This window comes from Polaribacter staleyi, from assembly GCF_038024045.1.
Classification (GTDB): domain Bacteria; phylum Bacteroidota; class Bacteroidia; order Flavobacteriales; family Flavobacteriaceae; genus Polaribacter; species Polaribacter butkevichii.
In genome coordinates this window covers 3,567,501-3,682,843 of sequence record NZ_CP150665.1, presented here as the reverse complement: position 1 = coordinate 3,682,843, position 115,343 = coordinate 3,567,501, and the positions used below count along the sequence as shown (strand labels likewise).

Below are 115,343 nucleotides of genomic sequence, written 5' to 3'. Positions count from 1 at the left end.
ACGAGTGGTGGCATTTTACTTTAAGATTCGAACCGTTTCCTAAAACTTACTTTAATTTTCCTATTGAATAATACCTTTTAACAAAATAGAAACAACTTCACTTAAAAATCGGCATTATATTTGTAATATTATCAGAAAGTATGATACCTATGAAATTAAAAAATAAACTTCTTTTACCAATTTTATTATTAACTGTAATTCAATTATTTGCACAATTAGATAATAATTCTGGTAACAAAGAAAAAGGGAACATTAAAGGACTTGTTTTAAACAATTCTAAAGAGGTTACAAAACCCAATGCTTTAGAATTAAAAGGAAACGATGGCTTTAAAAGTGCTTTTGATAAAGAAAATAAAAAATTAAAAAAACAACAAGCAGATAACGATCTTAATAATAAAGGTATTTTAACAAAAGAAAAACAGCGTGAAGAACGTTTTTTAAAAGCCTTTAAAAAAATAAATGGTCAATATATTTACCCTAAAATCGATCAAGATTTAGGAAGTTTTAGAACAAATTCTAAAAGTGTAAACATAATTTGTAGAGATTTTCAATACCCAGATGGAGATATGGTTACCATCTTAGTTAATGATATTCCTGTTATAATTAACATTACCCTTAAACAAAGTTATCAGAAATTTAATATCCCTTTAGAAGTTGGTCTAAATAAAATTGCATTTAAAGCACTTAACCAAGGCACTTCTGGACCTAATACAGCCGCTTTTAAGGTCTATAATAATGAAGGCGCACTACTCTCTTCTAATGAGTGGAACTTAGCAACAGGCGCTAAGGCTACTATAGTCATAGCAAAAGACAAATAACACCCTTAAAATATTTTGTTTTATTTTAAAGTCATCTTGTTTTTTTATTCTATCTAAAACAGTTATTTTTGTCATTGATTATTCAAAAGAATACTTTGATGGTCTTAAAAAATAAACAATATCACTAAAATGAAAAAAATCACCAAACAAACCTATCTAGATTGGTATCAAAACATGCTTTTTTGGCGTAAGTTCGAAGACAAACTTGCTTCTGTTTACATTCAACAAAAAGTTAGAGGTTTCTTACATTTATATAATGGTCAAGAAGCAATTTTAGCAGGTGCATTGCATGCAATGGATTTATCTAAAGACAAAATGATTACTGCTTATAGAAACCACGTACAGCCTATTGGTATGGGAGAAGATCCTAAGCGTGTAATGGCAGAATTGTATGGAAAAGTTACAGGAACATCTCATGGAATGGGTGGTTCTATGCATATTTTTTCTAAAGAATTTCGTTTTTATGGTGGTCACGGTATTGTTGGAGGTCAAATTCCTTTAGGTGCAGGACTTGCTTTTGGTGATAAATATAACAACACTGGTGGTGTTACCTTAACATGTTTTGGAGATGGTGCTGCAAGACAAGGTTCTTTACACGAAGCATTTAACCTAGCAATGTTATGGAAATTACCTGTAATCTTTATTTGTGAAAACAATGGTTACGCAATGGGAACTTCTGTAGAAAGAACAGCAAACCATACAGATATTTGGAAACTTGGTTTAGGGTATGAAATGCCTTGTGGACCAGTAGATGCTATGAATCCTATAAAGGTTGCTGAAGCTATTGATGAAGCTTTAGATAGAGCAAGACGTGGTGATGGACCAACTTTCTTAGAAATGAAAACATATAGATATAGAGGTCACTCAATGTCTGATGCACAACACTACAGAACTAAGGATGAAGTAGAAGAATACAAAAAAATAGATCCTATTACGCAAGTAAAAGATATTATTTTAGAAAAAGAATATGCTACTGCAGAAGAATTAGCTGCTATAGATAAAGAAGTAAAAGCAAAGGTAAAAGAATGTGAGAAATTCGCAGAAGACTCTCCGTATCCAGAACCTCAGCAAATGTACGATATGGTTTATGAACAAGAAGATTACCCTTTTATAAGTTAAGATATGGCTACAATTATAAATATGCCCAGATTAAGTGACACCATGGAAGAAGGTGTTGTGGCAAAATGGTTAAAAAATGTTGGAGATAAAATTGAAGAAGGTGACATTTTAGCTGAAATTGAAACAGACAAAGCTACAATGGAGTTTGAATCTTTCTACGAAGGAACTCTATTATACATCGGTATTCAAGAAGGAGAAACTTCTCCTGTAGATGTTTTATTAGCCGTTATTGGTGAAGAAGGTGAAGATATTTCTGCTATTATTAACGGAAGTGCAGCACCTGCTAAAGAAGAAGCTGCTACTGAAGAAGTTAAAGAAGAAACAACTGCAAAAGCAGATACAACTGATAGTGTTGCTATTCCTGAAGGAGTTCAGGTAATTACAATGCCTCGTTTAAGTGATACAATGACTGACGGAACTGTGGCTACATGGTTAAAAAAAGTTGGTGATAGTGTTTCTGAAGGAGATATGCTTGCAGAAATTGAAACAGATAAAGCAACTATGGAATTTGAGTGTTTCTATGAAGGAACCATCTTATACATAGGTGTACAAGAAGGAGAAACTGCTCCTGTAGATAGTTTATTAACCATTATTGGTCCTGCCGGAACTGATGTATCTGCATTAGTTGCTAACGGTGGCGCAACTGCATCAGCTCCTGCTGAAAAAGCTGACGCTCCTGCCGCTAAAGCTCCAGAACAAACTACAGCAAAACCAGCTGCTAAACTAGAAGAAGCAAAACCTGTTGCTGTATCAAACAATACTTCTAACGGACGCGTATTTGCATCTCCTTTAGCTAAGAAAATTGCTTCTGATAAAGGAATTAATTTAGCAGATGTTAATGGTTCTGGTGAAAACGGAAGAATCATTAAAAAAGATGTAGAGAACTATACTCCTGCTGCTAAAGTAGCAGCTGCTCCTGCAGTTGCAAATGCACCAGCTACTGGTGTAGAAAACTCAGAAGAAGTTAAGAATTCTCAAATGCGTAAAGCAATTGCAAAATCTTTAGGTAACTCTAAATTTACTGCTCCAGATTTCAGTTTAAATATTGAAGTTGATATGGACAATGCAATGGCTTCTAGAAAAACCATAAATGCAATTCCAGATGTTAAAGTATCATTTAATGATATGGTAGTAAAAGCATGTGCAATGGCTTTGAAAAAACATCCACAAGTAAACACTTCTTGGACAGATACAAATACTATTTACCACAGTCATATACACGTAGGTGTTGCTGTAGCTGTAGATGATGGTTTATTAGTACCCGTTATTAAACACACAGATGAGTTAAGTTTAACTCAAATTGGTGCAGGTGTTAGAGATTTAGCAGGTAAAGCAAGAAACAAAAAACTAGCTCCTACAGAAATGCAAGGAAGTACTTTTACTGTTTCTAATTTAGGTATGTTTGGTATAGAAAACTTTACTTCTATTATCAATCAGCCTAACTCAGCAATTTTATCTGTTGGTGCAATTGTACAAAAACCTGTTGTTAAAGACGGACAAATAGTTGTTGGTAACACAATGAACTTAACTTTAACTTGCGATCATAGAACTGTTGATGGCGCTGTTGGAGCTCAGTTTTTACAAACATTAAAAACATTTATAGAAAATCCAGTTACCATGTTAGCGTAATTGTTTTCTTTATTTTATAATAAAAAACCATTTCAAACTTTGGAATGGTTTTTTTCTGCTAAAAAAAAAGAACAAAAAATCATGAAAAATAAAATTTTATTACTGTTACTACTATCGATAACAGTCTCAACTACAAGCTTTAGCCAAGAAAAAATAAAAGGAAATAAAGTTGTTACAAGAGTTAAAACAGATTTAAATTCATTTAACAAGATATCTGTTAATAATGATTTTAAAGTTGTTTTATATAAATCAGCAAACTCATTCGTAGAAGTGGAAACTGATGAAAATTTACATGATGCTATCGAAATAAGCGTTCTAGATTCTATACTAACCATTTCTACTACAGCTAAATTAAGAGCAAAACGTCTAAATATTACTGTATACTATAACAACCCTCTACAAGAAATCGTATTAAATAATGATGCAGAAATAGAATCGTTAAACGCAATAGAAACTCCTTCTATGTTGCTTCAGATAAATGACTATACAATTGCAAACTTATCTGTAGAATCTAACAAGTTTAATCTTATTAATAATAATAAATCAAGGTTTCAATTACGTTCTAAATCTAAAATAGACATTACTAGTAAAGAGGTTAATTTAGATTTAAGCGAATCTAGTAACACAGAAATAACTATTAAAACAGATAGCTTAAGTACAAGAATGATGAGAAATGCTATTGTAAATATTAAAGGTTCTGCTATTTCTTTAAACGCATTAACTCTTGAAGATTCTACTTTTAAAGGAGAAGAATTGATTGTTACTAATTGCAACACTACCGTTAAAGAAAGTGCCAATTTTACAATTCAAACATCAGAAAAAATAACAATAGACGCATCAGACAAAAGTAAAACAGAAGTATATGGAACCCCTAAAATAATTATAACAAACTTTACGGGATCTTCTGTATTATCTAAAAAGGAATTATAAAGTTGTAAGAAATCAACCTGTAAAAAGCTCGCAAATTGCGAGCTTTTTTTTATATATTTATTCTCTATGAAAACTTTAGAAGAAAAACTAAAAAACCCAGTTTGGTATTCGTTAAAGGACACACATCATCAATTTTTAATACAATATGATGGTGTAGAGTTCTACCAACCAGAAATTTGTTCTTTTGGAGCCTTTGAGGATGCTTCAAAAACAGCAAAAGCATTAACTGCACACTCTAAAATAGCTGAAAGATTCTTTTTAGTTGTAGAAGAAAAAACACCTACAATAGATACAAAGCATGTTATTCTTGATAAAAAAATTAATGGTTGTCAAATGGTTTTAGAAAGACATGTAGAACTAGAAATAACAGAAGATATTGTTTTATTAGGTGAAGAATACATTGATGAAGTTTATGATTTAATTTGGTTGGTAATGCCTGGTTTTTATCAAAGAGGAGGGTTTAAAATGGGTAATTATTATGGTATTTTTAAAAACAATAAACTAGTTGCTCTTACAGGACAAAGAATGCAAACTGATGATTTTATTGAACTTAGTGGCGTTGTTACACATCCTGATTATACAAGAAAAGGGTTTGCCAAACAATTGGTTTCTTATGTAACCAAACAAATTTTAAAAGAGAATAAACTACCAATGTTACATACTAATAAAGGAAACCCTGCAATTCCTCTTTATGAAAAACTAGGGTATAAATTAACAAGAGATATGAATTGGTGGTTATTTCATAGAAAATAACTAACCCTTAATTTTATTACAATGCCAAAAAAGGGAAAAGGAAAAGCAAAAAATTCCGTTAATAAAGCAAAACACACTAAATTGATGAATCAAAAAATCAATAAGGTAAAGCTAGAAAAACAACTTAACAAGGAACGTTTAAAAGCTATTATAAAAAAAGCGAACGAGGAAAAAAAAGATGAACAGTAAATTAAAATACTTTCTAGGCAGTATTGTTTCTATTCCTTTACTACCTCTTTTATATTTTCAAGGAAAAAACATTCGTAAAAAAGTTCCCTCACTTCCTGAAGCCAAAGAACCAAAAGGCTTGGTAAATGGAAATTTTAACAAAACACTACATATACTTTCTATCGGAGAAAGTACCATTGCAGGAGTTGGCGTAGACTATCATAAAAACGGTTTTACAGGAGCTTTAGCAGATACACTTTCTGCAGAATTACAAAAAAATATAAATTGGCGAGTATACGCAAGAAGTGGTTATACGGCAGAAAGAGTTTGTAAAAAAATTATTCCGAAAATTGAAGAAACCAGTACCGACATCATTATTATTGGTATGGGTGGTAACGATGCTTTTACTTTAAATTCTCCTAAAAATTGGCATAAATCCATTGAAGAACTCATTAATTTACTTCAAAATAAATTCCCAGGAACGCCTATTTTCTTTACAAATATGCCTCCAATAAAAGAGTTTCCTGCTTTTACAAGGGCTATAAAATTTGTAATTGGTAATTTGGTAGAAATTTTTGGCAAAAGGTTAGATCTCTTAACTAAAAACAAAAAGAACGTTTTTTACTATAATGAAGTAATTACCTTGGAGCAATGGAGTAAAAAACATGCATTACCTAATAATAATTCTAAAATATATTTTAGTGATGGTGTTCATCCTTCAGAACTGACTTATAAGATTTGGGGAAAAGAAATGGCTCTTTTCATTAAATCAAAATTAAAGAAGTAAGGATCGTTTTTATTAGAAAGAGAAAAAAAAGTATAATTTCCCCAAAATCATTTATAAAATCAATATAAGAAGACTATTGGTCCAACTTTTACCATTTTAAGTCACTTTTTTATCTTTTGTATAAGTTGCAATTGCTTCATCTTTGTACAACAATAAAACAAATGTTTACAACTTGTTATACTGTTGTTTTTATGACTACAAGCAACACTGAAAACAAAAAAGCAATTGAATCTATTTAAAACCATAAACCATGAAAAAAAAATTAATTACATGTATTTGTCTAACCCTATTTAGTGTTGGTGTTGGCTTATCTCAAACCAAAACGATAGAAGACAACAACTTTCAGTTTGGAGAACCAGAACATTTTTTAGACGGCTATTCTTTTAATTTTCAATATCAAAATGGTACTGCCATTCACTTTGATTTTTATAAAGGTAAAGCCAAATATAAATGGGTGGCAGGACCAGCAAAAGGAAATGGAAATAAAGACATTCCATATCGTTCAAAAAAAATTGGCAATGATCTTTATATCGTTAACTGGCACGAAACAGGTAAAAAAGATTATTTAACCGTGGTTTTAGATTTTGAAAAAATGATAGTACACACTTCTATTATCATTGGTTATGTAAACAAACCTGAAAGACCTTTAAAAACCGTGTTTAAAAGTGGAATTATAGATCATTTAAAAAAAACTGAATAAAATGAGTACAGTAGTAAATTGCCCAACTTGCGGAGGCAAATCAAAAATAAAAGAAACAAACGGCGCAACAACTTACGAAGCTTTACAAAATGATGAGCTCATTAAAAAAGTCAGTCAGCTTAAAAATGCTATGCAAAAATTTAAAGAAAAAGCAGAGGCTTTAGAAAAGGAATTAGAGGAAATAAAAAACCACTAAGAACTGTATTATAAATAAAAAAAGATTAAATAAACCTCATCAACATTGAAATGTTAATGAGGTTTATCCAATAAAAAACTTAAGAGCAATAAAAGGTTCATTGCTATCAAAAAAAATCTCAAGCTTTCACTTGAGATTTTTATACATTATAAAGGTAGCTATTTATTTATCAATAGAACCTAGAACACGTTTCATAAAAGCGTTTAATGCTTCTTTTTTAGGTGTTCCTTCTTTTATCATTTTATCTACCTCAACAGCTCCGTACATATTAGAAATTAACTCTCCAATAACGTCTAATTCTTCATCTTTTAAAGATGGAACTTCTGTTAAAGCTTCTAAAGTTTCTATGGTTTCTAGCACATAATCTTGATCGTTTTCTTCGATAAAATTAGTTAAGTGTTTTATTACAGGTAATTTCATAATTAAACAACTTCGTTTACTAGATCCTTTAAAACTTCAAACTTATTTGTTTGTGTTTGATTCACTATTTTTCCATCTACAAAAGTAGCAAATGTTGGCAAATTACTAACGTCTGCTAATTTTCTACTTTCAGGAAATTTTTCTGCATCTGCAATTACAAAAACCATATCTTCATTTTCTGAAGATAATTTTTTAAACTTTGGTTTCATAATTCTACAGTTTCCACACCAAGTTGCTGCATATTGTACAACTACCTTTTTATTATCAGAAACTATTTCTGCTAAATTATCTACACTTAATTCTTGTACCATAATATTAAATATTTAAAATAAAGTAGTCCGCGCATTAATCCCCCGATACACACACGAACTCTTTATTCTTAATTTTTATTAGTGAGAAGCTAAATAAGCTGCAGTTCCTTTTGCATCAGGAGACATTGCGTCTTTACCTTCTTCCCAGTTTGCAGGACAAACTTCTCCGTGAGATTGAACGTGTGCATAAGCATCAATTAAACGTAAAAATTCATTTACATTTCTACCAACTGGCATGTGGTTAATTCCTTCATGAAAAACAGTTCCTTCTTCATCAATTAAATAAGTAGCTCTATAAGTTACGTTATCTCCTTCTACTTGAATTGTTTGTGAAGCTTCATCAAAAGTTTCATTAGTAATATCTAAAATACCTAAGATAGAAGATAAGTTTCTGTTGCTGTCTGCTAAAATTGGGTAAGTAACACCTTCAATTCCACCATTGTCTTTAGAAGTACTTAACCATGCAAAGTGCACCTCTGGAGTATCACAAGAAGCACCAATTACAATTGTATTTCTTTTTTCAAATTCTCCCAAAGCTGCCTGAAAAGCATGTAATTCTGTAGGACAAACAAATGTAAAGTCTTTTGGGTACCAAAATAATAACACTTTCTTTTTGTTATTAATTGCTTCTTCCAATACATTTAATTTAAATGTATCTCCCATTTCATTCATTGCGTCTACATTTAAATCTGGAAATTTTTTCCCTACTGCTGTTGCCATATTTTTATTTTTTTATTATTAATGTTCTATTTTTTTAACACCACAAAGATAAAATTCAATACCTTAAAAAAGAAAAAAAGTCAATGGTAACTTTTTATATTTCCATCAGCTTTATTTATAGTTATTTGATTTAATAATAGTTTTACACTATTTAGAAGCGAAAAGTTTAATGTCTTTTGCAGAAACTTCTTTTTCACCAAGAATAATTAAACGTTCTACAACATTTCTTAATTCACGTATATTACCTGTCCAATCGTACTCTTGTAACAATTTAATTGCTGCAGAAGAAAATCCTTTTTTAGGCATTCCTTGTTCTACCGAGATTTTATCCGTAAAAAAATCGACTAACAAAGGAATATCTTCTCTTCGATCATTTAAAGAAGGAACCTGAATTAAAATAACCGCTAATCTATGATACAAATCTTCTCTAAACCTACCTTCTGCAATTTCTTCTTTTAGATCTTTATTGGTTGCTGCAACAATTCTAACATTTACTTTGATATCTCTATCTGATCCTACACGTTGAATTTTATTTTCTTGCAAAGCTCGTAATACTTTTGCTTGCGCAGACAGACTCATATCTCCTATTTCATCCAAAAAAATAGTTCCTCCATTTGCTGCTTCAAACTTACCTGCTCTATCTTTATTTGCGCCTGTAAAAGAACCTTTTACATGTCCAAATAATTCACTTTCTATTAATTCTGATGGAATTGCAGCACAATTTACTTCAATTAATGGTGCTTTTACTCTATCCGATTTTTCGTGCAACCAATGCGCTACCAATTCTTTTCCTGTTCCATTAGGACCAGTAATTAAAACTCTTGCATCTGTTGGCGCTACTTTTTCAATCATCTCTTTTATGTGAGAAATTGCGTCGCTTTCACCAATCATTTCATAGTTCTTGCTTACTTTTTTCTTTAGCCTTTTGTTCTCTACAATCAACACTTTTGTATCCAAAGCATTTCTTACTGTATTTAAAAGCCTATTTAAATCTGGTGGTTTAGAAATATAATCGAAAGCACCTAAACGCATAGTATTTACTGCTGTATCTAAATCTCCATGACCAGAAATCATAACAATTGGTATTTCTGGTTTTATTTTTTTTGCCTTTTCTAACACCTCAACGCCATCCATTTTTGGCATTTTAATATCACACAAAACCAAATCGTAATCATTATTTTTAATCATTTCAATTCCTAATAATCCGTCTTCTGCCTCTTCTACATGATACGTTTCATTTTCTTCTGATATTATTTTTGTTAAAACTCTTCTAATAGCAGCTTCATCTTCTATTATTAATATTTTTGGCATCTTTTTCTTATTTTATAAGGTGTACATCTCTTTGTGGAAATGGAATTGAAATATTATTTTCTCTAAATTTTTGATCAATTGCAAAACGTAAATCGCTCTTTATGGTTAAGTGTTCGTAACTATTATTGATAACAAAAAGCAATTTAAATTGTAACGCACTGTCTCCAAAATCATCAAACAAAACTCTTGGTTCTTTTGATGTTAAAACTCTTGGATGTGCTTTTGCTACCTCTATTAAAAGTTTTTTAACTAGCGCTACGTCCGAACCATAAGCAACACCAATGGCAACACTTTCTGTTGTTTGACTTCCATTTTGTGTCCAATTAAATAAACTAGTGGTTAAAAATTTATGATTAGGCACAATAAGTACTTTATCATCTATAGTAATAGCCCTTGTTGTTCTTAACCTTATTTCTACCACTTTTCCAACTTTCCCTTCAATTTCTATAATATCATTAACATGTAGAGACTTATCTAAAATGATAAAAATACCAGATACAATGTCTTGAAACAATGTTTGTAACCCTAAACCAATACCTACTAATAATGCAGCAGAACCTGCTAATAACACTCCAACTTTAATCCCAGAAGACTCTAAGGCTATTACTAAAACAACGGTGTAGATTATATATTTTACAAATGAAAAAACAGCTTTAAACTTCCCTTTATCTTCTTCATTTAAACTTTTATTAACAAACTTTCTTATCAAATTTATACATAAACTTGTTAAAACAAAAACAATGGTTACCACCAAAATTGTTTTTACATTAAGATGAATACCGTCTGTTAAATTAAACGAATAATTAAGAAATTCTTTTAGCTTTTCCATAAAAATTAGCCTTTATACTTTAACCACTTATACAAGTCTTTATAGGTTGGTTTTTTACCATACATTAAAATACCTACTCTGTATATTTTTGCTGCTAACCAAACCATAAATACAAAGGTAACCAATAATAATGCCATAGAAATTGCCAACTCATACCAAGAAACACCAAAAGGAACTCTCATTAACATTACAATAGGACTTGTAAACGGAATGTAAGAAAACAATATTGCTATAGATCCATGGGGATCGTTCATAACCGTTGCAAAACCAACATAAATACCTAACATTAAAGGCAACATAATTGGTAACATAAATTGTTGTGTATCTGTTTCATTATCTACCGCTGCACCAACTGCGGCAAATAGTGAACTATATAACATAAACCCACCTAAGAAGTAAAAAATAAATAAGACAAACATTTTTAAAATAGGTAGTCTTAAAACTTCTTGCATAATCATTTGCATTTCTCCTCTTCCGGTTGCTGCTTTTACTGCTTCCATTTGTTCTGCTGGTACTCTTGCAGTTTGCATTTCTACCACATCTACTCCAAAAACAGATGAAGCAACCGTTGTTAATACAAGCAATATAATTCCCCAAATAAAGAACTGTAATAAACCAGCAGAAGCGTTCCCTATAATTTTACCCAACATTAACTGAAAAGGTTTTACAGACGATACAATAATTTCTATAATTCTACTTGTTTTCTCTTCTATAACACTTCGCATTACAGAGTTACCGTAAATAATAACAAACATCATTAATAAGTAACCAGCAACTGCACCAATACCTATTTTTAATCCGTTTATTAATTTGGAAGACTCTTCTCCAGAAAAATTAAACATTTTTATATCTGTATTAATTTTTGATGCTTTAATTTTCTCTAAATCGATACCAAAATCATTTAGCTTTTCGTTTCTAATCTTGGTTTCTATTTTATTTTCTAGAGAACCTATAACAGACATTCCTGGAGAATCTTTAGAATAAAACTCTATAGAATGTGCCAACAACTCTAAACTATCTTGTTTAGGTATAATTAACGCTCCATAATAATTACCTTCTTCTACTTTCTTTTTGGTTTCATCTACTCCTAATGCAGTATAATCTAAATAATGAACAGTTGCTGTGTCTTTAAAATCGTCTTTAGAAAACAATTTAGAATTATCTACATACACAATCTCTTTTACCTTTTCGTCATTCTTTTTCATCAGAAAATAAACTAAGGCCCCCATACCCAACATTAATAACGGACTTAAAAAAGTCATCATTATAAAAGATTTGTTACGAACCTTTGCAATAAACTCTCGCTCTATAATTAGTTTTAACTTGCTCATTTTCTTAACTATTTTTTTGTATTGCCTGAATAAAAATATCGTTTGCACTTGGTATCAACTCTACAAAATGTTGCACTTCTCCTCTACTTGTTAAAAAAGAAAGTAGATCGTTAGATGAATTTGCTGCTGTTAATTTTACATTTAGGGTTAAACTATCATTTAATAATTTAAAGTTTGCTGGCGAAACTTCAAAATTCTCTTTTAACATTGCTTCTACCTCCTTAGGATTTGCTGTATTTAATCCCACTTGAAAAGTGTGCGTTCTAAACTCGCGTTTGATATCATCTAACTTTCCGTCTAAAATTTTATTAGATTTATCAATCAAAGCAATTTCATCGCACATTTCTTCTACCGATTCCATTCTGTGTGTCGAGAAAATAATGGTTGCTCCTTCATCACGAAGTTGTAAAATTTCTTTAGCAATTAATTGCGCATTAATTGGATCGAACCCAGAAAAAGGTTCATCAAAAATTAATAATTTAGGATTGTGCATCACCGTAACAATAAATTGTACTTTTTGCGCCATTCCTTTAGAAAGCTCCTCAATTTTCTTGTTCCACCAAGCAGAAATATCAAATTTATCGAACCAATATTTTAACCGTTTTTTTGCTTCGGATTTACTTAATCCTTTTAATTGTGCCAAATACAATGCTTGTTCTCCTACTTTCATCGATTTATACAAACCACGCTCTTCTGGTAAATACCCAATTTGCGCTGTATGATGCGGAGCCAATTCTTCTCCATCTAAAATGATAGCACCACTATCTGGCATTGTAATTTGGTTGATAATCCGAATTAAAGATGTTTTTCCCGCTCCATTTGGTCCTAATAAACCAAAAACACATCCTTTAGGAATGTGCAAGGAAACATCATTTAATGCTCTAAAATCTCCATAATTTTTTACAACATTATTAACTTCTAATAAATTCTTCATTCAGTATTATTATTTTTTTCAGAAAAGTTCTCGGTACTACAAACTTACATATTTTAATAATATTAGTATTCATAGAGACTAAAACGTTACAATATAAATTAAAAGAATCTCTTTTTACTTTTATCTAAAGGCTTGCCTTAAAAAACCATTTTATAAAAATTAAGAATCTAAAGATTAAATTATTCCTGTAACCCCAATAAATATTGGAAAAAAACGATCATAAAGCACGAATACGTTTTAAAAAAACATCTATATTTTTTGTTAAATTTTACTATGCACGCATAACTTTTTTCAAATTTACTATGCATGCATAATAAATTTTTATATATTTGACAGAATGGATAAACACAAATCAATAGATCATGAGCTTAGAGCAACGTGGCAAGCCGTTGCAAAAGTGTATAATGAACAGGCAGTAAAACACGATAGCACAATGGCAACTGCTTTTGTTTTATTAAATATTGATAAACAAAACGGAACCCCATCTACGGCTTTAGGTCCTTTAATGGGTATGGAGCCAACAAGTCTTTCTAGAATTTTAAAAACGATGGAAGATAAAGGTGCTATTTGTAGAGAAAAGAACCCAGAAGATGGTAGAAGTGTTATTATTAAATTAACAGATTATGGTAGAGAAATGCGTAAAGTCTCCAGAGGTCATGTTATTCAATTTAATAACACGGTAAGAGCCCATGTTTCTGAAGAAGATTTAGCAGGATTTTTTAAGGTAACATCTACAATTAATAAATTAATTGCAGATAAAGAAATTTATGAAAACGTCAACAATAAAGCAGTATAACAAAAATGACTAAAGACTAAATGACATAAGATAATTAGACTGAATACAAAAGTCTTATGTCTTACGTTTTTTTAAATCATACGTCAAATAATTTTAAAACAAATGACTAGAAGAATTAAAAAAGTAGCAATAGTTGGCTCTGGAATTATGGGAAGTGGCATTGCGTGTCATTTTGCAAACATTGGAGTTGAAGTTCTATTATTGGACATTGTTCCAAGAGAATTAAACGACAAAGAAAAAGCCAAAGGATTAACGCTCGAAGACAAAGTTGTACGAAATCGTTTGGTAAATGATGCACTTACAGCCTCACTTAAATCGAAGCCCTCTCCTATTTATAATCAAAAATTTGCAAATAGAATTACCACTGGTAATTTAGATGATGATATTGCAAAGGTTGCTGATGTAGATTGGATTATGGAGGTGGTTGTTGAGCGATTAGATATTAAAAAAATCGTTTTTGAAAAACTAGAGAAATACAGAACTCCCGGAACTATTATTTCTTCGAATACTTCTGGTATTCCTATCAAGTTTATGAATGAAGGAAGAAGTGAAGACTTTCAAAAACATTTTGCAGTAACTCACTTTTTTAATCCTCCTAGATATTTAAAACTTTTTGAAGTTGTTCCTGGTCCAGATTGTAAACAAGAAGTTACAGACTTTTTAATGATGTACGGAGAAAAATTCTTAGGAAAAACTTCTGTTTTAGCGAAGGATACACCTGCATTTATAGGGAATAGAATTGGAATTTTCGGAATTCAATCTTTATTTCATCAAGTAAAAGAATTAGGTTTAACGGTTGAAGAAGTTGATAAATTGACGGGGCCAGTAATTGGTCGTCCAAAATCTGCAACTTTTAGAACTGTTGATGTTGTTGGTTTAGATACTTTAGTACATGTTGCTAATGGTATTTACGAAAACTGCCCTAATGATGAAGCGCATGATTTATTTAAGCTTCCAGCATTCATCAATACAATGATGGAAAATAAATGGTTAGGAAGTAAAACAGGTCAAGGTTTTTATAAAAAGACAGTTGTTGATGGAAAGAAAGAAATCTTAACATTAGACTTAGACACTTTAGAATATCGTGCTGCTAAAAGAGCAAAATTTGCAACTTTAGAACTTACGAAAACGATTGATAAACCTATTGACAGATTTAAAGTATTAGTTGGCGGTAAAGATAAAGCTGGTGAATTCTATAGAAAGAACTTTGCAGCAATGTTTGCGTATGTTCAGAATAGAATTCCAGAAATTTCTGATGAAATCTACAAGATTGATGATGCAATGAAAGCTGGTTTTGGTTGGGAGAATGGTCCTTTCGAAATTTGGGATGCCGTTGGTGTAGAAGCAGGAATAGAATTAATGAAAGCAGATGGAGTAGCACCTGCAACTTGGGTAACAGAAATGTTAGCTGCTGGTTCTACATCTTTTTACTCTGTTAAAGAAGGAGCAACTTATTTTTATGACATTCCTTCTAAATCTCAGACTAAAAAACCGGGTCAAGAATCGTTTATCATTTTAGATAACATTAGAAAATCAAACGAAGTTTTTAAAAATTCTGGTGTTGTAATAGAAGATATTGGAGATGGAATTTTAAATCTAGAATTTCAATCTAAAATGAATACCATTGGTGGTGATGTTTTAGCAGGTATTAATAAAGGGATTGATATTGCACAAAAAGATTTTCAAGGTTTGGTTATTGGTAACCAAGCAGCAAATTTTTCTGTAGGTGCTAATATTGGTATGATTTTTATGATGGCTGTAGAGCAAGAATATGATGAATTAAATTATGCTATTAAATATTTTCAAGATACTATGATGCGTATGCGTTATTCATCTATACCAACTATTTCTGCTCCTCATGGAATGGCTTTAGGTGGTGGTTGTGAAATTTCTTTACACGCAGATAAAGTGGTTGCAGCAGCAGAAACGTATATGGGATTAGTAGAATTTGGAGTTGGTGTAATTCCTGGTGGTGGTGGTTCTAAAGAAATGGCTTTAAGAGCATCAGATTCTTTTCAGAAAGGAGATGTAGAGCTAAACATTTTACAAGAAAACTTTTTAACTATTGGTATGGCAAAAGTATCTACTTCTGCTTACGAAGCTTTCGATTTAGGTTTACTGCAACAAGGAAAAGATGTGGTAGTTGTTAATAAAGACAGACAAATAGCAACTGCAAAAGCACATGCTAAACTAATGGCAGAAAGTGGATATACGCAACCTGTAAAACGTAATGATGTTAGAGTTTTAGGTAAGCAAGCTTTAGGGATGTTTTTAGTAGGTACAGATTCTATGCAAGATTCTAAATACATTTCTGAACATGATATGAAAATTGCCAATAAACTAGCATACGTTATGGCTGGTGGAGATTTATCTGAACCAACATTGGTTACAGAACAGTATTTATTAGATTTAGAACGTGAAGCGTTTTTATCCCTTTGTACAGAACGTAAAACATTAGAAAGAATTCAACACATGTTAAAAACGGGGAAACCTCTTAGGAATTAAGTACTAAGTATACAGTATTAAGATTGAGCAACTTTAACAAAATGATTTCACAGAATAATACTTAATACTAAAATCGAAATACTATTATTATGCACAGATTTGAAGATTTAAAAATATGGCAGAAAGCAATGGATATAACAGAAAAATGTTATATCGCTTCTGAAAATTTTCCTAAAGAAGAAAAATACGGATTAACATCTCAACTTCGAAGAAGTGCAGTTTCTATACCTTCAAATATTTCTGAAGGAGCTGGAAGAAATACAAATGGAGAATTTAAGCAGTTTCTAGGAATTGCAAATGGTTCTTCTTATGAATTATTAACTCAATTATATTTATCAAAAAGATTAAATTTAATTACAGAAGAAAATGTAAGGCCTATTATTAATGAAATACTTGAAGTAACAAGAATGAATTTTTCTCTTCAAAAATCATTAACCAAATCTTAATTCTTTATACTAAAATCTTAATACTAATGACAAAACAAGCATATATAGTAAAAGCATATAGAACCGCAGTTGCAAAAGCTCCAAAAGGTGTTTTTCGCTTTAAACGTGCAGATGAATTAGGTGCAGAAACCATTCAGCACATGATGAAAGAATTACCAAATTTAGACGTAAAACGTATAGATGACGTAATTGTTGGTAACGCAATGCCAGAAGGCGCACAAGGTTTAAACATGGCACGTTTTATTTCTTTAATAGGATTAAATTCTGTGGATGTACCTGGTGTTACTGTAAACAGATTCTGTTCATCGGGACTAGAAACAATTGCAATGGCAGCAGCTAAAATTCAAGCAGGAATGGCAAGTTGTATTATTGCTGGTGGAGCAGAAAGCATGAGCTCTGTACCAATGACTGGATTTAAACCAGAGTTAAATTACGATACCGTAAAATCTGGTCACGCAGATTATTATTGGGGAATGGGAAATACTGCAGAAGCAGTTGCAAATCAGTTTAAGGTTTCTAGAAAAGACCAAGATGAATTTGCCTTTAAATCTCACATGAAAGCTTTAAAAGCACAAGCAGAAAATCGTTTTCAAGATCAAATTGTTCCTATTGAAGTAGAGCAAACTTATCTAGATGAAAACGGAAAGAAAGCAACAAAAAAATATACTGTAACTAAAGATGAAGGTCCTAGAAAAGGAACTAGCATTGAAGCTTTAACAAAACTGAGAGCAGTATTTGCTGCTGGAGGAAGTGTAACAGCAGGTAATTCATCTCAAATGAGTGATGGAGCTGCCTTTGTTATGGTAATGAGCGAAGAAATGGTAAAAGAATTAAATCTAGAACCAATTGCAAGAGTAGTAAATTACGCTGCTGCTGGTGTAGAACCAAGAATTATGGGAATTGGGCCTGTTGCTGCAATACCTAAAGTTTTAAAACAAGCAGGTTTACAACAAAACGATATTGAGTTAATTGAATTGAATGAAGCTTTTGCTTCTCAGTCTTTAGCTGTAATGCGTGAGTTAGATTTAAACCAAGATATTGTAAATGTAAATGGTGGTGCCATTGCATTAGGTCATCCATTAGGTTGTACAGGAGCAAAATTATCTGTGCAATTATTTGATGAAATGCGCAAGCGCGATATGAAAAACAAATACGGAATGGTAACGATGTGTGTAGGTACTGGTCAAGGTGCTGCAGGTGTCTTCGAATTTCTTTCGTAAAAATAAAAATTAAAAAAATTGAAGAAGTAATAGAAGAATTCCAAAGGATAACAATGGAATTTCAGAATTGCCAACAAAAGCAGTCTATTTTTATATTCTTTCTTCTATAACCTAATAAAACAATTAACAAAATGGCAGAATTATTAAGAGGTGGTCAATTTCTTGTAAAAGAAACAAACTGTGAAGATATATTTACTCCAGAAGATTTTTCTGAAGAGCAACAAATGATGAAAGAAGCTGTGATGGAATTTAATGATCGAGAGATCATTCCTCACAAAGCTCGTTTTGAAGCAAAAGATTATGCACTTACAGAAGAGGTAATGCGTAAAGCCGGTGAATTAGGATTTTTAGGAGTAGCAGTTCCTGAAGCTTATGGTGGTTTAGGAATGGGATTTGTTTCTACATTATTAACTTGTGATTATATTTCTAGTGGAACAGGTTCTTTTAGTACGGCATTTGGTGCACATACCGGAATAGGTACAATGCCAATTACGTTATATGGAACCGAAGAACAAAAACAAAAATATGTTCCTAAATTGGCTACTGGAGAATGGTTTGGTGCCTATTGTTTAACGGAACCAGGTGCTGGTTCTGATGCAAATTCAGGAAAAACTACCGCAGAATTATCTGCTGATGGAAAATCATACAAAATTAACGGTCAAAAAATGTGGATTTCAAACGCAGGTTTTTGTAAATTAATGATTGTTTTTGCTCGTATAGAAGGTGATAAAAACATAACTGGTTTTATTGTAGAGTTTGATAAAGAAAATCCAAACGGAATTACCTTAGGTGAAGAAGAACATAAATTAGGAATTAGAGCATCATCAACTAGACAAGTATTTTTTAACGACACCATTGTTCCTGCAGAAAATATGTTAGCGGGTCGTGGCGAAGGTTTTAAAATTGCCATGAACGCCTTAAATGTTGGTCGTATTAAATTAGCGGGTGCATGTTTAGATTCTCAACGTAGAATTATTTCTCATGCCGTAAATTATGCAAACGAACGTAAACAATTTAAAACTCCTATTTCAGATTTTGGAGCAATTAAAGTAAAACTAGCTGAAATGGCTACCAATGCTTATGTTGGTGAATCTGCAACTTATAGATCTGCAAAAGATATCGAAGATAGAATTGCGTTAAGAGTGGCTGCAGGAAATACACATCAAGAAGCAGAATTAAAAGGTGTAGAAGAATATGCTATTGAATGTTCTATCTTAAAAGTAGCAGTTTCTGAAGATGTACAAAACTGTGCTGATGAAGGAATTCAGATTTTTGGTGGAATGGGATTCTCTGAAGAAACTCCTATGGAATCGGCTTGGAGAGATGCAAGAATTGCTCGTATCTATGAAGGTACCAATGAAATTAACAGAATGCTTTCTGTAGGTATGTTAATTAAAAAAGCAATGAAAGGACATGTAGATTTATTAGGCCCTGCAACAGAAGTTGCAAACAGTTTAATGGGTATTCCTTCTTTTGAAACACCAGATTTTTCTGAACTTTTTTCTGAAGAAAAATTAATGATTTCTAAATTAAAGAAAACATTTTTAATGGTTGCAGGTGCAGCACTTCAAAAATATGGTCCAGAAATAGAGAAACATCAACAGTTATTAATTGCTGCCTCAGATATTTTAATTGAAATCTATATGGCAGAATCTGCTATCTTAAGAACAGAAAAAAATGTAAAACGTACTAGTGAAGCAGCACAATCTGTACAGATTGCAATGTCTAAACTATACTTATATCATGCAGTAGATATTATTGAAGAAAAAGGTAAAGAAAGTATTATTTCTTTTGCCGAAGGTGATGAGCAACGTATGATGTTAATGGGCTTAAAACGTTTTACTAAATACCAAAACTATCCAGATATCGTAGATTTACGTAACGAAATAGCAGAAAAAGTAAAAGCAGAAAATAAATACTGCTTCTAAAACCTCTTGATGTCAAATTGAGTTTGTTAAAGTTTTCATATTCTTTTTCAAGCTCAACTGACAATCATATAAATATTAAAAAATTAATCTTTTTTACTTAGATTAAAATTAGTTGTTTGTTATAAAACCATCATTTAATATGATGGTTTTTTTATGCTTAAATTCTTAGTAAAATAATTAAATTAGATTAATTTTGATATCCTTTAGTCTTGCATAAAAAATATTCCATAATGAAAAATAAAATTATTATTTCTCTTTTTACAGTTTTTATCTTTTTAGGATGTAAAACTCAAATTACAACTATAAAACAAAAAAACATACGTAAAACACCTCTTCAAGAGCATGCTATTCAAGCCGTATTATGGCAACAAAATGCATCAGAATATAAAGCACTCACTTATCAAGCATACAATTTAGCACAATTGCAATTAGATAAAATTATTGCTAAAAATAATGCACAAAAACCAATGGCTATTGTTACCGATATAGATGAAACTGTGCTAGATAATAGTCCGTATAGTGGTAAACAAATTGAACTAAACGAAAATTACACCTCTTTACGTTGGGCAGAATGGGTAAAAAAAGAAAATGCAAAAGCCATACCTGGAGCTGTAGCTTTTTTTAATTATGCGCAAAGCAAAAATATTGAAGTTTTTTATATTTCTAATAGGGATGCTAAACAAACAAAAGAAACTATTAAAAATTTAAAATTAAGAGGATTTCCTTTTGCTGATGAGACGCATGTACTTTTAAAAACAAATAGTAGCGAAAAAGGAACCAGAAGAAATATTGTTGAAAAAACACATGAAATCGTATTACTTTTAGGAGACAACTTATCAGACTTTTCTTCAATATTCGAAAACAGTTCTACTATAAAAAGAAATAACAATGCAGATAACTTAAAAGCTTCTTTTGGTACCAAATTTATTGTGTTACCAAACCCAATGTACGGAGACTGGGAAACAAAAGGTATTTTTGAAGGTAAATACAATTGGTCTAATGCCCAAAAAGATTCTATCCGCAGAAAAAAAATCACTTCTTATTAAGTTGATGTTTTTATCAAATATCTAAAAAGTGATTTTACATTATATTGGATATATAGTAATCTTTATCATATAGAAAATAAGAGACACACTATTTATCTACCGAGTATCTATTAAATAAACTTCTTTGAATTACTTTTTTAGCATCGCTTAAAAGTTTTTCAATTTCAGGTATTGTTTTCTTTTGTATTTCTGCAATTTCATCGACTCTTAACTTCTGGTTTGTAAATAAATAAAATGCAATACGCATTGCAGAAGGCATTTTATGTAAAACCAAATCAATATGTTCATTAATTTTATCTTCTCCTATTTTTTTATCCAACTTATCTGCCAACACTTTTTCATTATCTTCTACAAAAACATGGTCTAAACTATAATCGTTATGGTTGTAAGACAAATCATCTAATTCTTCAATCATTAATAAATCTCCTCCTCCATCTGTGCTAAACTTCTCTTGCATTTCATTCCATTCTGGCTTAGAATAATCATCAATGTTTTTAAAAAACAATTCGTTAAATTCTTCTTCAACAATTACATCTTCTAATAGTTCATTCGTTTTTTTAAACAACCACAAATAGAAATCATTTTCATTTTTAACCTCTTCTATATTATCATAAATAGTAATAAAAAGTTGATCTATAATATCATCAGCTTTGTATTTCATTTTAGAAAAATGACCTTTTTTAATTGCTGAAATAAATCTTTGGTTTACATATTTTCGAATTTCTGGTAAAATTTTTAACACCAATTCATTAAAAGAAACCTGATTCTCTTCTTTTTTAAGTTTTACTAAACTAGAAAATGATTTGGTTACAAATAGGCGAAATTCATTTTTGTTTTGGTAATAAGAAATGCTCGTTTTCATAATAAAATGATTTAGATATCTTTAAAGGTGCAAATTAAAAATGAGTTGTAAAATGATAATAATCAGCAAACAGCTGATTTTTAAAAATATTTAGAAATGAATTTTAAGTTTAAAAACAAAAAAGTAGTACCTGAATAAAATGTAGAAAAAAATGAATTTACAATTAATAAAAAATTACTGCATCATAATCAATTTAATATCAGTACTTTTGCACGCAATTTGAAAACACACGAATGAAACGTATTAAAGAATATAAAAAACTTTTTAAAGTAGAAGGCCCTATCGATTTAAAAGATTTAAAAAAGGCTTATAGAGGTTTAGTAAAGGAATGGCATCCAGACAAGTTTACTGATGAGGCTAAAAAAGAAGAAGCAGATGTTATGAGTACTCAAATTATTGATGGGTACCATTTCTTGGTTAGTATAGCACCAGAGACTAAAGAAGCTAATTTAGAGGCTTATAAAAAAACAATAACAGAATTTCAGGTTGCAGATTGGCACCATAAAAGCATGTTATTAGAAGTTACTTTTACAGACGGAAACAAATACGAATACTTTGGTGTTAGTAAAATACTTTTCGGAAAATTTGTAAACGCAAAATCTATGAACAATTTTGGTAAAAGAAATATTTTTAATTCTTTTACTTATAGAAAATCTATGAAAGCTTCTGCTACAGTTTAAGAACTTTCTTTAAATGATAAAAAAAAGAGATTACAAATTAATGTAATCTCTTTTTTTATGCTCTAATTTAAGTAAACTTATTCTAAAGCTCCTAAATAACGTTCTGCGTCTAAAGCAGCCATACAACCTGTACCTGCCGCTGTAACAGCTTGTCTGTATTCTTTATCTTGAATATCGCCTGCTGCAAAAACTCCTGGTAAATTTGTTTTTGTAGATTTTCCTTTGGTAATTAAATACCCTGTTTCATCCATATCTAAAACTCCTTTAAATAAATCTGAATTTGGCTTATGACCAATAGCAATAAAAACACCTGTTACAGCAATATCTGTAGTTTCTTTTGTTTGATTATTGATAGCCCTTACACCTTCTACAACATTAGATCCTAAAACCTCATCTATTTCTGTATTGTAAAGTACTTCAATATTTTTTGTTTTATTTACTCTATGCTGCATCGCTTTAGAAGCTCTCATAAAGTCTTTACGCACTAAAATTGTTACTTTACTACAAATGTTTGATAAATAAGTAGCCTCTTCTGCTGCTGTATCTCCTGCTCCAACAACTACAACATCTTGTCCTTTATAGAAAAACCCATCACAAGTTGCACATGCAGAAACTCCACCACCAATTAAACGTTGTTCACTTTCTAATCCTAAGTACTTTGCGGTTGCTCCTGTACAAATAATAATAGTTTCTGCTTCGATATGTTTAGACTCATCCACAATAACTTTATGAATTCCGCCAACTTTATCACTTAAATCTACACTAGTTACTAACCCAAAACGAACATCTGTACCAAAACGTTCTGCTTGTTTTTGTAAATCTCCCATCATTGCAGTACCATCGGTACCCTCTGGATATCCTGGAAAATTATCAACTTCTGTTGTAGTTGTTAACTGACCTCCCATTTGCATCCCTGTATACATCACAGGCTTCATGTCTGCTCTTGCTGCATAAATTGCTGCTGTATAACCGGCAGGACCAGAACCTATAATTAAACATTTAATTTTTTCTATTGTATCTGACATAATATTCCGTATCGAATTTAGAAGTGTAAAAGTATCATTTTTTGATACTTATAAAAGCGAATGTTTATAAATTTTATTAATAGAAACATAAAAAGATATAATTAATTAATTTTTGCAAAAAAAACATAAAAAAACAATTGCTATTTACAAAAAGAGTGTATCTTTGCAGTCCTTAAATGAATGATCATTTTCGGGGTGTAGCGTAGCCCGGTCATCGCGCCTCGTTTGGGACGAGGAGGTCGCAGGTTCGAATCCTGCCACCCCGACAAAAAGCTGAATATTTTTTAAAATATTCAGCTTTTTTAGTTTACAATAAATTTTTACTCCACAAAAAAAACACTAAAACACTACTTTCTTTTTTAATAAATAAACAGAAATAGGATGGATCAACACAAAAAGTTGTGGAGTAAATTAAAAAGTATGAACTTTGCTTTCTAATAAACCTCTATTTTGGATACTTCAATTGAACTAACAAAACTATTATTACCAGAAATTCTTGTTGACTATTTTAAACTGACTAAACACGAAGTTAAAAATGGAGAACTTCATTTCCATTTCACAGAATTAAATACGATTCCTGAAGAATTTAAAGCTCTTAAATTAAGTTCTAAAGGCTTTTTTCGGATCAAGTCAAAAAGTTGTGGGATTTAAGGATTACGCAAAAATTGTACTAAGTCTGAATAAGAAAAAATCTACATTCCTGACACCTCTAAATTGTGCTCTAAAGGCTTTAATTTTAGCATTGAATGATTCTGCTGATGCATTGGTACTTCGATTATCAAAATAGTTTAAGATGTTTTTATAATGTATTGACATCGTTCTGGCTATAGTGTTGAAGCTTTTAAACTGTGCCTGTCTTACTTTTTCATCCCATTTAGCAAGTCTTATAAGTGCTGATGTTTTATCTGTAGTGTTATTGAATATCCTAGTCAGATTTTGGCATAACTTGTATGCTTTCTCTATATCCGGATATTTTTCAAACAGTATTTCTGCTCTTATAGATTGAATTTGAGTCCATTTACGACTTGATTTATATAATAGATATCTGCTTCTAGCTAATAGTTGTTTGAGTGTATCTCCATTAGGTAATAGTTTTGGGTTGTATTTTAAAGATTTACTTCTGGCGTTTTCAATGGCATCATTCTCAGTATCAATCGCTTCCCATCGATGTTTAATTCTTATTTCTTGCAGTGCATCTAAGGCTAATTTTTGCACATGAAAACGGTCTATTACTAAGGCAGCGTTTGGAAAGGATTTCTTGACTATAAGCCCCATATTTCCCGCCATATCCAAGGTTACTTCCATAACTTTCTTCCTGTGTTTTAAAGGAATTTTATGAAGTATTTTTATGACAACTTCAGCTTTAGTTCCTTTGATCATGGCTACTATTGCGCCTTTCTTTCCTTTAGCTAATTTATTTGTTATTATGGTATATAAATCACCGTTAGAAAAGGCAGTTTCATCAAGTGATAAGTGAGTCCCTAAATTCTTTGCAAACAATAACCAATCTGTTGCGTGCTTCTGTTGATCCCAAGCTTTAAAATCACTTAAATAATCCTTATACTGTCTTTGTAAACTTCTGGGATTTACCCCGTAGAAATTAGCTACAGTACTAGCGCTAGTAGCGTTATTACTGACTGATATCTTTTAAAAAAGCAGCAAATTCACTAGTTATTCTAGTGCCTTTTGCTACTAATTGCCAATTTCTTGTAACTACTTTTTTAGAATTTTCTTCAACCCAACGTCGTCTAATAACATGTAGAAAAACGTTTTTACCACGTATTGGAAAATCTTGCACCGTAGCCTCTGGGAAAAAGCCTTTAGAGCTTAATTTAAGGGGTTTAAATTCTTCTGGAATTGTATTTAATTCTGTAAAATAGAAATGAAGTTCTCCATTTTTAACTTCGTGTTTCGTTAATTTAAAATAGTCAACAAGAATTTCTGGTAATAATAGTTTTGTTAGTTCAATTGAAGTATCCAAAATAGAGGTTTATTAGAAAGCAAAGTTCATGCTTTTTAATTTACTCCACAACTTTTTGACTTGACCCCTAAAACACTACTTTCTTTTTTAATAAATAAACAGAAATAGGATTTAGTAACAACATCTCAAAAATACTTTCTATTTACAAAAACCCCACAACTTTTTGACTTGATCCCGTATTGATCTCAAAAATATTTAAGAGAGCTACATTCTTAAAAACAAAAAATCCTTTACATAAATGTAAAGGATTTTACTTTGGTGGGCAATGAGGGATTCGAACCCCCGACCCTCTCGGTGTAAACGAGATGCTCTGAACCAACTGAGCTAATTGCCCTAAGCGGTTGCAAATATACAACACATTTTAAATTTACCAAAAAAAATAGAACCTTTTTTTAAATAATTTCTGCTACCACAAAAGTACTTCCGCCAACATAGATGATATCTCCCTGATTAGCTTCTAGTAACGCTTTTTTATAAGCAATTTCTACCGAAGAATATTTTTCTCCTATCAAACCAAATTCTTTCGATTTTTCTTGTAAAACAGCCTCACACATACCTCTGGGAATATTTGGCTTGCAAAAATAATACGCTTCTTCTTTTGGAAAAAGTGGTAATACCTCTTCTAACTTCTTATCAGAAACTACTCCTAAAACAAAATGTATTTTTTTAAAGGATTCTTTTTTTAATTGATTAAGCACAATACTTAATCCGTCTTTATTATGTGCCGTATCACAAATTACTTTTGGGCTCTCTTGTAAAATCTGCCATCTACCTTTTAGATTGGTGTTTTTTACAACATTCAGCAACCCTTTTTCAATATTTTCTGTAGATATAGAAAAACCAGTTAACTTCTTAATAGCAGCAACGGCTGTTTTTGTGTTTTTTTGCTGATAATCTCCCAACAAATCCGTCTTATAGCTTTTATTATCATCCGAAGCAAAATAAATAGGCGCATTGCATTCATCCGCTTTAGCGATAAAAACACTTTTTACGGCTTCTTGCTCTTCCCCTATTATAACAGGAATCTTACCCTTAATAATACCTGCCTTTTCAAAAGCTATTTCAGGTAACGTTTCTCCTAAAAACTGTGTATGGTCTAAACCGATGTTTGTAATTACAGAAACTTCTGGGGTAATAATATTTGTAGAATCTAATCTCCCTCCTAAGCCAACTTCAACAATAGCAATATCTACTTTTTCTTCAGCAAAATAATCAAAAGCCAAACCCACTGTCATTTCAAAAAAAGACAGTCTTTGTTTTTCTAAAAAATCTTTATGTTGTTCTATAAAGGATGAAACTTTCTTTTCGGAAATTTCGACTCCATTAATTTTAATTCTTTCTGTAAAGTTTTTTAAATGAGGAGATGTATACAAGCCCACTTTATAACCGGCTTCTTGCAAAATAGAAGCCAACATATGGCTTGTAGATCCTTTACCATTGGTACCACCAACATGCATTGATGTAAACTTTTTTTCTGGAAAATCTAACTCTTTAGAAAGTACTAAAGTGTTGGTTAAGTCTTTTTTGAATGCTGTTTTACCTTCTCTTTGGTACATCGGTAATTGTGCAAACATCCAATCTAATGTTTGTTGATAATTCATACGACAAAAATACGTGATTATTTAGACAAAGAAAACTTATAAATAATAGTTCCTACTTGGTTTGCAGGTGCTTTTTCATCTGGATTCCATTTGGTTCTTAAGGCTGCTTCTTTTGCTGCTTTTAGTAAACAAGAAGCCGTATTTGTACTTCCTTTATAACCTGGTTTTGCAAAAATTACTTTTCCGTTTTTATCTACCTGAATCTGTACAACAACCGTACCTTCTTCTTGACAATCGGGTTGTACTTTTGACGTAATCATTACTTTTCTACCTGCTAAGTTATAATCGCCACCAGAACCACTTCCTGTATTTCCATAATATTTAGAGGAGCTTGGATCTCCATCTACTTTTCCCTTTACTCCGGGTTTGTCATCATCTCCTTCTCCCTGAGGCTTTCCGTCGGAAGCATTCCCGTTTAATAAATTATTTAAAGCGTCTTGGGTTGCTTTTGAAGGTTTAGGCTTTGGTTTCTCTTTAGGAACTTCTTTTTTAACCTCCTTCTTTACTACTTTTTTAACTTCTTTTTTCTTTTCTACAACCTTTTTAACAAGTTCTTTTTTTACCTCTTTTACTTTTTCTACAACAGGTACATCTTTAACTGTTTCTTCTGTTATAAGATCTTCTTTAACAATTTCTTTCGGCGTTTCTTTTACTTCTTCTTCAACAACTTCCTCTTCTACAACCTTTTGTTCTTCTACTTCTTTTGGGGCAGAAATTTTCTTAGTATCCTCCACAGGTTTACCGCTTCCTACCTCTGAAGTTCCAAAATTAATTGCCACTCCATATTCTTCTGGCGGGTCTAAATAATGCATTCCGTAGTTAAAAATCCCGAAGATTAAAAGCAGCAGAATAACCGCTGTAATTACAGCAGATTTACGTTTGTATGTGGTATCTAATATTTGCATTTATATTGTGTGCTAGAAAACTTATTTCCCTTTTACAGCCAAAATCATTTTTAATTTGTTCTTATTAGCAATGTCAATTACTTGCATTACATTTTTATAAGGCACATCTTTATCTCCTCTAATTATAATGGTTTTCTTTTTATCTGCACCAACACTTTTTAATATTTCATTTTCTAAATTAGAGGCACTTACTTTTGTTTTATCTACATAAAACAAAGATTCACTTGTTATAGATACTGCCACAGATTTGTTATTTTCTGTTTTACCACCTGCTTTTGGCAACAAAACATCAATAGCACTTACTGTTACTAAAGTTGATGTAAGCATAAAAAATATCAACAATAAAAAAACAATATCTGTCATTGACGACATATTGAATGTTGGGTCTACTTTATTTCTTCCTCGTAAATTCATACTTTGTATTCAAAATTTAAAATTCAATATTCAAAAAATTAAGGTTCATTGTAAAACTTTAAACCAAAAACTTTAAACCTTGAACTTTTTATACTGGTTCGTTTAATAAATCTAAAAACTCAACAGATTTTGCCTCCATTTGATACACCACCTTATCGGTTCTTACTACTAAATGATTGTAAGTTATGTACGCTATAATACCTACAATTAAACCAGCAACGGTGGTTGTCATTGCGGTATACAAACCATCAGAAAGTAATTTTATATCTATTTGACCACCTGCATTTGCAATTTCATGTATCGCTACAATCATACCTATTACAGTCCCTAAAAAACCAATCATGGGTGCTGCACCTGCAATAGTTGCCAAAACACTTACATTTTTTTCTAGTTGATACACTTCTAATTTTCCTGCTGTTTCAATGGCTTTATTTATATCGTCTAAAGGCTTTCCTATTCTAGAAATTCCTTTACCAATTAACCTTGCTGTTGGTGTATTTTTACTTTTACAAAGTGCATCTGCAGATTCTAATTTTCCGTTAGAAACAAAATCTTTAATTTGATTCATAAAGTTTTCATCTATTTTTGATGCCGCTTTTATTGCAAAAAAACGTTCAAAATAAATATATAAACCAACAGTCAACAATACAAATAGAATTGCTATTATTATTTGGCCTCCTAAGCCACCATCCATAATTAAGTTATAGATAGAAAGTGTTTTTTCTTCTGAAACAGCTTCTTCTAAAATTTCTTTATTCTCTTGAAAAAATGACAACATTTAATTCTCTTTTTAAGTTCTAATTAAGTAACGACTATTCCTTTTTTAAATTGTTTCAATAGAAAAGAATAGATTTTTCTTTATATCAAAAAAAATGCCATTCCGTGTGAAAACAAAATGACATTTCTATATTTATTTCTTATCAATTAAAAAAGTGTTCTTGTAATCATAAAAGTAGCTGAACCTACTAAAAACCCAGTTAACGCTAACCAAGATATTTTTTTAAAGTACCAGAAAAAATCTATTTTTTCCATTCCCATTGCCACAACTCCTGCTGCAGAACCAATAATTAACATAGATCCTCCTGTACCTGCAGAAAATGCAATAAAGTGCCATAATTCATTATCTATTGGCTCAGAAAACATACCTAAACTAGCAGCTACTAAAGGCACATTATCTATCACTGCAGAACCTACACCTAATAACAATACTACTAAATCAGATACACCTGTAACACCTGGCACATGTATTTCTGTTCCCATCATTGGCACTGTATCTTGTAATGTTGATGCAAAATCATATAAAATACCTAAAGATTCTAACGCTGCAACTGCCATTAATATCCCTAAGAAAAATAAAATACTTGGCATTTCTATTTTAGACAAAGAATGATGTACAGGACTGTGGTGCGCACCTGCTTCTGCCTCATTATCATAATCTGTTAAAGAAAATTTAGATCTACTATAAATTTCTGCAAAAGTAGCAACAATTGCTAAAGACAACATCATACCAACATAAGGAGGTAAGTGAGTTATGGTTTTAAAAATTGGCACAAAAACAATAGCACCTAATCCTAAATATAACATTCTTGCACTATGCTGACTTTTTGGCTTATCTACTTCTTCCTCAAAATCTATTTCACCTTTAAAGGCTGGTAAAAAAGAGGCTATAAAAGTTGGTACTGCCATACATAAAAATGATGGTAACAATAAATATTCTACTAATTTTAAGGTAGTTACTTTTTTACCAATCCAAAGCATTGTTGTAGTAACATCTCCAATAGGAGACCAAGCACCACCTGCATTTGCAGCAATAATAATTAAACCTGCAAACCAAATTCTTTCATCTCTATTTTTAACAATTTTCTGTAAAATAGAAATTAATACAATTGTAGCAGTTAAGTTATCTATAATTGCAGATAAAACAAAAGCAAGGATAGAAAAAATCCATAAAATTTTAGACTTCTTTTTTGTCTTTACATAAGTTTTTATTGTAGAAAAACCATCGAAATAATCAATAATTTCTACAATAGTCATAGCTCCTAAAAGGAAAACTAAAATTTCTGCTGTTTTACCTAAGTGATGTAATAAGGTTTCTTCTACCATGTGTAATTTTTCTACATGATCAAAAGAAGCAAATCCATCTACCAAACTATGTTTACTAGAGTCAAACCATTGTGTAAAATTATCTACCCCAAGTGCTACTAATGCCCAACAAAACGCCATCATTATTAGGGCTGGGATTAATTTATCTAATTTTAAATTATGCTCTAAGGTAATGGCTAAATACCCCATTACAAATACAATAATAATTACTGACTCCATTTTAGTTACTTGTTTATTTAATTTATATCAATTCTTTAAGCGCTATTTCAAACGCTGTTTCACTTATTTTTGTTTTTGATGCACTTCTAGCAAAGGTTCTTTGCAATGCTCTTTTTATTGTATTTGATGTGTCTTCAAAAATTGCTTCGTCTGTCATTTCTACTCTTCTTTCCATAAAATAGGCAAAAACTCTTGCCATTCCGCAATTGGAAATAAAATCAGGTATTAGACTCACTTTTTTATCCGTATCTTCCATTATCGACCCAAAGAAAATTTCTTTATCAGCAAAAGGCACATTTGCTCCACAAGAAATTACTTCTAAACCTGTTTCAATCATTTGGTTAATTTGCTCTTGTTTAATTAACCTAGAAGCCGCACAAGGTGCAAAAACTTCACAAGACAAACTCCAAATTCGCTCATTAATTTCTTTAAAAGGAATCATGTTTTCTGCAACCAATGTATTACCATTTTTATGTAAAAACATTTTTTTTATTTCCTCAAAAGAAAAACCATCTTCATTTATAACACCACCTTCTCTATCTATAATCCCTACAACTTTAGCACCCATTTGCGCTAAATAATAAGCTGCTGCAGATCCTACATTTCCAAAACCCTGTACAATTGCTCTTTTACCAACAATGGTTCCTCCATAGATATCATAATAATGACGTGCAGCTTCTGCAACACCAAAACCAGTTATCATATCGGCAACTGTAAATTTAACCGAAATATCAGGAGAATATTTTTTGCTTTCTATGACTTTTATCACGCCATGTCTCAATTGCCCTATTCTGTTAATTTTATCAGCTTCAGTTGGTTTAAAATGACCATTAAACACCCCTTCTTGAGGATGCCAAACACCAACATCTTCTGTCATTGGTATTACTTCATGAATCTCATCTACATTTAAATCACCACCTGTACCGTAATAATTTTTTAATAACGGAGACACTGCTTTATACCAACGCTCTAACACTCCTTTTTTTCGAGGATCATTCGGATTAAAATTTATCCCAGATTTTGCACCTCCTATAGCGGGCCCAGAAACGGTAAATTTAACCTCCATTGTTTTCGCTAAAGACAGAACTTCATTCATATCTAAACCCTCTCTCATTCTTGTACCACCTCCTGCGGCACCTCCTCTTAATGAGTTTATTACTGTCCAACCTTCTGCTTCTGTTTCAGAATCTTTCCAATTAAAAACTATTTCCGGCTGCTTATTCTCGTATATCTTTAATAATTCTTTCATAATAAAATTTTATATAAATTAACTTTTCTTTTTGCTTTTTCAAACAATTTTAATTTGCTATTAAAATCCCCTTCAGGGGAAAAGTTAAAGTTGATTCATTAAATTTTATTTAGATTTTTATTAAGTTCATACCCTACAAACTTACAGTAAAAAAATGATTGTTCAAATATTTTTATTTTCTATTCGGATAAAAAATTTCGCCTGAAGAATGATTTTTACTAGCACCTGTTACAGACTTTAAACAATTTACCTTTCCATCACTTCGTAAAAGCCCTAAAAACGCAAAAATAAGCGCTTCTTTAAAGTCAATTATTTTACTACTTGTTAACGTAATTTTAATATGAGCATAAAAAGTTATTCTTTCTAGTAAAAAGGAATTAAAAACACCTCCACCTGTTATTAACACCGAATTGCTACCTGCAATTACACTACCTATTTGCATGGCAATATGCTCTACAAAAGTTCTTAATATCGATGAAACATTTGTTTCTAATTGATCTATTAATGGAAAAACAATTTCTTGCACCCACTCTAACCCTAAAGATTTTGGTGGTGCTTTTGTATAAAACGAAAGTGCATTTAATTTTTCTAAAAGCTCTTTATTAATTTTTCCTTTTGATGCAATTTTTCCAGATTCATCATAATCTACACCTAATTTATTGGCATAAAAATTTAAAACAATATTTACCGGACAAATATCGTATGCAATTCTCCTACCCTTTTTATGAAAAGATATATTAGAAAAGCCTCCTAAATTTAAACAAAACTCATAATCAGAAAACAACAATTCATCACCAATTGGCACTAAAGGAGCTCCTTGACCACCTAACTGCACATCTTGCGTTCTAAAATCGCAAATAACCTTTAGATTGGTTGCATTTGCAATGGTTTGCCCATCTCCTACCTGAAGCGTAACTCCGTCTTGTGGTTGATGTAAAACCGTATGACCATGAGACGCTATAAAATCGACATTCTCAATATTAAATTTATCAATAAAACCGTTAAGCACCTCTCCCAACAGTTTGCCATATGCAATATCTAAACTTTTTAAAGCATCCGAAGAAAAAGTAATTGCATTCTGCAAAGTAGACTTCCATTTTTCTGAATAAGCAACCGTTTCCGAATGTAAAATATCAAAATCTTGATATCTATTTTTATCAAACTTCACATACACCAAATCAATTCCGTCTAGAGATGTACCAGACATTAAACCTATTACAAAAACACTACCTATATTCATATATGTAAAAATAACAAAACCTTATTGATAATATGTTACGAAATCGATATCTTTGAAACAAGATTTTACGAATATAACAAAAATATATACAGATGGATTTTAGTTTAACAGAAGAACACATCATGATTCGGGATGCCGCAAGAGACTTTGCGCAGACAGAATTATTACCTGGCGTAATAGAAAGAGACAACAAGCAAGAATTTCCACAAGAATTAGTCAAAAAAATGGGAGACCTTGGTTTCTTAGGTATTATGGTAGATCCAAAATACGGAGGAAGCGGTATGGACACCATCTCTTACGTACTAATTATGGAAGAACTCTCTAAAATTGACGCCTCTGCCTCTGTAATTGTTTCCGTAAACAACTCATTAGTTTGTTACGGATTAGAAACTTATGCAAATGAAAATCAAAAGCAAAAATATTTAACAAAATTAGCAACAGGAGAATTTGTTGGTGCTTTTTGCTTAAGCGAACCAGAAGCTGGTTCTGACGCAACCTCACAAGCAACCACCGCAGAAGACAAAGGAGATCATTATATAATTAACGGAACAAAAAACTGGATTACAAGTGGTGGTCGTGCAGATGTTTATTTAGTAATTGCACAAACAGACAGAGAAAAAGGTCATAAAGGTATCAACGCTTTTATAGTAGAAAAGGGAACTGAAGGTTTTCACATTGGTCCAAAAGAAGACAAATTAGGAATCCGCGGCTCAGACACACACACCTTACAATTTAACGATGTAAAAGTACCCAAAGAAAACAGAATTGGTGAAGATGGTTTTGGATTTAAATTTGCGATGAAAACACTTTCTGGCGGAAGAATCGGTATCGCAGCACAAGCCTTAGGTATTGCTGCCGGCGCTTATGAACTAGCCTTAAAATACTCAAAACAACGTAAAGCTTTTGGCACAGAAATTTGCAACCACCAAGCAATTGCTTTTAAATTAGCAGACATGCACACAGAAATTGAAGCTGCAAGAATGCTGGTTAGAAAAGCGGCATGGGACAAAGACCAAGGTAATAATTACGACATGTCTTCTGCAATGGCAAAACTATACGCAAGTAAAGTTGCCATGGAGCACACCGTAGAAGCCGTACAAATTCACGGAGGAAACGGCTTTGTAAAAGACTACCACGTAGAACGCTTAATGCGCGATGCTAAAATCACCCAAATTTACGAAGGAACTTCTGAGATTCAGAAAATTGTAATTTCTAGAGGAATAATCAAAGAATAAACAACACCTATATATAAGGTATAAAAAAATCCATCTTACTATAAGGTGGATTTTTATTTTGGGCGTGTTTTTGAGAAAAACAAAAACCGCTCTATTCACTATATCTTTTTAAATACATTATCGCAAAGTTTCCTCTTTTTTGCAAAATACTCACAATTAAAAAAAACAAACTACACTTATTTGCCAACCTTTTAAAAAGGATGCCGTTGCTATCGCTCACGCAACTACTTGCCATCAACATTTAAATAACCAACTAATTTTACCGCCCTAAAACACAAACAAATATCCGCCACAATACACAAACCCTACTTAAAACTCCAATTCAACATCATACAACTGCAAACCAGAAGAAGGCGCATTGTTTCTCATATACTTTCTATCGTTATCTTCTTTTAAGGAAGCTTCAATAAATTCTAAATCTAAATTTCCTTTTCCTACTTCAAAAAGAGTTGCCATCATCAATCTAATTTGATATCGCAAAAATCCTTTTCCTCTCACCTTAAATATATATGATTTTTCCGGAAAAAAATTAGCCGTTAAAACATCATTTTCTACAATTTCACAACTATCAATCACTCTTTTAAAAATCGTTTGTGCACTAGGTCTTGTGCAATATTTATGAAAATAATGTTCTCCCTCAAAAAGATTTGCTGCTTTTAACATCAAATCAAGATCAAGATTTTCATCAACATTTACAATAAAAGGCGCCGAAAAGGGATGATTCTTCTCGCCAAAAGAAAAATAATAATGATACTCCTTTACCTTAGCACAGTTAATCACATTAAAACTTCGATCTACTTTTTTTATAGAAACACCTCTAAAATCGGGAGAAAAATTAGCATTTAAAGAATCTATAAACCCAACTTCACTAACAAGCTTATCTGTAAACATCTGAATATAATAGGTATTTGCAGAAACCTTAGCGTCCGTTCTACCTACACCAATCGTTTTGTAATTAACATCTTCAAAAACAAAAGACAAGGTTTTATCTACCATATCGTGCAATGTTTTAGCGTTTGTTTGTTTTTGCCACCCAGAAAAACGAAAACCGAGAAATTGTAACTTAATTATATAAGAAAATGAATATTTCATAGGTGCAAATGTACAATAATTGCATTTTTTTTTACAAAAGGTTCATTTTTATGAATATCCTAAAATTTTGACACCCATTTTTACATACCCAACATTTTACACCCTACAAAAACTTCAAAATGAAGTTATCTCAAATTAACCCCCTTTTTTTTGAGGGTCTAAACTCAAAAACAAGTATTTTTAAAAACACACCCCTTGCCAGTTTCAATTTAATATTTACTTTTGACACAGTTCAATTAATAAAAATTCATTTAACACAAAAAGAACAAACATTATGAAAAAAGTAATTTTTACATTATTATTAGCAACAAGCTTAATAGTAACTGGACAAGAAAAAGAAGACGAAGGAACTTTCACATTAAGCGGAACAGTTGACGTATACGGAACTACTAATTTTACAAAAGACCCAGGAACTCCTGGTATATTAATAGCTAACCCAGAAAACGCAAACGCTTTTGGTTTAGGTTTTGCAAATACTGTATTTGCTTATGAAAAAGGAAAAGCAGGAGTTGTTGCTGATATTGCATTTGGACCTAGAGCAGATGATGCAAACATGGCAGGAGCAATTAATCAATTATACGCATACTACAATGTAACTGATAAATTAACACTTACTGCAGGACAATTCAATACCTTTTTAGGATATGAAGTTATCAACCCATCTGCTAACTTTAACTACACGGTATCTTACTTATTTAACGCAGGACCTTTTTCTCATACAGGTATAAAGGCAGATTACGCTGTTTCTGAAGATTTATCTCTTATGTTAGCCGTAACAAACGCACACGGAATTTCTAGTGCAGACGGTAACCTTACAGACGACACTCAATTAGGAGCTCAAATTGGATACAAAGGTCAATACTTAAACTTTATTACTGGTGCATACGCTGCAGGATCTGCAACAGACTGGATCTTTTTAGATTATACAGGTGGTTTTGATTTATCTGACACTTTTTACGTAGGTATCAACGCAGCATACGCAAACTCTAGCAACGATGATGAAGGATACAAAGGAGTAGCACTTTACTTACAAAATGCTTTTTCTGACAAATTCTCTTTAGGATTAAGACCAGAATTTTTTACAACTTCTGCAGGAAGTGCTGATAGTAATGTAACTGCATTTACCTTAACTTCTAACATCAACTTAACAAGTAACTTAAAGTTTATAACTGACTTAAGATTTGATTCTTCTGACGATTATATTATTGAAGCTTTTCCTACAGAAAAAAGCACTTCTACTTTAACAATGGCTGCAGTATACTCTTTCTAAGAAAAGAACACAAAGCACTTTACTAACTAAAATTTATAAATATGAGTTTATTTTTAACATTATTTCAAGATACTCCAGCAACAGAAGTTACAGCAGCTGTTGAACAAATAAACGGAGATATGGGAATGCTTTGGATGCTTATTGCAGGTATCTTAGTATTCTTAATGCAAGCAGGATTTACATTAGTAGAATCTGGTATGACAAGATCTAAAAACGCAGTTAATATTGCAATGAAGAACTTACTAGACATTTGTGTTGGATCTTTAATTTTTTGGTTAGTAGGTTATTCTTTAATGTACGGAGACACCTCTAACGGATGGTTCTTCTGGGGAGGTTTATTTCAAGGAGAAGGAGCTGATTTATTCTTCCAAACAATGTTTGCCGCAACAGCTGCAACAATTGTATCTGGAGCTATCGCAGGAAGAACAAAATACACAACATACATTGTTTTCTCTATTGTAATGACAGCAATAATCTACCCAATTGCAGGTGGATGGCAATGGCAAGGTGAAGGCTGGTTAACTAAACTAGGTTTCATTGACTTTGCAGGATCTTCTATTGTACACTCTGTTGGTGGATGGGCTGCTTTAGTAGCTGCATTTATGGTAGGACCTAGAATTGGAAAATATGTTGACGGTAAAGTTTTACCAATATCTGGTCATAACCAAGTATTAGCAACTTTAGGGGTATTTATCCTTTGGTTTGGTTGGTTTGGTTTTAACGGAGGATCTCAATTAGCTTGGGGTGGAGCAGATTCTATTGCTGCATCAAACGTAGTTTTAGTTACCAATTTAGCAGCAGCAGCTGGTGGACTAGGTGCTTTAATTACTACTTGGATCTGGTACGGAAAACCAAACTTAGGACAAACATTAAACGGAACATTAGCTGGTTTAGTTAGTATTACAGCTGGTTGTGGAAACATGACAACAGAAGGAGCTGTATTAACAGGATTATTAGGTGGTGTTTTAGTAGTATTCTCTATTGAATTCATTGAAAAGAAATTAAAGATTGACGACGCCGTAGGTGCCGCATCTGTACACGGTGTAGCTGGTGCTTTTGGTACGTTAGCTATTGGTCTTTGGGGTGTAGATGGTGATACTGCTATTGGTTTATTTAATGGTGGTGGAGCTTCTCAATTAGGTGTTCAAGCAACAGGAGTTTTAGCATACGCGGTATGGTCTATTGCTTTATCTTTTATTGTTTTTACAATCTTAAAAAAGACAATGGGATTACGTGTTACCAAAGAAATAGAAATCGAAGGTTTAGATGTACATGAACATGGTTCTATTGCTTACCCAGGAGTAAGACAAAGAGAATTTGATGACAAATAAAATATAAAAAAGAAATTAGCAGTTATTCTTTTATAAAATCACATAACTTATTCAATTAAGTTATGTGATTTTAATACGAAAAAAAACAATTAACAAAAAAAAACAATTAATTCTATCATGAAAAAAATTGAAGCAATTATTAGAAAGTCTAAATTTAGAGCAGTAAAAGACGCTTTGCTTGAAGTTGGTGTAAACTTTTTCTCTTACTGGGATGTTACCGGTTTAGGAAACGAAAAAGAAGGCCATGTTTACAGAGGTGTTAGCTACAGTACAAGCGACATACAAAGAAGACATTTAGCCATTGTTGTAAATGATGATTTTGAAGAAATTACCGTTAATACAATTATAAAAGCAGCTTCTACAGGAGACGTAGGTGATGGTAAAATTTTTGTAAGCGATGTAAAAGAAGCATACAGAATAAGAACAGGAGAAAAAGGCGGACAAACTTTAAAATAAACGATTACAAATTTTTATTATGGAATTATTAACAATAAACAATGTATGGATGATGATCTGTACAGCACTAGTTTTCTTTATGCACACAGGTTTTGCATTTTTAGAAATTGGTTTAACAAGACAAAAAAACACACTTAACATATTATTTAAAAATATATTTATTATCACCATTGGATTACTACTATATGCATTAGTTGGTTTTAACTTAATGTACCCTGGTTTTGCTGATGGATCTTCTGGAATTATTGGTTTTTCAGGATTTGGATTATCATCTCCACTTACTGCAGAAGGCGCTTTAGACCTTACCTACAACTCTGGATATACATACTGGACAGACTTCTTATTTCAAGGAATGTTTGCTGCTACCGCTGCAACCATCGTTTCTGGTGCCGTTGCAGAAAGAATGAAAATTCTTCCTTTTATGATTTTTGCTATTGTATACGTAGGCTTTGTGTACCCAATTGCAGGTTCTTGGAAATGGGGTGGTGGATTTTTAGATCAATTATCAACACCTTTTTACGATTTTGCTGGTTCTACTTTAGTACACTCTGTTGGTGGATGGGCTGCTGTAGTAGCTGTTTGCCTTCTAGGATCAAGAATTGGAAAATTTAAAAATGGAGAAATACAAGCTATCCCTGGACACAACATTCCTTTAGCAACTGCCGGAGTTTTAATTCTTTGGTTAGGATGGTTTGGTTTTAACGGAGGTTCTGTTTTATCTGCAGACCCAACATTAACCTCTTTAACTTTAGTTACTACTTGTTTATCTGCTGCTGCAGGAGGTGTTATAGCTGCAATTGTATCTACAATAATGTATAAAAATTTAGATTTAACAATGTTCTTAAATGGTATTTTAGGAGGATTAGTTGGTATTACTGCAGGAGCAGATCAAATGTCTCCTACAGATGCAATTTTAGTTGGCGCTATTGCCGGAGCTTTAATTGTTTTTGCTGTTAGTTTAATCGATAAATTAAAATTAGACGATCCTGTTGGTGCAATTGCTGTTCACTTAGTATGTGGTATCTGGGGAACTCTAGCTGTTGGATTATTTGGTAACCTTGCAGGTGTAGATCAGTTTATTAGCCAACTAATAGGAGTTGCCTGTTATGCGGTATTCTGTTTAGTAACTTCATTTATCATCCTATTTACCTTAAAGAAAACAATGGGTATTAGAGTAAGTGAAAGAGAAGAAATAGAAGGCTTAGATGCACATGAACATGGTATGGAAGCATATCCTGACTTCCGATTAAACGAGCATTAATCACCAAAAAAACATAAAAGAAGAGTCTGTAAATTTAATTATTTACGGACTTTTCCTGTTTTTATGAATTTGATAATAAAAATGCTCCACATTGTCATAAGTAAACTTTTTACTATGTTTTATTGATTTCATCATAAAAATCACATTAAAACAACAATAACATTGAGTCCTTTTCAATAAAATACATAGATTTGTATATATAATTGAACACAATATGGAGAAACAAGGATTATACTTACCAGAGTTTGAACACGAAAATTGCGGTGCTGGTTTTATCTGTAATTTAAATGGAGAAAAGACAAATCAAATTATACACGATGCACTAGAAATTCTAGTTAAACTAGAACATAGAGGAGGTGTTAGTGCTGATGGAAAAACAGGAGATGGAGCCGGAATATTGATAGATATTCCTCACGACTATTTCAAAAGAGTTTGTGACTTTCCTATTCCAGAGCAAAGAGAATATGCGGTTGGTATGGTATTTCTTCCTAAGGTTAGCAATCAATACGATTTTTGTAAAACCACGTTTGAAAACGAAATTAAAGAACAAGGACTCGCCATTTTAGGATGGAGAGAAGTACCTGTAGACTCTTCTCAATTAGGAGAAATTGCTTTAGCTTCCGAACCAAATATTGAACAATTATTTATAGGTAAAACAGAAGAAATAGACGAGGCTACTTTTAAAGCTAAGTTATATGCTGCTCGTAAAATTGCAGAACATGCCATCAGAAAATCTAAAATTTCTGAAAGTAAATATTTCTACATTCCGAGTTTATCATTAACCACTATCATCTATAAAGGTATTATTATGCCAGAAGATATTGGTCCTTATTATAAAGATTTACAAGCAATAGATTTAGTAACACGTTTGGCATTAGTACACCAACGTTTTTCTACCAACACAATGCCAACTTGGGAGTTAGCACAACCATTTAGACACATGTGTCAGAATGGAGAAATTAACACTTTACGTGGTAATGTTAGTAGAATGCGTGTTCGTGAAGAAATCATGAAAAGCGATGTTTTTGGTCCACAAATAGATAAATTATTTCCAATTATATTACCAGGAAAATCAGATTCTGCTTCTATGGATATGGTTGTTGAGTTGTTAACTCACACAGGCCGTTCTTTACCAGAAATTATGATGATGATGATTCCTGAAGCTTGGGAAAAACACAAAACCATGTCTAAAGAGCGTAAAGCTTTTTACGAATACAATGGTTGTATTATGGAACCTTGGGATGGTCCTGCCTCCGTACCTTTTACAGATGGAGACTATATTGGAGCTTTATTAGACAGAAACGGATTAAGACCTTCTAGATATACCGTTACCAAAAGCGGTAGTTTAATTATGTCATCAGAAATTGGTGTTGTAGATGTAGCACCAGAAGACATCAAAGAACATGGTAGATTAGAACCAGGAAAAATGTTCTTGGTAGACATGAACGAAGGAAGAATCATTGAGGATGAAGAAATAAAAAGTAAAATTGTTTCTGAAAGACCTTATCAAGAATGGTTAGATAATACTCGTTTACACTTAAAAGACGTACCTTATAACGGAGAAACTTGCCCTATAGAATCTATTGATGTAAAAACGCGTCAACGTTTATTCAATTACACTTTTGAAGATATTCAGGAAGTAATTACACCAATGGCAATTGTTGGTAAAGAAGCTTTAGGATCTATGGGAATAGATACACCTTTAGCTGTTTTATCAGACAGACCTCAATTAATATCTAACTACTTTAAACAATTATTTGCACAAGTTACAAACCCTCCTTTAGATGGTATTCGTGAAGAAATTGTAACAGATATTAGTTTAAATTTAGGAAAAGATAGAAACATTTTCAGCATTACAGACAGACAATGTAGAAAATTAAGAATTCAGAATCCGGTTATTTCTAATGCAGATTTAGAAAAAATTAGAAACATAGATATAGAAAGCTTTAAAGCAGCAACCATACAAATATTATATCCAAAAGCACAAGGTTTAAATGGTCTTGAAGATGCTTTAGATAATATTGTTATTCAAGTTGAAAAAGCTTTAGAACAAAAGAATAATATTATTATTCTTTCCGATAGAGGTGTAAACCAAGAGCTTGCTCCTATCCCAGCTTTATTAGCTTGTTCTTTTGTAAATCATCAATTAAACCGTTTACGCAAGCGTTCTCATTTCGATATTATTATTGAATCTGCAGAACCACGTGAACCTCATCATTTTGCTACTTTATTTGGTTACGGCGCAAGTGCAGTAAACCCATATATGGTAAATGAAATTATTAGAATGCAAGTTAAAGAAGGCTTCATTACTGGTATGGATGAACAAAAAGCAGTTGATAACTTTAACAAAGCAATTGGAAAAGGAATCTTAAAAGTAATGAACAAAATAGGAATCTCTACTTTACATTCTTACAGAGGTTCTCAAATTTTTGAAATTGTAGGTTTCAACTCTCCTTTTGTAGAAAAATACTTCCCTTATACTGCTTCTAGAATTGAAGGTATTGGTTTGTATGAAATAGAAAAAGAAATAGATCAACGCTACAAACAAGCATATCCAGATAATCAAATTGACAAAAACTTAGGTTTAAATGTTGGTGGAGATTATAGATGGAGAAGAAATAGTGAACGTCACTTATTTAATCCAACAACAGTTGCTAAACTACAGCAAGCTGTAAGATTAAGTGATCAAGGAAGTTATAACGTTTACGCAAAAGCAATTAACGAACAGTCAGAGAATTTAATGACAATTCGTGGTTTGTTTCAGTTCGACAACTTAGACCCAATTCCATTGGAAGAAGTAGAACCTTGGACAGAAATTGTAAAACGTTTTAAAACGGGTGCAATGTCTTACGGATCTATCTCTAGAGAAGCGCACGAAAACTTAGCGATTGCCATGAACAGAATTGGTGGTAAATCTAACTCTGGTGAAGGTGGTGAAGATAGAAAACGTTTTCAAAAAGACATCAATGGAGATAGTAGAAACTCTGCTATTAAACAAGTAGCATCTGGTAGATTTGGGGTAACTTCTCATTATTTAACCAACGCAAGAGAAATTCAAATAAAAATGGCTCAAGGAGCTAAACCTGGTGAAGGTGGTCAATTACCTGGAGCTAAAGTTTTACCTTGGATTGCTGCGGCAAGAAATTCAACTCCTTTTGTAGGATTAATTTCTCCTCCTCCACATCACGATATTTATTCTATTGAAGATTTAGCACAATTAATCTACGATTTAAAAAATGCAAATCGTGAAGCTAGAATTAATGTAAAATTAGTTTCAGAAGTTGGCGTAGGTACAATTGCAGCAGGTGTTGCAAAAGCAAAAGCAGATGTTGTTTTAATATCTGGTTATGACGGTGGTACAGGAGCATCTCCTCTTACCTCTTTAAAACATGCAGGTTTACCTTGGGAACTTGGTTTAGCAGAAGCACAACAAACATTAGTTCTTAATGATTTAAGAAGTAGAATTGTTGTAGAATGTGATGGTCAGTTAAAAACAGGTAGAGATGTTGCTATTGCTGCATTATTAGGTGCTGAGGAATTTGGTTTTGCAACCGCTCCTTTAGTAGCTTCTGGTTGTATTATGATGCGTAAGTGTCACTTAAATACATGTCCGGTTGGTATTGCAACTCAAGATAAAGAGTTACGTAAAAACTTTAAAGGAACACCAGAACACGTTATTAACTTCTTCTACTACATTGCAGAAGAATTAAGAGGAATTATGGCACAACTTGGTTTTAGAACATTAGCTGAAATGGTTGGTCAAACTCATAAAATCAACGCAAATCACGCTATTAAGCATTATAAAGCAAAAGGTTTAGATTTATCTAGTATTTTACACAGACCAACTTCTTATAGAAGTATGACGGTAAGAAATACAGAAAGTCAAGATCATAATTTAGAAAGCGTTTTAGACTTTACTATATTAAAAGACTCACATAGAGCTTTGTATAGAAAAGAAAAAATGAACCTAGCATATCCAATCAAAAACACAAACAGAACTGTTGGAGCCATAGTTAGTAATGAAATCTCTAAAATTTACGGTCATTTAGGTTTACCTGAAGATACCTTAAATATCAACTTTACAGGTTCTGCAGGACAAAGTTTTGGAGCTTTTGGTGCACACGGATTAACGTTTACAATAGAAGGTAATACAAACGATTATTTAGGTAAAGGGTTGTCTGGAGCCAAGTTAATTGTTAAAAAACCAGCAAGAGCAGATTTCTTAGCAGAAAACAATATTATTGTTGGTAATGTTTGTATGTTCGGAGCAGTAGCAGGACAAGCCTACATTAACGGAATTGCAGGAGAACGCTTTGCAGTTCGTAACTCTGGTGCAACTGCTGTTGTAGAAGGAGTTGGAGATCACTGTTGTGAATACATGACCGGTGGTAAAGTAATTGTTTTAGGAAAAACAGGTAGAAACTTTGCAGCAGGTATGAGTGGTGGTATTGCATATGTATACGACCCTGAAAACAAATTTATAAATGGTCTTTGTAATACAGAAACCATAGAGTTTGAAGAAATTAGTAAAGACGATGCAGCAGAATTAAAAGCAACTATAGAAAAACACGTTTTATATACAGATAGTAAAAGAGGTGCTGCTTTGTTAACTGATTGGGATACAAGTTTAAAAAACTTTGTAAAAGTAATGCCTACAGAATACAAGAAAGCATTAATACGTATAGAAACAGAAGAACCAATGTTCGAAGAATTAACAATAGCATAATCTCATGGGAAAAATAACAGGATTTAAAGAATTTGAAAGACAAGATGAAGCCTATACTTCTGTAAAAGATCGTGTAAAAAATTATAAGGAATTTACGGTTCCTCTTTCTGAAGACGAAATAACAAAACAAGGTTCACGTTGTATGGATTGTGGTATTCCTTTTTGCCATAGTGGTTGTCCATTAGGAAATCTAATACCAGATTTCAATCACATGGTACACCAAGGAGAATGGAAAAAAGCTTCATGGATATTACATTCTACAAACAATTTTCCAGAATTTACAGGTCGTTTATGCCCTGCCCCATGTGAACAAGCATGTGTATTAGGTATTATAGAAGATCCAATTTCTATTGAAAACATAGAAAAAAACATTGTAGAACGTGCCTTTAAAGAAGGTTGGATTAAACCTCAACCTCCAAAAAATAGAACAGGAAAAACAATTGCTATTGTTGGTTCTGGACCAGCAGGTTTAGCAACAGCACAACAATTAAACAGAGCTGGTCATACAGTTACTGTTTTTGAAAGAGATGATGAAGTTGGTGGTTTATTACGCTACGGAATCCCTAACTTTAAGTTAGAAAAAGGAATCATAGACAGAAGAATTGCCATCTTAGAAGCAGAAGGAATTACATTTAAAACCAACGTAAACGTAGGTGTTAATTACGATGTAAAAGACCTAAAAGCTTTTGATAGTATTGTTTTATGTGGTGGATCTACAGAAAGACGTAGCTTACCAACTCCAGGTATCGATGCTGATGGAGTTGTACAAGCAATGGATTTTTTAACACAACAAACAAAAGTAGTACTTGGTAAAGAAGTAAAAGAGCAAGTACTTGCTACCGACAAAAACGTAATTGTTATTGGTGGTGGAGATACAGGTTCAGATTGTATTGGTACTTCAAACAGACACGGAGCAAAATCTGTTGTTAACTTTGAAATTATGCCAAAACCTCCAGGACACCGTTCACCTACAACTCCTTGGCCTTTTTGGCCATTACAATTAAAAACCTCTTCTTCTCATAAAGAAGGTGTAGAACGTAATTGGTTAATCAACACAAAGGAATTTGTAAAAGATGAAAACGGAAAATTAATTGCCTTAAAAACAATTAATGTAGAATGGAAAATGGTTCCAGGAGAAAGACCACAATTAATTGAAATTGCAGGTACAGAAAAAACTTGGCCATGTGACTTAGCTTTATTAGCACTAGGTTTTACAGGTCCAGAAAGTACTTTAGCAGACAAATTAGGTCTTAAAACAGACGCTCGCTCTAACTACAAAGCAGAATACGGAAAATATCAAACAAACGTAAAAAACATTTTTACTGCCGGAGATATGCGTCGTGGACAATCTTTAATTGTATGGGCAATATCAGAAGGTAGAGAAGCTGCTAGACAAGTAGATTTATTCTTAATGGGTAAAACAGAATTACCTACCAAAGATGCTTCTGGCGATTTAGTTGCTATGTAAGAATCTAAAAATATATTTTATAAAAAGGCATCAATATTAACTGATGCCTTTTTTGTGTTTATAGAAACTTTTTTTTTAGGGCGTGCCCATTTTTAAAAAACACAGTTTATAAACATTAAAATATCGCTTAAAAATGGTCAGGCTATCCATTACAAGTCCTCGTTCGTACCTCACTGTGGGCTTTTCATTTCTATCCTTCACGCAAAAATACATACCAAATTTGCAGTCCTTTCATTCGAGGCAACTTTTATAACTTATTGTTTAATCATTTTTCCTGAATACCAGTTTCCTGATTTCTCTTTAACTTTAATAATATAAATCCCCGAAGATAAATCACTCACGAAAACCGCTTTTTTTCCATTAGAAATATTTTTTACCGATTTAACTAATCTTCCGTCCGTTTGATATACATCAACCCGATTGACATCTACATTCGACTTAATGGTAATATAATTACCTACAGGACTCGAAAAACTGACTACTTTAGAAACATCATAGGCTATTGCAGACAAATTTGCATCAACTCTTTTATATGTTCTAATCCAATCAATTTTAAAAATATTGTCTGCCTCTATTGATAGTTCATTGACTGTTGGATAAACCCCATTACTCACTTGCCAACCTTGTGCAGCTCCCGAAAAAATTATTGTTTCCGGCGATGACATTCCGTTTTCTCCTAAATTTTTATCAGGATCAATTATATTTGCACCAGAAACAGTTCTTACCAAAACTCCATCAATATAATACTCTAAATGAAAAGGATCTTTCCAATACACACCTACTCTATGAAAACCATCTCTCCAGTATTTTCCATTTGCAACAGGTAAAACATAATAACTACCTGCATCTTTTGGTTGGTAATCATTTCCTGATGGAGTTGAAAAAGTATGATGACTTAAGTGCATTCTTCTAGCAAACCAATCCCTTGAAGTATTATTGCTTTCAGAATAACTAGAACCATAGGCCTCTACAATATCTATTTCTTCTTTACTATTAGCACTTAACATCCAAACAGCATTTGCCATAACAGAATTCATGATCTTTACTTTTGTTTCTATATAAACAGGATAAATAATTTCTGTTCTTGCATGGGCAGCACTAAAATAATTTGTATTACTAGCCGCATCCTTAGATGTTGCTTTTAACTCTAAATTACCTCCTGTTACCTTAGAGTTATTAGGAGTCCAAATAGTGTTTCCAAAACCAGGCCATGGATTTACATAACCATCTGCCCATTTAGAATTAAATGTTGCTCCCTTAATTGAACCAGATGAAGTTTCATAATTAAAACTATCCGAAAGTTCATCTACTAATTCCCATGTTACATTTGTATTTCCTAACTCAGCAGGAACTGCAATACCACTCCAATCTTGAGAAAAAATCATTGTTGTTGTAAACATTAGAAATAATAAAAACAAATGCTTGTTTGCTATAAATTGACTTTTCATTTTTTGGATTTGAATTTTATAATTAAACACTTTTAACGCAAATACAAAACTAACACTTATGTACACTCATATAGTTATTTACAACTTTACAAAAACTTAATACTTAGTAAGTAAAGAAACAATGTTTATAAAACACAGATAATAAATATAGATTATGCAATTAGGTTAAAAGTTAAATATAACTCCATTTTAACAAAGACCAGGTATTAAAAATTAGTGTTTTGAGTGTTTATTTTTTATGCAAACACTACAGCAAGAACAATTTAAACCTGAAGGATTTTAAGTACTTGACATCTTTAAATTATAACAACAAGAGATGGTTATTGTGATGAAACAACTAGAGATATACTAAAAATTGATGACGAAGTATTAAAAGACTAATTCATAAGAAACTTAACTTTCATCTAAAATTGAATAGTTTTTTTATCAATAGAAAAAAACTATCAAGTTTATATCAAATCGAGATAGAGCAACTGAACAATTGTTTATCCTAATTTTATTGATTTTATTAAGAGCAATATTATACCTTGATGGAAAAACTTTTACAATAAGGACTCGAATATAAAGCGATAGTTATTCTAAAGGATAAGCAGACCTACCTCAATTAGGCAATTATATATGAGTTACAACATCTAGCTTAGAATTAGACAATTGTAGTTAAAACAGTTATATACTAGTTGTTTTCAGATATTCACCATATAAAATAAAGTCGTAGAATACGCAAAATTCATAATGCTATTGAAAAACATTTTCAGGTAAAAATAGATGTACAAAAAATTACAGACTTAATTAAGATAACTGCTAAATTTAAAAAACACACTCTTTTTTAAGAATACAAAACTTTAGTATAAAAAGGGAATCTAAAATAGACTCCCTTTTGTTTATTAATTAGTAAATTTTAAGTTTTATGGTCTTAATTTTAATTCAGCAACGGTTATATTATCCATATATAATTTTATCGGAGCAGGATTAGCACCATTAAAACCACGTATCATAAATGAAGAATTTCCATCTGCAAAACCACTAGTTCTAAAAGAAGCATAAACCCACTTATTGGTTTGAAAATCGTTTCCAAATGCAGGATTACTACCTACACTCCAATCTGTATTAGGATTCCAATAAAAACGTAGATCTGGTAGTGCACCTGAAGTATAGTTACCTAAGTCTGTTATATAAACCCATACACCAATTTCGTAAAGAGTCTTTTCTTTGGTTGGAAAAGTGATAAATTCACCTGCTTCATTTCTGTGTCCCATAATCATACCATCATTAGCAGCCATTTCTATGTACATACTTTTTAGACCATCTTTAGCTTGTGCATCAGAAATTTCACTTGTATAATCTGTAAATCCAGCCCAACCTAAATTTTGCCATTCGGCGTCTTTTGAAGCTTCGAAACTATAATCGTAATCACTATCACTTAAAATATTCGTTTTAATAATATCGGTTAAAATTGCATCTGTAAATGTGGTTGCTTTTACAACATCTGCTGTTGTTAAAGTACCAGAAGTATAAGATATTTTAACTTCATCATCGTTGTAAAAAGGCTCGCTTAAAGTAATTAGTAAAATATTACCTTCAACAGCATCTAAAGAGATATCACTAATACTTGGCGTAATAGTTACTCCTGAAGCTGTTTGATAGTTTACCGTAAACTCATTTTTGTTGATCGTTTCTGAATCCATTTCTCTACTAAATTCAAGTCCTACTATATTTGATGCTTTTTCAAAAACTCTATCCAAACTTACTGGTTCTGTAGAAGGAATTACTTTTACAACGTTTTTAATACTAATTGTATCAGCTCCAAAAGGTCTGGCGTTTGAAGCTATAAACTCTATATTATAAGAACCTAATTTACTATATTTTACTTTAACGGGTTCTTTTGGATTAATAATTTGTGTAGGATTTCCTCCTGCCAAATTCCATGTAAATAAAGTTGGCCCACCTTCAGAAGCATAGGTTAACTGAATAGATTTACCAGCAGTTACTTCATTTTCTGCATTCTCTTTCATATTTAATTCTGCTCCAACACTACCATCATCATTTAAATAATTAGCAGTTAAAACTGATTTTATCTCACCAAATACAGTGACTACAATAGTTGTATCTAGTACCTTTCCAATAGGATCTGCACTAGACAAATCATAAGCATCTTCTTTAAACACCTGATTTAAAGAAACATCATATGTACCTGCTACTTTAAAAAAAGCCTTCACATTTTGTTCTTTTGATGTTACATCATTGTCAGACCCAACAATATCAACAGAACCTTCTGGAAATTTCCATAATCTAGATTCAACTCCAGATGAAATATCTCCAAAAGTAATACTATTCCCTATTCTAACTTGATTGTCAAAATTCATTTGAGAGGTTACAATAATTCTACTATTTGCCTCTTTTAGATCTAAATTGTCTTTATTGTCATCACAAGATTGTAATCCAAAAACAATTACTAAAATTGATATAATTAATTTAAATTTTGTTTTCATTTTTTTTTATTTACATTAAAATAATTCATTACAATCCAGTATTTGATTGTACTTCAGCTGCTGGAAGATAAAAATAATCATAAATGCTAGATTTATATCTATCTATACCGTCTAGAGAAAGTAAGTTTACAGCCCCTTCTATATTTAGAGGTGGTTGGTTTATAATAACTTCAAAATTATCTCTTCTCCATTTTAAATCATCACCCATTGTTTTTAAAGTCTTTTCAACAATTCCCCAACGGACTAAATCTCTCCATCTTTGACCTTCAAAACAAAGCTCTAGAGGTCTTTCTACCATTTGAATGTGTGTCATTATATTCTCTTTAGTAGGACTAACCATTGGTTGTACTCCATGAACTTGTTCACTAATATGAAGTTGTGGAAACGTATTTGAATTTGCATCTAAATACTGTCTAATTGTTTTAACACCAGCTCTTTTTCTTACTAAGTCAATATATTTTATTGCTTCGTCAACATTAGAAGTTTCATTTAAAACAGCCTCTGCATACATTAAATAAACATCAGCTAAACGAATGTGTCTAAAATTAATTCCACTACGTCCTAAAGGTATTTCTGATGAACCTTGATACCAATTGGTATATTTTTTAACTAATGCAGTTAATCCTAAACCTCTGTAGGCATGCACCTTTGCATCAGTATTATCTACACCAAAATAAGTACCTTCAAAATCTTTCGGACAAATAGAAGCAGAAAGTCTTCTAGAATGCTTATTAGTTGTATTAATTGGGTTTGTTGGATCAATTTCATCTTTTGTAAATAGTTCATGTAAATACAAATTGGCAACTACTGTATTAAAACCACCATAACTAATAGAGGCATAATTAGAAGCTACAGCATTAGATTCTGCTCCGGAAGCAAATGGAGTATCATCTACATTTGCCCCATTGGCTCCAGGATTTTCTGTAGAACTATAAGCTACTTCTAAGATAGATTCTGAGTTAAACTCGTTTTGATCTGTAAAATTATCTAAAGAATTTGGAGTTAACGAATATATATTAGAATCTATTACCTCTTTAAAATCAATTGCAGCAAGCCCCCATTGTTTAGCATATAAATATACTTTTCCTCTTAATGAAGTTGCAGCTCCAGAAGTAATTCTTCCTAAGTCTTCACTATTACTCCATTTTGCAGGTAAATTTAATCTTGCATAATTTAAATCTGGAATAATTACTTGTTCATTTACTTCTGCAATTGTACTTGTAGCTTTATTTAAATCAGTTACAGAATTTTCTGTACGAATAACAGCTTTACCATAAGTATGTATTAATTCAAAGTAGAAAAAAGCTCGTAAAAATCTAGCTTGTGCTAAAATTTGTTCTTTTTCTAAAGGTTTAAAAATAGAAGCATCCGCTGCTTCAATATTATTAATTACTTGATTGGCTCTAAAAATACCGATATATAATTGGTTCCATTTATTAACTAATTGCTCGCTATTATCGGTATAACTTAATTGTCTAAAGATATTCCATCTTCCAAAAAAAGAAAAGGTATCCGCAATATCTGTTCTAATAATTTCTTGAGATAATCCGCTACCACTAACACCTTGAAATTGTAAAGCTCCATAAACTGTTGTTAGTGCGCTATTAAATTGGGTACTTGTTTTAAAAAAAGTAGCATCTGTAATAGAGTTTGGATTATCAACATCCAAAAAATTATTCTCATTACAACTTGAGAGAGACAAAGTGACGCATGCAATAATTGCAATGAACAATACTTTGTATTTTTTTATAAATTGTATCATTTTTTTTCTTAATTAATTATTAAAATTTAATTTTAGCTCCTAGAACAAATCTTCTAGCTACAGGGTAATTCCCTCTATCAACACCTCTGGTACTGATTCCATTACCCCCAACTTCTGGGTCATAACCAGTGTAGTTTGTAAACGTAAACGGATTGAATCCTGTTACATATAACCTAACACTACTAATTTTAAGTTTATCCATTAATTCTTGAGGTAAAGTGTACCCTAAAGTAATGTTACGAATTCTTAAATAAGTTCCATCTTCTAACCAATAATCAGATCTTGCTCTTATACTTTCTGTAGCCTCACTATTTCTATAACTAGGTACATTAGAATCTGGGTTTTGTGGAGACCATTGTGAAAATTGTTCTAAATGTCTACCTTGAGTATAGGCAAAGAAACGAGAACCATTAAAAATTTCTGCTCCATAAGAAAGATAAGATTGAACCGTTAAATCGAAGTTTTTATAGGATAAATCAAAATTTAAACCTGCTTCAAATTCTGCTTGACCAGAACCGGCATATACTCTGTCATCTTCATCAATACCAGCAGAAGTACCCGGTATATCAGCATATCTCATATCTCCTTTTTTTGCAGATGGATTTATTTTTTGATATTCAAGCAATTCCTCGTCGGTTTTAATTACTCCTTCATTTTTTAACAAAAAGAAAGCACCTGCTTCATGACCTACAGCAAAAAAAGTAGTTTCATCGATACTACTTCCTAAAGAAAATGTTGGTCTACCATTTGGATAACCACGTTCAATACCGTTTAAATTAACAATATTATTAATGTTTTTTGTAAATGTTGATGTAATATTATATTTCAATCCATTTTTAAACTTATTTCTATACCCTAAAGCTAGTTCAATACCTTCATTGGTCATTTCACCTGCATTAATAATTATAGGATTATAAGTAGTTTCTGCACCTGGAGCTGTTGTTCCTCCAGAGGGTGGTGTTTGAAATGGTAATAACATATCTTTTTTATTATTTCTATAAACATCACCCGTAAGCGTTAACTTGTTATTAAACATTGCTAAATCTATACCTAAATTTATAGAAGTACTTGTTTCCCATTTTAAATCTGGGTTAGAATACCTTCTTTGTATTAAACCTGAATTTAAAGTTTCAGTTGATCCAAATAAATAATTTACACCTGTTTCTATTTGTGTTGCTGAAGTAAAAGCTGGTACATCTTGGTTACCTAACTCTGCATAACTTGCTCTAATTTTTAAACTATTTACTGAATTTGCAATCGCAGCATCTTTAAAAAATCCTTCCTCAGAAATATTCCAACCTACAGAAACTGCAGGAAAACTAGCATACCTATTATCTTCACCAAATTTAGAAGAACCGTCTCTACGGATACTTAAAGATAATAAGTAGCGTTCATCAAAACTATATTGTACTCTTCCTAATAAACCAGATAATGTGTACTTGTTTACAAAACTACTTGGAGATGTTGCAGAAAAAGCTTGTCCTACTTCTTGCGTATCATTTGTTGGAAACCCAATACCTCCAAAAGAAAATTGTTTAGAATTAAACTCCTCATAAGAAGATACTACTACAGTATTTAATTTATGCTTACCAAACTCTACATCATAACTTAACATGTTTTCAAGTACTCTTCTATCTGAAGATGTATAATCTTCTGTAAGTTGTGCTTCAAGAGTTGAAGCTGTTGCATTTAGTTCGCCATCTAAACCATAAATAAAATAAGAAGGTCTAAAGAATTTTCTTTTGTAATCATATTTATTATTACTTAAACTAATTTTATACGAAAGTCCTTTTGCAATTTCATATTGTAAATTCACAGCAATGTTAGACGATTTAACTTTTCTGTCATCAACATTTTGCAATTGTTTAGCCAAATACCCAAAGTAAATAGTGTTATCTACAGGAACATTAACTATGTTATCATCACTAATATCTAAATCACCTAATGGAATCTGCCAAGGGTTCTGACCGATACTGTATTCATATAAAGCATAAGGTTCTTGTTGTCTATTTTCTTCCGTTAAACCGACGGTAGCAAATGCTTTAAATTTCCCTTTGTTAAATTGTGCCGTTAATCTAGAACTTAATCTATTAAATCCAGATTTAATTAAAACACCATCCTGGTCATTAAAACTTGTTGTAAAACTTAAACTTAGTTCTTTACTTCCGCCAGTAATACCTAAATCGTAATTTCTAATTAAAGCATTGTTGTTTTGTACATCTTTAACAAAATTTGTATCATTATCTAACAACTCTGGGGTTGTAATAAAATACCCCGGAAGGTTACCAGCGTTTAACACATTATCAACAGAAAAATCTGCAAATAATTGTTGTTGTGTATTCATTAAAGGAGTTCCAGAAGTAATATTCTGAATTCCAGTAAATGTTGATAGGTTTACTGCAAAATTACCAGGCTTACCTCTTTTTGTTGTTATTAAAACAACACCATTTGACGCTCTTACACCATAAATAGATGCTGCTGCACCATCTTTAAGAATGTCTAAACTTTCTACTTGATCAGGAGCTATATTCGGGTTAGATTCATAAGGAACCCCATCTACTACATATAAAGGCTCTAATTTACCTGTTAACGAACCAACACCCCTTATTTGAATATTAGCACCTTCACCTGGTCGTCCACTAGAAGCTTGTACATTTACACCAGCAACAACTCCTTGTAGAGATTCCCCTACATCAGATACTGGAGCTAGCGCAATAACATCCGATTTAATATTAGCAACGGCACCTGTAACCTCCTTTTTTTTCTGTGACCCATATCCCACAATTACAATTTCATCTAAAATGTCCGCCTTAGGCAGTAACTCTACATTTATAATATTGCTACTGCCAGGTTTAATAACGACTTCTTTAGTTTTGTATCCTAAATAACTAAATACTAACACATCTCCAACCTTAGCTTTAATCAGAAATGAACCATCCATTTCGGTGCTTAGCCCAACATTAGACCCTTTAACGATTACACTAGCACCTGGTAATGTATCGCCATCTGCTTTAACCGTCCCCTTTACGGTAACTGTTTGCGCATTTGTAAAACTGAAACTGAGCAAAAGCAATGCCGTAATAAAGATTTGCTTGTAATTGCTATTTCGTAAATTTAACTTCATTTTTTTATCGAATTTTAAATTATCATAGTCAAATATTGTAATTATATTAACAAATATCCAGTTTCCTCACTTGACTTAAACTTTACATACATTTTTTTTTACTTTATTTAATCTTAATTACAAAATAGAAACACCTTTTAAAAACAGCCATAAAAAACTAATTAACAATAATTTAACCTAAAAAATAGGCAATCTTTAATATTCACTTTAAAAAGACCATATTAACTTCTTTCATCTCTAGCGATTTCTTAAAACAAGTCCATCTTACAAGACTATTCTTAATTTCAATTAGATTTTTACATTTAAATTCTAAAAAAAGAATAAAACTAAAATTTAAAATAGTCAAGTTTAAATCAAGTTCTTAAAAATAAGTGGTCCTTTTATTTTCTATAATTTTGAAGAAGAATATTTTTTGACAAATACATCAAACAAATATTCTTATTAAATATCCGAATCTTTTTTATAAAGAAACCTAGAAGACGAACTTCATCCCCTCCTCTTTATTAAATAAAATGAAAATAAATTATCTGCACAACTAATTAAAGGAAATGCAATTAACTCTGAAACCAAAGAATCTTTATCTGGTGTTCAAATTGCTTTGGCAGAAGATCGTATAAAAACAACTACAAATAGTTTGAGCGTTTTTTCTTTAATAGCAAATAACAATTCGTCAAAACATTAACTGCAGAGTTAAGCGAAAACGGAAATTATATATTTGAAAAAAACAATAAAAGAGCAAAATCTAATATTACAATTGATTTAAGTCCTAAAATAAAAATTACGACTCCTTTACGTTAAAAAACCTATATGCCCCTAACAACACAAGTGAGAATTTACCCTATTAACTTCTACTCTACGTATGGGCACAACGGGACAGAACAAGGTGCCGCTGCTGTTTCGTGTTCTCTTGTAAATCCCCTAAGAACTGGTTTCTATTAGGGATTAGCACATTAATATGTTTAGGGCAATGGAATAAAAGAAGGTAAAAACTATTTTAACTATAAAAAATTTGTGCACGGATCTATGAACCTCTACAGTACTTCTGTCACTATATTATCTTCTTTTAACGCATCTATTTAAAAGATAAAAACACTGATATTAAATATCTAAACTTAGTAATCTATCTTTTAAAAACGTTTACACTAAAATAGTAAAAAAATAGCTCTAACTGCAATAACTAAAGACTTCCACTAGAAAAACTAGAACTTAATTAACTAAACTACAGCTATTTGTCAAGTTATTATCTAGTCTTCTTTCAAGTAAAACACACTAAAAATATTTAATTTTCATGTATAAATATTTAAAACCTATAAATTATGAAAAAAATTACTTTATTACTTTTATTATTGAGCAGTACTTTTACTTTCACTCAACAAGTTGTTACAATAGTTTCAATTAATGGTCAAGCTCTTGCTGACTTTAAAGTTACAAATAATGCCACACTTCAAGTTGGAACCAAGTATGATTTTATTATTGATTATTCAGGTCAAGACGTTTCAAGTACAAATAATGTTATCGTTAAAATGTTAAAAGGCTCTTCTTTTGCTGATACTGCTAATGAAACTTCTGTTGCAATTACAACTGCTTCAGGACAGGTTACTGTTTCATTAACACCTACAGAAGCGGTATCTTCTGCTATTTTACAAATAAGAACAACAACATCAAAGAATTTTGGTAATACTGGAGACAACATATTTGATTATAGCTGGAAAGTAGTAGGAGGAACAGCATCAACAAAAGATTTCAAACTTACATCTTCTTTTTACAATGTATCTAAAAGTGCCCTTGTTATAAAAGATAATATTGAAGGTGAATTTTCAATTTATAATATGTTGGGGCAACAAGTTTTAAACGGTACTATTTCTAATGAAATTAAAGTTGAAACTTTAAAATCTGGATTATATATTTTATCAACAGACAAAGGGACTTTAAAGTTTGTTAAATAATATAACATATTATTTTAAAAATAAAGAGACTGTTTAAAAGACCCTCTTTTTTGTATTGATCCAAGCAAAGTTTAAAAAGCACAAAGAAAACCACCTAAAACAAAAAAAGCACCTCATAAATGAAGTGCTTTTTGCGGTCTGGACGGGACTCGAACCCGCGACCCCCTGCGTGACAGGCAGGTATTCTAACCAGCTGAACTACCAGACCGTTGCTTTTAGCGGTTGCAAATATACAACCTATTTTTAGATACACAACAAAAAAATGAGAAAAATTATTTATTTTTTTTTCTACTAATTAAATATGCTGTCAAAACTGCATTATACCCTTTATGAATATCAACAGGTACATAATCAATTTTATACTGTAAACATTTATTTTTCAACTCATTAAAATAAGCACCAATTAATTCCTTGTAATTTTCTCTAACATTTTCGGCATAAACATTAATCTCCTCTCCTGTTTCAACATCTATAAACTTTTTAGGAACATTATCAAAATTGAAGTTGTATTCTGTTTCTCCATCATAGGTATGAAACAAAATAACCTCATGTTTGTTATATTTAAGGTGTTTTAAAGCTTCAAAAAGTGCTTCATTGTCTTTACTAGGCTGAAACATATCTGTAAAGACAAAAATCAAAGAACGTCTGTGCATCTTCTCTGCAATTTCATGTAAATACTTATAGGTTTCTGTAGCTGTTTTAGAATCTGAAACTAACAATTGCTCTAATTGGTGCAATAACATCTTTCTATGGCGCTCACTTCCTTTTTCTGAAGCGTAATACTCATACGTATCAGCATAAATACTTAAACCCACAGCATCTCTTTGTCTTTTTAAAATTTCCATTAAAGACGCAGCGGCTATTGCAGAAAAACCAACTTTATTTAAAGTATCTATGGTTTGCTTTTTTACAATGGGATAATGCATAGATGCAGAATTATCTATAATGATATGGCATCGTAAATTGGTTTCTTCTTCGTACTTTTTGGTATATAACTTTTCTGTCTTTGCAAATAATTTCCAATCTATATGTCGGGTACTTTCTCCTTTATTATATAATTTATGCTCAGAAAACTCCACAGAAAAACCATGAAACGGACTTTTATGAATTCCGGTTACAAAACCCTCTACCACTTGTTTTGCCAACAAATCTAGATTTTTAATTTCAGATGATTTAACTTCGGATAAATTCATACTACTTTTTAATATTTTGAGCTCTCGTTAAATTATCCGTTGTTTGCAATAACTTCATCAATAAAATAGGATTGTAATCTGAATGCTTCTCTAAAAACTGATTTAATAAAGCATTTGCTTCCTTAGAAGAATATAATCCAATTGAGCTAGCCAACCATCCTTTAGGAAAGAAAATATCACCTGTTAGTTGTACTTCTTCTAACTTATCTAAAATAGCTTTTAAATGTTTTATAGCTTCTTTTTGCCTTAATGGATGATGCAAATTAGCCAATGCCGTTTGTACCCAAGATTCTTTTTCTCTATTTTCTTTTAATAAAAGTGATTCCATAAAATGATCTCTCACCTTTTCATCACCAGAAAGGGAAGGCAACAACCATTTAAAACGTTCTAATCTGTCTTTGTTTGATATTCTAGTTTGTTGTTCTTCTAAAACTTCAGAAGATTTAGAGTGCTTAAAAATCGCCAACTTCATAGATAGTGCAGTAAAATCATCCTCATTTAAGGTTAGGTTTTCTATCTTCTTATCTTGGTTCCAAATTTGATATAAACTTTCTTTTCCTTCTTCAGAAACAGCAATAGATTGATACAAACCAAAAAGAGTTCTTTTTATATTTTTAGAAGCATTACTTTCTAATAATTTTAAAACTTCTTTTTCTGTTTTTTGTTGAATTTCATTTTTTTGAGCATCCGTTAAAAATGTCCAGAAAATAGTTTGAATGCTACCAGACAAATAATTGGTAATTAACTCGTTTGTTTCTTCTTTTAATGTAGATAAATAAACCTGATACGTTTCTAGTGGAGTAATCTTACCAATTAACATATTTTCATATAAATTAATAAACTGAGAACCTCTAGAAACTGCATCATTGATATCTTTATAAGCAACTACCTCATCTTTATAAATAGGAAAAACACCATAACCAAATCCGTTTGTATTGTATAAAACCTGCCCTGGTTTAAAATCTTTTACTGCAGTAGAAATATCAAAAGACTCACCCATATTTTTAATATTGATAAACTTCTCATAGCCTCTTTGATCTATCAACTTAATTTTAAAAGATTGTGTCCATACTTTATTAGAACCATCTTCTGCCTTTTGGTGAATGATAAACTTTGTTACGTTTCCTTTTTCATTCAATTCAATTTCTTCATAAAAAACGGGTCTTCCAGATGAATTCACCCAAACATCACTCCAATTTTTAATGTTTCCTATAGATTTTTCATTTAAAATAGAAACCAACTCATTCCAATCTGCATTTGAGTTTGCATAGGTTCTTATATATTCTTGCATTCCTTCTTTAAAAGCATCTTCGCCTAACAAATATTCTAACTGACGCATCATAATGGGTGCTTTGTTATAAATAATTCTTCCATATAAAGAACCTGCATTTTTTAAGTTTCCTAAATACTGACGAATCGCATTTGTTCCTTTTGTTCTGTCTTCTGAATATGCACTTGGATAGTGAGACATCATAAAGTTTAATTGATGATTGACTTCCGGAAAAACAGGATTCATAATTTTATCGGCCATAAAGTTAGCAAACACCTCTTTCATCCAAACATCATTAAACCATTTCATGGTTACCAAATCTCCAAACCACATGTGCGAAGTTTCGTGAGCAATTAACTTTGCTCTTTTTAACTTACTATTCTGCGTTGCGTTTTTATCTAAGAATAATGATGATTGTCTATACTGAATTGCACCTACATGTTCCATTCCTCCATATTGAAAAGGCGGAATTGCAGCAAAGTCCATTTTTTGAAACGGAAACTTAACACCTGTATAGTCCTCTAAAAAATCAATGGCATTTTGATGTATTTTAAATACCTCATCTACACTTTCTACAATCTTTTCTGCGTTTGTTTCTCTGTATAAAAAGCGCATATCAAACGCTCCGGGGTTTTTAGTGGTTGCTATAAATTTACCTGCTACAAAAGAAAATAAATAGCTACTCATTAAATCTGTAGTAGCAAATGTATGCTCTATAAAACCATCTAATTCTAAACTACTTTCTTCAAAACCTCCCGCTAATACTTGCCAATCTTTTGGTGCAGTAATTCTTAAATTATAGTTGGCTTTTATATCTGGTTGATCAAAACAAGGAAACAAGGTACTCGCTCTATCCGGAACCAATAATGTATACAAAAACTCGTCATTTCTATTCAATGATTTTTCTCCTGCATTAAAAAATACTTCTACAGTATTTTCACCTAAGCTCAATCCTTTTTTATCAACGATAAGGTGTTCTTTTTGGTGATTTATTACAGATACCTCTCCGTTAACTTTAATCGATTTTAAATTAGAAACGGCTTCATTAAAATCTAAAACAACATCGTTCTTTAAATCATTAACGGTAAAATTAATTTTTAATCTAGAAGAAATTGGATCCTTTTTTTCATTCGGAATTTTAAAATGCAAATCATAAACAACATCCGTTATTTGTTGCTTTCTATAGGTTGCCAATTCTAAAGAAATTCCTTTTTCTAGTTTAATTCCCTCTTGTTTATCAGTACAAGAAAAAATAAATAAAAAAGCCAATATATATACGTTAAACTTCATTAATAATAATTTTAAGAAACAATACCTAGTTGTCAGTTAAAGTAAATTTTAAAGAAATGATAAATTTTGTATCAAGAATATATTTCTCAATAACCAAACACCTAAAATAAAAAAAGGTTTGACCTTAGCCAAACCTTTATCTTATAAAAAAATGAATACTACTTATTATATAGCCGCATCAATTTTACCTGTATATACATTTTTAGGCGCAACACCAACTTGCTTATCTACAACTTCTCCGTTTTTAAAGATTAAAACAGTTGGTATGTTACGTACTCCGTATTTTGCTGCAAATTCTTGGTTAGCATCAACATCAACTTTACCTACAATAGCTTTTCCTTCGTACTCAGCATGAATTTCATCAACAATTGGCCCTACCATTCTACATGGTCCACACCAAGCTGCCCAAAAATCTACCAATACTGGTTTATCAGATTTTAATACTAATTCGTCAAAGTTTGCGTCTGTTATTTCTAATGCCATTTTTATATTTTTAAATTGTTATTTCTGTTTTGAGTTACAAAAGTAATCATTTTATTTACTTTCTTGTTTTCAAAAAAATTACTTTTTCTTATTTGTCTATAAATAGTACTTATCTTAAAAATAAAAAATTCATTAAAAAAGCGACTAATACATGCCTTTTTTTTTAATGAATTCTTATTTTAATATTTTCTTTTTTAAAAGAAAAACAATTGCTGTTTTTTAAAATAATTCTGACGCAATTGCCTGTATATTATCACTTTTACCCATAGAATAATAATGTAAAACGGGCACTCCTGCTGCTAATAATTCTTTAGATTGTTGTATTGCAAACTCAATACCAACCTGTCTTACCGCTTTATTATCCTTACAACCATCTACAGCGTCTATTAAATCTTGTGGTAAATCTATTTTAAAAACTTGTGGTAAAACTTGTAAATGCCTTTTAACCGCTAAAGGTTTAATACCCGGAATAATAGGAACGTTAATCCCCATTTCTCTTGCTGCTTTTACAAACTCGAAATATTTGTTATTATCAAAAAACATTTGCGTTACCACATAATCTGCACCTGCATCTACTTTTTCTTTTAAACGTCTTAAATCTGATATTAAAGAAGGCGCTTCCATGTGCTTTTCTGGATACCCAGCAACACCAATACAAAAATCAGAATAATGTTCTACAAGCACATCATCATGTAAATATTGCCCTCTATTTAAGTTTGCAATTTGACCTACCAATTCTGTTGCAAAAGCATTTCCTCCTTTTACAGGTTTAAAATACGGCTCATCTTTCATAGAATCGCCACGCAACGCCATTACATTATCCAATCCTAAATAATGACAATCTACCAAAACATACTCTGTTTCTTCTTTTGTAAAACCTCCACATAATAAATGCGGAATAGCATCTACCTGATACTTGTGCATAATAGAAGCACAAATACCCACAGTACCAGGACGCATTCTTGTAATTCTCTTATCTAAAAGTCCGTTTCCTTTATCTAAATACACGTACTCTTCTCTCGACGTGGTTACGTCTATAAAAGGTGGTTTAAATTCCATTAAAGGATCTATATTGTTATATAAATCTTGAATATTTTTTCCTTTTTGTGGCGGAATTACTTCAAAAGAAAATAACGTTTTTCCGTTTGCATTTTTAATGTGATCTGTAACTTTCATTTAAGCTGAATTTATTTCAGTATTTAATAGAAGTAAGCAACAACTAATGCAGAAAACGATAACAATAAAAACTGTAGAAGGAATTTTAATTCTATTCTATATCTTTTCATTTCTTAAATTTTCCGCAAAAATGTACTTTCCTATTGTATTATTTATTGATTTAAATGTAACAAATTGTTAATTTAATGTTTTATTCATTTTTTGGGCGTTACCACAAGGGTCGCGCTTGTAATTTATCTTGAGCGGAGCCGAAAGGCTATATCTTTTTTTAAACAAAAAAAGGATGCCGTTTCAATCGCTAACGCTACCTATTTAGTAGCTTTTTCACATCTTCAAAATCTTCTTTATACTCCCAATATATCCATCTTCCATCTACATAATCCGTTAAGATATATTTTTCGCTTAAAGATTTAATTCGTGATGTTGCTATTAATTTCTTTCCAAATTTCTCTGCAACAACATGCGTCATTATCTCTTTATTATTTTTATCATAACCATGAGAAATAACATAACTGCCTAAATGTAACTCTATAAAACTCATACTTTATCTATTAAAAGAAGAACTAACTTTATTCTTCTGCTAAAATAGGGTGTAACCATTTTCTAGCCTTTTCTTTTGTAATTCCTTTTCTTGTAAAATAATCTGTTACCTGATCATCTGTAATTTTACCCAAACCAAAATACTTAGATTCTTTATTGGCAAAATAATAACCAGAAACAGCAGCCCCAGGCCACATTGCCATACTTTCTGTTAAAGTAACACCAATATTTTCTTCTACTTTTAATAGCTCCCAAATCGTTTCTTTTTCTAAATGATCTGGGCAAGCAGGATATCCTGGTGCAGGTCTAATTCCTTTATAACTTTCTTTTATTAAATCGTCATTTGTTAAACCTTCATCAATATCATATCCCCAATGTTTGGTTCTTACTTGCTTATGTAAATATTCTGCCATGGCTTCTGCAAAACGATCTGCTATGGCTTGTGCCATAATTGCGTTATAATCGTCTTCTTTTGCTCTATAGCTTTCTGCTAATTCTTGTGCACCAAAAATACCCACACAAAAGGCCCCCATATAATCTGTTTTACCAGTTTCTTTTGGGGCAACAAAATCTGCCAAAGCATGATTTGGAATCCCTTCCCTTTTCTTTAATTGTTGACGTAAGGTTCTAAAGATTGCTATTTCCTCTCCTTTTTTCTGAATAGAAATATCATCATCATTTATAGAATTTGCCTCAAACAACCCAAAAATTCCTTTAGGTTTTAACAATTGTTTTGCAATGATTTCTTTAATCATTTCTTGGGCTTCGGTATACATAATGGTAGCCTGCTCTCCAACAACTTTATCTGTTAAAATATCTGGAAATTTACCATGCAAATCCCAACTTCTAAAAAACGGACTCCAATCTATAAATGGTAATAATTCTTTTAAACTTAATTGTTTTAAAACCTGAATACCTAATTCTCTAGGTTTTACAATTTCTGAAGTTTCCCAATCAATTTTATACTTTCTCTTACGTGCTTCTGTTATAGAAATATAAGATTTTTCTTTACCTCGTTTTAAAAACTTAGTTCTAAACTCATCATAATCTTTCTTTAACTTCGCAGTATATAAATGGCTCGATTTCTTATTTAACAAATCTCCCACTACCGTTACTGCTCTAGAAGCATCATTTACATGTACAACCGCATTGCTATATTGTGTATCAATCTTAACTGCCGTGTGTGCTTTAGAGGTTGTTGCACCTCCAATTAACAACGGTAAAACAAAATTTTGACGTTGCATTTCTTTTGCTAAATACACCATTTCATCTAACGAAGGCGTAATTAAACCAGACAAACCAATAGCATCAACACGTTCGCTAATGGCCATTTCTATAATTTTTTCTGGCGGAACCATTACTCCTAAATCTACAATTTCGTAGTTATTACACGCCAAAACAACACTTACAATATTTTTACCAATATCATGCACATCACCTTTTACAGTGGCCATTAATATTTTACCAACCGGCTCTTGCTTGTCTCCTTTTTCTGCTTCTATAAACGGATTTAAATATCCTACTGCTTTTTTCATTACACGAGCAGATTTTACTACTTGTGGCAAAAACATTTTTCCTGCTCCAAATAAATCACCAACCACATTCATACCAATCATTAAATGCCCTTCTATAACATCAATTGGTTTTTCTGCTTCTTGTCTTGCGGTTTCTATATCTTCAATAATAAAAGCATCAATACCTTTTACTAAAGCATGTGTAATTCTATCTTGTAAAGGGTTTTCTCTCCAAGATAAATCAACCGTTTTTTCTACTTTAGATCCTTTTACTGTTTCAGCAAAATCTAACAAACGCTCAGTGGCATCTTCTCTTCTATCAAGAATTACATCTTCTACACGTTCTAATAAATCTTTAGGAATGTTATCATACACTTCTAAAAGTGCAGGGTTTACAATACCTATATTCATACCCGCCTGAATAGCATAATACAAGAAAACAGAATGCATTGCTTCTCGTACTCCATCATTTCCTCTAAAAGAAAAAGACACGTTACTCACACCACCACTTACACTTGCATTGGGTAAATTCTCTCTTACCCAACGTGTTGCTTCTATAAAATCGATGGCATTTCGTCTGTGCTCATCCATCCCTGTTGCAACCGGAAATATATTTAAATCGAAAATGATATCTTCGCTAGGAAAACCTACTTCGTCTACTAAAATATCGTACGATTTTTTAGCAATTTCTATTCTACGTTCATAATTATCTGCCTGTCCTTCTGCATCAAAAGCCATTACAATTACGGCTGCTCCGTAACGTTTTATTTGTTTTGCCTCCCAAACAAATTTTTCTTTTCCTTCTTTAAGTGATATCGAATTTACAACACATTTACCTTGTACAACTTGCAAACCTGCTTCTATGATTTCCCATTTAGAACTATCAATCATAATTGGCACTCTACAAATATCTGGTTCTGCTGCAATTAAGTTTAAAAAACGAACCATTGCCTCTTTCCCATCAATTAAACCGTCATCAAAATTGATATCGATAATTTGCGCACCACCATCTACTTGGTGTCTTGCAATATCCAACGCTTCATCAAATTGTTCATTTTTTATCAATCTTAAAAACTTACGAGAACCGGCTACATTTGTACGTTCTCCTACGTTTATAAAATTGCTACTTTCATTTAGAACTAAAGGTTCTAAACCAGACAATTTCATGTATTTTGTTTGTTTCACTTTCATATATAATGTTCTACTGTTGGAAAAGGTTTATAAAAATGATGTAATAACTCTTTCCATTTTTGATATTCGTTAGATTTTCTAAAACCGTCTTCGTGATCTTCAATTGTTTCCCAGTTTACGAGTAAGATAAATTTATTTTCTTGCTCAACACATTTTTTTAACTGATGAGAAACATATCCTTTCTGAGTACTAATAATCTTTTCCGCTTGCTTAAAAGCCGCTTCAAAGTCTTTAGACAATCCTTCTTTTATATTTAAAATTGCTACTTCTAGTACCACTTTAATTTAAATTACAAACCACCTACTACTCTAGGTTTATATTTTGCTGCAATATTTGCAATCACTCTAATATGTTCTGGTGATGTACCACAACAACCACCAATAATATTAATTAAATCTTTCTTTAAATACTCTTCTATTTGTTCGCCCATTTCTTCAGGAGTTTCATCATATTCTCCAAAAGCATTTGGTAAACCAGCATTTGGATGTGCTGAAATAGCAAAATCTGTTTTATTTGCGATTGCTTGTAAATGAGGTTGCAATAAATTGGCTCCTAAAGCACAATTAAATCCTACAGATAATAATGGAATATGAGAAACCGATATTAAAAATGCTTCTGCTGTTTGACCAGATAACGTTCTACCAGAAGCGTCTGTAATGGTACCACTCAGCATAATTGGAACCTCTATATATCTTTCTTCTTTTACTTGTTCTATGGCAAATAAAGCTGCTTTTGCATTTAATGTATCAAATACAGTTTCTACTAATAACAAATCTGCGCCACCATCTAACAAAGCTTCTGTTTGTTGTTTGTAAGCAATTCTTAACTCATCAAAAGTAACCGCTCGGTAACCTGGGTCATTTACATCTGGAGACATACTAGCAGTTCTATTCGTTGGCCCAATGGAACCTGCTACAAAACGTGGTTTGTGCGGCTCTTTTGCTGTAAATGCATCTGCTACTTCTTTGGCTATTTTTGCAGATTGATAATTTAATTCATATACCAAATCTTCCATCTGATAATCTGCCATTGCTATGGTAGTTCCAGAAAAAGTATTAGTTTCTACAATATCTGCACCAGCTTCAAAATACTTACCATGAATGGTTTTTATTGCTTCTGGTTGCGTAATAGACAGCAAGTCGTTATTTCCTTGTAAAGGTGTTGGATAGTCTTTAAAGCGTTCTCCTCTAAAATCTTCTTCAGTAAATTTATAAGCTTGTAGCATGGTTCCCATGGCACCATCTAACACTAAAATTCGTTCTTGTAAAGCTTTGTATATATTTGACATTTTTTGATATTTTTATCAATATGTCATCAGGAAAGGTAATTTTTTCGCTGTTATCTGTCTTTTAATTTTTAAAAACTAAAAGTAGAATGTAGCACCTTTCTCAAGATATGAGAGGTTGCCAAGGCTTCAGCGGGTCTAATCCCTCTGCCTTTCGTGATAACGTATCAATAAGTTTATGAACTGAACTGCAAATAAAAGGAATATTTTTTTATTTGCAGAATCTATTTGTAAAATCTACTCTTTTTCGAATAAAGTTGATGATAAATAACGATCTCCTCTATCGCAAATAATTGCAACAACTACACCTTTATCTATTGAATTTGCTACTTTTAATGCCGTTGCAACCGCACCACCACTACTCATTCCTGCAAAAATGCCTTCTTCTTCTGCTAAACGATGTGTTGCTTCTATAGCTTCTTCTTCACTAACCTCTAATACTTGATCTATTTTTTTAGGTTTAAAAATGGCGGGCAAATATTCTTGTGGCCATTTTCTAATTCCAGGAATTTTTGCACCATCTTTTGGCTGTACACCAATAATGGTAATATTTTTGTTTTGTTCTTTTAAATAATCAGAAACACCTGTAATGGTTCCGGTAGTTCCCATAGCAGACACAAAATGAGTTACTTCTCCTTCTGTATCTCTCCAAATTTCTGGCCCTGTTGTATTGTAATGCGCCTTTGGATTATCAAAATTATCAAACTGATTTAAACGAAAATATCCTTTCTTATACTTTAACTTTAGAGCATAGTCAATTGCTCCTTCAATACCTTTATCTGCTGGAGTTAAAATTACTTTTGCTCCGTAAGCACGCATAGTTTGTACTCTTTCTTTGGTAGAATTTTCTGGCATGGTAATAACCATATTTACACCTAAAACCTTTGCCATTAAAGCCAATGCAATACCCGTGTTTCCACTTGTTGCTTCTACTAAAGTATCTCCTTTCTTTATATTTTTTCTTTTTATTGCTTCAGAAATCATATAATAAGCAGCTCTATCTTTAACACTTCCACCTGGGTTGTTCCCTTCTAGTTTTAATAATAAAGTAACACCTTCTTTTTTAAAGATATTTCTAGCTTCTACAAGTGGTGTATTTCCAACAAAATCTATGATACTTTTAGTCTTCATCTTACTTTCTTTTTTGAAAAATATTATTTTCCGATTCTACTGTAACTACAGAATTTTCTACAACCGATTCTGTAATGCAAACATTTGCTCCAATAACAGAATTCTTACCAATAACAACATCTCCTCCTAAAATAGTTGCATTTGCGTAAATAACAACACCACTTTCTATGGTTGGATGTCTTTTGGTGGATGCTAAACTCTTCTTAACCTGGATACCACCTAAAGTTACTCCTTGAAAAATCTGAACATTTTCTTTAATATGCGTTGTTTCTCCAATAACAATACCTGTTGCATGATCTATAAAGAACGAATCTCCTATTTCTGCACCTGGATGAATGTCTGTACCTGTTGTACTATGAGCAAACTCACTCATCATTCTTGGTAATACCGGTACTTCTTGTTTTAATAATTGGTGACTTAAACGATGTACTGCAATGGCATAAAAACCTGGATACGCTAAATACACTTCTTCTAAACTTTTTGCAGCAGGATCATTTTTTTCTGCAGCAATTGCGTCTAAATCTAATCTTTGTCTAATTTCTACAAAAGAATTTTCGAAAGTATCCCAAATACGCTCTCCGTTTTCTATAGATAATCGCTCTAAAATCTTTAGAAATCTATGTTTTGTTTGCGCACCTTTTTCAGCCAAATGATTTGCATCAAATAAATTATTGATAATATCTTTGGTAAACGTTTCTACAGCATCTCTTAAACACATGCTGTAATCTTTAAACACAATTTTTTCTTCTGTTTGCTTCATTCTTAGCCCTTAAATTTCTGGAGCTAATGTAACTTCCAATCCTTCCATTTCTGGTGTCATTTGTATCTGACAGCCTAATCTACTATTGTCTTCTACATTAAATGCTTCTGCTAACATAGCATCTTCATCATCTGTCATTTCTGGCAATTCATGATCTGAATTTACGTAACACTGGCAAGAAGCACACATAGCCATTCCACCACAAATACCAATAGTACCCTCTTCTGCTAATTCGTAAGAACGAACCACTTCCATAAGATTCATTGCCATATCTGTAGGCGCAACAACATCATGCGTTACACCATTTCTATCAGTTATTTTTATATTGATGTCTTGCATCTACTCTTTTATTTTAAATATTCTTTCTGCAAAGTTACGTAAACCAAACAAAAATTAGTGATAACTAAAAAGGATTTAAATTCTGAAAACCTTTTTTACACACTGCAAGACTTTTAAAACCTTACAGCGTGTAAAACTTTAATTACTCTATAGCTTTTACAACAGCCTTTGGCGCTTCTTTTCTTGTTCCATCAAAACCATCTACTCCACCTACTGTTGTGTATTTCATTACATACTTTTTATTCGGAAAAATACGTTTGTAAGCACTTTGACACATTAATGTTGCTTCGTGGAAACCACATAAAATCAACTTTAATTTTCCTGGATAGGTGTTTACATCACCAATCGCATAAATTCCTGGTATATTGGTTTGGTAATCTAATGCGTTGTTTACTTTAATTGCATTTTTTTCAATTTCTAATCCCCAATTTGCAATAGGACCTAATTTAGGAGACAACCCAAATAAAGGAATAAAATGATCTGTATCTATAATAAAGGCATCTTCTCCTTTTTTCTCTACAGCTACGCCTGTTACTTTATCTGTACCTACAATTCCTTTTACCTCAGCAGGAGTTATCATTCTAATTTTTCCTAAATCCTTTAATTCTTGTACTTTTTCTACAGAATCTAAAGCGCCTCTAAACTCGTTTCTTCGGTGAATTAAAGTTACTTCTGAAGCAACATCCGATAAGAAAATTGCCCAATCTAAAGCAGAATCTCCACCTCCAGAAATCACTACTTTTTTATCTCTATATAATTCTGGTTCTTTAATAATATACTCTACCCCTTTATCTTCAAAATCTGCAATATTAGGTATTAATGGTTTTCTTGGTTCAAAAGACCCTAAACCACCTGCAATTGCTACAATTTTAGCATGATGTTTTGTTCCTTTATTGGTCGTAACAATAAAAGTTCCGTCTTCTTGTTTATCAATAGTTTCGGCTCTTTCACCTAATGTAAAACCAGGTTCAAATTGTTTTGTTTGTTCTATTAATTTATGCGTTAAATCTCCTGCTAAAATCTCTGGATATGCTGGAATATCATAAATAGGTTTCTTTGGATAAATCTCAGAACATTGCCCACCTGGTTGTGGTAATGCATCAATTAAATGACATTTTAATTTTAATAAACCTGCTTCAAAAACGGTAAATAATCCTGTTGGTCCTGCTCCAATAATTAGTATATCTGTTGTAATCATCTTAAGATTCTTTTTTCTCTATTAATCCTTTAGTAAATTCGTTGAGTGTTTCCACTTTTTGTTCGAAATCTCCCTTTATTGTTTTTCTAAATTCGTTTAAATTCTTTACCAAATCGTCTACATTTTCTGGAATTACATCCTCAAAAAACTGACGTAATCTTTTGGCTGTTGTTGGCGATTTTCCGTTGGTAGAAATAGCTACTTTTACATTTCCTTTGGTAACAATTCCTCCCATATAAAAATCGCAATAAGGTGGGTTATCGGCAACATTTACCAAAATACTTCGCTTTCTACAATGTTTATAAACCTTTTCATTTACTGTAGGAATATCTGTTGTTGCTACAACAATATGTTTTCCTTTTAAGTAACGTTTATGATATTTTTCGTTGATAAATTTTACGTTTCCTTTGGCTGCTAAAATTTTGGTTCCTTCTCTAAACATAGGCGAAACCATGGTTACATTTGCATCTGGACTCGATTTTAACAAGAAACTTAATTTTTCTTCTGCCACAAAACCTCCTCCAATAATTAATACTTGTAGGTTTTTTGTTTTTAAAAAAATAGGATATAAATTATTTCTTTCTATCGTCATTTAATTTAGCTTCCAATTTTTAATATTCTTTTTCTTACCCCGTTTACGTACTTTCCGCTAGAAGGATAAACTCTATTTTTATTCATATTATTAGCAACAAGAGCTACTAAAAATAAAATAAGTGTTCCTGTTAATACTGGCGACAGAACGTACATATAACTTAATGATTTAATTTTTTCTGTACCAATAATTACTATTAATGCTGTTGCTCCACCAGGTGGATGTAACGTTTTTGTACACTGCATTACAATAATTGAAAGTGAAACTGCTAATGGAGCCGCAATCCAAATAATGTTTGGCACTAAATTATATACTGTTACACCTACAAAGGCAGATAATACATGACCGCCTATTAAATTTCTTGGTTGTGCCAAAGGGCTTTGCACTGCTCCGTATATTAAAACACAAGAAGCCCCAAACGAACCAATTAAAAACACATTTTCTACATCAGATAAATAAAACGATTGTATAAATGCAATTAATCCTATCCCAAAAAAAGCCCCTATAAAAGACCAAAAGCCTTCTTTATAATTAAAGGAAGTTTCTTTATAGACTACATATTTTGTAACCCTTATAGATCTGTTAACCTTTTCCTTCACCTTTATTAATTATTATAGCAACCTATTTAAAGCCTCTTTTTCTCTAACTTTATTTAACAGGTCTCTATGTTTTACAACTTCTCCTAACACAATAATTGCCGGATTTTTCAATTCATTATCTGCAACAATTTTTTCGATTGTATCTACGGTTCCTATTCCTACTTTTTCTCTAGAAGTAGTTCCTCTTTGAATAATTGCTACAGGTAAATTATTTTTACCTTCTGCCTGAAATAATTTTACTATTTGAGGCAATTTACTCATTCCCATTAAAACAACAATAGTTGCGTTAGACTTTGCAGCCAACTCAATATCATTAGATATTTTATGATCTTTAGTGGTTCCTGTAATTACCCAAAAACTTTCTGCACTTCCTCGTTTTGTTAAAGGTATATTTTGATATGCTGGCACTGCCAACGATGATGAAATACCAGGAACAACTGCAACCTCTAAACCTAAATTAGCTGCATACTCCATTTCTTCTGCACCTCTACCAAATATAAAAGGATCTCCACCTTTTAAACGAACCACATGTCCGCTAGCTTTTGCACGTGCAACAATTAACTCATTAATTTGTTCTTGTTGATACGTGTAACACCCTCTTCGTTTACCTACAAAAATTTGTTCTGCCTCCGGATTTATATACGCTAAGAGTTCTTCATTTACCAAAGCATCATATAATACTACATCAGCAGTTTTTAAAACCTTAATGGCTTTTACTGTGATTAAATCTACGTCTCCAGGGCCTGCGCCTACAACGGTTAACTTTGGTGTTTTAATACTCATCTTATTCCTTTATTGCTTATTATGCAATTGCTGTTTCTGCATTTCTAAAAGCTCTTACTTTTTGTAAAAACGTATTTGCATCATTTATATACTTCTCAGCAAACTCTGCTGTTGGCGCAAATTTATTGATTTGATATATCAATTCGGCAAAAGTAGACCCTAAATCTATTTTTTCTGTAGAAACAAACTCTTCATCAAATTGAGATACTATACCTGCATGGGTATTTGTTTTCTTATCTGCAGCTAATAATGAGGCCTTTGCAGAATTTACAATAGATTGATACGCGTAGTATATAGCGCCAGAATACACTTTATTTTCAAAAGCTTCTTTAGCATTTTCAATTTTTTCGTCACTTTCAAAAAATAACGTTGCAATTAAATCAATTACTACTCCTGCACACTCTCCTATACCAATTTCTTTTACGTATTTTTCTTCTTCTCCCCAATCGATAAAATCTTCTTGAGTTAAATTAGTTACATCTTGTAAATCGTTTAATAAATCATAAAAATAACGTTCTCCTGTTACTTTATAATACTCTACAAATGATTTTCCATTAGCATTTGCTTCAAAATCGTTAAAAATTCTACGCAATGCTTCTGGTCCTCTTTTACTTGGTACTTTTACTACCTTATCTGCAAATAATGCATTTCCGTTTCCTAAGTTTCCACCACCTAATAAAACTTGTAACGCTGGCGCTACCAATTTATCTGGCGTTCTTACTGTCATTCCTTGAAAACCTATATTTGCCATATTGTGTTGTCCACAAGCATTCATACAACCACTAATCTTTATAACAAGATCTTCTCTTTTTAAATATTGAGGATATTCTGCTGCAATTACTTTTTCTAACTCTTCGGCAATACCTGTACTACTTGCAATACCTAAATTACAAGTATCCGTTCCTGGACACGCTGTAATATCTACTGCTTTGTTATAACCTGCCTCTACAAAACCTAATTTTTCTAATTCTTGATAGAAAAATGGTACTAAATCTTCCTTTACAAAAGGGATTACAATATTCTGACGCAAAGTTAAACGAATTTCTCTAGCAGCATATCTATCTACTAAATCTGCTAACAATCGTGCTTTGTCTGTATAAAAATCTCCTAATAAAACTTTAATTCCGATTGCCACATATCCTGCTTGTTTTTGCGGAATAATGTTTGTTGATTTCCATAAATCAAAAGCTTCTTGATCTTTAATTACTACTTCTGGTGCTTTTACAGAAACAGGTGTTGATGCAACATAAGCATCAGCATCTATAGCAACCGTTTTAAACTCAATTGCTTTTTGTTCTTCTTCAATTAAGTTTTTAAAAGCATCTAAACCAATATCTTTTAGTAAGAATTTCATTCTTGCTTTGGCTCTACTTTTACGCTCGCCATAACGATCAAAAACTCTTAGAACTCCTTCCATTACTGGAATGATTTTATCTGCCGGTAAAAAACTATATAATTCTTCTGCATGTCTTGGTTGAGAACCTAATCCTCCTGCAACCATCACTTTAAAACCTCTTACGCCGTTTTCTATTTTAGCAATAAAACCTAAATCGTGTAAATATGATAAACCAGTATCTTCATCCGTAGAAGAAAAAGACACTTTAAATTTACGTCCCATTTCTTGACAAATAGGGTTACGTAAAAAGAATTTATACAAAGCATCTGCATACGGAGAAACATCAAAAGGTTCATCTACATCTATACCTGCAGTTTCTGACGCTGTTACGTTTCTTACAACATTACCACAAGCCTCACGTAAAGTAACATCATCTTTTTCTAATTCTGCCCACAATTCTGGAGTTCTTTGTAAATCTACATAGTGAATTTGAATATCTTGACGTGTAGTAATATGCAATCTACCTCTAGAATATTCATCAGAAACATCAGAAATTCTACGTAATTGATTGCTCATTACTTTACCATAAGGCAATTTAATACGAATCATTTGAACGCCTTCTTGACGCTGACCGTAAACTCCTCTAGCTAAACGTAAACTTCTAAATTTTTCTTCATCTATTTGTAGATTATTGAATGCAGCAATTTTATCTGCTAACTCAATAATATCTCTTTCCACAATTGGATTTTCTATTTCTGTTCTAAAACTTTGCATGGCTTAATATTGGTGGTTGGTGGTAATGGTTGGTTTGTAAATTGGTTTATTTTATAAAACCAACTCCTACTGTATTGTTTGTTTTTGGATTGATTAAAATAAAAGATCCATTAGATTTATTATTTTTATAAGAATCAAATAACAATGGCTTGCTCAATTTTAATTGAATATCACCAATTTGATTTAACACCAATTCCGAAGGATTTTCTTCAATACCAGAAAAATCGGTTTTAATAATACTAGATAACTGCGTAATTTTTGCTTGCGCATCATTTACACCATGTTTTATATAATATTTTTGTGATGCTTGTAAAGGCTCTTTATCCATCCAACAAATTGTTGCTTCTAGTTGTTTAGCTATTGTTGGTTCTTCATTTACTTTTACCAACATGTCTCCTCTACTTACATTTACATTATCTTCTAAAGTAACAGTAACAGAACTTCCTCTTTTTGCAACTTCATATTCTTTATCAAAGAAATTAATACTTTTAATTTTAGATTTTGTTTGCGAAGGCAATACGGCAATTTCATCTCCAACAGCTAAATCTCCTCCATAAATTTTACCAGCATATCCTCTAAAATCATGATATTCTTCTGTTTTAGGTCTAATTACTGTTTGTACAGGAAAACGAGTTTGAGAATCATCTGCAATATCATCTAGATCTAATCTCTCTAAATGATGCATTAAAGTTTCTCCTTTATACCAAGGCGTATTTTCTGATTTATGTACCACATTATCTCCTTGTAAAGCAGACATTGGTATAAACGTTAAATTTTGTCCTTTATACTCACTCTTACTTGCTAAATATTCTATTTCACTTTTGATGGTGTTGTATTTCTCTTCAGAAAAATCAACTAAATCCATTTTATTGATAGCAATTACAACATCTTTAATTCTCAATAAATTATTGATAAAAAAGTGTCTGTAAGTTTGTTCTATAACACCGTTTCTTGCATCAATTAAAACAATAGAAGCTTGTGCTGTTGAAGCACCAGTAACCATGTTTCTTGTATACTCTATATGACCTGGTGTATCTGCAATAATGAAACTTTTTGATGGTGTAGAAAAATAGATATGTGCAACATCAATAGTAATTCCTTGTTCACGTTCTGCAACTAAACCATCTGTTGCTAAAGAAAAATCTAAATAGTCAAAACCACGTTGTCTACTTTTTTCTTCTATTGCTTCTAATTTATCGTCAGTCAATGATTTTGTATCGTATAAAATACGACCAATTAAGGTACTCTTACCATCATCTACACTTCCTGCTGTTGCTATTTTTAGTACTTTCATTTTTTAATGCTTTATGCTTCAAGCTATAAGCTTTAGGCAACTTGTATTATCTAATTTGTTTCTTGCTTAAAGCTTGTAACTTATAGCATAAAATTTGTTTCACAAATTTTAAAAATATCCTTGTTGTTTACGTTTCTCCATTGCTGCTTCAGAACGTTTATCATCTATTCTTGCGCCTCTTTCTGAAATTGAAGAATCTCTAATTTCTTCTACAACTTTTGCAATATCGACTGCGTCGGATAAAACGGCTGCTGTACAACTCATATCTCCAACAGTTCTAAAACGAACCATTCTTTCTTCTACCACTTCTTCTTCATCTCTAAAAACAACGGCATCATCTGCAGACCAAATCATTCCGTCTCGTACAAAAATCTTTCTTTTATGTGCAAAATAGATTGATGGTATTTCGATATTTTCTTGTTCTATGTAAGACCAAACATCTAATTCTGTCCAATTAGAAATTGGAAAAACACGTACATTCTGCCCTAAATCGATACGTCCATTTAACATATCAAATACTTCTGGACGTTGGTTTTTTTCATCCCACTGACCAAAATCATCTCTTACAGAAAAGATTCTTTCTTTAGCTCTTGCCTTCTCTTCATCTCTTCTTGCTCCACCAATACAAGCATCAAAACCAAACTCTTCAATTGCATCTAACAACGTTTCTGTTTGCAACATATTTCTACTTGCATATCTACCCGTTTCTTCTTTTACTCTACCAGAATCTATATTGTCTTGTACATTTCTTACAATTAACTCAACACCTAATTCTTTTGCTAAACGATCTCTAAACTCTATTGTTTCAGGAAAATTATGACCTGTATCAATATGCATTAAAGGGAAAGGAATTTTGGCTGGGTAAAACGCTTTTTGCGCTAAACGTACTAAAGTTATACTATCTTTTCCTCCAGAAAATAATAGAACAGGTTTTTCAAACTGCGCTACAACTTCTCTAAAAATATAAATTGCTTCACTTTCTAAAGCATCTACTTGTATTATTTTATTACTCATAATTATGTTTTAGATATGTAAACCACATTCTCTGTTACTTTCTACTTTTGTTGGATCGAAATACGTAAACTCATTTGGTAAGTTTTTTTCTACCAAATACGCATCTAACTCCTCGTCTGTACTATTGTAAAAAGGACTTACTTTTATAATTCCGTCTTTGCTTACAGAAACAACATCTATACTGTCTCTAAAAGCTGTTTGACCTTTTCTTAGGTTTGTAAACCAAACATCTGGCTGATGCTCTTTCATTGCTCTAGTAAAAGGCTCTAACTTTACCTGCTCTGTAAAAAGTACATGTTTTGGATCCTCTATTGAAGGAACTCCTAAAACTACATTTCTATGAGCTGCCGTTTGTTTTGGTGTATATAACTGAATATTTAAATTCAATTTTTCTATAATTTCCTCTGCATGCTTATACGTTTGTACGGTATTATAACCTGTATCGCACCAAATTACTTTAATATCTTTTTTCACATCCGTAACCGCTTTTAAAATAACCACTTCATAAGGTCTAAAGTTGGTTGTAATTACTGGATTTTTTGCAAAAGAAATAGCCCAAGAAATAATTTCTGCTGGACTTTTACCTTTAAGGTCTTTGTTTATTTTATCTAAATCTAGGCTCATTATTTCCCCCATTTTATTTTATTCCATATCCTTTCGTGAAAGAAATACAAAATTAGTTTTGTTACAAAATCTACTGATGCTATTGAAGTTGCCAGGGCAATTTCCCCTGTTAAAATATAAGATACTATTAGAGTATCTAACGTTCCAACAACTCTCCAACTTAATGCCTTTAGCACACTTCGCAAAGGTTTTTCGGAAGACTTATCTTTCTCAAAACCTTTACTCTGTGCTTTTTTGCTAAAAATGATTTGGTCTAAAATCATAAAAAAAATTAATTCAAATAATTATCCTACTGCTTTAGTAGGGTATGCAAACATACATCAATTCTATATAAAAAGTCGAGATAAAATCTTAAAAATTACTTAAACCCTATAGATTTAGTAGATTAATAAAAAAAAGGTGTAAAATTTATGAATTTTTAACCACTACAAGGATATAGTAATAGAAATTATATAAAGTGATTGTAAAAACTTAATTATAAGTAAAAAACGCAAAGACACCTACCAATAAAAAGAACCATTAATTGGCTGTTTATTCTTGGTAAAGACAATAATAAAAGTAATTAAAAGGATGTTTTTAGCAGTTACATAAATCTGCCAAAGTTGTGTTTTTAAATATCTGTAAAGAACTATCTCTAACCTGAGCCATCAATTTATGCACAGAGCAAGCTTTTTCATCAGGGCAATCATCACACTTCTCATAAAAATTAAGACTCACACAGGGAATCATAGAAATAGGACCATCTAAAATTCTCATAACCGTTGTCATTTGAATCTCATTAGGCTCTTTTAAAAGATAGTAACCACCACCTTTTCCTTTTTTAGAAGCTAATAATCCGTTTTTACGAAGTGTTAACAAAATACTTTCTAAAAATTTTAAAGAAATGTTTTCACTTTTAGATATAATAGAAATAGAAACAGGCGTTTTATGTTCCTGTCTTGCTAAATAAGTAAGCGCTTTAATTCCGTATTTTGTTTTTTTTGATAGCATACTACAAAACTACATAATTTAATAGAATTACTATACTAAAATAGTAGGATAAACTTTTTTAAGCAAAAAAAACATGACCTACAGATTTAATTACCTCTGCAGGTCATGTTTTTTTTATCATTAATTATAAATCTAAAGCTTGTTTAATATCAGCAATAATATCATCTGCATGCTCTAAACCAACAGAAACACGCACCAAGCCATCTGTAATACCAACTTCTAAACGATCTTCTAAAGACAATCTACCATGTGTTGTAGAAGATGGATGTGTTACAATTGTTCTTGTATCTCCTAAATTTGCAGATAATGAACACATTTTTATAGCATCTAAAAATTTTCTTCCAGCTTCAATTCCGCCTTTAATTTCGAAAGCAACAATATTCCCTCCTAATTTCATTTGATTTTTAGCTACTTTATATTGAGGATGCGATTTTAAAAATGGGTATTTCACAAACTCAACATTTTCATTGCTCTCTAAAAAAGCAGCCAATTTTAAAGCATTTTCACAATGCTTTTCTACTCTAATAGATAACGTTTCTAAACTTTTTGATAAAACCCAAGCATTAAAAGGAGACATTGCTGGCCCCGTATTTCTTGCAAAAAGATAAATTTCTCGCATTAAATCTGCTCTACCAACTGTTACACCTCCTAAAACTCTTCCTTGTCCGTCAATTAATTTTGTTGCAGAATGCACCACTAAATCTGCTCCGAATTTTATAGGCTGCTGAATGTAAGGTGTTGCAAAACAATTATCAACAATAAAAATAAGGTTGTGCTTTTTAGCAATTTTACCAATTAAATCTAAATCTAAAATATCTACAGCAGGGTTTGTTGGTGTTTCTATATAAAGAATCTTTGTATTTTCTTTAATTAAGCTTTCTACCAAATCAACTTCATCAACCTTAAAATAAGAGGTTTCTATATTCCACTTTGGTAAAAACTTGGTAAACATACTATGTGTAGAACCAAAAACAGATCTACAAGAAACTACATGATCTCCTGCACTTAACAAAGCTGCAAATGATGAAAAAATTGCAGACATTCCGGTTGCAAAAGCATAACCTGCCTCTGCTCCTTCCATCGCTACAATTTTATCTACAAACTCTGTGGTATTTGGGTTTGTAAAACGACTGTATAAATTACGTTCTTTTTCTTCTGCGAAGGATGCACGCATGTCTTCTGCATCATCAAAAACAAAACTTGATGTTAAATATAAAGGTGTAGAATGTTCAGAAAACTGACTTCTTTCTGTTTGATTTCTAATTGCTTCTGTTTCGAAATGTTTGCTCATTTATTATGTTTTTAGAAAAAAGACCGTTTCACTTTAAGAATCAAGAACAAAGACTAAATATTAGTACTCTTGATTCTTTTCTCTTTTTTCTCTTTTCTATATTAATTATTATGTTTTGCTAATCTTAAAATGTCACCAAAAACACCTCTTGCCGTTACACTTGCTCCTGCTCCTGCTCCCTGGATTACAATTGGTTGTTCTCCGTAAGATTCTGTATAAATTTCAAAAATGGCATCAGAACCTTTTAACGAACCCAAAGGAGTACTTTGTTCTGTAGACACTAACTTTACCTCTAAGTTACCTTTATTTTGTGATAAATCTCCACTTAATTCTCCAATATAACGTAAAACGTGATTTGGTTGTTGATTCTCTTTTAACGTTTGATATTCATCATTCAATAGTTCTAAATTACCTAAAAAATCGGCAACAGAACCACCTCTTAAATTTTCTGGAATTAAATTTTTAATTTCAACTTCATCAAATTCGTTTTCTAATTCTAACTCTCTTGCAAGAATCAGTAATTTTCTAGCGACATCATTTCCTCCTAAATCTTCTCTAGGATCTGGTTCTGTAAAACCTTTGTCAATAGCTTCTTTTAATATTTCTGAAAAAGGAGCATTTTTAGCTGAAAAATTATTAAATAAATAACTTAAACTCCCAGAAAAAACACCTCTAATTTTGGTGATATTTTCTCCTGATTCATGCAACAATCTAATCGTATCAATTAAAGGCAAACCTGCACCAACATTTGTTTCGTACAAGTATTGCTTTTTGTATTCTTTTAACTTCGCTCTTACTTCTTTGTAAAAATCGAAAGACAACGTATTGGCTATCTTATTACAAGAAACTAAATCGAAACCAGCTTCTATAAAAGGAATGTAATTACTTACAAAATTTACACTTGCTGTATTATCTACTGCTATTAAATTTTCGAAATGATTGGCCTTTGCAAAAGCAATAATGTCATCAACATTTACATTTTCTTCTCCTTTTTCTAACAAATTCTGTTTCCAGTCTTTAGAAACTCCGTCTTTTTTTAACAATACTTTTTTAGAGTTTGCTACTGCAAAAACGTTTAATTGTAGTTTTCTTCTTTCTAAAACAGATTGTGTGTTTTCTATAATTTGATCAATTAAGGTTCCTCCAACCAAACCTTTTCCAAAAACGGCAATGTTTATTTTTTTGGTCACTCCAAAAACCTGACCATGAATTACATTTACGGCTTTATGCAATTGATCTTTTCTAACCACCAAACTTACATTTTTACCTGTTACCGTATTGTTGAATAAAACAGGCACAATTTGGTTTTTAATTAAGGCATTATAAGGATGATGAAACTCACTTAAATCTTGACCAATAATAGAAATTACAGCCACATTATTTACAATAGAAATATGATTTACATCTTGCGAATAAAAATCATTTTCGAATTCTCTTTCTAAAGCTGCAACTGCTTCTTGTGCTTTATCCGCATCAATAATTAAACCGATTCCTCTTTCTGAAGAACCTTGTGCAATAATGCTAATACTAATATTTCTATCACTTAAAGTTTTAAAAATACGTGCATCAACACCAACTTTACCTAACAAACCTCTACCTTCAAAATTCAACAAAGCAACGTTTTCAATCGTTGAAATAGATTTAATACCCTTTGCAGATGATTCTGCCGTAATTAAAGTTCCTTTATCTTCTTTATTAAATGTATTTAAAATTCTAAGATTGATGTTTTTCTCTAATAAAGGAATAATGGTTTTTGCATGTAAAATAGTTGCTCCAAAATTAGCCAATTCATTCGCTTCAGAAAACGATAATTGTTCTATTTTTTTAGCATCTGCTACTAAATCTGGATTGGCCGTAAAAATACCGCTAACGTGTGTGTAATTCTGCAACTCATCTGCATCTAAATAATTTGCTAATAAAGCAGCTGTATAATTACTACCATTTCTACCTAAAGTAGTGGTTTCTCCTTTTTTGTTTGATGCAATAAAACCAGAAACAATATTAATAATCTTGTCATGCTCTTTAAAATAACTAATTACATTTTCTTTAGAAACCGCTGTAATAGGTTGTGCATTTCCAAAATTTTCATCCGTAATAATTAAAGATCTAGAATCTACTGCATTTGCAGAAATTTGTTCTTTTTCTAATAAACTTGCCAATAACTTTACAGATAATAGTTCGCCTTGCGCTAAAACTTCATCTTTAATTTTCTGACTATAATCACCCAACAAAGAAACTCCCTCAAAAATGGTTTCTAATTTAGAAAATTCAAGAGAAAAATCAACAGTACTATTTGGTGCTAGTTGATATTCTTTAAACTTATCAAACTTGGTTTTATATTCTTTTTTTGATGCCGCCTTATCTAAAATAGCTTCCAACTCGTTTGTCGAATTCCCTCTTGCAGAAGCAACAACTGTAATTTTTATACCGGCTTTATATTTACTTGCAATAATTTCTATTGCATTTTCTAATCCTTTGCCATTGGCTAAAGATTTTCCTCCAAATTTTAAAACTTTCATCTTCTTTTCTCTATAATCCTTATTAAAAATAGGCTCAATAATTTTCTGTAATTGGTCATATTCCATTAAAAAAGCATCATGACCATGCACAGAGTTTATTTCATTATACGTAACATTATCTTTTGTTAATGCTAACTTTTTATGCGTTTCTCTGTTTTCTTCCGCAGTAAAAAATAAATCAGAATCTACCCCAATAATGTGAATATTAGCATTCACTTTATCTAAAATTTCAATATCTTTTTTTCCCCCAACCGTAACATCAATTGTTTTTAATAATTGATTCATTAATTTATAAGACGATAATTGATACCGTTCTTGCAGCTTTTTACCGTGATGCAACAACCAACTTTCTACATCAAAAATATCTGAATTATCTTTTTTTGATCGATGAAAACGTTCTTTAAAAGATTCTGGTGTTCTATAACACAACATTGCATGCATACGAGCATCATGAACAGGATTACTAGAATTTACTAAAAACTGTTCTTGAATCTGGCAATTTGCAATTAACCAATCTGTAGATTTCCAATCGGTTGCAATTGGCAAAAAGTGTTTGGTTAATTTGGTATTTAAAACCATCATTTCCCAAGCAATTCCGCCTCCTAAAGACCCGCCTATTAAAGCAAATAGTCTATCAATTTTTAAGACTGATAATCCTTGTAAAAAAATTCTCGCAACATCTCTTGCTATAAAATCTTTATAATTATCAATCAAAAAACCATCAAACCCATTTCCAGGAATATTGAAAGATAAAATGGTATAAACATCTGTATTTATAGCCTTATCTTTACCAACAATATCAACCCACCAACCATTTTTACCAGCAACATCACTATTACCTGTTAATGCATGGTTGATTAAAATAATAGGAGCATCTCCTAATTCTTGACCAAAAACTTGATAACTCAAGTTCATTTCAGAAATTAAAGCACCCGTTTCTGTGGTAAAATCTTTTATTTTGATATGTTCTAGTTGATGTTTCAATTATTGGCTAAATTTTAAATTTATGTGTCTGTTAGAGCGCAGTCAAGAACTCATTTGTTCTAATACAAAAACAACCTTTCGACTGCACTCAAAGAGACCTATTTATTATATTTTTGAAAAAGCTGCTTTTAAATCTGCTTTTAAATCTTCTAAATCTTCTATACCAACAGACAATCTAATTAAATCTTGACTAACACCTGCACTTGCTTGTGCAGCCTCATCTAATTGTTGATGTGTTGTACTAGCTGGATGAATAATTAATGATTTTGTATCACCAATATTAGCTAATAAAGAAAATACTTTTGTAGTATCTGCAATTACTTTAGCTGCTTCAAAACCTCCTTTTACACCAAAAGTTACCAAACCACTTTGCCCTTTTGGCAAATATTTATCTGCTAACGTTTTGTATTTACTGCTAGCTAAACCAGGGTAATTTACCCAAGCCACCTCTTCTTGCACTTCTAACCAAGTAGCTAATGCCAATGCATTTGCAGAATGTTGTTTAATTCTAACTGGTAAAGTCTCTAAACCTTGAATGATATTAAAAGCGTTTGTTGGACTTAAAGCTGCACCAAAATCACGTAAACCTTCTAAAATTAATTTAAAAGTAAACGCTGCTGCACCTAGAGCTTCATGATATTTTAAACCATGGTAACCTGCAGAAGGCTCTGTAAATTCTGGAAACTTACCATTTGCCCAGTTAAAAGTACCAGCATCAATAATAGCACCTCCTAAAGACGTTCCTTGTCCGCCAATATATTTTGTTAAAGAATGAATTACAATATTTGCTCCGTGTTTAATTGGGTTTAATAATGCTGGTGTAGCCACAGTATTATCTACAATAAAAGGAACCTCAGCTGCTTTAGCCTCTACAGAAATTGCTTCTAAATCTAAAACATCTAATTTAGGATTTCCTAAAGACTCTACAAAAAAGGCTCTAGTATTATCTTGTAAAGCTTTTTTAAACTCTGCTGGGTTAGATGCATCTACAAACGTAGTTGTAATACCTAATCTTGGTAAGGTAACACTTAATAAATTATAGGTTCCACCATACAAACTGCTAGAAGCCACAATATGATCTCCAGCTTTTAAAAGCGTTAACAAACCTGTTGCAATTGCTCCTGTACCAGATGCAAAAACTACCGCTCCGATTCCGCCTTCTACAGCTGCCAAACGATCTTGTAAAATTTGGTTTGTTGGGTTATTTAAACGTGTGTAAATAAATCCTAATTCTTTTAATGAAAAAAGATTTGCAGCATGTTCTGAGTTGTTAAAAACATATGATGATGTTTGATAAATAGGAACTGCTCTTGTTCCTCCATTTTGTGTTACATCATGTCCTGCATGTAATGCGTTTGTTGCTAATTTGTACGTACTCATTTTTCTATTTTTTTTTGAGTTAATAAATGATTAAACCAAAAGTCAAATGCATCAACTTTGTTGATGTACTTACTAGAAAAATGTTATTAAGAAAATTGAACTTTCCAGAACAGGAAATTTCGTTTTTGTTATCTATCCAATCGTAAAAATAATTGGGTAGAATGTAGCACCTTCTTTATTGCTAAAGGGTTGCTAAGGTTTCAATGGGTCTAATCCCTCCGCCTTTCTTGATAACATTTCAATAAGTTATTGAACTTCGTGAATGCAAATATATGCTTAGAAAAATTTAATATCCAAGTAAAAATCAATTTATTTTTAAATAAATAGAAATATCACATAAAAAGACGCTGTTTTATCTTTATCAAATAAATTATAAACAGCCTGTTCTATTTTATTGATAATACCATAATAAAATATTATTATGAAAAGTTATGATATGTAAATTTATAATGTAACTTTGCAAAGAATTTAAGAGGAAAAATTTGAACTGATTGCAACCTCTGACGCAGATTTTTTTTATCTGCCGAAACAAAAAATGCTAAAGCAGTAATTTTCTACTACTTTTAGCGACCAATGCAATCTCTTTTTATTTTTCTTTATTCCTGTTTACACAGGATAGACAAATTTTAAAGAACCCTTTTTGCTATGCATTAAGGAATCATTTTTAATACTATAAAAGAAGATTTATTATGTCATATTTATTTACCTCAGAAAGTGTTTCTGAAGGACACCCAGACAAGATTGCAGATCAAATTTCTGATGCTTTAATCGATAACTTTTTAGCATTTGATAAAACAAGTAAAGTTGCTTGTGAAACAATGGTAACAACAGGTCAAGTATTTTTAGCCGGAGAAGTAAAATCTAAAACATATTTAGATGTTCAAAAAATTGCTAGAGATGTAATTAACAAAATTGGTTACACAAAAGGAGCTTATATGTTTGACGGAAACTCTTGTGGAGTTTTATCGGCTATACATGAGCAATCTCCAGATATTAACCAAGGTGTTGATAGAGCAAACCCAGAAGATCAAGGTGCAGGAGACCAAGGAATGATGTTTGGTTACGCAACTGATGAGACAGAAAACTATATGCCTTTAGCGTTAGAATTGTCTCATAGATTATTAATTGAATTAGCTGCATTAAGAAGAGAAAACAAAGATATCCCTTACTTAAGACCAGATGCTAAAAGTCAGGTTACTATAGAATATTCTGACGATAACGTGCCGCAAAGAATTGATGCTATCGTAATTTCTACACAACATGATGATTTTGACAAGTCTGATGATGTGATGTTAGCAAAAATTAAAAAAGACATTGTTGAAATTTTAATTCCTAGAGTGGTTGCTAAATTACCTGCTCATATTCAGAAATTATTTACAGATAACATTACTTATCATATTAATCCAACAGGTGTTTTTGTAATTGGTGGACCTCATGGAGATACTGGTTTAACAGGAAGAAAAATTATTGTAGATACGTATGGAGGAAAAGGTGCACATGGTGGTGGAGCTTTTTCTGGAAAAGATCCTTCTAAAGTAGATAGATCTGGAGCCTATGCAACAAGACACATTGCTAAAAACTTGGTTGCTGCCGGACTTTGTAAAGAAGTTTTAGTACAAGTTTCTTATGCAATTGGTGTTGCTAAACCAACAAGTATTAATGTTGAAACCTATGGTACTGCAACCGTAGATTTATCTGACGGAGCAATTAGTAAAATAGTAGAATCTATTTTTGATATGCGTCCTTACTTTATTGAAAAACGTTTAAAATTAAGATCACCTATTTATTCTGAAACTGCTGCTTATGGTCACATGGGTAGAACACCAGAAGTAAAAACAGTTACATTTACAAACCCAATGGGAGAAACTATTTCTGAGGAAGTAGAAACTTTTACTTGGGAAAAACTAGATTATGTAGACGCTATAAAAGAAGCTTTTAAATTATAGAAACTTCTGTATTAAAATAAAAAAAGCCTTTAGAATTCATTTTCTAAAGGCTTTTTTATTTTCCTTTCATGCTTATTCTAATTCCCTTTAAAGGGCATCAAAAAGACAAACAGTAGAACTTCTAAAAAGGAAAAACCGTTTTGTAAAAAATTACAAAACGGTTTTAATAAATATTAAATCCAATAAAAAACTTCTTTTTAGATACCTAATGCTTGACCACCACCAATTTGGATAGTTTCTGCAGTAATAAAAGCAGCATCTTTACTTGCTAAGAAAGCTACAACACCTGCAACATCTTCTGGTTGACCTAATCTACCTAACATAATGCTATTAGCCCAAGAAGCAAACACTTCTGGTTTAGTAGCTTTAATTTGAGCATGGAAAGGAGTATCAATTGTACCTGGAGATACTGCGTTTACTCTAATACCATATTCTGCTAAATCTTTTGCCAAAGCTCTTGTTATTGCATGTACACCTGCTTTAGATGTTCCATAAATTCCAGCTCCTGGTCCACCTGCATTCCAAGCTGCGTTAGATGTATAGTTTATGATAGATGCATTTTCACTTTTCTTTAAAAATGGAATAGCTGCTCTAGATGCAAAAAATGCAGAATCAAGGTTTAAAGCCATAACAAATCTGTAAAATTCAGTAGTCATTTCTTCAAATCTAGATCTACCACCTAAACCACCAGCGTTGTTAACTAAAACATCAATTTTACCATATTTTTCACCAATCTTAGTAATGTTTGCTGTTACTTCTTCATCTTTAGTAACGTCAAAACCATAATACTCAGCAGTTATTCCTTCTGCAGTTAATTCCTTAACTCTTTCAGCTCCTGCTTCATCTTCAATACCGTTTAAAATTACAGTATAACCATCTTTTCCTAATCTTTTTGCAACTGCAAAACCTATTCCTCCTGTAGCTCCTGTAATTACAGCAACTTTATTTTCTATTTTACTCATGACTTTATATTATAATTATTGTTTTTATTAATTTTTATTCTTTATTCTTCTACTGATTTTATTTCTCGTGCGAAATAATAAATGGCTCCTAAACCTAATGGCACAAATGCAGCAATAGCAACAAATATTGGCGTGTAAGAAAATTTTTCTTGAATTATTGGCACTAAAAAGTTCATCAATATTACAGAAAACACACCAACCATACCTGCTAAACCAGCTAATGATCCTACAGATTTACCGCTAAATAAATCACTTGGTAATGTTTGTACGTTACCAATTGCAAACTGAAAACCAAATAATACAAAAAATACAATTGCAACAAAACGCTCTGGCGAATCACCAAATAACACTGTAGCAACTAAGCCTAAGAACATGATAACTCCACCAATTAATATTGTTAATTTTCTTCCTCTATCAATTGAATTTGTTTTTGATATAATTTGTCCTGAGACATATCCACCTGCAATACTACCTAGAGCAGCACCTACATAAGGCACCCAAGCAAACATACCCACTTCTTTTACATTAAAACCGTAAACATCTGCCAAGTAAAGAGGCATCCAACCTACAAATAACCACCAAATTGGTTCTAAAAAGAAACGCCCTACAACAATTGCCCAAGATTCTCTATGAGAAAGAATTTCTTTTAAGCTTTTACCTTTTGTATCTGCTGTTGCATTTTGATCTGCTTGACTTTGACCTTCTGAAATATATTTTTGTTCTTCTGGAGTAATCCAAGGGTGTTTTTTTGGTCCTGCTTTATTAATTAATAACCAAGGAATAATCCAAAGTAAACCAAAAGACCCCACTACCATAAAACTAGTTCTCCAACCAAAAGCAACATATAATGTAGCAATAAATGGCGGCGCAATTACCGAACCAATAGAAGCACCGGCATTAAATAATCCTTGTGCAATGGCACGTTCTTTAATAGGAAACCATTCTGCATTACTTTTAACTCCCCCTGGCCAGTTACCAGCTTCAGAAAGACCTAATGTACTTCTAAAGAATGTAAGTCCTACAATACCACGAACAGTAGAGTGAAGAAAAGAAGATAGCCCCCAAACACCAATACTAATTACATAACCAATTCTTGTTCCAACTTTATCAAATAGTTTACCAGAAAATAATTGTCCTAGTGCATAAAACACCATGAAAATATTTAAAATTAAACCATAATCACTTTTTGTAAGGTCTAATGAACCAGAGATTGAATTTGGCTGGTCATTACTTCCCCACATAATTGCTAATGCACTTCTATCAATATAATTGATTACAGTTGCTATAAAGATAAGTCCTATAATAAACCACCTTAATCCTTTTACTTTCATATTTATATACTTATTTATGTTAGACGTTATAACAATACATATAGAGCTCTTTAAAATGCTCTTTCATTTTTTGTTTTGCTAGTTGAGGATTCTTTTCTTTGATGGCATCAAAAATAGCTTGATGATCACTGATTCCTCTTTGTGCTAAGTCTGCATCACACACATGATGTTTCTTGAAATTTGTAATAATTTCTGGCGTAATAATTAGCATAAACGTATTCATTGTGCTATTACCACTTGCTTTTGCAATTGCTAAATGAAACAATAAATCTTCTTGTACAGCATCTTCTCCGTTTATTACTTTTGTTTTATATGCTTCAAGGGCTTCATTCAATTTAAGCAAATCGCCTTCAGTTCTTCTTAAAGCAGCTAATCTTGATGTTTTTAATTCTAATAATATTCTTGTTTCAACAAGAGATTTAAATTCTGGTTCATCTAACCTTATAATGTCTTCAATCATTCCGTTTAAGGCAGTAACACCTATATTGGCTACAAAAGTTCCACTTTGTGGTCTAGATTTTAACAAACCATAAAACTCTAATCTATGAATTGCCTCTCTTACATTACTTCTACTTACATTAAATTTTTCGGAAAGCATTCTTTCAGAGGGTAACTTGTCTCCCGGTTCTAAATTTTTATAATTAATTAAATCCCGGATACCAATAATAATTTCCTTTTGAACCTTTTGATTTTCATTTTTTGTAAGCACTTCTAACTTCATATTCTAGATTTTTAATAACAGAACTGGTTAACCAGTTTGACCGCGTAAATATATAAAAAACAAATCTCTTTTGTTGAACTTAATGATATACATAAATTGTATTTTAATTTTGCTGGCAAAAAATACCAGCAAAATTAAATACTTTGTTAATTACCCTAGTAACCAGTGTTTTGTGTAATTACTCCTTCACTTGCAAAAATTTCTGAAGTTGGAACTGGAAATACATAGTAATTGCTATTAATTGTTTTTCCCATTTCTGCATCAACAGTTCCTGTTCTAACTAAATCGAACCATCTTTGACCTTCTAATGCAAACTCTAATCTTCTTTCGTTAGCAATAGCTATTCTAAGTTCTTGTTGACTAGCTGCTACAGCATTTATTAATCCTGCTCTAGTTCTAACCTTGTTTAATTCGATTAAAGCTAATGCTCTTGCTGCAGGAGTATTTGTATTCTCATTTAAAGCTTCTGCATATAGTAATATAACATCTGCTAATCTCAGTTCTATAAAATCTTGATCTGCAGCTGCAGAACCATATTTAACACCAACTCTATAAGTAGACAAAGGAGGTACAGATATTGTTGCGTTTTTTCTAATAACATCTCCTGCATTATCAAAAGCAGCTGCTAAGTCTGCGGTAATTGGATCTTCATTTGATTTTGTGTCACCTCCATTACTCCATAATGTAAATGTAGAACCACTATAATCACTTATTGCTATAGAACCAGATATTTGAGTTGCAAATATTATCTCTTTGTTTAAATCAGAACCTGGACCAAAAACATCAGCAAAGTTTGGCATTAATTCTAATCCAGCAGCATCGGCACCGTTTACAACAGCTGCTAAATGAGGTGCTGCATTTACAAAATCTCCCATTTGCATATATACTTTACCTAACAATCCTTGAGCAGCAATTGAAGACGCTCTTCCTGTAGAAAGCCCACTATTACTTAAAGCATCTTTTGCATCCATTAAATCAGAAATAATCTGACTATAAACATCTGCAGCCGGCTGTCTTTTTAATATTGAAGTATCTGTTGTACTTGGTTCTGCTGATAAATTAATAGCTACATCTCCAAAAACTTTTACTAATTTAAAATATGCTAATCCTCTTAAAAACTTAGCTTCACCAATATGTATATTATCAGATGATTTTTCAATAACAATATTCGCACTTAATATAGATTTATATAAAGAGGCATAAAAAGGTTGGAAAAAATCACCTTCCATAGATAATACATCTCCATTAAATGATGCAAATGAATTGTGTGGAGATTCATCAAACTGAGCATTATCTGCTCTAAAGTCCCCCATTACTCCTAATGGTGTAGCAGAGCCTGTTTGATAATTATAAGCAGAATTTAAAACTCCTTCAAAATCTGTTAAAGAATCTGCTTCAGGTATATTTGAAGGCAATTGATCTAAGTCTGTTGAACATGCTGAGATAGCCAACATTAATCCTATTACTAATATATTTATTTTTCTCATTTTTTCTTTTTTTAAAAGTTAAGATTTAAACCTAACGTAAAGCTTCTTACAACTGGACTAGCTCCTACTTGGAAACCAGATGTTGTAGGACCGTTATAATCTCCTGTTGTTTCTATACCTTCTGGGTTATAAGAAGTATAATTATCGGCCATTATGTACAATAAGTTAGTAGCAGCACCGTATAAACGAACAGAACTTAAACCTATTTTTTCTACTAACTCTTCTTTAAAAGTATAACCAATTGTAATATTTCTTAAAGCTAAATAAGAAGCGTCTTGAATATTTGCATCTAAATTATCTTTTGCTCCTTTAACAAACATACCATTGTGTACTGCACGACCTTCTGCGTCTTTAAAACCATCTACTAATCTACCTCCCCATTGAGAACCGTAATAGTAAGGATCTACATTGTAAACCTCTCCACCAACTGTTCCTTGAAATTGTAAAGACATATCAAATTGCTTGTAGTTCATAGAACTATTCAACCCCCAATAAAAATCTGGTGTATTTTGTCCTGCTTTAATTAAATCTCCACCCTCTTCTACTGTTCTTGTTTTATCAATTTCACCATATCCTGGTTCTCCAGGTGCTTGTTGATCTACAACATAATATTCTCCAGTAGTATTATTTGGATTTCTTGTACCATCTTCTAGGTATTTCATTTCAACTTGTCCTGCAGTTTCTAATGCCCACATTTCACCAATTTGACCTCCAACATAATTTCTAAATACTACATCTCTACCAGATTGACCTACTGCTTGTCTAGGTAATTCATCTAAACCATCTAAATCTGTAATTTCTGTATTCACTGTAGAAAAGTTACCACTCACATTCCATGAAAAATCATCTTTTTGAATGATACCTGCTGAAAACTCAAGTTCTACACCTGAACTTTTTATATTTCCTGCATTTAAAGTTATAGCTTGTGTTCCAAGAACCTCAGAGACATTTCTACTAAGTAAGAAATTTTCTATGTTTGAAGTATAGTAATCTACTCCTAAAGTAAATCTATTATTAATAAAACCGAAGTCTATACCATAATTGGTTTCTGTGTTTGTTTGCCAAGTTAAATTTGGATTTGCAACATCTGAAGGAATATTAAAACCTGTACCAAAAACTGTTGGAGTAGGGTTTAACAAACTTAATGAATCGTAAGAACCTAAGAAAGAAGTTGTTCCTAATGATCCTGTACTAAATCTTAATTTTAATTTACTTAACACATCACTATCTTCTAAAAAAGATTCTTTATGTGCATTCCAACCTAAAGAAACTGCAGGAAAAGTACCGTACTTTTCATTAGCTCCAAAACGAGAATCACCATCTCTTCTAAGAGAAACAGAAGCTAAATACTTATCATCATACGCATAGTTAACTCTTCCGAAAACACTTTTTCTTACTCTAGTTTCATCTCTTTCTGTTACAACAATATCGGCTGGTGATAACAAATTAAAATTTGTAACTGCTGTATTTGGAACATTAGTACCATCTAAAGAATTACCTCTAAAAGTAGTTGACTGAAACTCTACACCAGCTACTGCTGCTATATTATGTTTACCTATTTCTTTTGTATAGTTTAAAGTAGTTTCACTTAAGATAGAAGAAATTTTCACATCTGTTTGATCTAAATTAGTTGCACTACCACGAGCTTTAGCATCAGATTGAACTCCTCTCCAGTAATAATCTTGAGTATCTCTAAAATCTCCACCTAAAACTGTTTTTACATCTAATCCTTCTATAATATTGTAAGATAAATAAGAATTAATATTAGCAAAATAGGTTCTTTGTGTTCTTTCTGAGTTATCTAACTTTGCAGCAGGACCTTGATCTCCAGAACCTCCAATACCATTATTATCCTTTCCATAATGCCAATCATTTACATAATCTCCTGGCTGTAATGTATATATACTAGAATTATAACCTGCATCAACTGCATCTCCACTTACTCCTGTATCAAAACCTTTAAGACCTAAAGCTTGTGCTTTTTTATCTAAATCTTGAACAAAAGCAATAGAAGCTTCTGTATGATAAATAGGATGAACACTATATGATCTAGAAAGATCTCTAACATCCCACCCAACAATTTGTCTTTTAGAAGTATATCCATTAAAACTTATTCCTGTTTTAAATTTGTCTCCTAATTTAGCGTCAATATTTAAACGAGCATTTAATCTTTCGAAACCTTGAGTTCTTACAATACCTGTAGCATCTTGGTAACCAACAGACCCAAAATACTTTACATCATCTGTACCACCACTCATACTAAAATCATGACTCGTAGTAGTACCTGTTTGATATAACCAATCCTCTACACTTCTTTCGTCTGGAGACTCCTCATAAGCAGTTAATCTATACTCTAAAAAAGCAGGATCTATTTGAGAAACATTCCAATTTCCTGCAGCAATTTCCGATCTAGAGATAGCCGCCCATTCAGAACCAGTTTTAAGGATGTTATCACGATACTTGTTTGACATACTAACATACGTGTTATAACTAAATTTAGGCTTTCCTGTTTTTCCCTTTTTAGTTGTAACTAAAACAACACCATTTGCTCCTCTAGAACCATAAATAGCAGCAGAAGCAGCATCTTTTAACACTTCTAAACTCTCTATATCATTAGGATTAACGGTTGCTAAGTTTCCATTAATAGGAAAACCATCTACAACAATTAATGGATCTGAATTACCTGAAATAGAAGAAGCTGCTCTAATTTGAATTTTAGGATCTGCTCCTGGCTCTCCACTTGCATTCTGAATTAAAACCCCAGACAACTTACCTGCTAATGCCTCATCTACACGAGATGTTTGTACTGCAGCAACATCTTCTCCTCCTATTTTTGAAATAGACCCTGTAAGATGAGACTTTTTACGAGTACCATAACCAACTACTACGATTTCGTCTAACAAACTAGCATCTTCCGCTAAAGCGACATTAATAACCTTTTGATTTGTAAAAGTAACTTTTTTAGAAGTAAACCCTAAATAAGAAAACTCTAATACTTGACCCGATTTTACATTTAATTGGTAATTACCATCAAAATCGGTACTTGTTCCTGTTGTTGTCCCTAAAATAATAATGTTGGCACCTAAAATCGGCTCACCATCTGTCTTGGACGTAACACTTCCTTTTACCATAATGCTTTCTTGCGCATAATTAATTGCACTTAAGAAAAGCATTGCAATAAATACTAACTTAATTTTTAAGTTCATAGTTAATTGTTTTGAATTGTTTTGAATTAATACATTAATCTTTAATTATAATGAGATCTAATAGAACATCTTAAATATAAATACTGCTACACTTACTACTTAATGTTTTATTGTTCTACAGAATCTCAAAACAAAATTTCTGGTTAACCAAATTGGTTGACCAAATTGGTTGACCAAATATATGCTTTTTTTTGAAATAAAAAAACTATTTGTTAATTATTTCATAAAAGACTAATTACTAAAGTAAAATAGCCATTATATAAAATTGGATATAAAAAATAAAGAGGGTAAAAAAAAGGAATGAGTTTAAATCTTTTCTTCAAAAAAAAATTACACACATTATAATTTTTATAATGTATGTAATTTATATTTTATAGACATGTAATTGCCTATACTTATTTTATTATTTAAGGCAATATAAATTACACTTAAAATAATATAACATTCATTCTAAGAGTTAAAAACCAGGTGTAGTAATACTAATATCATCTAAATACACCTCACTAGAACTACTAATTCCACTAAATGGTACAGCATAAAACACTGCTGTTTCTGTAGTTGCTTTAAAAGTAAAAGTATATTCTTTGTATTTATTATCATTTCCTGAAACAACATAAACAGCATCACTATTACCAGTTAAATCACTTTCATCAGAAACCTCATTATTAAGCATATATATTGTAAAATCATCTGTAGTTTCTGTTCTAACAAACATAGAAATAGTATACTCTACTCCAACCTCAACCTTAAAAGGTTGATATGCTCTACGTTCTGCTCCACTAAACTTTAAAGCATGTGTACCAGTATTTTCTGATGTTGTAATACCTGCCGCCTTAATACCTGCATTAGATTTAAGATCTGAATTAGACCAAGCATACGGACTTTCTTGACCGTTTTTAAATTTAGAAGGAGGAACTGGTTCCCAAGCGTCATTATTATCATCTTTATGATAAACACCTGGTACCCATTCATCTATAGTACCATTCAAAATTACAGCTGCAAAGGTAGCATCTACACCTCCAACTGGCACTCCTTGAGTTATACTTTGAGAAACACCAGCTTCATTAGTTGTTGTTAAAGTTACATTATAAGTTCCTTTTGTTGCATAAGTATGTTTAGGGTTTAATTCTGTTGAAGACGTTCCATCTCCAAAATCCCAACTATAAGACACCGCAAATAAAGAAGCATCTGTAAATTGAACTTCTAAACTATTAACATCAAAAGTAAAATCTGGCACTGTAGACAACACCAATCCTTCTATATTTTTAGAAACTGAAACTTCTACATCTAAAAAAGTAGTTACCGTTAAAGTAGCTACAAATGTATCTGCGGTTTTATAAATGTAAGCAGGATTATAATCTGCATCCAACTCTGTATCTTCAGATTCCCATGTTACTGTTTCACCATCTCCAAAACTCCAAACTAATGATTTTGCACCAGAAGTTAAATTTTCGAAAGTTACTTTAGAATCTACACTTGTAAAGTTAAAATCTACAAAAACCGGTGCAACTATAGATGAATCTACAGCAACCAAACCATCTGTACTTGTAGTGGTTAATTTTACTTTATATTCACCACCTTTTGCATAGGTATAATCTGGATTTGCCTCTGTAGATGAGGTTCCGTCTCCAAAATCCCACAAATAAGAAGCTGCATCTGTAGAATAACTTCTAAACACCATGGTTAAATTATCGTTTGCATCTGTACTTGTAGTAAAAAGCGTGCTAGGTTGAATGTTATTTATGTTTCCTGTTGGTGGCACAAATTCTTCGTACCCATTATCATAACAAGACACAAAACCTAAAAGTATAAAAGATAGTGCCAAAACACTTCTATTAAATTTTTTAATAAATTTATAAATCATAATATCTAATTTTAGATTTAAATTATTGTTTAACTATTATATCAAATGAATCTATTCTTATTTCATCATTTTTATTTCGTCCATAAATGATAACAGTTTCATTGTCTCCTGCCTCAAATGTAATTGCGTGTTTTTTAAAAACATCTGCAACTCTACCTGAACCAGTATCCGTTCTAGACGCAATAATGTTCTCTGCTAACAAAGATTCTGTATAAGAACCCGTTGTAGGCACTAAAACAGATACTGTCATTTCTCCGTCTGCACTATCTAAATTAAATGCACTAAAATAAGTTAACACATAAGTTGCCCCTGGTGTAACTTCTATTTCTTGATACATAGATCTTGTACCGTCTGAAGGAAATTTAGCTGCCTGTGTACCTTCTGGTAAAATTCCTTCTGATTTAGTGTTGATTTGAAAAACAGAACCCCATAATGAAGAACTAGGTGCTCTCCAAGAATCTCTACCATCTCCACTTCCATCAAACAAACTATTGTCTTCAAAACCAGGCTCTCCTATTTCTGGTACTGCAATTGTAGGTACTGCTTGATTAACGGTTATTAATTTTTCTGTATATGCAGATTTACCAAGGTTATCTGTTACAGTTAAACCAACTGTATACTCTCCTGGTTCTGGAAATGAAAAAATTAATTCTTGATCTTGCAATGTTGCATCTACTAATTCATCAATTTGAGTTTCTAAACCTGCTACAATTTGCGCTGATTCTTCTGAAACCTCATCTTTAGCCAATTGCAATTGAACTTGTAAGTCTGCTATTTGCGCTTCTAAAACATCAATCTTATCTTGATTTGCTTCGCAAGGTATTTTAAACTCTAGTTTTGCAATTTCTTTTTCTAATGCCACAACCGAAGCTAACTCTGCATCTATTGATTGCTTTAAAATAGGTAAATCTTTATTGATTAAAGTGACTCCTTCTGAAGGAGAAACTGACCAATCATAATGTGTACCGTTTACTGCTAAATTAGAACCTGCTTGAAAATTGAATTCGTACTTAGCCCATAACTCAACATCACTACAATCAAATTCTGAAGTGGTTACGTCTGTTACAGTGTAAAAAGGCGTTGGATTTGTAAAATCTTCTAAATCTCCAACTCCAGGTAAATCATCATTAACACAAGAGGCTAGAGATAAGAATGTCCCTAACACAATATATTTTAATTTAAACAAATGTTTTTTCATAATTATGCGTTTTTAGTATCCACTATTCTGTGAATAAAAATTAGGTAAATTGTCTATTTCTCTTTGAGGAAATGGAAGGTATTTTTTTGGACTTGTATAGTTTAAACTGTTTTCTGTAGAAAATTTTGTTAAAACCTCATCTGCAACACCAAACCTTACCAAATCATATAAACGTTGATTTTCATATACAAATTCAACCCTTCTTTCATCTAACAACTGCTGTTTTGTTAAGTTGGCAACTTCTTCTAAACCTGCTCTAAATCTAACTTCATTAAAAGCTTCAATTGCTCTAGAATCTGTAGTACTGTCATTGTTTCCCATTATTGCTTCTGCATATAACAACAACACATCTGCATATCTTAAAACAATCCAATCATTGTCTCCTATTTCTCCGTCTGTAGGAAATTTAGCATTAAAAGTATCATTGGTAATGTTTGTAGGGTCATAAGATAAAGCATCAATACTTGCATAAAATCTTACGGGTTGTAATTCTGGATTCATAACCTCTAAGAAATCTAAAGTTGCAATATTTACACCGTTAGATGGTCCTTGCAAAGTCATAGCAAAACTATGTGATTCAGAATCTGTTTCCACCTGGTCATTTAAACCACTATCACTAGTTACATAATTATCACTACTTACTAAGTCATAAGCGATAGAAAATATTACTTCGTTATTAATTTCAAATCCTGCATTGTTAGACCAAGATCCATCTAATACTCCGTCTGTGTATCCATCAGAAATTTGATTTCCGAATACATGACCATAATCTATAATTAGGTTTGCGTAATATTCTTGATCCGTTAAAACATCTGTGTTACCATCAAAATCTGCAGCATTACTTCGCTCTGTATACAATAAATTATATCCATAAGTACCATTGTTTTCTACAACAGATGCTAATAAAAGCTCTGCTTCAGAATAATTTGGATTTGGTTGACTTAAATATGCTTTAGCTGCTAAACAAATTGCAGCTCCTTTAGAGGGTCTATATCTATTTCTAGGCGCATCGTTTAAATAAGCTATAGAAGTTTTAAAATCATTTATAATTTTTTCATAAACCTCTGCCTCAGGTAATTGAGGATAATCTAATGCTTCTTCACTTGTAATATCTAAAACCTTGTCTATAAAAGGTACATTTTGGTAAGCTCTTACTAAATTAAAATGACATAAAGCTCTCATAAAATAAGCCTCACCAACAGTATATTGCTGACTTTCTGGAGCTAAAAAACGGTTATCGATAATAGTATTTGCATGTTTAATGGCATGCATATTATTAGAATAATATGTTGCAACATCTCCATTATTTGGATCTACATTATAAGCACTAATTGCAGGGAAATTTCCGTTTTCTGAATTTGCTCTTACATTATCTGATCTTAACTCTGTTAATAAGAATTCATTTGCAGGAATTTTTTGATAAGCATCTAAAACTCCGTTAGACAATGCTATAAAACCATCATCAGTTTGCAGTAATTCTTCTAGAGAAAGCGCCGTAGGGTTACTAAGGTCTAGTTCTGTTTCACAGCTTGTTAGCAAAGCCATAAAAGAAAAACAAACTATTATATTTTTATATATATTTTTCATAATTGATTAAAATTGAAAGTTAATACCTGCAGAAATTGTTTTAACCACGGGACCATCTCCTCTTTGATAACCTGCGGTTAACGGAGTATTTGCGTTATCTGATGTTTGACCAGCTGCTTCTGGATTAAATCCTTCATATCCCTTAGCTGTAAAGAATAATAAGTTTTCTCCTGTTAAATAAAATCTTAATTTATCAAAATTATATTTTGATGATAATGATTCTGGTAAAGTATATCCTATTGTTAAATTTCTTAAAGCTACAAAAGAAGCATCTTGTATGTGATCATCTGTAAATCTTCTATGAACCGTCATATCTTTATCCGGAAAATTAGAAACTTCATTTACTGCAGATTCACTCTCAAAATATAATTGATCTAAATCTGCTACTCTTACTTCTGCACCATGAGATCCTTGAACTTGAAAAGAGAAATCAAAATCATATAACGTAAAATCAGAATTAAATCCCCATTCGAAATCTGGATACGGACTACCTAACTCTGTTCTATCATCATCATCAATTACACCATCACCATTTAAATCTTTTACATATACATCTGCATATTTATTGTTAAATCTATTAAAAGGATTGTCTACCCATTCTAACGGAATTTCTTTATCATATACCCATCCATAAAAAGAAGTAATTGGTTGCCCAACTTTAGCAATAAACTCTGTAGGTCTTGTATCTTGATCTATTCTAGAAATAATTTGCTCATTATTACCTAAACTTTCTACGGTATTTCTATTTAAAGAAAATTGTCCAGATGCACTCCAACGAAAGTTTTCATTAGAAATAATTCTAGAACTTAATTCTAGCTCTACACCTTCATTTTTTACCTCACCAAGATTTTGCAACCAGTTATCTGTACCATAAGTAGCAGAAGTAGGTGCAAATAATAATAAATCTTCACTTGTTCTTGTATAATAATCTGCTGTTAAGCTTAAGAAACCTCCTCTACCAAATCTAACATCGATACCAGGGTTAAATTCTTTTAATTTTTCCCAACCAAGAATTTGGTTTGCCAAAGTAATTCCCTTAACACCAGTACTACCATTATAACTAACAGTACTAAATGCTTCTTCAAATCTGTATAAAGATTCAAAAATATTACTAGATATTTGATTCGATCCAGAAACCCCATAACTAGCTCTAATTTTAAGAGATGAAACGATATCATTTGATGGAAAAAACTTTTCGTTAGTTACTACCCAACCTAAAGATGCTGCTGGAAAAAATCCTGTTCTAGAATTTGGACCAAATCTTGTACTTGCATCACTTCTTACTGATAGTTGAAATAAGTATTTTTCATCATAATTATAATCTAATCTTCCAAAATACGAAACAAGTTTTTCGCTTGCGTTATCGGTATAAGTAGTACCACCATCTGCAACTGCAATATTATTATTAAAGTCGTTGGTATATCCTACTGCTTCAGATTCTTGTCTGTAATTATCACTCTGCATATATTCGAATCCAATAACTGGACTAAAGTTATGTTTTCCGATAGTTTTCTTATATCTAAGAAGCGATTCAAATGTATATTGATTTAACTCATCTCTTCTTTCTAATCTATAAGCTTCTTGATCTCTATTTTCTTGACCATATAAGTAGTCTGCTTCGTTAGATTTATTATGTCTAAAAACTCCAGATACCGTTTGTTTAAAATGAAGATCGTCTGCCAATTCAAATTCTATATAAGAAGATGCGTTTAAGCTTAATTTCTTTTTGGTTCTAGATCTTTCTAAAAAGTGCACTAATGGGTGTACGTTTTTAGTTGTAGATAAGGTTAAACCTCCAGAAGTTAAAGGGCTAACTGTTGGTAAACCTGTATTAGGATCTCTTGCAATTGCTCTAGGGTTGTTTGGATCTACTGTAAAAACATGATCGAAAGCTCTAGAAAAACCATAACTACCAACACCTAAGTTTTCAAATAATTTTCCTGCATCAGTAGAAACACCAACATCGGTAGAAAAATTAGTTACATATTTTAAATGCTCTTCATTTAAATATAAAGGCACATGCCCCATTTGTCTTAATGGATCTGTAAATCTAGCTGGTAACTTTTTTTGATCGTTATAATTTACACGAATACTAGCCCCATATTTAATTTTTTTATTTTTTGATTTACTGTCTATTTTTACCCTAACATTATATTTATTAAAATTATCTGTTAGTGCAATACCTTCATCTTCTAAATATCCTAAAGAAGCAGAATAACTTGTTAATTCAGACCCACCTCTTACTGCAAAAGAATGACTCTTTGTAAAACCACCATCAAAAACTTCGTCTTGTAGGTTTCTTTCTCCACCTCCTAATGATGCAATAAAATCCATAGCTTCTAACTCTGCATAAGCTGTATTATAATCGCCAATAATTCTACTATAGTTAATACTGTTTGGAGAAATTGCATCTACTGTACTTTGTAAACCATCTAATCTAGATCTTTCTTGAGCGATGGTTGTATTAAAGTTGTCGTTATTATCTGCATATCTATACCCTATATAAGTATTGTAAGAGAATCTTGTTTTACCAGCTATCCCTTTTTTAAGGGTTACTAATATTACCCCATTTGCACCACGAGAACCGTAAATAGCAACAGAAGAAGCATCTTTTAAAACACTTATAGACTCTATATTATTATTATCTATAGAACCTAAAATATCAGAATCTGTACCTAAAATAACACCATCAACCACAATTAAAGGAGAAGATGAACCAGTAACAGAACCAGGTCCTCTTAAAGTAATTTTAGGATCTCCACCTGCTTCTGAAGATACTACTTGAATTCTTAAACCTGCAACTCTACCTTTAAGAGCATCCTCTACACGAGATACTGCTTGGTTTTGAAGATCGTCTCCAGAAACCTTTGTTAAAGCACTTGTTACATTTTTTTGTTTTTGATTACCGTAACCAACCACTACAATTTCATCTAAAATATTAGAATCTTCTTCTAGTGCTACGTTAATTGTTTTTTGATTTGTAAAAGTTACCGTTTTAGTTTTGAAACCTAAGTAAGAAAACTGAATAACATCTCCAGGTTTAACGCTAATTTTATAATTACCATCAAAATCTGTACTTGTTCCTTTTATAGTTCCTACAAGGATAATATTGGCTCCTAAAATGGGCTCACTATCCGTTTTAGACATAACATTACCCGTAACTGTAACACTTTCTTGTGCAAAATTTACCGCACTAAAAAGAAGCATTGCAATAAATACTAGTGTAATTTTTAAGTTCATTATTAATTGTTTTGAATTATTTTTCTTTAAAAAAACATTTAATTTTCAAAAAAAGTCAATCTCCTTTTTAAATTAAATACTGCTAAATTTAAGTATCTATACACTATCAATTATTCCATAAAAACCTCTTTAAAAGGAATAAAAATAGCTATTAGTATATCTACTTTTTTACATGCTGCATCACAAAATACATGAGGGGAAAATCAACTGAATTTCCATATTCAAATAAAACTATTTTAACCTCTTGTAATGGCTAGCAGATTTTTCTTAATGATTCTATGCCTTATCTCCAAAATAAGATGGGCCTTCACCTGTTAAGAAATCTTCTCTTACCGGACTAAATGTATCTATTAATTGTCCTGCTTCTAAACAAACTGCACTGTGCAATAAATTAGGCTCTATGTAAACACCATCTCCTGCTTCTACAATTTTCTTTTCTCCATCAATTTCAAATTCGAATTTACCAGATACACAGTAAGTAGCTTGCGTATGAAAATGTTGATGTGGTGCACCTAATGCTCCTTTATCAAATTTTACACTTACCATCATAATTTGATTATCGTAACCTAAGAATTTTCTTGATACTCCACCTCCAAGTTCTTCCCATTCTAATTCTTTTGAAATAACATATTTGTCACTGAATCTATTCATTTTTCCCATTTTATTTTATTTTAAATTTATTTGTAATAATAAGAACCTACCCAAGTAAAATTCTTGTTGTTGATTTTTAAAGTATGTTTTGCTTCTTTAGAAGCATTTGTATTTGCTGTTATAAATAGTTTTGTATTACCTTTTAGAGTTGTAATAGAAATTACAGTATAGTCTACAGTATCTAAAACCACTTTTATTTCTTTAATATTACTTTTAGAGTTAATTGCTGATTCTGAAACAGGACTATAACTACCATGCGCCTCTATTGTTGATACAAAAAGTGTGTTTTTGGTGTTTTTTCTCCTTAGCATTATTGCAGCTTCTCTTCGTAAATTAAAATCTGGGTCATTAGCACCAATTCTTGTAAAAAGTATTTCATCTTTAGCATTAGAAATAGTTGATAAAGTATAAAACTTACCTTTATTTAACCAAGAGAATTTAGCGTTGCTTTCTTTAGATTTACCATTACCTTCTAAATATAAATGTTGATATCCGTTTTTACTCCCTAAAGGTTTTAATGTTTTTGGTATGGTATACTCGAAATTGGTATTTAAAACCTGCCCTAAAAAGTAATATGGAAAATCGTACTGATTTGCTTTATCAGAGCTTACTTTCATAATATCTAATACGTAAGGTTTTTCGAAATCTTCATCCTTAATAACCGCTACCGTTCTTTGCATATCTGTACCAGGATAGGTGTTGGTTACTTTTGCACTTGAAGCTTGTACATTTTTGTTATCCGAAGAAAAATAATGCAAGTCTGGATGATTTTGACTTCCTACTTCATATTTACCACCATAATGAGAAGTTTCATTTTGGGTTACAGTATTATGCGCTATGGTTTGTTTTGCCCAAGTTTTGTTTTCTTTTAAATAATTTCCACCACCTTTTTGTTCAATATTTACAAAACGAGCTAAACCATAATCCTGAATAACTTCATCTCCTTTTTCGTATAATGAGTATGATAATTTATCATAATGACCATGACTAGAACCTTGTGATGCGTATTTAAAAACAAGCTCAATATCTTCGTTTCTTAAAATAGCTACACCACCTTGTTTACCTTCTGGTCCGTCAGATAAATTAATAGACTTTTTTTCGAATGGTTTTGCTTTTCCATTTTTTATTCCCAATGCCACAGCTAAACCAGAATCGTCTAATAAAACTTTATTTTGCTCTGATGCAATTGTTAATAAACCCGCATCTTGTTTACCAAAATAATAAGAAATATCTACCGCAGTAACCAAAGCATCGTTGTAATAAGACATCCCTTTTTGACCATCATTTAATGGAAAAAAATCTCCATCTGCATCAGATAAATTTAAAAGTGCATTAATCGATTTTAAAAGCACTCCTTCTTTATATTCAAAAATCTTTAATTCTGGCTTTACATTATGTAGTCCTTCTGCAAAAACTAAAAAAGGATACATGGCATAACGTTGATAATAAGGCCCTTCATTATAATATCCGTCAGGAGAAAAAGGTTCTTCTATATTTGCTAAAAAACCAGCTTTACCATCTTTATTTAAAAAACCACCATCATCATCTTTTTCTTTGGTATCTAATTTTAAATCTTTAATTCCGTACAAAGCACGATCAATTAATTCTGCATCATTCATAACCAAACCAATCATACCAACCGCTGCATTACCCCAAGTACTATGATTGTGAACTCTTTGGTAAAACTGAGGACTATCTACAGAAATATGATCTGCAAAGGGTTTAAATAAGTTTGTTTCTAATTTATTGCGTTCTTCTTCTGATAAATAATTATACACACAATCATAAGCTTGACTTACATAAACCAACCAGTTTGCATCGTTTAAACATTGCCAAAACAACTTACCTCTTGCATACGATCTTGTTTTTGGGTGCAATGGTAAAGTTTTATACATCGCTTCATATTGCATTAACATGTCTTTTACATACTTTGCATATTTTTCATCATTTAAAATTTGATATAAAACACCTGCTTTCTGTAATACGATCATGTTACGTTTATGACGAACATGTGTATAACCACCAGAATAATCTAAAGGTATTGGAGTCTCTATTCCCAAGGCAATTTCTGCGTCTATTTCTTCTTTTACCGCTTTTAATGTATTATCAAAAACAGGAATAGTACCTAATTGCGCTCTAATATCTTTAACTCCTTGTGCCGTTAAAATTAAATTAGGATGTTGGTTTGAAGTTGAAGTAGCCTTTTTGCTATCTGAAACAGTAGTTGTTTCTTTATTGCATGAAAACATTGTAAAAACAATGATTACAAGTGCAAAATTTAATAGTATGTGCTGTTTTAATTTCATGTTTATTTTTTAGCAATAATTTTTATATCTTTTTATCAATTTCTTATCTTAACCAAGTATTTTTTGCTTTTTGTAACACAAAATTTGCTAAATCTATAAAGCAACCAATTGTTACATATATTACAAAAAACTTATTACTCTAATGTATTTAACTTTTCTAAATCATTTTTAGAGTTAAATTCCAATAAACCTACTCAAAAAAAAACTATAATAATTGATGATAAATCTATTAACTACAGCATAAACATTAAATTGGTTTACCAAATTGGTTTACCAAATATATGCTTATTTGATATTTTAACAAAATAATAAGATAGAAATAAATGGATTTAACATAAATAAGCTTGTAAAAAGTAACTTTTAATAAAAAACAGAGCAAAAAAAAGCCCATCTAATAAAATAAATGGGCTTTATAAAGTAACTAATTCAAAAAATTACTCAATAATTATTTTCTTAGAACCTACAAGTTTATCACTCATAACCTTTAAAACATATATACCTTTAGATAAGTTAGAAACATCAATTTTATTATTTATTAAATTTGATGCAGAAACCACTTTCTTACCAATTAAATTATAAATTTCGATTGCTGTAATATTTTCTGCTGATGTAATTTGAACAAACTCTCTAGCTGGATTTGGAGAAATGCTAATTTGTGATGAAAAAACATCGTTAACAGAAGCTGTTGCATCAGTAGCAACCGTTAATTCATCAGAATAATTAAACGCTTTATCAACAGTATATATTTTATAATAAGTTCCGGCAACATGGGTATCTGTAAATGAAGTTTCTGTACCTAGATAAGCCACCGTACCTGTTAAACCATCTGTACCATTTGTAGTTACACTTCCCAGTGCATAAATACCATTTTGGTTAGGATCGTTATCTGCATTTGGCTCTGTTGCATATTTAAAAACCACATAGCCTCCGCCATCTACACCATCAGAAGGAGCTGTCCAACTTACAGTAGCAGTACCGCTATTATTTTCATAATTACCCACAGTTACAGCACCAGGAACTACATCATCATAAGCACCAGAATAAACAACAAAATCATCAAAAGAAATTAACGGTTTATCTTCACCTTTTTCTCCTCCTAACCTTGCAACAGCCCAGTTTACAACATTATAAGTATCATTTGTTGTAACGGTTCCATAAGTTTTTGTCCAAGTATTAACAGCAAAAGTACTTACGTCTGTTCTGTTTGTAGTTTTCCCCCCAGATGTTTTATTTAAATAAATACCTGGTTTTAAATTTCCTTCTGCAATTACTTCTGGTGATTTATAAAAAAATTGAATTGTATATTCTGTATCAACTGCCATTGCATTAGGCGCAACGGTTGATGGTACTTGAAGACGTGCATTGTCTTTATCATTATTTAATTGAGCTTGTACAGAAAAATTACCTGTTCTGGCATCTGCAGGCGTATCTAAAATACTTTCATCTGTAGTACCACCTGTTGTAGAAATAGACCAAGTTGGCGAAGGATCTGTTGCGCTAGAACCTTGACTAGATAATTTTCCAGCTGTTTGATTTTCTAATCCTCCATCCATTATAGCAAATTCTCCTATAACTTGTTGACTCCATCCATAATTAATGCAAAAACAGCATACCATTAAGGTAAATAATGTATTTATTTTTTTTGTGAAAAGTAATGTTTTTTTCATACGTATAAATTTTAGATGTAAATAAAAAATTGGTTTACCAAATTGGTTTACCAAATTGGTTTACCAAAAATACAAATAAAAATGAATTATCAAAATTTATTACGAGTTATTTTAAACAATTGATAAAGAAACTATTAAAAAAATAACTATTCTTAGATAGCACGAACTAACCTAATTCTCTTTCTCACTAAAATCTTAGCCTTTTAACAATAAATTTTATTTTTATAAATTAGAAATTGTGGCTAAATAAGATAATCCACTTGTTTATAATTGACATATATTGATAAAAATTAACTATCTAAACAAAATAATACAAAGCTAATAATTGGGCATAAAAAAAATCCTACAAAGCAATAAAGCATTGTAGGATTTTGTTTCTAAAACAGATGTTATTAATACATCAATTTCATTACTAAATTTTCTTCAGTTTTTATTTTACCAGAATTACTTAATGTATTTTTAGATTCTACATTATTTTTTGCTCCCCATAAAATAGAAACATATTTAACTTTATTATTTTTAAATACATTTTTAGTAATATTAACATTTACAATACCTCTATGATTTAATAACATACCGTTTTTTTCTTTGCTTCCACAATTTGTAAAAGTACTATTAGCTATTAATAAGTTTCCACCAATAGTAGACTCATCATAACCACCTCTATAATAATCTATGACGTTTTGCTGTACGTTTGTAAAGTTGCAATTTTCAATAGTTAAATATTCTGTATTGTAATCTCCTCTATCATTTGTTTCTTCAGATAATTCAATTCCGTTTTCACAATTAGAAATTAACGTATTTGTAAAAGTAATTGTTTCTGCAAATGTTTGTTTGTAAGCTTTTAAAACATAATTAAAGTTATTAATTTCACATCCGGTTACACTTAAACCAAAATGATTAAACATGTTTTCTTTTAAACTTGCAAAAAGTAATTGTTTACCATTTCCTGTAAGTACAATGTTTTTGATATTTAAAATACCATAAGGATTCAATTCAAATGCTGGTCCGTTCTCTAATCCTGTAAAAACAATTTCTGCTTTTTCATTTTCTTTAGATTGAAGTGTAATTGTTTTATTAATTACAATCGATTTATCAACCGTATATTTACCTGCGCTTAAAGCTATAATATCTCCTGGATTTGCTACTGCAATTTTTTCTTCTAAATCTCCTTTAGCAGTTGTAGCCACAATAACTGTAGGTTCTTTAGCTTCTATTACATTAGAATACCAGTTTGCTCCATATTTTGTTTTATCTAAAATTAAAGGGTCTTTTAACTTACCTTGAATGGTTGCTCCAATAGAATTTGATTTTGTTCTAGAATTCCCAAAAAGATCTTCGGTAATGGTATCAAAACCAAACCCATCATAAATCTCTAAACCACTTTCTAATTGAGGAATGTAGATGTTTTCACTTAATTTTGTTAACTCAAATTTACTTGCTTGTATTCTTTTAGCATTATCAAAATCTACACCCTGATTATTAATAATGTTATTTTTAAAAGTTACACCATCAGCTTTATCATGTTCTATAATAGGGTTTTTATCTCCTGTTTTATTATAAATTACATTATTTGCAACAACAGTTCTTAATGCTCTTGCAGAACGAATTTCTGATTTTGGCAACACTGCGGCTTGTGCAATATTTGTTCCAACACCAAATTGCCAAGGCGATTTACAGTTTACATAAGTATTATAAGCCACTACAACATCTGTTACTTGATTATATCTGTTTAATGGAGATTTAGGAATTCCGTTCATAACGGCTAACGGACTTCTAAAATTTTCTCCAATAATATTATAAAAATAGTTATTGATAATCCAGTGACCTGTGTTTACAATTCTAATTCCACCAAATTGTTTATTAATACCATCACCAATAAAATAATTCCCATCAATGGTAGCATAATTACCATGACGAGTAACTACAGAACCCTCACTTTTATAGAAGACATTGTTTTTAATGATATTAAAATTTGTTTTACTAGAAATAATTTCAACTTCACCATTACATTCTTCAAATAAATTATTTGCAATCGTTGTGTTACTTGGCGACATAGATGTAAAACTACTTCCTAATTGTATAGATTCTCCTCTAGCTCCACCTTTTCTTGGTCTTGGCCCAAAATGATTATTTATAATTTTGTGGTAATTTCTAATACTTTGGTTTCCTTTTAAATCTACTCTTACTGTTGGTCCTCCGTTTGTTTTACCAGCAATATAACAATTACTTAATTCGTTGTGTGTACCATAAAACTGAACCCATAAATCATCTTTATCTCTCTGTAATTGGTTATAATCTAAAATTACACAATTAGTAACTTTACTATAATTTGCTACTTTATGTTCTGTTACTCTAAAAGCAATAGCGTCTTTTGTTGGCGAATACCCTTTTCTAAAATAAAGTCCGCTTACTTGCAGGTAAGAACCACCAATTTCTAAATTAGAAACCCCTTCTATAAAAACTTTACCTGGTGTTTCTGCTTTTAAAACAATAGGCTTTTCTTTTGTTCCATCACCTATAAACTCTATTTCTACATTTTTGTAGGTTCCGTTCTTAATAACAATAACATCACCTGCTTTTGCATTTTTTGTTGCTTCAATTAATTCTGAATTATTACCTACTATAATTTCATTTGTAACATTTTCTTTACAAGAAAGAAGTGTTAAAAATAAACTGATAATTAGAAATGATTTTTTCATAAAAATTTATATAAATGATTAATGTGATACTGATAAAGAATAATATTTTAATTTAGAAAAAGCACCCGAATCTGTTGTATTCAGATAATTTCCTGCTTTGTAATAATTTTGAAAAGGCCATTTGGCTAAACTTATGTCTTCATAAATATAAGGATTTTCATTGTTTAGTTGTAATTCAATTTTTCCTTTAGTTGCCTTAATACTAAATTGAAACTCATTAAAACCTACGGTACCCATATTGTATTTTTCGTCAGTCCAAGTACTACTAGATACATCTAATAGATTATTTCCTGTTGTATTTTCGTTTACCAAAGATTTTTTATAAACCCATAAATCTCCATCAATCCAGGTCATTTTTATTAAAGGTGGACCATTATTTGATGAAAAACCATATTTTTGCATATCTTCAATAGAAATAACACCATGAATTTGCATTACAATTACTCTATGATATTCACTAGAAGATGATTTGTCTTTAGAGACTTCTAGCATTTTCAATTTCCCTACTATAGTTCCTCCGGTTTCTAAAGTCCAATTAACTTTAGAGTCAGAAGGCTTAATTAACTCTCTTAATTCAGTTCTAGAATACTTACTATTAGCTGTAGCGTTTAATGGAAATGCATAAAAAACAATAGAAGCATCTGTTGTATCATCATACATGTAGGGTTGTACAGCTTTTATAGTTCTGTATTTTCCATTTATTAATTCATCTGGTTTATATTCATCCGGACTACCATTGTTATCTTCATCTACAGGTAAAGTTACTTTCCAATTAGAAAAATCTATATCTGCATAATTTACCAAATTGTCTCCCTCATTATTATCTTCTTCTTCAATTTTAACGGGTAATTCTTCTATAGCATCATCTTTAGAAGTACAACAAATCAGCGTAAAAAAACTTAAGAAAGTAAAAACTAAAACTGTTTTTTTGAGAATCATAAAAAATGCATATAATTGGTTTACCAAATTGGTTTACCAAATATATGCACTTAATTTGATTTTAAAAAATTTAGAGCGGAAAATTTAGAGCAGATGTTGTTTTCATGCCTTAATCATCAGAAAAAATAACAAATTGATTATTAAGTAGTTTTAAATAAAAACAGTCCTTAATTAATGAGACCTATCGTATCAATATTATTATTTTTCTTTAATAACAAAGATTTTTTACTAGGGATAAAAAGAGCTTTATCTTCCCATTTTGGGTTTTTATAAAGTATATTTTCTTTTTTAGCTTTGCCGCTTATTTTTACAAAACCGCTGTTATAAATTAAACAATTAGAAATACTATTATTTGATCCTTTTAAAGAAATAGGAGTTGTAACTTTAAAACTGTTTTCAAAAACAGAATTTGTAATTTCTACACTTCCAATTCCGTCTGTTCTAATAATTTTACCTTTTTCATCATTATAAACATTACTAAAAATAGAATTTTTTACAATTAAATTTCCTCCTGGTATTTCTGGGGTTACCGTTTTTCTGTAATAGTTTATAGCTGCTTCTTCAATATTTTCAAAAATAGAATTGTCTATAATAATAGTATTTGCATTGTATTTACCCATAATATCTTTATCATAAGATAAATTTAAACCTCTATAATTATTTTTAAAAATAGCGTTTTTAAAACTTAAAGTATCTGCTTGTGTACCATTATAAGCCTTAAAAACACTTCCTCCTTTTTTGTTTGTAAAGTTTTGAAACGTAACATGTTCTACAAACAAGTTATACAACCCTGCTTCTTGTTTATCCGGAGAAACAATAGCATATTTTAAATTAGAATTTTCTCCATCTAAAATAGCATTTTTAAGATTTAAATGAACTCCTTCGTTAACTCTAATAAGATAATCAATAGGTTTATCTAAATCTTTTTTTGCTTTTATAATTGTTTCTCCATTTTTGTCTCCAACAATTGTAATATTTTTAGAAACTTTAATTTTCTTTTCTAAAATATACGCTCCAGAAGTTAAATTTAATATAGATCCTGGTGCTGCTTTATCAATTGCTTTTCTTAGTGTTTCTATACCTGGTGCCACCGAAATTTCAACAGGTTTTACAATTGGAGCAACAATAGTAGGTGTCCAAGTTGTACCTGCTCTTAACTTTAAAGCCTTGGGTAGTTTTTTAGAATCTAAATTAAAAGCACCTGCAGTAAACACTTTACGAACAGCATTGGTAATATCCTTATTAAAACTTTTATCATTTTTAGAAGTAACTAGTAAATTTTGGTTATTTGCTGTAGGTATAAGAAAAGCCCCAAGTTCCTTCCAATCTATTTTTGTAGCGATAAAACCTTCTAAATTTTGTTTTGTAGGTACATCTATATAATTGTTCTTAAAGTTAATGCCAGAAACATCATCAACAAACAAAATGTTATTACCCGTTTTGGTATTATAAATTAAGTTATTAGAAAAGTTAGTATTAATAGGAGCTAACGTTTTTTCGGAATCTTTACCTTCTCCAAAAGAAATAGGCCCCGAATTTATAATTGTATTATTCTGAATATCTACATTTTTAACTTGTTCATACCTATTTAAAGGCGAATTTGGTACACCATTCATAACTACAATTGGTCCTCTAAAACCATCACCTTCTAAACCAACAAATAAATTATTTCTAATGATATGATTAGAATTTATAATTCTAACTCCCCCTGTTTTAGAAACACCATTTCCTAAAAACACATTTCTTTCTACTAACGCATTATCACCATGCCTAAGAGTTAAAGCACCTTTACTACCTACAAATAAGTTATCTCTATAAATATTGTCTCCAGACTTGTTAGAAATAATTTCTATCTCTCCATCACAATTGGCAAAAACATTTCTTTCTACTAAAGTTTTCGAAGATTTTTTAGAGTTGGTACTGGTACCAATTCTAATGGTTTCACCTCCATTTGTACCTAATTCTTCTCGTGGTCCAAAAATATTATTATCTATTCTATGATTATTTTCTGTATGTTCTTGTCCTTTAAGCCAAACAACCAAAGTTGTACCCGGACTCGTTTTTCCTGTAAAGTTATTATGATCAACTCTATTATTCTTACCCCAAAGGTCTACCCAATGATCTTTTATTCCATCATCAACGGTAACATAAGAAATAGTACAATTTGTTAAACGGCAGTTGTTAGCAAAAGTTTTTGAATCTTTTTTAAACTGTACAACCGATTTATAGGATGAATGCCCATCTTTAAACCATAAACCAGTTACAATTACATATTCTCCATAAATATTTAAAGTAGAATTACCTGTTATAATTACTTCTCCAGGAACTTCCGCTTTTATTAAAATTGGTTTTCCTTCTTCACCTTTTCCAAATGCATTTAATTCAACATCTTGCCAAACTCCTTTTTTTAACACAATTATATCTCCGGCTTTTGCTGATTTAATAGTGTTATTGTATTCTGTAATATTAGACACTATTTGTTCTTGAGCAGAAAAATTAACAGTTCTTAAAGTAAAAATAATAATAAGTATAAAGACAAAGTTTTTCATAAAAATGATAATTAAATATAGATATTGTAAATCCAAAAAAATAAATCAGTTTCAAAAAATAAACTGGTAAACCAATTTGGTTAACCAAATATACAAATTTATATCAAATAAAAAAAACACTACTTTATCATTTCTAATTTAACTAAATCTTCCCGTTTAGTGATTAGTTTCTAAACATTGTTAAAAATAAATAGAAACTAATACTTTCCTTTAAATATATAGGTTATAAAAACAACTCCCCCCTCTAGTTACTAAGCAATAAGAATACACTAACAACTACAATTTGTAAAACAGTGTAAATACTTTTATTAAAGGAGGATTCGCCTGTACTTGGAGTTAAAAGAAGAAACTAAATTTGAAAGACTAATCAAATACCTAAAAATTATGAAAACAACTACACAATTTATCCTTGTAGCACTATTACTAATAACCAATGTAGTAAGTGCACAAATTTACAAAGACACTATTATTCAAGTAAAAGAACGTAAATTAAATTACGAATATGATATACAATGGACTAAACCAAGATTAGCTAAAGAAATTAATATTTTTATAGAAGATCAATACAAACCAACATTAAAATCTTCTGCACAAATAAAATCTATATTAGATAAAATTCCATTATCAGAAAATGCATGTAAAAATGGTGGTTTCGAAGATGCTTATGCTGGATGGACAGGTATAGGATTAAAACATTCTATACAAACGTTACCTATAGAAAACGGATTAATTTTAAACCCAGGTGTAGCAGCTTTACCTTTTACAGGTCCTGCACATGGTCAAAATCATACATCCATTCAGCTTTCTGGTCTAGACCCTATAATATCAACAGCTAGTCCATCTTATCCGTTACAAAGAACTGCACCCGGTACATCAGGAACAAAATCTTTACGTCTAGGTAATGATGCCGCAGGCCACAGTGCAGAAGCAGTAGCAAAACGTTTTGTAGTTACAGCAGAAAATGCTAAATACTATTTTCAATATGCTATAGTAATGGATAAAAGTCATTCTGGAACCAATGGAGATGCCAACGGATCTGAAGTGTTTTTTGCCGCAGAAGCAGTAGATATGTCTGGTAATACTATAGATAAAATAATAGATATAGGTAACCCAAGTAACCCATTTATTAATGCCGTAAATTCTGGAAGAACTTATTATAGAGACTGGCGTTGTGCATATTTAGACTTATCTAGTAAAATAGGTCAAGAGGTTGTTGTAATGTTTATTAATTCAGATTGTTCTGCAGGTGGTCATAAAGGGTATACCTATATAGATGATGTATGTAAAGAATGTAAAAACACCAATGAAGGTTATATCGATTTAGATTTAAAAGGAAAAGAATGTATCGATGAAAAAAACACATATGGTGGTAGTTTTGATGTTCCTAAAGGTGCAGTTAATGTAAATATATCCCTAGATATTTATCAAAGTAACACAATCGTTACAACAAATAATACACCTACAATTACATCAAATAACTATTCGTTTAATATCTCAGCAGCATTGTTTCCAAACCAAACTTCAGGTACATGTTACGATATAGTAACTAAATTAACTTTTGATTTAGTAGATTTAAATGGAAATTTACAAACATTAACACAATATTCTTCAAATCCAGTATTAGGAGTTCAAGATGGACAAACATCTGGAATAAATAATGATGTTTGTTTTTGTGATAATAATGATGGAGCTTATTGTTGTGATGCTACAAACTTAGCCGACAATGCAAACTTTGAAGCAGGAAACACAGGTTTTTCTAGCGATTATTCTCAAACAGCTACAACATTTCCAGGAGAATACAATGTAACAACAACAGCAGTGGCATTTGGAACTACTATTACAGATCATTCTTTTTGTGCAGACCCAACAACCTATGCAGGCAATAATAAATTTATGGTTGTAAACGGAAAAACCCAACAAGTCGGATCAAGTACCGTATGGGAACAAACACTAACAGGACTAGAAAAGGGAAAAACTTATAAAGTGTGTGCTAATTTTAAGAATATGCCACAATGTACTTTTGATATAAAACCAGAAGTAACTTTAGAAGCAGGCAGTTCAAACACAATCTTTACCGTTAACACACCACCAACAGATCCTTGTGCATGGCAAACAGAAACTATTAACTTTACAGCAACAGGCACTACAGAAACAGTTAAGATAATTCTAAATGAAACAGGTAATGGAGATGGAAACGATTTAGCCATAGATGATATTTATGTAGGCGAAGTAGAAGAGCCTAATTTAGCAATCACTATAGAACATGATGGTCTTACAAAAGATATTACTGGTTCATTAAATTCAAGCGGAACAACAGATGATACTTTACATGGAAACTGTATAGATTACCATTGGTATGTTGCAGAAGTATCTTCATATCCTTCTATAGTAATAGATTGGAGCACCTTTGCACATGGTAATAACACTGGTAGTAATTTGCCTCCATTTGCAGGTACAACATCAACAAATACATGGAGTTTAACAACTAATTATCCTGGCTATACCTTTAATGATAATAAGTTATATATCATAGGAATGTACACACCAGCTTGTGGATGTTATGATAGCGGTTTTACTTATCAATTAACATTTAATAGCAAAACTAATAAAGCAGGATTAACAGACGGTCAAGAACAAGAAATCATTGACGCTA

Annotated in this window: 89 protein-coding genes, 3 tRNA genes and 2 riboswitches (2 of these 94 cut by a window edge); of the genes, 28 read left to right on the top strand and 64 right to left on the bottom strand. The window is 31.5% G+C overall.

All coding sequences use genetic code 11. The annotated features are described in order from the left end of the window. The 10 genes from WHD07_RS15325 to WHD07_RS15280 form a co-directional block, all read left to right on the top strand. On the top strand, positions 1-71 hold the final stretch of the coding sequence (locus tag WHD07_RS15325; protein ID WP_343329090.1) for a M15 family metallopeptidase. 598 nt of this gene lie to the left of the window's left edge; the window shows 71 of its 669 coding nt (coding positions 599-669); the start codon falls outside the window, past its left edge; it ends in the stop codon at positions 69-71. A 78-nt stretch (positions 72-149) separates the two neighbouring features. Beyond that, positions 150-818 (top strand): hypothetical protein, encoded by a 669-nt coding sequence (locus WHD07_RS15320; protein ID WP_105047627.1) that lies wholly within the window; start codon positions 150-152, stop codon positions 816-818. 129 nt (positions 819-947) lie between these two features. After that, on the top strand, positions 948-1,937 hold the full coding sequence (gene pdhA / locus WHD07_RS15315) for a pyruvate dehydrogenase (acetyl-transferring) E1 component subunit alpha (protein ID WP_105047626.1): 990 nt from the start codon (positions 948-950) through the stop codon (positions 1,935-1,937). A gap of 3 nt (positions 1,938-1,940) precedes the next feature. Next, positions 1,941-3,566, top strand: a complete 1,626-nt coding sequence (locus tag WHD07_RS15310; protein ID WP_343329089.1) for a pyruvate dehydrogenase complex dihydrolipoamide acetyltransferase — start codon at positions 1,941-1,943, stop codon at positions 3,564-3,566. Positions 3,567-3,647: 81 nt separating this feature from the next. After that, positions 3,648-4,496, top strand: a complete 849-nt coding sequence (locus tag WHD07_RS15305) for a GIN domain-containing protein (protein WP_146105237.1) — start codon at positions 3,648-3,650, stop codon at positions 4,494-4,496. A gap of 66 nt (positions 4,497-4,562) precedes the next feature. Next, positions 4,563-5,249: a GNAT family N-acetyltransferase gene (locus tag WHD07_RS15300; protein ID WP_343329088.1), complete on the top strand. Its 687-nt coding sequence runs from the start codon at positions 4,563-4,565 to the stop codon at positions 5,247-5,249. A 21-nt stretch (positions 5,250-5,270) separates the two neighbouring features. Further along, complete coding sequence (locus WHD07_RS15295) at positions 5,271-5,438, top strand: hypothetical protein (protein WP_170062849.1); 168 nt, start codon at positions 5,271-5,273, stop codon at positions 5,436-5,438. Then, positions 5,428-6,204, top strand: coding sequence for an SGNH/GDSL hydrolase family protein (locus WHD07_RS15290; RefSeq protein WP_343329087.1), 777 nt, complete (start codon positions 5,428-5,430; stop codon positions 6,202-6,204). Before WHD07_RS15295 ends, WHD07_RS15290 begins: the two co-directional genes overlap by 11 nt. A gap of 250 nt (positions 6,205-6,454) precedes the next feature. Next, positions 6,455-6,904, top strand: coding sequence for a MoaF-related domain-containing protein (locus tag WHD07_RS15285; RefSeq protein WP_343329086.1), 450 nt, complete (start codon positions 6,455-6,457; stop codon positions 6,902-6,904). Between the two features lies 1 nt (position 6,905). Then, positions 6,906-7,100 (top strand): hypothetical protein, encoded by a 195-nt coding sequence (locus tag WHD07_RS15280; protein WP_146105236.1) that lies wholly within the window; start codon positions 6,906-6,908, stop codon positions 7,098-7,100. A 162-nt stretch (positions 7,101-7,262) separates the two neighbouring features. Here WHD07_RS15280 and WHD07_RS15275 read toward each other — a convergent pair whose 3' ends face one another. The 7 genes from WHD07_RS15275 to WHD07_RS15245 all read right to left on the bottom strand — a co-directional run bounded on the left by WHD07_RS15275 (position 7,263) and on the right by WHD07_RS15245 (position 12,956). After that, positions 7,263-7,520 (bottom strand): DUF6952 family protein, encoded by a 258-nt coding sequence (locus WHD07_RS15275; RefSeq protein WP_105047619.1) that lies wholly within the window; start codon positions 7,518-7,520, stop codon positions 7,263-7,265. Positions 7,521-7,522: 2 nt separating this feature from the next. Further along, entirely contained in the window at positions 7,523-7,831 is a 309-nt protein-coding gene (locus tag WHD07_RS15270) for a thioredoxin family protein (RefSeq protein ID WP_105047618.1), read from the bottom strand. Positions 7,832-7,909: 78 nt separating this feature from the next. Next, positions 7,910-8,551 carry a peroxiredoxin gene (locus WHD07_RS15265; protein ID WP_105047617.1) on the bottom strand — a complete coding sequence of 214 codons (642 nt, stop codon included), beginning with the start codon at positions 8,549-8,551 and terminating at the stop codon, positions 7,910-7,912. A 147-nt stretch (positions 8,552-8,698) separates the two neighbouring features. Further along, a complete protein-coding gene (locus tag WHD07_RS15260) occupies positions 8,699-9,862 on the bottom strand; it encodes a sigma-54 dependent transcriptional regulator (protein ID WP_343329085.1) in 1,164 nt (387 codons plus the stop codon). A gap of 7 nt (positions 9,863-9,869) precedes the next feature. After that, a complete protein-coding gene (locus tag WHD07_RS15255) occupies positions 9,870-10,691 on the bottom strand; it encodes a mechanosensitive ion channel family protein (RefSeq protein WP_343329084.1) in 822 nt (273 codons plus the stop codon). A gap of 5 nt (positions 10,692-10,696) precedes the next feature. After that, positions 10,697-12,022, bottom strand: a complete 1,326-nt coding sequence (locus tag WHD07_RS15250; RefSeq protein WP_343329083.1) for an ABC transporter permease — start codon at positions 12,020-12,022, stop codon at positions 10,697-10,699. Between the two features lie 4 nt (positions 12,023-12,026). Beyond that, positions 12,027-12,956, bottom strand: coding sequence for an ABC transporter ATP-binding protein (locus WHD07_RS15245; protein ID WP_105047613.1), 930 nt, complete (start codon positions 12,954-12,956; stop codon positions 12,027-12,029). 337 nt (positions 12,957-13,293) lie between these two features. On the opposite strand from WHD07_RS15245, the gene WHD07_RS15240 reads away from it, so the two are divergent. The 6 genes from WHD07_RS15240 to WHD07_RS15215 all read left to right on the top strand — a co-directional run bounded on the left by WHD07_RS15240 (position 13,294) and on the right by WHD07_RS15215 (position 20,897). After that, on the top strand, positions 13,294-13,752 hold the full coding sequence (locus tag WHD07_RS15240; protein WP_105047612.1) for a MarR family winged helix-turn-helix transcriptional regulator: 459 nt from the start codon (positions 13,294-13,296) through the stop codon (positions 13,750-13,752). Positions 13,753-13,854: 102 nt separating this feature from the next. Further along, a complete protein-coding gene (locus WHD07_RS15235; RefSeq protein WP_343329082.1) occupies positions 13,855-16,257 on the top strand; it encodes a 3-hydroxyacyl-CoA dehydrogenase/enoyl-CoA hydratase family protein in 2,403 nt (800 codons plus the stop codon). A gap of 89 nt (positions 16,258-16,346) precedes the next feature. Beyond that, a complete protein-coding gene (locus tag WHD07_RS15230) occupies positions 16,347-16,703 on the top strand; it encodes a four helix bundle protein (RefSeq protein WP_068450537.1) in 357 nt (118 codons plus the stop codon). 26 nt (positions 16,704-16,729) lie between these two features. Beyond that, complete coding sequence (locus WHD07_RS15225) at positions 16,730-17,923, top strand: acetyl-CoA C-acyltransferase (protein WP_343329081.1); 1,194 nt, start codon at positions 16,730-16,732, stop codon at positions 17,921-17,923. 131 nt (positions 17,924-18,054) lie between these two features. Beyond that, positions 18,055-19,851: an acyl-CoA dehydrogenase family protein gene (locus WHD07_RS15220; RefSeq protein ID WP_343329080.1), complete on the top strand. Its 1,797-nt coding sequence runs from the start codon at positions 18,055-18,057 to the stop codon at positions 19,849-19,851. A gap of 230 nt (positions 19,852-20,081) precedes the next feature. Next, the gene (locus WHD07_RS15215; protein WP_343329079.1) at positions 20,082-20,897 is read left to right on the top strand and encodes a 5'-nucleotidase, lipoprotein e(P4) family; all 816 of its coding nucleotides are present in this window, start codon (positions 20,082-20,084) and stop codon (positions 20,895-20,897) included. Between the two features lie 88 nt (positions 20,898-20,985). On the opposite strand, the gene WHD07_RS15210 is transcribed toward WHD07_RS15215, so the two are convergent. Beyond that, the gene (locus WHD07_RS15210; protein ID WP_343329078.1) at positions 20,986-21,759 is read right to left on the bottom strand and encodes a sigma-70 family RNA polymerase sigma factor; all 774 of its coding nucleotides are present in this window, start codon (positions 21,757-21,759) and stop codon (positions 20,986-20,988) included. Positions 21,760-21,992: 233 nt separating this feature from the next. Here WHD07_RS15210 and WHD07_RS15205 point away from each other — a divergent pair, with 233 nt between their 5' ends. Then, the gene (locus WHD07_RS15205; RefSeq protein WP_105047605.1) at positions 21,993-22,439 is read left to right on the top strand and encodes a KTSC domain-containing protein; all 447 of its coding nucleotides are present in this window, start codon (positions 21,993-21,995) and stop codon (positions 22,437-22,439) included. 77 nt (positions 22,440-22,516) lie between these two features. Here WHD07_RS15205 and trxB read toward each other — a convergent pair whose 3' ends face one another. Further along, positions 22,517-23,464, bottom strand: coding sequence for a thioredoxin-disulfide reductase (gene trxB / locus WHD07_RS15200; protein ID WP_105047604.1), 948 nt, complete (start codon positions 23,462-23,464; stop codon positions 22,517-22,519). Between the two features lie 191 nt (positions 23,465-23,655). Here trxB and WHD07_RS15195 point away from each other — a divergent pair. Beyond that, a tRNA-Pro gene (locus WHD07_RS15195) sits at positions 23,656-23,730 on the top strand. A gap of 388 nt (positions 23,731-24,118) precedes the next feature. Here WHD07_RS15195 and WHD07_RS15190 read toward each other — a convergent pair. From WHD07_RS15190 to WHD07_RS15145, 10 genes are all read right to left on the bottom strand, one after another. Further along, on the bottom strand, positions 24,119-25,108 hold the full coding sequence (locus tag WHD07_RS15190; protein ID WP_343331017.1) for an ISAon1 family transposase: 990 nt from the start codon (positions 25,106-25,108) through the stop codon (positions 24,119-24,121). Continuing rightward, entirely contained in the window at positions 25,095-25,445 is a 351-nt protein-coding gene (locus WHD07_RS15185) for an ISAon1 family transposase N-terminal region protein (protein ID WP_343329009.1), read from the bottom strand. The genes WHD07_RS15190 and WHD07_RS15185 overlap by 14 nt, the downstream gene beginning before the upstream one ends. 256 nt (positions 25,446-25,701) lie before the next feature. Beyond that, a tRNA-Val gene (locus WHD07_RS15180) sits at positions 25,702-25,779 on the bottom strand. A gap of 58 nt (positions 25,780-25,837) precedes the next feature. After that, positions 25,838-27,046, bottom strand: a complete 1,209-nt coding sequence (locus WHD07_RS15175) for a folylpolyglutamate synthase/dihydrofolate synthase family protein (RefSeq protein WP_343329077.1) — start codon at positions 27,044-27,046, stop codon at positions 25,838-25,840. Between the two features lie 17 nt (positions 27,047-27,063). Further along, a complete protein-coding gene (locus WHD07_RS15170) occupies positions 27,064-27,951 on the bottom strand; it encodes an energy transducer TonB (protein WP_343329076.1) in 888 nt (295 codons plus the stop codon). Positions 27,952-27,972: 21 nt separating this feature from the next. Continuing rightward, positions 27,973-28,365 (bottom strand): biopolymer transporter ExbD, encoded by a 393-nt coding sequence (locus tag WHD07_RS15165; RefSeq protein ID WP_343329075.1) that lies wholly within the window; start codon positions 28,363-28,365, stop codon positions 27,973-27,975. Positions 28,366-28,453: 88 nt separating this feature from the next. Beyond that, complete coding sequence (locus WHD07_RS15160; RefSeq protein WP_343329074.1) at positions 28,454-29,143, bottom strand: MotA/TolQ/ExbB proton channel family protein; 690 nt, start codon at positions 29,141-29,143, stop codon at positions 28,454-28,456. 146 nt (positions 29,144-29,289) lie between these two features. Next, positions 29,290-30,687, bottom strand: coding sequence for a sodium:proton antiporter NhaD (gene nhaD, locus WHD07_RS15155; protein ID WP_343329073.1), 1,398 nt, complete (start codon positions 30,685-30,687; stop codon positions 29,290-29,292). Positions 30,688-30,709: 22 nt separating this feature from the next. After that, entirely contained in the window at positions 30,710-31,936 is a 1,227-nt protein-coding gene (locus WHD07_RS15150; protein ID WP_343329072.1) for a Glu/Leu/Phe/Val dehydrogenase dimerization domain-containing protein, read from the bottom strand. Between the two features lie 172 nt (positions 31,937-32,108). Beyond that, positions 32,109-33,176 (bottom strand): anhydro-N-acetylmuramic acid kinase, encoded by a 1,068-nt coding sequence (locus tag WHD07_RS15145; protein ID WP_343329071.1) that lies wholly within the window; start codon positions 33,174-33,176, stop codon positions 32,109-32,111. Positions 33,177-33,268: 92 nt separating this feature from the next. Between WHD07_RS15145 and WHD07_RS15140 the strand changes: the two genes are divergently transcribed. After that, positions 33,269-34,411 carry an acyl-CoA dehydrogenase gene (locus tag WHD07_RS15140; RefSeq protein ID WP_343329070.1) on the top strand — a complete coding sequence of 381 codons (1,143 nt, stop codon included), beginning with the start codon at positions 33,269-33,271 and terminating at the stop codon, positions 34,409-34,411. A gap of 309 nt (positions 34,412-34,720) precedes the next feature. On the opposite strand, the gene WHD07_RS15135 is transcribed toward WHD07_RS15140, so the two are convergent. Next, positions 34,721-35,503, bottom strand: coding sequence for a tRNA pseudouridine(38-40) synthase TruA (locus tag WHD07_RS15135; RefSeq protein WP_343329069.1), 783 nt, complete (start codon positions 35,501-35,503; stop codon positions 34,721-34,723). A gap of 274 nt (positions 35,504-35,777) precedes the next feature. Between WHD07_RS15135 and WHD07_RS15130 the strand changes: the two genes are divergently transcribed. From WHD07_RS15130 to WHD07_RS15105, 6 genes are all read left to right on the top strand, one after another. Beyond that, positions 35,778-36,773, top strand: a complete 996-nt coding sequence (locus WHD07_RS15130; protein WP_343329068.1) for an outer membrane beta-barrel protein — start codon at positions 35,778-35,780, stop codon at positions 36,771-36,773. 41 nt (positions 36,774-36,814) lie between these two features. Continuing rightward, positions 36,815-38,104 carry an ammonium transporter gene (locus WHD07_RS15125; RefSeq protein WP_343329067.1) on the top strand — a complete coding sequence of 430 codons (1,290 nt, stop codon included), beginning with the start codon at positions 36,815-36,817 and terminating at the stop codon, positions 38,102-38,104. A gap of 117 nt (positions 38,105-38,221) precedes the next feature. Continuing rightward, positions 38,222-38,560: a P-II family nitrogen regulator gene (locus WHD07_RS15120; RefSeq protein ID WP_105050273.1), complete on the top strand. Its 339-nt coding sequence runs from the start codon at positions 38,222-38,224 to the stop codon at positions 38,558-38,560. Positions 38,561-38,579: 19 nt separating this feature from the next. After that, a complete protein-coding gene (locus WHD07_RS15115; protein WP_343329066.1) occupies positions 38,580-39,821 on the top strand; it encodes an ammonium transporter in 1,242 nt (413 codons plus the stop codon). A 214-nt stretch (positions 39,822-40,035) separates the two neighbouring features. After that, positions 40,036-44,547, top strand: a complete 4,512-nt coding sequence (gene gltB / locus WHD07_RS15110; RefSeq protein WP_343329065.1) for a glutamate synthase large subunit — start codon at positions 40,036-40,038, stop codon at positions 44,545-44,547. Between the two features lie 4 nt (positions 44,548-44,551). After that, positions 44,552-46,015 carry a glutamate synthase subunit beta gene (locus tag WHD07_RS15105; RefSeq protein ID WP_343329064.1) on the top strand — a complete coding sequence of 488 codons (1,464 nt, stop codon included), beginning with the start codon at positions 44,552-44,554 and terminating at the stop codon, positions 46,013-46,015. Positions 46,016-46,269: 254 nt separating this feature from the next. Here WHD07_RS15105 and WHD07_RS15100 read toward each other — a convergent pair whose 3' ends face one another. The 4 genes from WHD07_RS15100 to WHD07_RS15085 all read right to left on the bottom strand — a co-directional run bounded on the left by WHD07_RS15100 (position 46,270) and on the right by WHD07_RS15085 (position 54,838). Further along, a complete protein-coding gene (locus WHD07_RS15100) occupies positions 46,270-47,463 on the bottom strand; it encodes a T9SS type A sorting domain-containing protein (RefSeq protein ID WP_343329063.1) in 1,194 nt (397 codons plus the stop codon). A 905-nt stretch (positions 47,464-48,368) separates the two neighbouring features. Further along, complete coding sequence (locus WHD07_RS15095; protein ID WP_343329062.1) at positions 48,369-49,952, bottom strand: hypothetical protein; 1,584 nt, start codon at positions 49,950-49,952, stop codon at positions 48,369-48,371. Positions 49,953-49,980: 28 nt separating this feature from the next. After that, positions 49,981-51,714 carry a RagB/SusD family nutrient uptake outer membrane protein gene (locus WHD07_RS15090; protein WP_343329061.1) on the bottom strand — a complete coding sequence of 578 codons (1,734 nt, stop codon included), beginning with the start codon at positions 51,712-51,714 and terminating at the stop codon, positions 49,981-49,983. A 19-nt stretch (positions 51,715-51,733) separates the two neighbouring features. Next, entirely contained in the window at positions 51,734-54,838 is a 3,105-nt protein-coding gene (locus WHD07_RS15085; protein WP_343329060.1) for a TonB-dependent receptor, read from the bottom strand. A gap of 1,316 nt (positions 54,839-56,154) precedes the next feature. Between WHD07_RS15085 and WHD07_RS15080 the strand changes: the two genes are divergently transcribed. Continuing rightward, positions 56,155-56,784, top strand: a complete 630-nt coding sequence (locus tag WHD07_RS15080; RefSeq protein ID WP_343329059.1) for a T9SS type A sorting domain-containing protein — start codon at positions 56,155-56,157, stop codon at positions 56,782-56,784. A gap of 134 nt (positions 56,785-56,918) precedes the next feature. Here WHD07_RS15080 and WHD07_RS15075 read toward each other — a convergent pair. From WHD07_RS15075 to WHD07_RS14955, 25 genes are all read right to left on the bottom strand, one after another. Beyond that, a tRNA-Asp gene (locus WHD07_RS15075) sits at positions 56,919-56,992 on the bottom strand. Between the two features lie 64 nt (positions 56,993-57,056). Beyond that, positions 57,057-57,977 (bottom strand): DUF58 domain-containing protein, encoded by a 921-nt coding sequence (locus tag WHD07_RS15070; RefSeq protein WP_343329058.1) that lies wholly within the window; start codon positions 57,975-57,977, stop codon positions 57,057-57,059. Position 57,978: 1 nt separating this feature from the next. After that, positions 57,979-60,537, bottom strand: coding sequence for a M1 family aminopeptidase (locus WHD07_RS15065; RefSeq protein WP_343329057.1), 2,559 nt, complete (start codon positions 60,535-60,537; stop codon positions 57,979-57,981). Positions 60,538-60,702: 165 nt separating this feature from the next. Further along, the gene (gene trxA, locus WHD07_RS15060) at positions 60,703-61,020 is read right to left on the bottom strand and encodes a thioredoxin (RefSeq protein ID WP_036823499.1); all 318 of its coding nucleotides are present in this window, start codon (positions 61,018-61,020) and stop codon (positions 60,703-60,705) included. A 219-nt stretch (positions 61,021-61,239) separates the two neighbouring features. Further along, on the bottom strand, positions 61,240-62,196 hold the full coding sequence (gene metF / locus WHD07_RS15055; protein ID WP_343329056.1) for a methylenetetrahydrofolate reductase [NAD(P)H]: 957 nt from the start codon (positions 62,194-62,196) through the stop codon (positions 61,240-61,242). Between the two features lie 304 nt (positions 62,197-62,500). Further along, positions 62,501-62,737 carry a hypothetical protein gene (locus tag WHD07_RS15050; protein WP_105050357.1) on the bottom strand — a complete coding sequence of 79 codons (237 nt, stop codon included), beginning with the start codon at positions 62,735-62,737 and terminating at the stop codon, positions 62,501-62,503. A 28-nt stretch (positions 62,738-62,765) separates the two neighbouring features. After that, on the bottom strand, positions 62,766-65,441 hold the full coding sequence (metH, locus tag WHD07_RS15045; protein ID WP_343329055.1) for a methionine synthase: 2,676 nt from the start codon (positions 65,439-65,441) through the stop codon (positions 62,766-62,768). Continuing rightward, positions 65,438-65,719: an antibiotic biosynthesis monooxygenase gene (locus WHD07_RS15040; protein ID WP_343329054.1), complete on the bottom strand. Its 282-nt coding sequence runs from the start codon at positions 65,717-65,719 to the stop codon at positions 65,438-65,440. Before WHD07_RS15040 ends, metH begins: the two co-directional genes overlap by 4 nt. An 11-nt stretch (positions 65,720-65,730) precedes the next feature. Then, complete coding sequence (locus WHD07_RS15035) at positions 65,731-66,729, bottom strand: homocysteine S-methyltransferase family protein (RefSeq protein ID WP_343329053.1); 999 nt, start codon at positions 66,727-66,729, stop codon at positions 65,731-65,733. Positions 66,730-66,776: 47 nt separating this feature from the next. Further along, positions 66,777-66,892, bottom strand: a riboswitch (SAM riboswitch). Positions 66,893-66,963: 71 nt separating this feature from the next. Then, entirely contained in the window at positions 66,964-67,857 is an 894-nt protein-coding gene (gene cysM, locus WHD07_RS15030) for a cysteine synthase CysM (RefSeq protein WP_211296751.1), read from the bottom strand. 1 nt (position 67,858) lies between these two features. Then, positions 67,859-68,617, bottom strand: a complete 759-nt coding sequence (gene epsC, locus WHD07_RS15025; RefSeq protein ID WP_343329052.1) for a serine O-acetyltransferase EpsC — start codon at positions 68,615-68,617, stop codon at positions 67,859-67,861. A 9-nt stretch (positions 68,618-68,626) separates the two neighbouring features. Beyond that, the gene (locus tag WHD07_RS15020; RefSeq protein ID WP_105050351.1) at positions 68,627-68,956 is read right to left on the bottom strand and encodes a 2Fe-2S iron-sulfur cluster-binding protein; all 330 of its coding nucleotides are present in this window, start codon (positions 68,954-68,956) and stop codon (positions 68,627-68,629) included. A 142-nt stretch (positions 68,957-69,098) separates the two neighbouring features. Continuing rightward, positions 69,099-70,154, bottom strand: coding sequence for an NAD(P)/FAD-dependent oxidoreductase (locus WHD07_RS15015; RefSeq protein WP_343329051.1), 1,056 nt, complete (start codon positions 70,152-70,154; stop codon positions 69,099-69,101). A 1-nt stretch (position 70,155) separates the two neighbouring features. Further along, positions 70,156-70,740, bottom strand: coding sequence for a bifunctional precorrin-2 dehydrogenase/sirohydrochlorin ferrochelatase (locus tag WHD07_RS15010; protein WP_343331016.1), 585 nt, complete (start codon positions 70,738-70,740; stop codon positions 70,156-70,158). Positions 70,741-70,751: 11 nt separating this feature from the next. Next, positions 70,752-71,345 carry an HPP family protein gene (locus WHD07_RS15005; protein ID WP_343329050.1) on the bottom strand — a complete coding sequence of 198 codons (594 nt, stop codon included), beginning with the start codon at positions 71,343-71,345 and terminating at the stop codon, positions 70,752-70,754. Positions 71,346-71,357: 12 nt separating this feature from the next. Beyond that, positions 71,358-72,128, bottom strand: coding sequence for a uroporphyrinogen-III C-methyltransferase (cobA, locus tag WHD07_RS15000; RefSeq protein WP_105050348.1), 771 nt, complete (start codon positions 72,126-72,128; stop codon positions 71,358-71,360). Between the two features lie 19 nt (positions 72,129-72,147). Continuing rightward, entirely contained in the window at positions 72,148-74,238 is a 2,091-nt protein-coding gene (locus tag WHD07_RS14995) for a HEPN domain-containing protein (protein ID WP_105050347.1), read from the bottom strand. A gap of 46 nt (positions 74,239-74,284) precedes the next feature. Next, positions 74,285-75,532, bottom strand: a complete 1,248-nt coding sequence (locus WHD07_RS14990) for a sulfate adenylyltransferase subunit 1 (RefSeq protein WP_105050346.1) — start codon at positions 75,530-75,532, stop codon at positions 74,285-74,287. A gap of 108 nt (positions 75,533-75,640) precedes the next feature. After that, entirely contained in the window at positions 75,641-76,546 is a 906-nt protein-coding gene (gene cysD / locus WHD07_RS14985) for a sulfate adenylyltransferase subunit CysD (RefSeq protein WP_105050345.1), read from the bottom strand. Positions 76,547-76,555: 9 nt separating this feature from the next. Beyond that, positions 76,556-77,170 carry a phosphoadenosine phosphosulfate reductase family protein gene (locus tag WHD07_RS14980; protein ID WP_343329049.1) on the bottom strand — a complete coding sequence of 205 codons (615 nt, stop codon included), beginning with the start codon at positions 77,168-77,170 and terminating at the stop codon, positions 76,556-76,558. Then, positions 77,170-77,433, bottom strand: coding sequence for a DUF2061 domain-containing protein (locus tag WHD07_RS14975; protein WP_105050344.1), 264 nt, complete (start codon positions 77,431-77,433; stop codon positions 77,170-77,172). The genes WHD07_RS14980 and WHD07_RS14975 overlap by 1 nt, the downstream gene beginning before the upstream one ends. Before the next feature lie 313 nt (positions 77,434-77,746). Then, positions 77,747-78,160, bottom strand: coding sequence for an RrF2 family transcriptional regulator (locus tag WHD07_RS14970; protein WP_105050343.1), 414 nt, complete (start codon positions 78,158-78,160; stop codon positions 77,747-77,749). A gap of 124 nt (positions 78,161-78,284) precedes the next feature. Further along, complete coding sequence (locus WHD07_RS14965; protein WP_343329048.1) at positions 78,285-79,451, bottom strand: O-succinylhomoserine sulfhydrylase; 1,167 nt, start codon at positions 79,449-79,451, stop codon at positions 78,285-78,287. Between the two features lie 101 nt (positions 79,452-79,552). Beyond that, positions 79,553-82,954, bottom strand: a complete 3,402-nt coding sequence (thrA, locus tag WHD07_RS14960) for a bifunctional aspartate kinase/homoserine dehydrogenase I (RefSeq protein WP_343329047.1) — start codon at positions 82,952-82,954, stop codon at positions 79,553-79,555. Positions 82,955-83,059: 105 nt separating this feature from the next. After that, positions 83,060-84,334, bottom strand: a complete 1,275-nt coding sequence (locus tag WHD07_RS14955; protein WP_343329046.1) for an O-acetylhomoserine aminocarboxypropyltransferase/cysteine synthase family protein — start codon at positions 84,332-84,334, stop codon at positions 83,060-83,062. A gap of 125 nt (positions 84,335-84,459) precedes the next feature. Continuing rightward, a riboswitch (SAM riboswitch) is annotated at positions 84,460-84,571 on the bottom strand. Positions 84,572-85,023: 452 nt separating this feature from the next. On the opposite strand from WHD07_RS14955, the gene metK reads away from it, so the two are divergent. Further along, positions 85,024-86,280 carry a methionine adenosyltransferase gene (gene metK, locus WHD07_RS14950; protein ID WP_343329045.1) on the top strand — a complete coding sequence of 419 codons (1,257 nt, stop codon included), beginning with the start codon at positions 85,024-85,026 and terminating at the stop codon, positions 86,278-86,280. A gap of 197 nt (positions 86,281-86,477) precedes the next feature. Here the strand turns inward: metK and WHD07_RS14945 are convergent, their stop codons facing one another. The 15 genes from WHD07_RS14945 to WHD07_RS14875 form a co-directional block, all read right to left on the bottom strand. After that, entirely contained in the window at positions 86,478-87,242 is a 765-nt protein-coding gene (locus WHD07_RS14945) for an SDR family NAD(P)-dependent oxidoreductase (RefSeq protein ID WP_105050338.1), read from the bottom strand. A gap of 41 nt (positions 87,243-87,283) precedes the next feature. Beyond that, the gene (locus tag WHD07_RS14940) at positions 87,284-88,573 is read right to left on the bottom strand and encodes an MFS transporter (RefSeq protein WP_105050337.1); all 1,290 of its coding nucleotides are present in this window, start codon (positions 88,571-88,573) and stop codon (positions 87,284-87,286) included. A gap of 19 nt (positions 88,574-88,592) precedes the next feature. Further along, the gene (locus WHD07_RS14935; protein WP_105050336.1) at positions 88,593-89,294 is read right to left on the bottom strand and encodes a FadR/GntR family transcriptional regulator; all 702 of its coding nucleotides are present in this window, start codon (positions 89,292-89,294) and stop codon (positions 88,593-88,595) included. A gap of 155 nt (positions 89,295-89,449) precedes the next feature. After that, positions 89,450-90,781 (bottom strand): RagB/SusD family nutrient uptake outer membrane protein, encoded by a 1,332-nt coding sequence (locus WHD07_RS14930; protein ID WP_343329044.1) that lies wholly within the window; start codon positions 90,779-90,781, stop codon positions 89,450-89,452. 11 nt (positions 90,782-90,792) lie between these two features. After that, entirely contained in the window at positions 90,793-93,987 is a 3,195-nt protein-coding gene (locus WHD07_RS14925) for a SusC/RagA family TonB-linked outer membrane protein (RefSeq protein ID WP_343329043.1), read from the bottom strand. A gap of 457 nt (positions 93,988-94,444) precedes the next feature. After that, positions 94,445-95,851, bottom strand: coding sequence for a PKD domain-containing protein (locus tag WHD07_RS14920; RefSeq protein WP_105050333.1), 1,407 nt, complete (start codon positions 95,849-95,851; stop codon positions 94,445-94,447). A 22-nt stretch (positions 95,852-95,873) separates the two neighbouring features. Beyond that, complete coding sequence (locus tag WHD07_RS14915) at positions 95,874-97,049, bottom strand: hypothetical protein (RefSeq protein WP_343329042.1); 1,176 nt, start codon at positions 97,047-97,049, stop codon at positions 95,874-95,876. Between the two features lie 12 nt (positions 97,050-97,061). Beyond that, the gene (locus WHD07_RS14910) at positions 97,062-98,636 is read right to left on the bottom strand and encodes a RagB/SusD family nutrient uptake outer membrane protein (RefSeq protein WP_105050331.1); all 1,575 of its coding nucleotides are present in this window, start codon (positions 98,634-98,636) and stop codon (positions 97,062-97,064) included. A 6-nt stretch (positions 98,637-98,642) separates the two neighbouring features. Continuing rightward, complete coding sequence (locus tag WHD07_RS14905) at positions 98,643-101,876, bottom strand: SusC/RagA family TonB-linked outer membrane protein (RefSeq protein ID WP_105050330.1); 3,234 nt, start codon at positions 101,874-101,876, stop codon at positions 98,643-98,645. A gap of 276 nt (positions 101,877-102,152) precedes the next feature. Continuing rightward, entirely contained in the window at positions 102,153-102,527 is a 375-nt protein-coding gene (locus WHD07_RS14900) for a cupin domain-containing protein (RefSeq protein ID WP_105050638.1), read from the bottom strand. Positions 102,528-102,553: 26 nt separating this feature from the next. After that, positions 102,554-104,833, bottom strand: coding sequence for an alginate lyase family protein (locus tag WHD07_RS14895; protein ID WP_343329041.1), 2,280 nt, complete (start codon positions 104,831-104,833; stop codon positions 102,554-102,556). A 434-nt stretch (positions 104,834-105,267) separates the two neighbouring features. Further along, entirely contained in the window at positions 105,268-106,500 is a 1,233-nt protein-coding gene (locus WHD07_RS14890) for a T9SS type A sorting domain-containing protein (RefSeq protein ID WP_343329040.1), read from the bottom strand. 392 nt (positions 106,501-106,892) lie between these two features. Further along, the gene (locus tag WHD07_RS14885; RefSeq protein WP_343329039.1) at positions 106,893-109,202 is read right to left on the bottom strand and encodes a chondroitinase-B domain-containing protein; all 2,310 of its coding nucleotides are present in this window, start codon (positions 109,200-109,202) and stop codon (positions 106,893-106,895) included. An 18-nt stretch (positions 109,203-109,220) separates the two neighbouring features. Next, positions 109,221-110,141, bottom strand: coding sequence for a polysaccharide lyase family 7 protein (locus WHD07_RS14880; protein ID WP_343329038.1), 921 nt, complete (start codon positions 110,139-110,141; stop codon positions 109,221-109,223). 167 nt (positions 110,142-110,308) lie between these two features. Continuing rightward, on the bottom strand, positions 110,309-112,690 hold the full coding sequence (locus tag WHD07_RS14875; protein WP_343329037.1) for a polysaccharide lyase 6 family protein: 2,382 nt from the start codon (positions 112,688-112,690) through the stop codon (positions 110,309-110,311). A gap of 384 nt (positions 112,691-113,074) precedes the next feature. Between WHD07_RS14875 and WHD07_RS14870 the strand changes: the two genes are divergently transcribed. Next, positions 113,075-115,343 carry the 5' portion of a T9SS type A sorting domain-containing protein gene (locus WHD07_RS14870; RefSeq protein ID WP_343329036.1) on the top strand. Its footprint extends 296 nt past the window's final position, so 2,269 of the gene's 2,565 nt are visible here — the first part of the coding sequence; the start codon lies at positions 113,075-113,077; its stop codon lies off the right edge, out of view.

What these genes read in the sequence shown, in the direction of transcription:
- cysD (WP_105050345.1), bottom strand. Translation starts at nt 76,546, where the DNA reads ATGAGTAATAAAATAATACAAGTAGATGCTTTAGAAAGTGAAGCAATT.
- metH (WP_343329055.1), bottom strand. Translation starts at nt 65,441, where the DNA reads ATGAAAGTGAAACAAACAAAATACATGAAATTGTCTGGTTTAGAACCT.
- WHD07_RS14955 (WP_343329046.1), bottom strand. Translation starts at nt 84,334, where the DNA reads ATGAGTACGTACAAATTAGCAACAAACGCATTACATGCAGGACATGAT.
- WHD07_RS14965 (WP_343329048.1), bottom strand. Translation starts at nt 79,451, where the DNA reads ATGAGCAAACATTTCGAAACAGAAGCAATTAGAAATCAAACAGAAAGA.
- WHD07_RS15275 (WP_105047619.1), bottom strand. Translation starts at nt 7,520, where the DNA reads ATGAAATTACCTGTAATAAAACACTTAACTAATTTTATCGAAGAAAAC.
- WHD07_RS15115 (WP_343329066.1), top strand. Translation starts at nt 38,580, where the DNA reads ATGGAATTATTAACAATAAACAATGTATGGATGATGATCTGTACAGCA.
- WHD07_RS15270 (WP_105047618.1), bottom strand. Translation starts at nt 7,831, where the DNA reads ATGGTACAAGAATTAAGTGTAGATAATTTAGCAGAAATAGTTTCTGAT.
- WHD07_RS15265 (WP_105047617.1), bottom strand. Translation starts at nt 8,551, where the DNA reads ATGGCAACAGCAGTAGGGAAAAAATTTCCAGATTTAAATGTAGACGCA.
- WHD07_RS15235 (WP_343329082.1), top strand. Translation starts at nt 13,855, where the DNA reads ATGACTAGAAGAATTAAAAAAGTAGCAATAGTTGGCTCTGGAATTATG.
- cobA (WP_105050348.1), bottom strand. Translation starts at nt 72,128, where the DNA reads ATGAGTATTAAAACACCAAAGTTAACCGTTGTAGGCGCAGGCCCTGGA.
- WHD07_RS15120 (WP_105050273.1), top strand. Translation starts at nt 38,222, where the DNA reads ATGAAAAAAATTGAAGCAATTATTAGAAAGTCTAAATTTAGAGCAGTA.
- WHD07_RS15035 (WP_343329053.1), bottom strand. Translation starts at nt 66,729, where the DNA reads ATGTCAAATATATACAAAGCTTTACAAGAACGAATTTTAGTGTTAGAT.
- WHD07_RS15095 (WP_343329062.1), bottom strand. Translation starts at nt 49,952, where the DNA reads ATGAAAACAAAATTTAAATTAATTATATCAATTTTAGTAATTGTTTTT.
- WHD07_RS15210 (WP_343329078.1), bottom strand. Translation starts at nt 21,759, where the DNA reads ATGAAAACGAGCATTTCTTATTACCAAAACAAAAATGAATTTCGCCTA.
- WHD07_RS15090 (WP_343329061.1), bottom strand. Translation starts at nt 51,714, where the DNA reads ATGATACAATTTATAAAAAAATACAAAGTATTGTTCATTGCAATTATT.
- trxA (WP_036823499.1), bottom strand. Translation starts at nt 61,020, where the DNA reads ATGGCATTAGAAATAACAGACGCAAACTTTGACGAATTAGTATTAAAA.
- WHD07_RS15305 (WP_146105237.1), top strand. Translation starts at nt 3,648, where the DNA reads ATGAAAAATAAAATTTTATTACTGTTACTACTATCGATAACAGTCTCA.
- trxB (WP_105047604.1), bottom strand. Translation starts at nt 23,464, where the DNA reads ATGTCAGATACAATAGAAAAAATTAAATGTTTAATTATAGGTTCTGGT.
- WHD07_RS15160 (WP_343329074.1), bottom strand. Translation starts at nt 29,143, where the DNA reads ATGTTGTCATTTTTTCAAGAGAATAAAGAAATTTTAGAAGAAGCTGTT.
- pdhA (WP_105047626.1), top strand. Translation starts at nt 948, where the DNA reads ATGAAAAAAATCACCAAACAAACCTATCTAGATTGGTATCAAAACATG.
- cysM (WP_211296751.1), bottom strand. Translation starts at nt 67,857, where the DNA reads ATGAAGACTAAAAGTATCATAGATTTTGTTGGAAATACACCACTTGTA.
- WHD07_RS15225 (WP_343329081.1), top strand. Translation starts at nt 16,730, where the DNA reads ATGACAAAACAAGCATATATAGTAAAAGCATATAGAACCGCAGTTGCA.
- WHD07_RS14990 (WP_105050346.1), bottom strand. Translation starts at nt 75,532, where the DNA reads ATGAAAGTACTAAAAATAGCAACAGCAGGAAGTGTAGATGATGGTAAG.
- WHD07_RS15320 (WP_105047627.1), top strand. Translation starts at nt 150, where the DNA reads ATGAAATTAAAAAATAAACTTCTTTTACCAATTTTATTATTAACTGTA.
- WHD07_RS15100 (WP_343329063.1), bottom strand. Translation starts at nt 47,463, where the DNA reads ATGAAAAGTCAATTTATAGCAAACAAGCATTTGTTTTTATTATTTCTA.
- WHD07_RS14970 (WP_105050343.1), bottom strand. Translation starts at nt 78,160, where the DNA reads ATGCTATCAAAAAAAACAAAATACGGAATTAAAGCGCTTACTTATTTA.
- WHD07_RS14975 (WP_105050344.1), bottom strand. Translation starts at nt 77,433, where the DNA reads ATGATTTTAGACCAAATCATTTTTAGCAAAAAAGCACAGAGTAAAGGT.
- WHD07_RS15280 (WP_146105236.1), top strand. Translation starts at nt 6,906, where the DNA reads ATGAGTACAGTAGTAAATTGCCCAACTTGCGGAGGCAAATCAAAAATA.
- WHD07_RS15260 (WP_343329085.1), bottom strand. Translation starts at nt 9,862, where the DNA reads ATGCCAAAAATATTAATAATAGAAGATGAAGCTGCTATTAGAAGAGTT.
- WHD07_RS15050 (WP_105050357.1), bottom strand. Translation starts at nt 62,737, where the DNA reads ATGAGTTTTATAGAGTTACATTTAGGCAGTTATGTTATTTCTCATGGT.
- WHD07_RS15170 (WP_343329076.1), bottom strand. Translation starts at nt 27,951, where the DNA reads ATGCAAATATTAGATACCACATACAAACGTAAATCTGCTGTAATTACA.
- nhaD (WP_343329073.1), bottom strand. Translation starts at nt 30,687, where the DNA reads ATGGAGTCAGTAATTATTATTGTATTTGTAATGGGGTATTTAGCCATT.
- WHD07_RS15310 (WP_343329089.1), top strand. Translation starts at nt 1,941, where the DNA reads ATGGCTACAATTATAAATATGCCCAGATTAAGTGACACCATGGAAGAA.
- metK (WP_343329045.1), top strand. Translation starts at nt 85,024, where the DNA reads ATGTCATATTTATTTACCTCAGAAAGTGTTTCTGAAGGACACCCAGAC.
- gltB (WP_343329065.1), top strand. Translation starts at nt 40,036, where the DNA reads ATGGAGAAACAAGGATTATACTTACCAGAGTTTGAACACGAAAATTGC.
- WHD07_RS14900 (WP_105050638.1), bottom strand. Translation starts at nt 102,527, where the DNA reads ATGAATAGATTCAGTGACAAATATGTTATTTCAAAAGAATTAGAATGG.
- WHD07_RS14875 (WP_343329037.1), bottom strand. Translation starts at nt 112,690, where the DNA reads ATGAAAAACTTTGTCTTTATACTTATTATTATTTTTACTTTAAGAACT.
- WHD07_RS15300 (WP_343329088.1), top strand. Translation starts at nt 4,563, where the DNA reads ATGAAAACTTTAGAAGAAAAACTAAAAAACCCAGTTTGGTATTCGTTA.
- WHD07_RS14935 (WP_105050336.1), bottom strand. Translation starts at nt 89,294, where the DNA reads ATGAAGTTAGAAGTGCTTACAAAAAATGAAAATCAAAAGGTTCAAAAG.
- WHD07_RS15215 (WP_343329079.1), top strand. Translation starts at nt 20,082, where the DNA reads ATGAAAAATAAAATTATTATTTCTCTTTTTACAGTTTTTATCTTTTTA.
- WHD07_RS15205 (WP_105047605.1), top strand. Translation starts at nt 21,993, where the DNA reads ATGAAACGTATTAAAGAATATAAAAAACTTTTTAAAGTAGAAGGCCCT.
- WHD07_RS15175 (WP_343329077.1), bottom strand. Translation starts at nt 27,046, where the DNA reads ATGAATTATCAACAAACATTAGATTGGATGTTTGCACAATTACCGATG.
- WHD07_RS15255 (WP_343329084.1), bottom strand. Translation starts at nt 10,691, where the DNA reads ATGGAAAAGCTAAAAGAATTTCTTAATTATTCGTTTAATTTAACAGAC.
- WHD07_RS15105 (WP_343329064.1), top strand. Translation starts at nt 44,552, where the DNA reads ATGGGAAAAATAACAGGATTTAAAGAATTTGAAAGACAAGATGAAGCC.
- WHD07_RS14995 (WP_105050347.1), bottom strand. Translation starts at nt 74,238, where the DNA reads ATGCAAAGTTTTAGAACAGAAATAGAAAATCCAATTGTGGAAAGAGAT.
- WHD07_RS15020 (WP_105050351.1), bottom strand. Translation starts at nt 68,956, where the DNA reads ATGCAAGACATCAATATAAAAATAACTGATAGAAATGGTGTAACGCAT.
- WHD07_RS15250 (WP_343329083.1), bottom strand. Translation starts at nt 12,022, where the DNA reads ATGAGCAAGTTAAAACTAATTATAGAGCGAGAGTTTATTGCAAAGGTT.
- WHD07_RS15015 (WP_343329051.1), bottom strand. Translation starts at nt 70,154, where the DNA reads ATGATTACAACAGATATACTAATTATTGGAGCAGGACCAACAGGATTA.
- WHD07_RS15230 (WP_068450537.1), top strand. Translation starts at nt 16,347, where the DNA reads ATGCACAGATTTGAAGATTTAAAAATATGGCAGAAAGCAATGGATATA.
- WHD07_RS14895 (WP_343329041.1), bottom strand. Translation starts at nt 104,833, where the DNA reads ATGAAATTAAAACAGCACATACTATTAAATTTTGCACTTGTAATCATT.
- WHD07_RS14945 (WP_105050338.1), bottom strand. Translation starts at nt 87,242, where the DNA reads ATGAGTAAAATAGAAAATAAAGTTGCTGTAATTACAGGAGCTACAGGA.
- WHD07_RS14940 (WP_105050337.1), bottom strand. Translation starts at nt 88,573, where the DNA reads ATGAAAGTAAAAGGATTAAGGTGGTTTATTATAGGACTTATCTTTATA.
- WHD07_RS15245 (WP_105047613.1), bottom strand. Translation starts at nt 12,956, where the DNA reads ATGAAGAATTTATTAGAAGTTAATAATGTTGTAAAAAATTATGGAGAT.
- WHD07_RS15285 (WP_343329086.1), top strand. Translation starts at nt 6,455, where the DNA reads ATGAAAAAAAAATTAATTACATGTATTTGTCTAACCCTATTTAGTGTT.
- WHD07_RS14925 (WP_343329043.1), bottom strand. Translation starts at nt 93,987, where the DNA reads ATGAACTTAAAAATTAAGTTAGTATTTATTGCAATGCTTTTCTTAAGT.
- WHD07_RS14905 (WP_105050330.1), bottom strand. Translation starts at nt 101,876, where the DNA reads ATGAACTTAAAAATTACACTAGTATTTATTGCAATGCTTCTTTTTAGT.
- WHD07_RS15070 (WP_343329058.1), bottom strand. Translation starts at nt 57,977, where the DNA reads ATGAATTTATCCGAAGTTAAATCATCTGAAATTAAAAATCTAGATTTG.
- WHD07_RS15130 (WP_343329068.1), top strand. Translation starts at nt 35,778, where the DNA reads ATGAAAAAAGTAATTTTTACATTATTATTAGCAACAAGCTTAATAGTA.
- WHD07_RS15295 (WP_170062849.1), top strand. Translation starts at nt 5,271, where the DNA reads ATGCCAAAAAAGGGAAAAGGAAAAGCAAAAAATTCCGTTAATAAAGCA.
- WHD07_RS15240 (WP_105047612.1), top strand. Translation starts at nt 13,294, where the DNA reads ATGGATAAACACAAATCAATAGATCATGAGCTTAGAGCAACGTGGCAA.
- WHD07_RS14980 (WP_343329049.1), bottom strand. Translation starts at nt 77,170, where the DNA reads ATGAGCCTAGATTTAGATAAAATAAACAAAGACCTTAAAGGTAAAAGT.
- WHD07_RS14885 (WP_343329039.1), bottom strand. Translation starts at nt 109,202, where the DNA reads ATGAAAAAATCATTTCTAATTATCAGTTTATTTTTAACACTTCTTTCT.
- WHD07_RS15065 (WP_343329057.1), bottom strand. Translation starts at nt 60,537, where the DNA reads ATGAAGTTTAACGTATATATATTGGCTTTTTTATTTATTTTTTCTTGT.
- WHD07_RS14890 (WP_343329040.1), bottom strand. Translation starts at nt 106,500, where the DNA reads ATGAAAAAAACATTACTTTTCACAAAAAAAATAAATACATTATTTACC.
- WHD07_RS15145 (WP_343329071.1), bottom strand. Translation starts at nt 33,176, where the DNA reads ATGAATATAGGTAGTGTTTTTGTAATAGGTTTAATGTCTGGTACATCT.
- WHD07_RS15150 (WP_343329072.1), bottom strand. Translation starts at nt 31,936, where the DNA reads ATGAAAGAATTATTAAAGATATACGAGAATAAGCAGCCGGAAATAGTT.
- WHD07_RS15165 (WP_343329075.1), bottom strand. Translation starts at nt 28,365, where the DNA reads ATGAATTTACGAGGAAGAAATAAAGTAGACCCAACATTCAATATGTCG.
- WHD07_RS15140 (WP_343329070.1), top strand. Translation starts at nt 33,269, where the DNA reads ATGGATTTTAGTTTAACAGAAGAACACATCATGATTCGGGATGCCGCA.
- WHD07_RS14910 (WP_105050331.1), bottom strand. Translation starts at nt 98,636, where the DNA reads ATGAAAAATATATATAAAAATATAATAGTTTGTTTTTCTTTTATGGCT.
- WHD07_RS15220 (WP_343329080.1), top strand. Translation starts at nt 18,055, where the DNA reads ATGGCAGAATTATTAAGAGGTGGTCAATTTCTTGTAAAAGAAACAAAC.
- WHD07_RS15290 (WP_343329087.1), top strand. Translation starts at nt 5,428, where the DNA reads ATGAACAGTAAATTAAAATACTTTCTAGGCAGTATTGTTTCTATTCCT.
- WHD07_RS15080 (WP_343329059.1), top strand. Translation starts at nt 56,155, where the DNA reads ATGAAAAAAATTACTTTATTACTTTTATTATTGAGCAGTACTTTTACT.
- WHD07_RS15085 (WP_343329060.1), bottom strand. Translation starts at nt 54,838, where the DNA reads ATGAAGTTAAATTTACGAAATAGCAATTACAAGCAAATCTTTATTACG.
- epsC (WP_343329052.1), bottom strand. Translation starts at nt 68,617, where the DNA reads ATGAAGCAAACAGAAGAAAAAATTGTGTTTAAAGATTACAGCATGTGT.
- WHD07_RS15125 (WP_343329067.1), top strand. Translation starts at nt 36,815, where the DNA reads ATGAGTTTATTTTTAACATTATTTCAAGATACTCCAGCAACAGAAGTT.
- WHD07_RS14920 (WP_105050333.1), bottom strand. Translation starts at nt 95,851, where the DNA reads ATGATTTATAAATTTATTAAAAAATTTAATAGAAGTGTTTTGGCACTA.
- WHD07_RS15135 (WP_343329069.1), bottom strand. Translation starts at nt 35,503, where the DNA reads ATGAAATATTCATTTTCTTATATAATTAAGTTACAATTTCTCGGTTTT.
- WHD07_RS14915 (WP_343329042.1), bottom strand. Translation starts at nt 97,049, where the DNA reads ATGAAAAAACATTTGTTTAAATTAAAATATATTGTGTTAGGGACATTC.
- metF (WP_343329056.1), bottom strand. Translation starts at nt 62,196, where the DNA reads ATGAAAGTTACAGATCACATTAAAAATGCAAACGGAAAAACGTTATTT.
- WHD07_RS14880 (WP_343329038.1), bottom strand. Translation starts at nt 110,141, where the DNA reads ATGATTCTCAAAAAAACAGTTTTAGTTTTTACTTTCTTAAGTTTTTTT.
- WHD07_RS14930 (WP_343329044.1), bottom strand. Translation starts at nt 90,781, where the DNA reads ATGAGAAAAATAAATATATTAGTAATAGGATTAATGTTGGCTATCTCA.